This is a genomic window from Klebsiella sp. K5-306 (assembly GCF_051835185.1).
GTDB classification, from domain to species: Bacteria; Pseudomonadota; Gammaproteobacteria; order Enterobacterales; family Enterobacteriaceae; genus Klebsiella; species Klebsiella oxytoca.
Genome location: NZ_JAIFJY010000008.1, coordinates 57,672 through 171,525 on the forward strand (window position 1 = coordinate 57,672; position 113,854 = coordinate 171,525).

Below are 113,854 nucleotides of genomic sequence, written 5' to 3' on the forward strand. Positions count from 1 at the left end.
TATTGCGATGTGTACCGCACTGGTTTCCTGCCTGACGGGTAATCCGGTGCGCGCCGATGTGGCGATGACCGGGGAAATCACCCTCCGCGGTCAGGTGTTGCCAATCGGTGGTCTGAAGGAAAAACTGTTGGCTGCACACCGTGGCGGCATTAAGACTGTTCTGATTCCTGATGAAAATAAACGTGACCTTGAAGAAATTCCAGATAACGTTATCGCCGATTTAGATATCCATCCGGTGAAACGAATCGAGGAAGTTCTGGCACTTGCACTGCAGAACGAGCCGTTTGGTATGGAAGTCGTCACGGCAAAATAGTGATTTCGCGCAAATAGCGCTAAGAAAAATAGGGCTGGTAAGTAAATTCGTACTTGCCAGCCTTTTTTTGTGTAGCTAACTTAGATCGCTGGCAGGGGGGTCAATTACAACTCTGTTGTAAGGGCATGACAGTCCTGATATAACTGCTGCGCGGTCGCGCCACGAAGGATTCTGGTGCGATATAAATTATAAAGAGAGGAAGAGAACAGTGAATAAATCTCAACTGATTGACAAAATTGCTGCCGGTGCGGACATTTCTAAAGCCGCAGCTGGACGTGCGTTAGATGCTTTAATCGCTTCTGTTACTGAATCTCTGCAGGCTGGGGATGACGTTGCGCTGGTAGGGTTTGGTACTTTTGCTGTTAAAGAGCGCGCTGCCCGTACCGGTCGCAATCCGCAAACAGGCAAAGAAATCACCATCGCTGCTGCTAAAGTACCGGGTTTCCGTGCAGGTAAAGCGCTGAAAGACGCGGTAAACTGATCGACTTCCCCACTGGGGTCTGTGACGAAGTACAAGGGCGCATCGCAAGATGTGCCTTTTTTATTTGCCAGAATGAGACTTAATGTGACTTTATACGCACTTGTGGGCTGACAATCACCCCGTTTTCTTGTCAAAATACGTCCTCACGCGCGGCGGCCATCACATGCTATGCTGCGCGAGCAAAAGTCATCTACAGCGGAGCGTTGTTACACCATGATGGACAACCTACGCACGGCCGCCAACAGCGTCGTGCTCAAGATTATTTTCGGTATCATTATCGTCTCGTTCATTTTGACCGGGGTGAGTGGTTACCTGATTGGCGGTGGAAACAACTATGCCGCAAAAGTTAATGACCAGGAGATTGGTCGCGCACAGTTTGAAAATGCCGTTGCCAGCGAGCGTAACCGCATGCAGCAGCAGCTTGGCGATCAGTTTTCTGAACTGGCGGCCAATGAAAATTACATGAAGACCATGCGTCAGCAGGTGTTGAACCGTCTGATTGACGAGGCGCTGCTCGATCAGTACGCCCGTGAACTGGGCCTTAATATCAGCGACGACCAGGTCAAGCAGGCTATCTTCAAGACCCAGGCTTTCCAGGCGGATGGCAAATTTGATAACGAGCGCTTCAGCCGTATCGTTAATCAAATGGGGATGACGACGGACCAGTACGCTCAGGCATTACGTAATCAGCTGACGACTCAGCAACTGATTAACGCCGTTGCCGGTACCGATTTTATGCTGCCGGGCGAATCCGACCAGCTGGCGGCGCTGGTGTCGCAACAGCGCGTCGTCCGTGAAGCGACGATTGACGTAAACGCGCTGGCGGCGAAGCAAACCGCCACCGACGATGAAATCAACGCGTTTTACCAGCAGAACCAGGCGCGTTTTATGGCGCCTGAGCAGTTCCGCGTCAGCTACATCAAGATGGATGCTGCGAGCATGCAGGAAAACGTCTCTGACCAGGAAATTCAGTCATGGTACGACCAGCATCAGGATCAGTTCACTCAGCCGCAGCGTAATCGCTACAGCATCATCCAGACCAAAACCGAAGCGGATGCTCAGGCGGTGCTTGATGAGCTGAAAAAAGGCGCTGATTTCGCCGCGCTGGCCAAAGAAAAATCAACCGATATTATCTCTGCCCGCAACGGTGGTGATATGGGCTGGCTGGAAGATGCGGCTACCGTGCCGGAGCTGAAAGAGGCCGGTCTGAAAGAAAAAGGCCAGCTTTCAGGCGTAATTAAATCTTCCGTCGGTTTCCTGGTGGCGCGTCTGGATGACGTTCAGCCCGCTCAGGTAAAACCGCTGGCTGACGTTCGCAATGATATCGCGGCGAAAGTGAAGCAGGAGAAAGCTCTGGATGCTTACTATGCGCTGCAGCAAAAAGTCAGCGACGCGGCGAGCAACGATAACGAATCCCTGGCTGGCGCGGCTCAGGTTGCCGGTCTGAAAGTGGTTGAAACCGGCTGGTTTGGTCGCGATAACCTGCCGCAGGAGCTGAATTTCAAACCGGTTTCTGACGCTATCTTCAACGGCGGTCTGGTTGGCGAAAACGGTACGCCGGGCAGCAACTCCGATATCATCACCGTCGACGGCGATCGCGCATTTGTTCTGCGCATCAGCGAGCATAAACCGGAAGCGGTCAAACCGCTGGCGGAGGTGAAAGCGCAGGTGAGCGATATTGTTAAGCACAACAAAGCGGAGCAGCAGGCGAAGCTGGATGCCGATAAGCTGCTGACTGCCCTGAAAGAGGGTAAAGGTGACGAAGCGATGAAAGCCGCCGGACTAAGCTTTGGTGCGCCGCAGACGCTGTCGCGTACCGGTCAGGAAGCGTTGATCCAGTCTGTCTTTGCGCTACCGCTGCCGCAGGCGGGTAAGTCCAGCTACGGCGTGGGCACGGACATGCAGGGCAATGTGGTACTGCTGGCGCTGGATGAAGTGAAAGCGGGTACGATGCCGGAAGAGCAGAAAAAGGCGATGATTCAGGGCATCACCCAGAATAACGCACAGATCGCCTTCGAAGCGCTGATGAGTAACCTGCGTAAAGCGGCGAAAATTAAGCTCGGCGACATTATCGATCAGCAACAATAATTACGTGCTGCTTCGCAAAAGCAAGTAACGTGATGCAATTATCAAAGGCCGCTTTCGCGGCCTTTTCCATTTCTGCATTTTGCCTTTTGTACTCTTTTTCCCTCATCGCTATCGTGACCTTGCTGTCTACAAACAAGGAGATAACAGCATGAAACGAGGATTGAAAACGCTTCTTACCGTCGCCGTACTGGTTTGCGCAGCGGGAAGTCAGGGCGCTTTTGCCGCGCCTTCCAGCGGGAAGACGTCGCCGGCAACAAAGGAGAGCGTGCAGACGCCGCAGGCAAAGGCACCTGATGCGTTGAACGCGCCCGATAGCGAAGGTACCAGGGTGAGTATCAATAACGCCAGCGCCGAAGAACTGGCGAAGGGGCTGAACGGCGTTGGCCTGAAGAAGGCGCAGGCTATTGTCAGCTATCGTGAAGAATATGGGCCATTTAAAACCGTTGACGATCTTAAGCAGGTGCCGGGGATGGGCAATTCGCTGGTAGAGAGAAATCTGTCACATTTGAAGCTGTAAATTTTCTTCACAAGTTTGCACAGTCGTTATTATTTGCCAGACTGAAGAGGTCACACCAGTGGTGTGACCTCTGACCTCAAAACAACAATTAAAGATAAGGCATTTGCGCTATGCAGACACAAATCAAAGTTCGCGGCTATCATCTCGACGTCTATCAGCATGTCAATAACGCGCGGTATCTGGAGTTTCTCGAAGAGGCGCGCTGGGATGGCCTGGAAAGCAGCCCGGCCTTTCACTGGATGACCGCTCGCAACATCGCCTTTGTGGTGGTCAATATCAATATCAACTATCGCCGACCGGCGGTACTGGGCGATGTATTAACCGTCACCAGCAAGCTCGAACAGCTGAACGGAAAAAGCGGGACGCTAAGCCAGGTGATTACCCTTAACCCTAACGGCGAGGTGGTCGCCGATGCGCTTATCACTTTTGTCTGCATTGATCTAAAAACGCAGAAAGCGCTGCCGCTTGAGGGCGAACTGCGCGAAAAGCTGGAGCAGCTGGAGCCTCGCTAACAGGCCAGCCGGAGGGGGATGTCCCGGAGGCGGTGCTGCGCACCTGTCCGGGCTACTTCTCCACAACCACCTGCGATCTGGTAACGCGGGCTACGCGTCCTCAGCAGCCTGCGATCCGGTAGCCCGGGTAGGCGCATCGCGCCGCCCCCGGGAGCAAGCGCACAGAAAGGGGCAGAACTATCCCCGAAGGCGCTGCTGCGTATCAGACCAGGCTATGCATCGTGAGCCGCCTGCGATCCCGCCACGCCGCCGGGAAATAACCGGCTACTGCAGTCCTGTTTTCTGCTTCATGTCAGTCATCACCCCAACCTTATCGCCCAGATACTGGCGCAGCCCGTTGGCGCGGAGGTTACAGGAGGCGCACTGCCCGCAGCCGTCGCCTTTAATGCCGTTATAGCAAGTCAGGGTTTCATGGCGTACCAGGTCCAGCTGGCCCCAATAATCGGCCAGGGCCCACGTCTCGGCTTTATTCAGCCACATCAGCGGCGTCTCAAAGCGAATATCTTTCGCCATTCCCAGACTGACGGCCTGGTGCAGCGCTTTGACGAACTCATCGCGGCAGTCCGGGTAGCCCGAAAAGTCGGTCTCGCAAACGCCGGTGATGATAGCTTCCGCTTTAACCTGATACGCGTAAATGGCCGTCAGGGTTAAGAACAGAATGTTGCGACCGGGCACGAAAGTGTTGGGGATGCCGCTGGCGTCCGGTTCATAATCCGGAACCGGAATGCTATCGCGGGTCAGGCTGCTGACCGCCAGTTCGTTAAGCAGCGTGACATCAAGGACTTTGTGGGCAACGGCGCCCAGCTTTAGCGCCAGTTCGCGAGCAACGTCAATCTCCGCGCGATGACGTTGGCCATAATCAAAAGTGACGCAATGCACTTCATCATACTGTTGCAGAGCCTGCACCAGGCAGGTCGTCGAATCTTGTCCTCCACTGAAGACAACTACGGCGCGTTTCATGGTAATTCCTGACAATCGAAGTGAAACGCATATGGTAGCGCCTGATGAAGATGACCACCAGCCCCGTCACGGCGTCGAAGCCGGTAGCCAGGCGCTGGCGAAATCAAACCAGCCTCGCGCGTTCAGGCGCAGCCCGTTGACGCCAGGCGGTGCGCTGATGCGATAATTATAATTAAACAGCGGCGTCATGATGGCATCGTCCATCAGTGTGTTAAAGACGTTGCGCAAAGCTTCGCTGCGGCTGCGTTCGTCCGGTAATACCTGTACGGCATCCAGCGTTGCCTGAAGATGCGCATATTGCGCCCCGGTCAACAAATTAGGCCACAGGGCATCGCAGCGTAGCCACTGCTCCAGCGCATAAACCGGCGCTTCGCCAATCAGGCGATCGCCCATCATCAGGTCCGCCTTCGCAAACTGCTGGCAACCATCCCAGTTTTTCGCGTCATGAAAAATTATCGTCAGCTCGCAGCCGAGTTCTGCCAGCCGTTGCCGAAGGCGCTCCGCCATGGCGTGTAGCTCTACGGGAAGGTGATAGAGCAGAGTTAGCCGTTCGGGCAGCGGTGTATCACCATTTTCTGGCCACTGCGGAATAGTCCATCCCGGCAATACTTCGTTGCTCGGCGCGATCAGGTCTTCATCCAGCGGCAGCGTTTCTAACAGACCGGAGCGATGAATCAGCGAAACCAGTCTTTGGGCCTGCGCTTTATTCAGTTGGGGGCTCTGGCGCAGCGTCAGATAGCAAAATCCAAGACTGATGCTATTGCTGACCTGGCGCAGTCTGGTCAGCTCATCAGGGTCGCCAATGGTTATCTGTACCGGATGACGACAGCTGGTGCCCAGATCCTGTTCGAACAGCTGCGGCGTGATCCAGAATTCAACGGCCTGCAGCAGCGGATGGGTGAGATGATAACGCTGATGGTTTTCCAGCCGCACCAGTTCCTGAGTAAATAGTTTCAGGCGAAATGGCCCGCTGCCGATCGCCGGATCGTCCGGATGCGCCAGCACGCTGCAGTAGCTGGCAAGGCGGAACGGCAGCCAGTAATCGGCGCGGTGCAGGGTGATAGTCAGGCACTGAGAGTGGGTGACGCTAATCTCGCTGATACTGGCGAACAGCGTACGCATCGCGGGGAGCTGCAACAGCATCAGAAGGCGCTGCTGCAGCTGTGAGGTTTTTATCGGATCGCCGTTATGCCAGAACAGGGTGGAACGAATATAAAAGTGCCAGCGCAGACCGTCAGGCGACACCTCCCAGTGATGGGCTAAATCGCCTATCGGGCAGGTACTTTGCGCATCGAAACGGGTCAGGCCGGAAAATATCTCCCCTGCCAGGTGCTGCTCCGCGCGTCCCGGCATAAAACCCGGGCGCAGCGGCTCCAGCGGACGGTAATAAGGAATACGCAGGGTAGGCGTATCGTTCTGCCATTGGCCGCCGAGAAAGGGGGAAAGCAGCGCTTTAAGCTCTACAGGCGCCAGCTGGGCCAGTTCGAGGGCATTCTGCTGCTGTCCTTTATTTAGCGCCTGCTCCATCATTTCATTGCGCAGCGTTTCCGGCGCTTTGTAAAACTGGAGTAGCCCGCGCTTTCCGCGACCGGAGCTGGCCTTCCAGCTTAGCCAGCCGGATTCTTGCGCCTGGCGCAGCAGGGTTCGGATATGTCGTTCGCTGCAAAAGCAGCGCTCGGCCAGCTCGCCGACGGTCACCTGCTGCGGCTCGCCGGAAGAGGGTAGCCAGAGTCGCTGATACTGATGCAGACGGTTTAATAGCCTCATCGCTGTTTAGTCCTGCGGTAGATGATAAACCCGGAACAATAAAATTTATCTATTCACTATTACTTCCGTATATCTCAGGCAATACTGCAACACAAGCAAAATCCACCACGATAGGGGGAACAGGACATGGCCAGACTGGCTGCATTCGATATGGACGGTACGCTACTGATGCCTGACCATCGTCTGGGAGAAAAAACGCTTTCGACGCTAAAACGCCTGCGCGATCGCGACATCACCCTGACATTTGCTACCGGCCGTCATGCTCTGGAGATGCGCCACGTTATCGGCGAGTTCTCTTTGGATGCGTTTTTAATTACCGGCAACGGGACGCGCATTCACTCCCTGGAAGGTGAAGAGCTGTATCGTCGCGATCTGGCCCCTGATGTGGCGGAAGAGGTGCTGCATAGCGCCTGGGATACCGCGGCGAGTATGCATTTTTTCAACGACGGCGGCTGGTATACCGGGCAGGAGATTCCAGAAATTCTGCAAGCGCACGTCTTTAGCGGCTTTCGCTATCAGCTATACGATCCAAAGCGAATGCCGGCGCATCAGGTCACCAAAATCTGCTTCTGCGGCGATCATGACGATCTCCGGCGGCTAAGGCTGCAACTAAGTGAAGTGCTCGGCGGCCGAGCGGATCTCTGTTTTTCAGCGATGGATTGTCTGGAAGTTTTGCCCGGGGGCTGTAACAAAGGCGCGGCGCTGGCGGTATTAAGCCAGCATCTGGGCCTGACGTTGCAGGATTGCATGGCGTTCGGCGACGCCATGAACGATCGGGAAATGCTTGGCAGCGTCGGGCACGGCGTGATCATGGGCAACGCGATGGATCAGCTGAAATTTGAACTTCCGCATCTACCGGTTATTGGCGACTGCCGTCATCAGGCCGTTTCCCATTTTTTGACTCATTGGCTGGATTATCCTGATCTTCCTTATTCCCCCGAATAAAGAGACCCTGCCAGCAAGCCGGATATCCTGTGATATCTGGCTTTTTTTATTTTGCCTGCAGCATTTGCGCAATTTGCGCCTGCCAGGGAGAGACGTCGCCGATATTGGCCGCCACCCACTGCGGGTTGTAGTAGCTTTCCAGATAACGTTCGCCGCTGTCGCACAGCAGCGTGACGATAGAGCCGGTGCGTCCCTCTTCGCGCATCCGTACGGCCAGCTGCAGTACGCCCCACATGTTGGTGCCGGTTGAGGCGCCGACCTTGCGCCCAAGCAGCGTTTCCAGCCATAGCGCGGTGGCGACGCTGGCGGCATCCGGTACCCGCAGCATCTCATCGACCACGTCGGGAATAAACGATGGTTCGACGCGCGGCCGGCCAATGCCCTCAATTTTACTGCCGACCGGGCTGCGCAGGCTGGCGTCGCGGCTTTGCCAGTAGTCCAAAAACACGGAGTTTTGCGGATCAACCACCAGCAGCTGCGTATCGTAACCCTGACTGCGAATATAGCGTCCGATAGTCGCAGAGGTACCGCCGGTGCCCGCGCTCATCACAATATACGACGGCTGCGGATGCGGCTCATGGCTCATCTGACGGAAGATACTGTCGGCGATATTATTATTCCCTCGCCAGTCGGTAGCCCGTTCGGCAAAGGTAAACTGATCCATATAATGGCCGTTCAGCTCGCGCGCCAGCGTTTCGGAGGCGGCATAGATTTCACAGGCGCTGTCGACGAAATGGCAGCGACCGCCGTAAAACTCAATTTGTTCAATTTTACGCTTTGCCGTACAGGAAGGCATCACGGCGATAAACGGCAGGCCTAAGAGACGAGCGAAGTAAGCTTCAGAGACGGCGGTCGAACCGGAAGAGGATTCGATAATCGTCGTTCCTTCTTTAATCCAGCCGTTGCACAAGCCATACAGAAACAGCGAGCGGGCCAGGCGATGCTTCAGGCTACCGGTTGGATGGGTGCTTTCATCCTTCAGATAGAGTTGGATCCCAGGGAACGCCGGCAGCGCCAGACGTATAAGGTGCGTGTCGGCGGAACGCTGATAATCGGCATTAATTTCACTAATCGCGTGTTTTACCCAGGCGCTGTTCATCTCAAATTCCTGTTTGTCATTTTGTGCCCAGCTTAGCGGAAATTGAAGGAAAAATTGTTGCCATTTAGCCTTTCAATTACAATAAAAGGAGTAAATTTTTCTCCTGAGGCGCCCAATGTTAGATAAAATTGATCGTAAGCTGCTTTCTTTACTGCAAACCGACTGCACCCTCTCTTTGCAGGCATTGGCCGATGCCGTTAATCTGACCACCACGCCTTGCTGGAAGCGGCTGAAGCGGCTGGAAGACGAAGGTATTCTTCGCGGGCGCGTCGCGCTGCTGGATGCGGAAAAGGTCGGGCTTGGGCTGACGGCGTTTGTACTGATTAAGACTCAGCACCACAGTAGCGACTGGTATTGCCGCTTTGTCAGCGAGGTCTCGCAGATGGCGGAAGTCCTCGGCTTCTGGCGTATGGCCGGCGAGTATGACTATCTGCTGCGCGTCCAGGTAGCGGATATGAAGAACTATGATGATTTTTATAAACGTCTGGTTAACAGCGTGCCGGGACTCTCGGATGTCACTTCGAGTTTTGCCATGGAACAGATAAAATACACCACAGCCTTGCCTATTGATTAACGGCAGCAGCCGCTACGAATTACACACTCAGGATTTAACTGCTTGCGATTATTTGCCCAACTTAGCTGGTATTTCCGCCGGGAGTGGCGCCGTTACCTCGGCGCTATTGCTCTGCTGATTATTATTGCCATTCTGCAACTGGTGCCGCCGAAAGTGGTGGGCATCGTGGTTGACGGCGTAACAAAACAACATTACACCGCGGAAAAGGTGTGGATGTGGATTGGCCTGCTGGTCGTTATTGCGGTGATGGTCTATCTGCTGCGCTACGTCTGGCGCGTGCTGTTGTTCGGCGCATCGTATCAGCTGGCCGTCGAGCTACGTGAGGATTTCTATCGCCAGCTCAGCCGCCAGCATCCGGCCTTTTACCTGCGCCACCGTACCGGCGATCTCATCGCTCGCGCAACCAACGACGTGGATCGGGTGGTGTTCGCCGCCGGTGAGGGGGTGCTGACGCTGGTGGATTCACTGGTGATGGGTTGCGCGGTGCTGATTGTGATGTCGACGCAAATCAGCTGGCAGCTCACTCTGCTGGCGCTGCTGCCGATGCCGCTGATGGCGCTGGCGATTAAGCGTAACGGCGATGCATTACACGAGCGTTTTCGCGTCGCTCAGGCGGCCTTCTCCAGCCTCAATGACCGCACCCAGGAGAGCCTGACCAGCATTCGCATGATCAAAGCTTTTGGTCTTGAAGACCGACAGTCGGCGCAGTTTGCTGCCGACGCTGCGGATACCGGGGCGAAAAATATGCGCGTGGCGCGCATTGATGCTCGCTTCGATCCGACGATTTATATCGCTATCGGGACCGCTAACCTGCTGGCCATCGGCGGCGGCAGCTGGATGGTGATCCAGGGCAGCCTGACCCTGGGTCAGCTCACCAGCTTTGTGATGTACCTCGGCCTGATGATCTGGCCAATGCTGGCTCTGGCATGGATGTTTAACATCGTGGAGCGCGGCAGCGCGGCCTACGCGCGCATTCGCACCATGCTGGAGGAGGCGCCGGTAGTGAACGACGGCAGCGAGCCGACGCCGGAAGGGCGCGGTACGCTTAGCGTCGCCGTGCGCGAGTTTATCTATCCGCAGGCGAACAAGGCCTCGCTGGAAAAAGTTAACTTTACGCTCCAGCCCGGGCAAATGCTGGGAATTTGCGGCCCAACCGGCTCCGGTAAGAGCACGATTCTGGCACTGATTCAGCGTCATTTTGACGTTACCGATGGCGATATCCGCTTTCATGACGTTCCCCTGACCCGACTGCAGCTGGATAGCTGGCGCGCCAGGCTGGCGGTAGTCAATCAGACGCCGTTCCTGTTCTCCGATACCGTCGCCAGCAATATTGCTCTCGGTAAACCGGACGCCACGCAGGAGCAAATCGAACGCGTTGCCCGGCTCGCCAGCGTGCATGAGGATATCCTGCGCCTGCCGCAGGGGTATAACACCGAAGTCGGAGAGCGCGGCGTTATGCTTTCCGGGGGGCAAAAACAGCGTATTTCCATCGCCCGCGCGCTGCTGCTGGAGGCGGAGATCCTGATCCTGGATGATGCGCTGTCGGCGGTGGATGGTCGAACGGAGCATCAGATATTGCACAACCTGCGCCAGTGGGGTGAGGGGCGGACGGTAATTATCAGCGCTCATCGCCTGTCGGCGTTGACCGAGGCCAGCGAAATTCTGGTAATGCAGCATGGGCATGTTGCCCAGCGCGGTCGTCATGAGGCGCTGGCGACGCAGCCGGGCTGGTATCGCGATATGTACCGTTATCAGCAGCTGGAAGCGGCGCTGGATGATGTTCCGCTGGAAGATGAGGAGGTCGCCGGTGCGTAGTTTTACTGAACTCTGGCCGACATTAAAGCGCCTGCTGGCCTACGGCTCTCCGTGGCGTAAACCGTTAACGATAGCGGTTGCTATCATGTGGGTCGCGGCGGTGGCGGAGGTGAGCGGCCCGCTGCTGATCAGCTACTTTATCGACAATATGGTAGCGAAGAACTCGCTGCCGTTGAAGCTGGTCTGCGGCCTGGCCGCAGCCTACATCGGCCTGCAACTCCTCGCCGCGGGTCTGCATTACTGCCAGGCGCTGCTGTTTAACCGCGCGGCGGTGGGCGTGGTGCAACAGCTGCGCAGCGACGTCATGGACGCCGCCCTGCGTCAGCCGCTCAGCGAGTTTGATACCCAGCCGGTCGGGCAGCTCATCTCGCGGGTGACCAACGATACCGAAGTGATTCGCGATCTCTATGTGACCGTCGTGGCTACCGTCCTGCGTAGCGCGGCTTTGATTGGCGCGATGCTGGTGGCGATGTTCAGCCTTGACTGGCGAATGGCGCTGGTGGCTATTGCTATTTTCCCGGCAGTACTGATCGTGATGATGATTTATCAACGCTACAGTACGCCCATCGTCAGGCGGGTTCGCGCGTGGCTGGCGGATATCAACGACGGTTTTAATGAAGTGATTAACGGAATGGGCGTTATTCAGCAGTTCCGTCAGCAGGCGCGGTTCGGCGAACGGATGCGCGAGGCCAGCTACGCGCACTATCTGGCGCGTATGCAAACTCTGCGCCTTGATGGTTTCCTGCTGCGCCCGCTGCTGAGCCTGTTCTCTTCATTAATACTCTGTGGTCTGTTGATGCTGTTTGGTTTCAGCAGCAGCGGAACGATTGAGGTTGGGGTTCTGTACGCTTTTATTAGCTATCTTGGACGACTAAACGAGCCGCTGATCGAACTGACGACCCAGCAATCAATGCTGCAGCAGGCGGTCGTCGCGGGCGAGCGCGTTTTCGAACTGATGGACAAACCGCGTCAGGCGTGGGGCGACGATAGCGAACCGTTGCGCAGCGGCTCGATTACTATCGAGCATCTCTCTTTTGCCTACCGTGACGATAGCCTGGTGTTGCAGGATATCAATCTCGACATACCGTCGCGCAGCTTTGTGGCGCTGGTCGGCCATACCGGGAGCGGTAAAAGCACCCTGGCCAGCCTGATGATGGGCTACTACCCGTTAACTCAGGGAGAGATTCGCATCGATGGTCGTCCGCTGTCGTCCTTAAGCCACAGCGCGCTGCGTCAGGGGATTGCGATGGTGCAGCAGGATCCGGTGGTGCTGGCTGACACCTTCTATGCCAACGTTACCCTCGGTCGAGACATCAGCGAAGAGCAGGTCTGGGAGGCGCTGGAGGCGGTACAGCTGGCGGAGCTGGCCCGTGAAATGGAAAACGGTATTTATACTCAGTTGGGCGAGCAGGGGAACAATCTCTCCGTTGGGCAGAAACAGCTGCTTGCGCTGGCGCGGGTGCTTGTCGATACGCCGCAGGTGCTGATACTTGATGAGGCGACGGCTAATATTGATTCTGGCACCGAACAGGCGATTCAGCAGGCGCTTGTACGGGTGCGCGAGCATACGACGCTGGTGGTCATTGCGCACCGCTTATCGACTATCGTTGAGGCTGACACGATCCTGGTGCTGCATCGGGGGCAGGCCGTCGAGCGCGGCAACCATCAGCAGCTGCTGGCGGCCAAAGGCCGCTACTGGCAGATGTATCAGCTGCAGCTGGCGGGTGAAGAACTGGCCGCCAGCTCGCAGGAAGAGTCGCTTATCGCCTGATGCACCATAAACAGGCAGCTTCTGCTTTGCGGTTTCCGGTGGTGCAAAAACGTCACAGAATGCGCACTGAAATGGTGCATTTTAAGGCTAAAGCGGCTTTTTTCCGCTTCGTTTCCGCCTGATTCTTCTTTTTCCTCCTCAAAAAGGGCCGCCTGGCGGCCCTTTTTCATTTCTGGCATAGCCCTTGCTTTATTAGATTCGTGTTAGCTGCGGCCATTACCGAATTCTGACTGGAGGGGACTTATGAAGCTGGTTACCGTGGTAATCAAACCATTCAAACTGGAAGACGTGCGTGAAGCATTATCTTCAATGGGGATTCAGGGCCTGACGGTCACTGAGGTTAAAGGGTTTGGCCGTCAGAAAGGCCACGCGGAGCTCTATCGCGGCGCCGAATATAGCGTCAATTTTCTGCCGAAAGTGAAGATTGACGTCGCGATTGCCGACGATCAGCTGGATGAAGTCGTCGATGTCATCAGTAAAGCGGCTTACACCGGAAAGATTGGCGACGGCAAAATTTTTGTCGCCGAGCTGCAGCGCGTCATTCGCATCCGTACCGGCGAATCTGACGAAGCGGCACTGTAACTTTCAGACCACACAGTGATGGGGAACGAAACAATGAAGATAGCAACAATGAAGACAGGTCTGGGAGCGCTGGCTCTTCTTCCGGGGCTGGCGATGGCCGCACCGGCGGTAGCGGATAAAGCCGACAACGCCTTTATGATGATTTGCACCGCGCTGGTGCTGTTTATGACCATTCCGGGCATCGCGCTGTTCTACGGCGGGCTAATCCGCGGTAAAAACGTTCTTTCCATGCTGACGCAGGTTATCGTCACCTTTGCACTGGTCTGCGTGCTGTGGGTGGTTTATGGCTACACGCTGGCTTTCGGTACCGGCGGCAGCTTCTTCGGCAACTTCGACTGGGTGCTGCTGAAGAATATTGAGCTGAAAGCGCTGATGGGCAGCTTCTATCAATACATCCACGTTGCCTTCCAGGGCTCGTTTGCCTGTATCACCGTCGGACTGATCGTCGGCGCGCTGGCGGAACGTATTCGTTTCTCTGCGGTACTGATTTTTGTTGTGGTGTGGATGACGCTTTCTTATATCCCGATCGCCCATATGGTATGGGGCGGTGGTCTGCTGGCTACCCACGGCGCGCTTGATTTCGCCGGCGGAACGGTTGTACACATTAACGCCGCGGTTGCCGGGCTGGTGGGCGCTTATATGATGGGTAAACGCGTGGGCTTTGGTAAAGAAGCGTTCAAACCGCATAATCTGCCGATGGTATTCACCGGCACCGCTATCCTCTACGTTGGCTGGTTTGGCTTTAACGCGGGTTCAGCCAGCGCGGCGAACGAAATTGCCGGTCTGGCTTTCGTTAACACCGTGGTTGCCACAGCGGCGGCTATCCTGGCGTGGACCTTCGGCGAGTGGGCAACCCGCGGCAAGCCGTCTCTGTTGGGCGCCTGTTCAGGGGCGATTGCCGGTCTGGTCGGCATCACTCCGGCCTGTGGTTACATCGGCGTCGGCGGGTCTCTGATCGTGGGGATTGCCGCGGGTCTGGCGGGTCTGTGGGGTGTCACCGTACTGAAGCGCTGGCTGCGCGTTGATGACCCGTGCGATGTGTTTGGCGTCCACGGTGTCTGCGGTATCGTCGGATGCATCCTGACCGGTATCTTCGCCGCGACTTCTCTGGGCGGCGTCGGTTATGCGGAAGGCGTGACCATGGGCCACCAGGTTCTGGTACAGCTGGAAAGTATCGGTATCACCATCGTCTGGTCCGGCGTGGTCGCCTTTATTGGTTACAAAGTCGCCGATATGACCGTTGGCCTGCGCGTACCGGAAGATCAAGAGCGTGAAGGTCTGGACGTCAACAGCCACGGCGAAAACGCCTACAACGCCTGATTCATCGTTACCTTGTTAATCGTAAAAGCGGAGCCAGGCTCCGCTTTTTGCATGGTTAGCTAATCGATTGGATCCAGGGCAATAGCGTTGAGACCCAAAGCCAGGAGAGGGGCATGACGATGATCAGACCTGGCAGTAAATTGGCGACCGGGAATGATTTAATACCGCAAATTCTCAAACCCGTCACAAACATAATAAATCCGCCTAACCCGGAGAAATCAGCAACCATATCAGGCGTTAGCATTGGCATTATTGATTGCCCGATTAAGAGCAGAATCATTTGGACGATAAATTGCGGGATCGCGATAGTGGCGACCGAAAGACCAAGCAGGGTGGCAAAAATACCGGCAGTCAGGATATCGAGAAATGATTTAGTTAACAGTATCGATATGTCGCCGGTTATTCCTTCCTGCATAGCGCCAAAGATGCCCGTTCCCGAAGCCACGAAGAGCACCAGAATTCCAACGAATTTGTCGAGATACTCCTCTTGCGATAACGTGCTGCCGCTTTTCTGTGGGGCAATTTTATCAATGATAAAACGTAGTTTTGATGCGCCACGGCCAATGTTTTTCTCGATAGAAAATATTTCACCGATAATTGCGCCGAAGAGTAACGAGGCGACAACAACGGGTAGCGCATATAATTTGATAATAACCGTAATCCCCATTCCCATGGAGGCTGCGCCAAAAGTCAGAGGCAGCGCGGTACGGAATTTATCACTTAATCGATCCCCAATTAAGCCGCCGACGATCCCGCCGATAAGCGTTGAAGTAGAGTTAATGATTGGCCCTATCATTGTTTTTCCTTGTTAGTATTTGCGAAATATCGCTTGCTGTTGTCGGACCGCAAACGCACTCACTTTCCGGCAGGTTTTGCGGATTGCGAACCTGCCAAAAGTGAGCGACTATTTTTTGAAGCCGGGAATAAAGCGATTGACATCCACTTCAAGGAATTTGCTGCGCTGAAAATTCTCTTTCAGGTTCCAGGGAACGGTACAGTCAAAAATTGTTTTACAGGCGATTCCGTGGCCGAGTATTGACGGGCTGAATGCTGGGTCGGATGAAGGATCGAGCGGGTGACAGCGTACTCCGGGAATAAAAATAGTACTGACATCCCCCTGGTAACGCGTTGTCATTGCCCACATCACATCGTTAATATCAAATACATCAACATCCTCATCAACCAACATGACATGCTTCAATTCTGAGAAAGCTGAAAATGCGAGAAGTGCGGCTTGACGCTGCCTGCCCTCATCTGCTGGTCCGCGTTTTTTTACCTGTAAAACGGCGAGATACTTGCCCGTGCCCGGCGAGGGGCAATGAACGTTCTGCACGAAGCCGGGCAGTGCCTTTTCAACCATTTGTAAAATACTGGCTTCCGTTGGGATACCGGCCAGATTGGTGTGCTCATCGCTTGGCCCGATGCAGGTTTGCAGGATTGGATGACGGCGATGAGTAATGGCTTTGACTTTGATGACCGGCACCTGCGCCTGGGCGCTGCCGGTATAGCCAGGAAACTCTGGCATGGCTTTACCTGTATCAGTGTTCTGATCTTCACGGACCCTCACGTCAGGCAAGAGCTCGCCTTCGATGACGACTTCGGCATTAGCGATAGCCAGCGCATTCACGCTGACACAATCGGTGAGTTCTACTGCCTGGTTGCGCAAGCTACCGGCAATTGATAGCTCGTCAAAACCTAAAGGCGTTGTCGGGGGCTCGAAGCAGGCTCCGATTTCAATTGCCGGATCGACGCCAATACTAATGGAGATAGGCAGGGCTTTTCCGGCGGCTTCCGCTTTCTGGCGAAAAGTATCAAGGTGGCGTCCCGGAACGAAATACATTGAGATTTCATCTTTGCTCTGGACGCACAAGCGATGGATCGTGACGTCGTGCTCGCCAGTTTCTGGATCAGCGGCGTAGCACATGCCCAGCGTAAAGTACGGGCCAGCATCTTCCGGGGTATTGGTTGGCGCGGGCAAGATTTTCAGGATATCAAAGTCAGGATCGGTCGCCAGGTGGATAACTTCCTGACATACGGCCTGGTCGCGTGGAATAACAATCGGCGCAATAGGATTGGCGACGGAATCTTTAAGCATAAAAGCCAGGTTTTCAGGCGTGGTGCCAAAAAGGCGGGCGACGCGCTTGCGCGAGCAAAGCAAGCCGATCAAGACTTTGACATCATCGTATCCTTTGACTTTGTTAAAAATCATGGCCGGGCCAACTCGTGTGGGGCGCTGAACGGTGCCATGTGCGCCGACGTAGCGATATACGCCAGATAATTCTGCGATTGGATCAACGGGTTCATCGGTATAGATCAGTTCATCATCGTAGTGGCTTAATACAGCCAATGCGGAACGCAGATCGGTCACTTTTTGCTGTTCCTTAACCATTAAATTCTCCTTTAAGTATTACTAAACGATGATAGCGGCGGCTATATAGAGCCGTCCCTGATTTTTAATCATCGTGACAGGTTTAATTTTCGATAAATAGAAATAAGAGTCCAATAACATTACCCATTGTTTTAATAAGGATCTATTATTAGTGACTTCAAGGAGGACGCTATGGATTATCGGCAACTACATGCCTTTGTGGTTCTGGCTGAAGAGCTGCATTTTGGGCAGGCGGCGTTGAGGCTGAACGTGACGCAGCCTGCGCTCACGCAGCAGATTAAAAACTTTGAGAACACGCTCGGCATAATGCTGTTTGTTCGCGATCGGCGGCATGTTTCACTGACCGCGGAGGGACTATTTTTGCTTGACGAAGCGCGGATTATTCTGGGCCACTGCGACAGGTTTCTTGAAAGTGTAAACAGTTTGCGTCGCGGGCATCAAGGACAGTTAAAAGTGGGTTATGTTGGCTCATCTATTCTCGATCCGGCATTAACCTTGTTAATTAAAAATTACCGATATAAGAAACCCGAGACCGATCTGATAATTGAAGAACATAACGCACATGATTTATTAACATTATTATTGGATAAACGGTTGGATATTGCTTTTGTTCGCTCACCGATACCGCAATATGAACAGCTGGAATATATGAATATCGCTACTCGTTCACTTATTGCCGTCTTGCCGCGTAATCATGAACTGGGCAATCGCCGAAAAATTTCTCTGGCATCGCTGCGCGAAGAGCAATTTTTTGTGCAAAAGGATCCCTACGGCGTAGGGCTAGGCTGGTCGGCGGTTAGCGCCTGCCGGGAGGCCGGGTTCACTCCTCAGAAAATTCAGTATACGCGTGATGTTTCGGTAGCTATCGGTTTAGTGTCAATGGGCATGGGCGTTGCGCTGGTGCCTGAAACGCAGAGCTCTGTACTCATGCCGGACGTGAGCTACTGTCTGCTGGAAGAAGCGTATGCAACAACCACCTTAACCTTGTGCTGGCGGCGGCATACTCAAAATAACCTTTTACGCGGATTTATAAACTATACCCGGGACCTTACCGGCCGCCAGCAGCACCAGTCAGCGCAATGTACGGCGGACCAGTAAGCTGGCGGTTTACGCTAAGCCTGGCGCTTACCGGCGGAAGCGCCTATTTTGCTGGGAAAAGGCTTCGGTTACGCATGACACCTTCCTGTACTGTCGACGCCACCAGCGTACCGTCCTGCGTATAGAACTCGCCGCGGACAAAACCGCGCGCGCTGGAGGCGGAGGTGCTTTCTACGCTGTAAAGCAACCAGTCGTTGATGTTGAACGGGCGATGGAACCACATTGAGTGATCGATGGTGGCCACCTGCATTCCCGGTTCCAGAAAACCGACGCCGTGCGGCTGCAGCGCAACGGGAAGGAAATTGAAGTCAGAAGCGTAGCCCAGCAGAGACTGATGGATGCGCAGATCTTCCGGTACAGCGCCGTTGGCGCGGATCCAGACCTGACGCGTCGGTTCTGCAACGTGACCTTTCAGCGGATTGTGGAATTCAACCGGGCGAATCTCCAGCGGCTTATCGCAAAGAAATTTCTCTTTGACCTGCGGCGGCAGCAGATGGGCCAGCTTGCGGGCGATGTCCGTTTCAGAGGGCAGCGCATCCGGCGCGGGGGCTGCTGGCATGGTTTTCTGATGTTCGTAGCCGGGTTCTGGCGCCTGAAATGAGGCGGTCATGTAGAAAATCGGCTTCCCGTTCTGAATCGCCGCCACCCGGCGGGCGCTGAAGCTATTGCCGTCACGCAGGACTTCAACATCATAGATGATGGGTTTCTGGCTGTCGCCGGGACGCAGGAAGTAGCTGTGAAACGAATGGATCAGGCGTTCTGCGGGGACGGTCTCCTTTGCCGCATACAGTGCCTGACCGACCACCTGGCCGCCAAAGACCTGACGTAATCCCAGATCCTCGCTCTGCCCGCGGAACAATCCCTCTTCGATTTTTTCCAGATTTAACAATGCCAGCAGATTGGTTAATGCCTGACTCATAATTACCCTCAATTAATGATGACTGCCTTGCGCAGCGCGTTATTGAGGCAAAGTATAACCTGGAATCGTAAGTGGTCCGATGGGTGCAATAAACTGAATAGGGACGTTTTTTCCGACGTAAATCTCCCATGCTGCGGGATTGTTAGTTATGGATGGTTGCAACTATTCATCGCCTGTCAGTTTCAGAACCCCGCGCGAGCTTTCGTGGTGGCCAACCCGTAAACGGGGAAGAGGCGCCATCTTCACTCTTGTGAGCCGAGGCTACGCGCCAGACGAGATGATTCATTTGCTTTTAGCTGCTTCCGGCAGGTGGTAATAACCCCTGTTTCCGGCCGACAGAGGATCCCCAGAAAGCGGCATTATGCTCACCGTATCACTTTTGCTGCCGGGACGTTGCAGGCAGTAATAATCTGAATATGGCGCTTTTCCGGGCGAAAATTGAGAACTGTGCCACACTTATTCATGGTGAAAATGTTTCGCCGCATTGCATTGCGGTCGAACATGCTCAAAGGGATGAAAGGAGAAAAGAATGAAATTTGCCTATATGTTAAGTGCTATAGCCGTAGCGGCTACGTTGTCTGCCTGTGCGAATAATCACAACAGCAATGCAGCGAACCAGGCGGCGCCCGATCCTTATGGCATTGCTTCACTAAGCTCCTCGCAGCAGCAGCCTAACGTATCCGGGACTATCAATATTCGCCAGCGCGTGGCGTTACCGCCGGACGCAGTATTGACCGTAACTCTGTCGGATGCGTCGCTGGCCGATGCGCCTGCGCACGTGCTGGCGCAAAAAGCGGTCAGGACCGAAGGGAAGCAGGCGCCGTTTAATTTTGTTCTGCCCTATAACCAGGCGCAAATCCAGCCTAATGCCCGCATTCTTCTCAGCGCGGCGATTACCGTTAACGGTCAGCTGATGTTCATTACCGATACCGTACAGACGGTGATTAACCAGGGCGGCAACCGTGCCGATCTGGTGCTGGTGCCGGTCCAACAAACGGCGGTACCGGTGGCGAACAACAACGTTCCGCCCGTGCAGTAACTCCACATCATGCCCCTTCTCAGGGGCATTTTTTTGTCTTCAATAAATCCAGCGGTAGTGCTGTAGATCAATATGCCCACTGCCTGACACCTGGACTCCCTCCGCTAATAGCGCCTGGCGTTGACGCTGCAGGTCCGGCCCGGTGAGAGAGATATCGCCGTGACGGTTGACCACCCTATGCCAGGGGAGAGTGGAACCTTCCGGCAGACGTTTTAATACCCCACCAACCTGACGCGCCGCGCGCGGTGAACCCGCCAGCTGAGCAACGTCGCCGTAGGTCGCCACGCATCCTTCTGGTATTGAGGCGACAATTTGCCAGACGCGCTGCGGAAAAGTATCGTGAGAATCCATGGAAGGTCCTGTTGCCGGTAAAAGTTCAGAATAAGCGTTACATCATGGGCTGTACAGCGGGTGGATTAAGCCGGGTTTACTACGGTGAATTCCAGCGCCAGACCTAGCATACTATGGGCATTTTCATGCGGCGTATTGGTTAGCAAGGCTTCAAGAAACTTTGGGCGTTAATCATCAGTTTGGCGCGCGTGGCCGGGAGCTTAAGGGGTGATATCGGATTCACCACGAGACCGCTGGCTTCGATGGGAAGTTTACGTAATTCAGCGTGCTGAAGGACGCCAGAAGTTGAGTAGAGCAGCGCAACCGGGGGGACGGCCAGCAGCTGATTAGCGCTAATCGTGACAAAATCAATGAGCAGTCCCGGACGCAAAAAATGTAAACCGTGGAAGGGCACAGACACTTCAGGAATTGGCGGCATTGTCAGGGTGGTGATGAACGCGGTGATTCACTCATTTATATTCCGTTGAGATAGTGCCTTGATGATAAAAGGGGCGGTGAATAATCCACATTATGGCTGCCGGAAAGGATTTTCGCTGAGAGTGTGCTCGCAATCTCTTGAGGGGCGCGGGATCATTTACCGTGAAAAGCCTGTGGAGACGCGACTTTGCACAATAAACCAGCACCCGATCGGCGGTGGCTTGCAATTCAAGGATTCAGCAGGGATAATGCGCCAGCGCGTTAGGTAACTAGCGCTCTCAATGGGGGCTCTGTTGGTTCTCCCGCAACGCTACTCTGTTTACCAGGTCAGGTCCGGAAGGAAGCAGCCAGAGCAGACGACGTGTGTGCCGGGATGTAGCTGGCAGGGCCCCCACCCATTTCAGCGTATCCCTGGCGCGATTCGCACAAATCAGCTGCTTCATATCCCCTTCATGGTTAATATCCTTAATTAAAGTGTGAATTTATTTCGTTTCTAAAACTCCACTTTTTTATGCTAAAAATTCACTACGTCATAAATTTGAAATTTAAGTGAAATATTATTGTCATCTCAATGTCATATATCAGGTGCAGATTACTGGTGGGAAACTGTTGTTAGATATAAGCTAAAAATATATCTCTGGATCAGCATGTTAAGTTCGTGTATTAGTTATATGATGATTATATTTCACGGGAAGCGTGACTATGACTACTGTGGTTCTGAACGTCAAAATTGATAGTGAGTTAAAAGAAAAGCTGCGTCAGTATGCGGAAGAAAATAACGAAAATTTAGGAACAGCTACGGAGAAACTACTGCTGTTGGCCTTCCAGGTAGCGGAATCAGCAGACGAGGCGGGGGTTTCGGAAGAAGATATTGATAGCCAGCACACCGAAGAGGAAGCATCTCCATTAACCCCTAAAGAAATCAAAGCATTACGTAAACTCCTGAAGAAGAAAAAATGAAACAACAACTCTCTACAGCCAGCAACTATAGCGAAGCGTGCGCCATGCTGCGTTCCGGCTATGTGAAGCATGTACGCCTGAACTGGAATATCGGTAGTGATGAGTTCTTTCGCATTGCCTCCGACTGGTGTGACACGGGCGCAAAAATTAAAAAAGATGAAGACGGTTTTATTATTTCCCTTAAAGGTTTTCCGATTCCGCGACAGCATTAATGAAAATATTTCATTTTTGTCATCGGACTGACACGACACGAAGACAAACTTGAAGCGCAATTTTATAAAAACATCTCATATGCATCACGGATGATGGCTTTTGACGGGCTGGCTCCAGCCCGTCGATATTTTATTAAATAATTTTCCGTGGGCGGAAGCTCTCTTTCTGCTCCGTAAGACTATGCCATAACGGCTGCAATATATTAAAAGCGTGACGTAGTTCATCATCCGCAAGCGTAAACGGTAAGCGTAAATAGCGGTCAAAGGCGCCCGCCAGGCCAAATCGCGTTCCTGTTCCAATATGAATTCCCCGGCTTTCCGCGCGAACGGAAAACAGCGTTGCCAGCATCCCGGGTAACTCAACCCAAAAAGAGAGTCCTCCTTCCGGCGGCGTGAAGCGCCAGTGGGGAAAATACTCCGCCATCAGCGCGCCGCACATATCCCGACGGGTTGCCAGCATGGCGCGCCGCGACGGCAACAGCATTTTCTCATTCTCCAGCAGCCAACAGCAGGCCAGCTGCTCCAGCAGCGGGGAGCCGAGATCGAGGGACTCCCGCGCCTGAACCAGAGATGCAATAGTGCGCGAGGATGCGCGGATCCAACCTATGCGCAAACCGCCCCAGAAGCTTTTTCCCGCAGAGCCGATGGTTATCACCGGAGCATCAGGATTATACGATGCTACAGGCGGCGGCGGCGGGGCGTCGTACCATAGGTCGACCATCGTTTCATCTACTACCAACGTGGTGCGGGTTTGCGCGGCGATGTCTGCTACCCGCTGGCGCGTGGGGCTATCCATACAGCGACCGGTAGGGTTATGAAAGTCCGGCATCAGCCATGCCAGCCGCGGCGCCGTTTGGGCAATTGTCGCCGCTAAACCGTCGCAGTCCCATCCCTGCTGCGGTAACGCCACGCTGACCGGGCGGCATGATGCTCCCTGAATCGCGCTAATCGCCATAGGATAAGTCGGCGCATCCACCACCACCCGATCGCCGGGCCCGGTAAATAAGCGCAAAACCAATGCCAGGCCGCTAAGTGCCCCGTTAACAATCATTACTTCATCGCTTCGGGTTGGCAGGCCGCGTTCGCTATAGCGGTGGGCGATCGCTTCACGCAGAAGCGGCAGACCCTGCTGATCGTAACCGGTATTGGATAAATGCTGCGGCATGATTTTCAGGGCCTGACTGAAAGCCTGATGAATTTCAGGCCCGGCGCTGAGCGCGGCGACGGCCAGATTGACCGACGGCGAGTCAGGTTTATTGGTCTTGATCTCCACAGCCCGCTCCGGCAAAGCGATCCGCGAACCGCTTCCCTGACGGCTGTAGAGATAGCCTTCTTCCCGTAGCTGTCCAAGCGCGCTGGCAACCGTAGTACGGCTGATATTCAGCGCCGCCGCCAGTTCCCGTTCGCCGGGCAAACGGGTTTCCAGCGCAAGGCGGCCATCGAGAATCAGCAGGCGCAGCGCTTCCGCCAGCTGACGCCAGAGCGGCATGCGGGAACCGGATTCCTGCCAGTGACCGAGCAGGCGCACCAGCGATTGTGAACCAAAGCGACGAGATGACATAGCAATCCACTTTTTTAAAACTGGCCATTAATTATCAATCCATTTTTACTGATGATGAGGGGAATCGCAATTGTCCTGAGGTGGAAAATGGTACGTCGCTTGCTGCAACTTTATATTGGTCTGGTCCTGTACGGCGTGTCGACCGCGCTGTTTGTTCATGCCAATCTGGGGGCCGATCCGTGGGATGTTTTTCATCTGGGGATCGGCAACCAGTTCAATCTTGATTTCGGAACGGTGATGATTCTGACGGGCGCGGCGGTGCTGCTGCTGTGGATCCCGCTACGACAAATGCCGGGGCTGGGCACGGTAAGCAATGTGATTGTGCTGGGCCTGGCGGCAAACGCCACTCTGGCTATCCTGCCGCCGTTAGAATCGCTGGTGGCGCGTAGCCTGCTGTTGGCCGGGGCTATCGTACTGAATGCGCTGGCGACGGGAATGTATATTGGCGCAGGTTTCGGCCCCGGTCCGCGCGATGGGCTGATGACCGGACTGCATGCACGTACCGGATGGTCGCTGCGCGGCATTCGCACGGCGATTGAACTTTCCGTTCTGCTGATTGGCTGGATGATGGGCGGCAAATTTGGCGTGGGAACCGTACTCTATGCGATAACCATTGGGCCGTTGATTCAGCTCTGCCTGCCGTGGTTTCATCAGTCGGCTGCACGTAAGGCGCTGGCGAAACCGGGCGAGGCCATCTCCTGATATTAAGCTGCTATCCGCGCTGGAGACTAAACTTATCACTGCAGATACGGCCGGATTGTCCGGCGGTACTGTTCACTTCGGAGAGCATACTCATGAAGTACGTTGATGGTTTTGTTGTTGCCGTACCGGCGGAAAATAAGGAGGCATACCGCGCGATGGCGGCAAAGGCGCTGCCGCTATTTAAAGAGTTTGGCGCCCTACGCGTGGTCGAGTGCTGGGCGGATGATGTTCCGGATGGCAAGCTGACCGATTTTCGTCTGGCGGTAAAAGCTGAAGATAATGAAGAGGTGGTATTCAGCTGGATTGAATACCCCTCTAAAGAGGCGCGCGATGCCGCCAACGCTAAAATGATGGCTGACCCGCGGATGAAAGAGTTTGGCGAAAATATGCCATTTGATGGAAAACGAATGATATACGGCGGGTTTTCCCCGCTCCTCGATGAGTAATTCATCTTTGCCATCCCCATAGTCGGTGGGGATGGCGATAGAAGCCCTACAGATTACGCCAGCCGTGCAGCAGCATATAGCAACCCACCACAATAATCAGCGCACCGGAAATCCACGGTGCTTTCCGTGAGAGATCGTTTAGTCCCGGCCAGCGGTTGGCGACGTGCTTGAGGCTCAGGGCGGCAATTGCGCCTGAAGCCACTAAGGTGAGCGCCAGCCCAACGCTAAAACTCAGCACCAGCGTGGCTCCCAGCGAAACCTTTTTCAACTGGAGGCAAATAAGCAATACGGTAATTGACGCCGGGCAGGGGATTAGCCCGCCCGTCAGCCCAAACAAAACGATCTGTCCGGTGGTGACCCGCTGTCCGTTAAAGCGGCGGTTGATCTCCTCCGCATGCGCGCGCTGATGGGCGTCCTGCCACTCTGCGGTGGCCACCAGCGGATACGCGTGAGGATGGTGTTGATGCGGATGATGGTGTGCATGATGGTGGTCGTGGTCGTGGTCGTGGTTATGGTTATGGTTATGGTTATGGTCACGATCGCGTTGGTGTGTACGAGATTCGAGCCAGGTACGCCGCAGCATCCAGCAGGCAATCAGCACAATAAGGATCCCTGAGATCAGCTGAAACCAGGGTTCTGACGTTTGCGCATCCCAACCGCGGCCAAACCACAGGCCTGCCATCGCCACCAGCCAGACCACGGCCGTATGCGATACCGTCGCCGCTAGCCCCAGTAGTACAGCCTGCTTCAACGTTCCGCGCACTGCCACAATAAATGCCGCCATCATGGTTTTCGAGTGTCCGGGCTCCAGACCGTGCAGCGCGCCGAGCAGGATCGCGCTGGGAATGAATAGCCAGGCATTCCCCTGTTGCAGCAGTGAAGTGAAATCGTTCATAACGTGGTCCCTTGCCAAAAGTGATCTTATGCTACTCCCCCCTAGTATATAAATACTACCCCCTGGTAGAAAAATACTCCCGGGGAGTAGAGCATGGTATGCTGGCCTTGTTACATACGGGGGGTCGTTAATGGAAACGATCGAGTCATCAAAGAGTGGAGCGCGTAATGTCACATACTGTTCGTCACAAGAAGATGTTATTGACCCGACTGAAGAAAATTCAGGGGCAGAGCGCTGCGCTGGAAAAAATGCTCAACCGCGAGCATGAATGCGCAGAGGTTCTCCAGCAGCTGGCCGCCATTCGCGGTGCGGTAAACGGCATGATGATGCAGGTCATCCAGGGGCATTTAACGGATCATGTCGTCAAAGAGCCGGAAGAAGGCCAGCGTGAAGCTGACCTTGAAGTGGTCATGCAGGTGATTAAATCTTATCTGAAATAGGCTCAGTAGGTATTTTCCGCAGGCGGCGTTGAATACGCTTTCAGGTTGTTTTCAGCCCACAGGATAAATTTCTCCTTTGGCAGCGCTTTGCTATAAAGCCAACCCTGGGCGTACTGCACGCCGTGAACGCGCAGCCAGTCGCGCTGGCTTTCGGTTTCGACGCCTTCGGCGACGGTCGCCAGATTAAGCGCTTTCGCCATTTCAATAATATGCGGCGTCAGCGGTTTGTACTCCAGCGTATCGACAAACGATTTATCGATTTTCAGGGTGTCGACGTCCAGTTTTTGTAAATAGCTCAGGCTGGAGTAGCCGGTGCCGAAGTCATCAATTGATATACGGTGTCCGGCCTGACGATAGCCGGCGATGACGGGCAGAGTGGTTTGCGGGTCAACGAAGCCGCGCTCGGTAATTTCAAGGATGATCTGCTGAGCGCTGATACCCCAGTGCTGGAGCTGCTCCTGCAGGAGTATCGGCAGCGTTGGCGAACGCAAATCATCGACAGATAAATTGATCGAAATATGCACTTCCGGGCGCTGGCGCAGCCAGGTTCCGAGATCGGCGAAAATTTTCCGCACGATATCTTCGGTTAACCGGGTTATCAGCCGGGTCTGTTCGGCAAGCGGGATAAAAATATCCGGCGATAAATAACTACCGTCAGGCTGCCTCCAGCGGGCAAGTGCTTCCGCGCCGGCGATTTTGCCAGTCTGTAGCGAAATAATAGGCTGATAATAGACCTGTATAGCATTGGAGTTCAGCGCGTCCAGCATCCCGTAACGCGGAGAGCGCAGCCTTCGCAGCAGGCGAAGAAGCAGGAATGAGGCCAGCAGGCTGGTGCATAAACCAATCGGCAACCACAGCATTAGCTGTTGATGTAATTTTTGCTGTAGCGGTAATGTTGATGACCAGGCCGCGATCGCCAGCCCTAGTTCAGGGATGCGGCGGAGGCGATAAACGGTGCTATCAAGCGTCAAGGTTTCGACATCCAGACGCTTAATGTGCTCCCAGGCGGCGGCGTCGAGCGGTTTACTGCTGATGATAATTTGATCGCGCTTCGTGCCAAACAAGAGTGTGTGAATCTCTTCCTGGCCTGACGGAATCACATCAATAAATGAAACCGGATCGATCATCACCACATGATGTTCGCTGCCCATTGCCGTCATTTTATGCTGTAGCCCGAGATCGCTAACCGAGGTGAGCCAGGTACGATAGCCGTCGGCAGTAATATGGTCGGGAGCAGGAAACGTTACTGATACCCGATGATCTTCAAGAGAAGAGCATTGCGGAATACCTCCATGTAACCACAACACTTCCTGCACGTAGCGGTGGGTGTAGGCAATCCGCCGCATATTAAGCAGATGCTGCGGACTGCAGGTCGCGGCGGTATCGGCATCCGCTTCGTTCAGCGCCTCTCTTGCCTGATCGGCTACCTGCTGAACGCGAGCCAGTACCCGAACGGAAAAGTTGTCCAGTCCGGTATAAAACTGCGCTTTGGCCTGCTGCATTGCCAACCAAATACTCAGCGCCACCGGCAAAATAATGGCCAGTATCAGTACCCCTGTAACCAGGCTCACCTGATGCCGGGTCGTCATGAGCATTTCCTAAATTTATTAAGGGGTGCGATGAGTATACGCGAAAGATAAAAAGGACGATTAGGTAAACGGGATAAAAAGGCCCGAACCGCGAGAGAGCAGCGAATTCGGGCTAACAGTGGATGATCCGCGACGCCCGAAGCTGTAAACGGCGCGGAGAAAAACGAGGGCTGGTATGCTGGCAGCCAATAAGCATCGCCAGCACAGGTTCATATTCTAAAGCGCAATCATGACAGCCAGATGTTGCGTTTAGTGGGCATCCGGCGCGGCGATGTCGGTGCTAATCCGCAGGTCGTTTTCGTCGAACACCATGCAGTAGCGATCGTCGAAGGCAACGCTGATTTTCTGCCAGGGGCGAAAGTGAACGTCGCCTGGCAGCAGAATTTTGACGTTATCGTGGCCGTAGCACTGGCCAAATAGATAGGTATTATTACCCAGTCTCTCGACCACTTCACATTGAAACTCAACCACGGTACCGATATTCACATCGGTAGAGAGATGTTCAGGACGAATACCGAGGGTGACGGCAGCGCCGGGCTGCAGCGGTGAGGTGGTGATATTGAGCGTCAGATTATGATCTTGCGCCATCTTCACGCTAAGCTGGCCCGGCTGCCATGCGGTAACCGTCGCGGGAAGGAAGTTCATTTTCGGCGAACCGATAAATCCCGCGACGAATTTATTCACCGGGTTGTAATACAGCGACATCGGCGATCCCATCTGCTCAACTTTGCCGTAGTTCATCACCACGATTTTATCGGCGAGAGTCATCGCTTCAACCTGGTCATGAGTAACATAAACCATGGTCGTTTTGAGCTCGTGATGGAGTTTGGCGATATGCAGGCGCATCTCAACGCGCAGTTCGGCATCGAGGTTAGAAAGGGGTTCATCAAACATAAACACCCGTGGATTACGTACAATAGCGCGGCCGATGGCAACGCGCTGACGTTGACCGCCAGAAAGTTGCTTAGGCTTACGATCCAGCAGATGAGAGAGCTGCAGCGTTTTCGCCACCATTTCAACCTGACGGCGAATTTCATCTTTTGGTACTTTGTTCACTTTCAGGCCATAGCCCATATTTTCCGCCACCGTCATATGCGGATAGAGCGCATAGGACTGGAATACCATAGCGACGCCGCGATGGGCAGGAACGACATCATTCATCACCTCATCGCCAATTAGCACTTCACCTTCGCTGACCTCTTCAAGACCGGCAATCATCCTCAGTAGCGTCGATTTACCGCAGCCGGACGGGCCGACGAACACCGCAAATTCACCATCTTCAATATCAAGATTTACCTGATGCAGCGTCACCGTACTGCCGAACCGTTTGGTGACATTCCTCAGTCGTATATTGGACATCAACACTCCCCGGATTGTTAGCCATTTTTGCCGTTGGGATTTGGGCTGCGATGCGGAATTTGTATAACGTGTAACAATTCAGCCGAACGATGCTCAACGACACTAAAAACATGCAGCGACTATAACTTCCACGGTTTTAGCGCCATACAACGATGTTTCATTTCTGCAATGATGATCACACAACGAGTAGCTTCCAGTAGTTTTATCAGCCTTCAAAGCGTAGCGTATAACAAATCAAACATGACGGATGTTTTGTTTATGAACTGCCGTTAATCAACTTGCTAAGAGATTTGCTGAAGTCACATTACTTAATAAAAACCATTAAATTGTTATACCTTCACATGAGGTTGATAATGAAAAAGAACACTCTTGCTGCACTGATCCTTACCATTCTGGCTGCCGGGCAGCTAACGAGCCTGCAGGCGCACGCGGCCGGGCAGCTCAACGTTTGGGAAGACATCAAAAAATCCGCCGGCATCAAAGCCGCAGTCGGTGATTTTGAAAAGCAGTTCAACGTTAAGGTGAACGTGCAGGAGATGCCGTACGCCCAACAGCTGGAAAAGCTGCGTCTTGATGGTCCGGCGGGCATCGGCCCGGATGTCCTGGTGATCCCTAATGATCAGCTAGGCGGAGCGGTTGTCCAGGGATTGCTATCTCCATTGACTCTGGATCAGGAGAAGCAGGAGGCGTTTACGCCTGCGTCAATCAGCGCTTTCCATATGGATAACGTGCTTTACGGCGTACCTAAAGCGGTGGAAACCCTGGTACTGATTTACAACAAAGATCTGATCGACCAGCCGCTGGATAGCCTGCAGGCGTGGTTCGACTATTCGAAGAAGCAGCGCGAAGAGGGGAAATACGGTCTGCTGGCGAAGTTCGACCAGATTTATTACAGCTGGGGCGCTATCAGTCCAATGGGCGGCTATATCTTTGGCAAAAACGATAAAGGGGGCTTCAACCCGCAGGATGTCGGTCTCAACAAACCCGGCGCAGTGGAAGCAGTCACTTTCCTGAAAAAATTCTATACCGATAAGGTTTTCCCGGCAGGGATCCTCGGTGACAACGGGTTGAACGCCATCGATTCCCTGTTCACCGAGAAGAAAGCGGCGGCGGTGATTAACGGCCCGTGGGCTTTCCAGCCATACGAAGCGGCAGGCATTAATTATGGCGTTGCGCCTCTGCCGACGCTGCCGGACGGCAAACCGATGAGCTCCTTCCTCGGCGTGAAGGGCTACGTGGTTTCGACGTGGAGTAAAGATAAAGCGCTGGCGCAGCAGTTTATTGAGTTTATTAACCAGCCTCAGTATGTGAAAGCACGCTATGTGGCGACCGGCGAAATCCCGCCGCTGAAGGCAATGATTGACGATCCGCTGATTAAGAATGACGAGAAGGCCAGCGCGGTGGCGGTGCAGTCAGCACGGGCGACGGCAATGCCAGGAATACCGGAAATGGGGGAGGTATGGGGCCCGGCGAACGCAGCCCTGGAGCTGAGCCTGACCGGTAAACAGGAGCCGAAGGCGGCGCTGGATTACGCCGAGAAGCAGATCAAGATGCAGATCGAAGCCATGCAGGCCAGCAATCAGTAATCAGGTGAAGTAACAGAACGGGAGGAGGCCTCCCGTTTTCAGAAGGAGTCGTGTGTGATTATCAATCCCAGCGAAAATATTGCCGAAGCGCGTGGCGCAGGACGCCACGCGTGGTGCGGCCTGCTGCTGGCTATCGTGCCGGGTTTTGGTCAGTTTTATCACCGCCAGTGGTTGAAGGGGATTGTCTTCCTGGTGCTGCTGAGCAGTTTTATGAGCATTTTCTATGACTTTCTCAGCGAAGGCCTGTGGGGGTTATACACCTTAGGCGAAGAAGTCCCGCGGGATAACTCTATCTTCCTGCTGGCGGAAGGAATAATCAGCGTGCTGATTATCGCTTTTGGTTTGTTAGTCTATTTCCTCTCGCTGCGCGATGCCTGGATTAACGGTAAAAAGCGCGATGAGGGTATGGCGCTGAACAGCGTACGCAAGCAATATCAGATGCTGCTCAGCGACGGTTTTCCCTATTTGATGATTACGCCGGGCTTTATTCTGCTGGTGTTTGTGGTCATCTTCCCGATTCTGTTTGGCTTTGCGATCGCCTTTACTAACTACAACCTTTATCACACGCCGCCCGCGAAGCTGGTCGATTGGGTGGGGTTCAAAAACTTCATCAACATCTTTACATTATCCATCTGGCGCTCGACCTTTTTTGATGTCCTGCAGTGGACGGTGGTGTGGACGCTGCTGGCGACAACCCTGCAATGCACCGTTGGTGTGCTGCTGGCGATTCTGGTTAACCAGAAGGATTTGCGTTTCAAGCCAATGATCCGCACGATTTTTATTCTGCCGTGGGCGGTGCCGGGGTTTGTGACGATTCTGGTTTTTGCCGGGATGTTCAATGATTCATTCGGGGTCATTAACAACGCCATTTTGTCCTTCTTCGGCATCAGTCCGAAGGCCTGGCTGACCGACCCGTTCTGGACTAAGACGGCGCTGATCATGATGCAAACCTGGCTGGGCTTCCCGTTTGTTTTCGCCATGACCACCGGCGTACTGCAGGCGATTCCGGACGATCTCTATGAAGCGGCCACGATGGATGGCGCCAGCGCGTTTACCCGGCTGCGGACCATTACTCTGCCGCTGGTGCTGTACTCGATTGCGCCAATTATTATTACTCAGTACACCTTCAATTTTAATAACTTCAATATCATCTATCTGTTCAACAACGGCGGGCCTGCGGTGGCGGGGTCGAATGCCGGCGGTACGGATATTCTGGTGTCGTGGATCTACAAACTCACCATGTCGTCTTCGCAATACGCTATCGCGGCCACTATTACGATCCTGCTATCGATTTTCGTCGTCGGCCTGGCGTTGTGGCAGTTCCGCGCCACAAAATCCTTTAAAAATGACGATATGGCGTAAGGGAAGCAACATGGCTAAATCACCGAGTATTAAACGCGAAAAGTGGATTCGCCTGTCACTCACCTGGCTGGTGGTCATCTTTGTCTCGACGATCATTATTTACCCGCTGGTCTGGACGGTAGGGGCGTCGCTGAACGCCGGGAACAGTCTGCTGAGTACGTCGATTATTCCTGAAAACCTGTCGTTCCAGCATTACGCGGATTTGTTCAACGGCAATGTGAATTATCTCACCTGGTACTGGAACTCGATGAAAATCAGCTTCATGACCATGCTTCTGACCCTAGTCAGCGTGAGCTTCACCGCCTATGCGTTCTCCCGCTTTCGTTTCAAAGGGCGGCAGAACGGACTGATGCTGTTCCTGCTGTTGCAGATGATTCCGCAGTTCTCGGCGCTAATTGCGATCTTTGTCCTTTCTCAGCTGCTGGGGCTAATCAACAGTCATCTGGCGCTGGTACTGATCTACGTGGGCGGCATGATCCCGATGAATACCTGGCTCATGAAGGGGTATCTGGACGCGATCCCCAAAGATCTGGATGAATCCGCGCGGATGGATGGTGCCAGCAGCTTCCGTATCTTTTTCGAGATCATTATGCCGTTGTCGAAGCCTATTCTGGCGGTGGTGGCGCTGTTTTCATTTACCGGTCCGCTGGGGGATTTCATTCTCTCCAGCACCATATTGCGTACCCCGGATAAGTACACGCTGCCGATTGGCCTGTATAACCTGGTCGCACAGAAGATGGGCGCCAGCTACACCACCTACGCGGCGGGAGCGGTATTGATTGCCGTCCCGGTGGCGATTCTCTATCTGGCGCTACAAAAGTACTTTGTTTCCGGCCTCACCTCAGGCAGTACAAAAGGATAACCCCATGAAAAGATTAACACCCGCGTGGCTTGCTGTTTCTCTGGCATGCTGTTTTTCCGCCGGTACGCTGGCGGCAGATGCGCTGCAAACGCAGGCGTTTAGCAATATGCCCGCTGATTTTATTAAAGGCGCGGATATCTCTACGCTGCTGGATGCGGAAAAACACGGCGCGAAGTTCTTTAATCACAACAATCAGCAGCAGGATCCGATCGCGATCCTCAAGGCCGATGGCGTGAACTACGTTCGTCTGCGCCTGTGGGTGGATCCCAAAGATGCTAAAGGCCAGCGCTACGGCGGCGGCGATAACGATCTGGCGACGACGCTGGCGCTGGCGAAGCGGGCAAAAGCGCAGGGGATGAAGCTGCTGCTTGATTTCCACTACAGCGATTTCTGGACCGATCCGGGTAAGCAGTTCAAGCCGAAAGCCTGGGAGAAGCTGGACTATCCGCAGCTGAAAACCACGATCCACGATTATACCCGCGACACGATTGCCCGCTTTAAGCAGGAGGGCGTGCTGCCGGATATGGTGCAGATCGGCAACGAAATCAACGGCGGTATGCTGTGGCCGGAAGGTAAAAGCTGGGGGCAGGGCGGCGGCGAGTTCGATCGTCTTGCTGGGCTGCTGAATGCCGCCATCGATGGAGTGAAGGAAAATCTCACCGGCGGTGAGCAGGTTAAAATTATGCTTCATCTGGCCGAAGGCACGAAAAACGACACCTTCCGCTGGTGGTTTGATGAAATCAGCAAGCGTAACGTCCCTTACGACATCATTGGTTTGTCGATGTATACCTACTGGAATGGCCCGATTAGCGCGCTGAAAGCCAATATGGACGATATCAGTCAACGCTATAACAAAGACGTGATAGTGGTGGAGGCCGCTTACGCTTATACCCTGGATAACTGCGACAATGCCGAAAATAGCTTCCAGGCGAAAGAAGAAAAAGATGGTGGTTACCCCGCCACCGTCCAGGGACAATATAATTATATTCACGACTTAATGCAGGCCGTTGCCGATGTTCCGCAGCATCGCGGTAAAGGTATTTTTTATTGGGAGCCGACGTGGATTGCCGTTCCGGGAAATACCTGGGCGACGCCTGCCGGAATGAAATATATCCACGATGAGTGGAAAGAGGGAAATGCCCGGGAAAATCAGGCGCTGTTTGATTGCCAGGGAAAAGCATTGCCGTCGATGAAGGTATTTAATTAATTATTCAGTTTTACACTTCAGGATGTTTATTATGAAAAAATTTGCGCCTTTGAGTCCGAAGGCTAATACGCTATTGCATGGCGCCGACTATAACCCGGAGCAATGGGAGAATTATCCGGATATTATCGACAAAGATATTGCCATGATGCAGCAGGCAAAATGCAATGTGATGTCGGTAGGGATATTCAGCTGGGCGAAGCTTGAACCTCAGGAGGGCGTATTTGAGTTTGGCTGGTTGGACAGTATTCTGGAAAAACTGTATACCGCCGGAATTCATGTCTTTCTTGCTACGCCAAGCGGCGCGCGCCCGGCGTGGATGTCGCAGAAATATCCTCAGGTGCTGCGCGTTGGTCGCGATCGGGTGCCTGCCCTGCACGGCGGACGGCATAACCACTGTATGTCGTCGCCGGTCTATCGTGAGAAAACCCTGAAGATTAATACCCTGCTGGCGGAACGTTACGCGCAGCATCCGGCGGTGCTGGGCTGGCATATCTCCAACGAATACGGCGGGGAGTGTCACTGTAGCCTGTGTCAGGAGCGTTTCCGCGACTGGCTGAAAGCGCGCTATGAAACGCTGGATAATCTCAATCACGCCTGGTGGAGTACCTTCTGGAGCCACACCTATAGCGACTGGTCGCAGATCGAATCTCCGGCGCCGCAGGGAGAAGTCTCAATTCATGGTCTCAACCTTGACTGGCATCGCTTTAATACCGCCCAGGTGACCGACTTCTGCCGCCATGAGATTGCTCCGCTGAAAGCGGCGAATGCCGAACTGCCGGTGACCACCAACTTCATGGAGTATTTCTACGATTACGACTACTGGCAGCTGGCGCAGACGCTGGACTTTATCTCGTGGGACAGCTACCCCATGTGGCATCGCGATAGAGATGAAACCACGCTGGCCTGCTACACCGCGATGTATCACGACATGATGCGCAGCCTGAAGGGCGGTAAGCCGTTTGTATTAATGGAATCCACTCCCAGTGCGACCAACTGGCAGCCAACCAGTAAGCTTAAGAAGCCGGGAATGCATATTCTCTCCTCTTTGCAGGCGGTGGCGCACGGTGCGGATTCGGTGCAGTATTTTCAGTGGCGTAAAAGCCGCGGTTCGGTGGAGAAGTTCCATGGCGCGATTATCGATCATGTCGGTCATCTGGATACGCGCGTGGGCCGTGAAGTGACGAAGCTCGGCGAGATGTTAAGCCAGCTGCCTGGCGTCGTGGGCTGCCGGACGGATGCGAAAGTGGCGATTATCTTCGATCAGCAAAATCGCTGGGCGCTGGATGATGCTCAGGGGCCGCGTAATCTCGGCATGGAGTATGAAAATACCGTCAACGAACATTACCGTCCGTTCTGGGAGCAGGGGATTGCGGTTGATGTTATCGATGCTGACGTTGACCTGAGTCCTTATCAACTGGTCATTGCGCCAATGCTGTATATGGTTCGTGAGGGATTTGCCGAACGCGCCGAAGCGTTTGTGGCTAACGGCGGTCATTTAGTTACAACATACTGGACAGGGATAGTGAACGAGTCCGACCTCTGCCATCTCGGCGGTTTCCCGGGCCCGCTGCGTAAACTGCTGGGCATTTGGGCGGAAGAAATTGACTGCCTGAACGACGGCGAACGCAACCTGGTACAGGGGCTGGCGGGTAATGAAGCTGGCTTGCAGGGGCCGTACCAGGTACGCCATTTGTGTGAACTGATTCATGCTGAAAGCGCGCAACCGCTGGCTACCTATCGCGATGATTTTTATGCAGGAAGACCGGCGGTCACCGTCAATCACTTTGGTAATGGCAAGGCATGGCACGTTGCATCGCGCAACGATCTGGCCTTCCAGCGGGACTTCTTCTGCAGCCTGATGAAAGAACTCTCTCTGCCGCGCGCGGTTGAGGCTGATTTCCCGCCGGGCGTAGTGGCGACCGCACGCACGGACGGTGAAACCGCCTACGTTTTCCTGCAAAACTACAGCGCGCAGCAGCATAGCGTGGTTTTGCCGCAAGGCTATCTGGACTGCCTCACCGGTACGGCGCTGAATACGCCGCTGGTCTTAAATGCATGGGATTGCCGTATCCTCAGTCGTCGCGCGTAATTTTTCTCTCCCCGCGCCTGCTCCTGCGAGCAGGCGTTTTTTTATCTGCTAATCAGGAGTCTGGTATGGTGAGTTTAAAATCCTTTCTGAATTACTTCTCGCAGCCTCGTGCGGCGGTACCTTTAAGTCATGCGGAGCAACAACAGATTGATTATTTAATTCAGGCGTTTGGTGGTGAAGGGAATATTATTAACGTTGACGCCTGCATTACCCGCTTACGCGTCACGGTCAATAATCTATCGTTAGTTGATTCTCAGGCCTTACAGCAGCAGGGAGCGCTTGGGGTTATTATCCTGGGGCAGCAGGTGCATGCTATTTTCGGTAAGCAGTCGGATGCTTTACGGCAATTACTTGATGAGCACTTTGCCAGCCGGAAATAAAATAAAACGGGATAACGCAATAATGAGTTATCCCGAAAATATAACAGGCATTCAATGGCAATAATCATTACCGGAGGGTAATTAATAACTTTACAGTTGGCGATAAAACAGTTAAACGGCTATTACCACCAGGCTTCGACCTGTACACCAAAGTTCCACGTATTATTGGCGGTCCGATCTTCGAACGGCTTACCATTTTCAGAATCATTCAGGTATGAAGCGAAAATTCGTAGTTCCGGGCGCGACATAAAGTCAGGTCCATCGGCCAGGCCCAGCGCAATGGTGTATTTCTCACCGGCTTGTTTGTAATCGGTATTATTTTTGTAGCTATCCTTTTGGTAGAAGCCGCCCACTTCGCCAATCAGGCGTACATATTCGGTGAACTGATACTGCCCGCGCGCCACCAGCGACAGCATGCGTGTTTTATCCGTGTAATCGGTGATGTTATCCGCGGAGCCCCAGGTCAGGACGTGGTTAATAGAGAACTTTTCAGTAATCGGAATTAAACCGGTATTGATAACGCGGTAGCCGGTGGCGTCATTGACGTAGTTCCACATGTCATACCAGCCGCCCCCCTGGGACACCATGTTCTGCGCCAGTCCTTTGTTTGCGTATTGCAGAACCGTTTTGTTGTAACCGCCCAGCATATCCTGGCTGATTTCACCGGTTAGCATGACGCCGTTTTCAGCATCATAGAGTCCGCCGTAGGTATCCTGCTTTTTAGTGGTATTCGGCATCGCGTAGTCGATACCAAATTCGGTCCAGGATCCGGCCCACGGCTTCCAGCCCGCATAGCGCAAATCAAGATAGTTAATATTGACGTTGCTGTCGCCATCGACGCGGTAGTCGACGTCATTGGCATCCCCGCGGATCCAGGCAAATGAAACGGCGCCCGGACCGAGCGTATAGTTTTCGATCCCGGCGCCGGATCCGGAAATATTCCAGTATTTCGTATCGATAATGTGCAGATCGTGGCGCTGATAGTAGCGTTTGCCGCCCCAGATGACTGCATTTGGATCGCCGGGGATCAGACCTTTAATTTGCAGGTTTAGCTGCCGCAGGCCGAACTGCGCATCGTCATCAAGCGTGGTTTCATTATCGTTTGAGCCGTCAGATACCATGCTGACCATACTATCGAGGTAGAAGCTAACATCATTCTTCTTGTAGACCTCCGATCCCAGCTCCAGCTCGCCGTAGGTATCAGATTCGTTACCCAGACGGCCAATTTTATTTTTTTGCCATTCGGCCTGGCTACCGTCGCCGGAGACCCCAACCCCGGCGCGCATATAGCCATGAAAGTCGATACCCGGGAGGGTTGCGGAAGCAGCAAACACGGATGGTGAAATCAGCGCAGCGGCCAACGCAACGGAAAGTGTGCGCAGCGTAGTGTTCATGTCTATCCTCTTATTTTTTTGTGTTACGTTCACATAACCGATGTCATAAAATGCCTAAACCTGAAAACAGGCAATTGAATGATCGCCATAGTGTGATTAACTGCAAATAAAAAGGCGTGTTTTGTTACGCAAAGTGAGTCCATTCACAATTTGTAGTATTGTGAGCGTAATACTTTTTATGGCTATGGTTGGAGGAGGAATACGGCAATGAGCGTTTTTTCACATTGCCCCTGTTACAATTCAGGGATAACAACACAAGGAACCGGACCATGAAGTCTAAAAGCGCGACCTTAGAAGACGTTGCACGCCATGCGGGCGTCTCCTATCAGACCGTGTCCAGGGTACTGAACAAATCTGCTAATGTATCCAAAGCCACGCGCAGTAAGGTGGAGAAATCCATTGAGGAGCTGCGCTATGTCCCGAACCGCCTGGCGCAACAGCTGGTAGGTAAGCAAAGTCGTACCGTGGGCCTGGTCACTATTTCCCTTGCATTGCATGCCCCATCCCAGGTGGCTGCGGCGGTAAAACGTTATGCGAACGTGGAAGGTTATCAGGTGCTCATCTCCATGATTGATGAGAGCGTCAACCAAAGTATCCAGGACTCTATTAATGAACTGAAGTCTCAACTGGTGGATAAGGTCATCATCAACGTGCCGCTGGAGACTGAACAGGCCCAAAAAATAGCCGCTGATAACGATGACATCGTCTGTCTTTTTTTAGATGTCGATCCCTATAGCTCGGTGTTTAACGTTTCGTTTAATCCGGCGGACGGTACACGGGCCAGCGTCAAGTATCTCTATGAGATGGGCCATCGGGAAATCGCGTTGCTGGCCGGCCCTGAAAGTTCGGTATCGGCCAAACTGCGTCTGAAAAGCTGGATAGAAACCCTGGAGGGTTACGGGCTGGAGCCGGTAACGGTGATTCGCGGCAACTGGGACGCGCAAAGCGGCTACGCTGGCGCGCTGCAAATGCTGCGGGAGACGCCAAACTTTACCGCCGTTTTGGTAGGTAACGATCAGATGGCATTGGGCGTACTGAGCGCATTTCACCAGCACCAGGTACCGATTCCGGGAGAAAAGTCGGTTATTGGTTATGATGACACTTATGAGAGTTCGTTCTTCTACCCGGCGCTAACCACGGTTTCGCTGGATCTTGATCTGCAAGGGAAGGAGGCCGTTCGGCGCATTCTTGACAGCGGCGATAACGAAACATCACATACGTCTTCTATCCTTCCGGCTCGTCTGGTTGTACGCCATTCTACCGGGCCAAAAACGGAGCCTGGCAAAAATCTGCAGTCTATTGCTGAGCAGCTCCGGGCTCTGGCGCATCAGCTAAGTCCTTAATCTGCAAAGGGCGCTCTCGCCGCCCTTTCATCCTTCTCATTCTCAGGGTTGATCTTTGTCTTTACACGGTGTACGGTATTGTTATGTTATAACATAATGATTGAGGTCGCTATGAAACCCAATATTCATCCGCATTATCGTACGGTGGTTTTTCACGATACCAGCGCCAACGAATACTTTAAGGTCGGTTCTACTATCAGAACCGAGCGTGAGATCGAACTGGAGGGCGAGACGTACCCCTACGTGACGCTTGATGTATCGTCCAAATCGCATCCGTATTACACCGGTAAGCAGAAGGCCTTCAACAACGAAGGTAGTACCGCGCGTTTCCGTCAGCGCTTTGGCGGCTTTATTGATGCGAAGAGGGGCAAATAATGCAGGTGCTAAACTCATTGCGTAGCGCGAAACAACGCCACCCGGATTGCCAGATCGTGAAGCGCAAGGGGCGGCTATACGTGATTTGCAAAAGCAATCCCCGCTTTAAAGCCGTGCAGGGACGCAAGAAAAGACGTTAACGAAAGCTCCCCAGCGTACGTAACTGCTGGCCGTCGGCGCTGAAGTTGTCGGCGGCCAGCCATTGCTGCATTGCCCTGTCTATCTGTGGCCACTCGGAATCAATAATGGAAAACCAGTCGGTATCGCGGTTGTGGCCCTTTATCACCAGCGCCTGACGAAATTGCCCCTCATACTGAAATCCCAACCGCAGCGCCGCCCGGCGTGACGGTTCGTTGAGACTGTTACATTTCCACTCGTAGCGCCGATAGCCGAGCGTATCAAAGACGTAATCCATCAGCAGCCAGTGGGCCTCGGTGGCCATTGCGGTCCGGCTCAGTAAAGGCGAGAAGTGAACGTGGCCGACTTCAACAACGCCGTTGTTAGCGTCAATTCTCATCAGCGCCAGTGAGCCCACGGGCTGGTCTGTTTGCTTATCGATCACCGCGAAGTGAATGGGGTCGTTCTGCCCGGAAACGCTCTCAATCCATGCGCGGTACTCCTCTACGCTGCTGTCCGGTTCACGCAGCAGCCATGTCCAGCTTCGGGTATCCGGGGCTAAGCGGTGGGCGTCAAACAGCGCGCCGGCATGCGTGGAGCGCAAAGGCTCTAGCCGACAAAAGCGGCCCTGCAGGTTCACCCTTTCAGGATGTGGACAGGGCTGCCAGTCGGGCAGGGCGGTGCCAACGGGCTGATCGTATTGATTAAGATGGCTCATCAGGATTTCCTTCTATGGACGAATGCTGTGAGATTAAGCCCTTATTGGTTCCATAAAAAGGGCCATCAGGGTATGTTCTCGTAGTACCACGAGGAGCCAAAATGAATATTCCTGATGATGCTTTTTTTACTCTGTTGGAGCAGGCGCTGTGCGACAGAGGGCGTGAAACCCTGCAGCGCACGCTCTATCTCCGTCTGCGAGCGGCCATTTTGCAAGGTACGCTGGCGGGCGGTAGCCGCCTGCCAGGTTCACGGGCTATGGCGCAGCGTCTGAAGCTATCGCGCAATACCGTCAACGGCGCGCTGGAGCAGCTGGCGATGGAGGGGTATCTGCTGCGTAGCCGCCAGGGGACATACGCCGCGCTTTTGAAGTCGCAGGGAGAAGAGGAAATTGCGGCGCGCGTGATTGTGCTCCCCGAGTATCTTCAGGGATTACCCGCCGCCACGCGCCGAGATTCGCCCACGCTGCTCTTTACACCGGGAATGCCTGCGGTTAACTACTTTCCTCTTGCTATCTGGCGTCGACTCCTTGACCGGGTATTGCGCGAGGAGGGAAGCGCATTGCTGGGCTACGGCGATGCGCAGGGGGAACTTGTATTGCGCAAAGCGATTGCCCGTCATCTGGCGCTCTCCCGGGGCATTCGCTGCGAAGCCGGGCAAATTGTGATTACGGAAGGAGCGCTGGAAGCCGTTGATTTATGTACGCATCTGCTGAGCGTTGCCGGGGAGACGGCATGGGTGGAAGAACCCGGCTATTTAGGGGCAAAAAGCATGTTTCTTAAAGCCGGGCTTCACATCAAGGGGATACCCGTCGATCGAGAGGGTATGCGGTTCGATACCGATGATGATAGCGCAGCACCGCGATTAATCTTTACTTCACCGTCCCATCAATACCCCTGCGGTTCGGTGATGAGCGCCGGGCGGCGACTGGCTTTACTGGAATATGCCCGCCGTCATGATGCCTGGCTTATCGAGGATGATTACGATAGTGAATTTCGTTATAGCGGCGAACCGATTCCCGCCATGCTGGGAATGGTCAGGCAGGCGCCGGTAGTTTATCTGGGGACATTCAGCAAAACGCTTTTTCCCGCGCTGCGTATTGGCTTTATGGTGATGCCGGAGGGGTTGGCGGATGCCGCAAGAGGCGCGATTGGTTCACTGTTACGGGGCGGTCATCGTGCTGAACAGCGGGCGCTGGCGCTGTTTATCGAAGAGGGGCACTACGCGCGTCATCTTGCCGCTATGCGCCGCTTGTATCGCAAACGCCAGCAGCAGCTGCGGGAAACGCTGGCGGCAGAGCTTACTCACCCTTATGAAATATCAGGCGGCGAGGGGGGGTTACACCTGACTGTCGTCGTCGAAGACGTTGATGATGAAGCTATTGTGCAGCAGGCCCGGCGGTTTCAGCTCGCGCCCGGCGCATTAAGCCGTTTTTATCTGAATGAAAAAAAGGCGAGAAGCGGCTTTGTTCTGGGCTACGGTAATACGTCCGCATCACGCTTTCCTTCTGCGATACGGACGCTGGATCGCCTTATTGCGCAGCACCGATGCGGGTAAGGGAAAAGACATCGTAAAATGAGAGTTCGCCTTTGGTGGCGATCATTTTTTGCAGCTGAGCTTTCTGCTCGCCATCGACGCGCGGCGACTGCAGGATTCGGTCGATGAGCTGACCGGGAACAAATCGAGTGTTGTACCACTCCCCGTTATAACAAACGCGGAAGTCCAGAACATCAATGTCTTCATAGCGATAGCGCGGGTAAACGTCAAAGAAAAAGAAGCCGTTCAGCAGAACAAATAGTACGATTAATAGCCAGACCGAATCTACCAGCGTTTCAGAACGCAGCATCACGATGAGTGTTGCCAGGAAAGCCGCATACATCGCGACAAAAAGCCATGGATGGTTGCGAATAAAGCTTATGCTAAAGCGCGGACGGTTATCGCGCTTCTCTTGCACATTAAGCTCATCAATGGTGCTTTTCAGCAGCCGCTGTATTTCTGTCATTTTATTCCCCAAATTCTGCCATGAGCCCCTATGCAGACGCGGCGAACAGATGCGCGTTGGGCTCAGCCTGAAGGCTATTTTATGTTGCGTAAATCCGTGGGAAAAGTAACAGATTGGTTGCGGAAAAGCATAACAGTTACCGTTTTTCGCTCTCCAGCATTTTTATGATTTGGGCCGGGTTTCCGCCGACGACGGCGTTGGCTGGCACATTTTTCACCACTACGGAACCGGAAGCCACGATGGCATTGTCGCCGATAGTCACGCCAGGATTAATTACGGCCCGGCCGCCAATCCACACATTGTGGCCAATAGTGACGGGTTTTCCGTACTCTTTACCGCTATTTCGTTCAACAGGGTCAAGGGGATGCGTTGCGGTATAAATATGCACACCCGGCGCCAGCATGCAGTTTTCGCCAATATGTATCGGACACACATCCAGCATCACGCAATCAAAATTGGCGTAGAAATTTTTCCCGAGGAAGATATTGTAGCCGTAATCGCAGCGAAAAGTGGGTTCGATATAAGCGTCGCCTGCGTGGCCTAGCAGTTCCGTCAGTAATGCTTTTCTTAATTCACGCTCTTCAGGCGCTGAATGATTGTAACGATGCAACAGTTGTCTGGCCAGTAGACGGTCGGCCTTTAGCTCAGCGTCACCTGACACATACAGCTCACCGGCAATCATTTTTTGTTTTTCTTCACTCATGGAGGCTTCCCTTATTTCCTCATTGTAGGCCGCCACAGTATAAAAAAGAAACCGGTTTCATATAGGTACAGAAACAGCTTCTGTGACCGGTGTCGCATTTATTAGCAGCATGAGGGAAGGGCGTTTTCGACACAAGAGTTTGGGCTTTCATTTGAAATAATTAGCGGATGAATTTCCAGACCGATGGCGGGATCTTGTCATACAATTTATTCATCGTCAGTTCAGCAAGACGATGATCGGCTGCTGAGTAAAATACCGCCAGTTCATTATCAGAAAGTTCATATTTATTTTTTTCAATTACGCGCTCCAGCGTATCAATTGTCTGACAACGTCGTAAGCGCATCAAATAGTCTATTTTGGTTAATGTTTTATCAGACATAAATTCACCTTTTGATTGTAATAATATTAACAAGAAAGACTGGCCGGGTTTTCCCGACTGGCGTTCACAAAGCAGCGGAATAACCTGTTGCCTGATTTACGCCATTTCTGCAGATCTGCAGTGTTAATGCCGTAGTTGCTGAACAACACGAAAGTGTCATCCAGATATTCGTCAAGCTGAGTCACCAGCTTATTATCCTCAGCATACTTAATTTTATAATTAAGTGCGAACGCGGCAATGTGCTCGATCAATTCATTAAGCTGAAGATTGACAGCAGAGGTTGGGTCATTAACCCAGCCATGGTTGCTCTCTTCCAGGTTTGCAAGACAGTCATGATACAGGGTTTCGCAGAGAAATTTAAGCTGCGCAATATCATGTCTTTTTGGCGAGTATTCGTCCATAACGCATCCCCCTTTTTAGTGGTTTAACGACGACTATCGACACCGTTGTGGGATGAACACGACTAACAGACCTGACACATACATTGTAATCTTGCTCTTTAACTATAATCCACTCTTAAAAAGATTTCATCGTGCTATTACGAAAAATTACAATTAACGCGGTCAATTTATCTTAAATGCCTCGGTCTTTATTATATCGTGCCTTTAACTACAACGGAAAAATCGAAGACTGACCTTATATATCATCGGGTTAGCCCGTGCGTTTAGCTGATACGTTGATACAACCATACATAATGTCAGTGATTGAGAATATTCTTAGTGTGGAGTTGAGGGAGTAAAGTCAGTGAAAAAAGGTCATAGATAAGCAGCGGTAATCATCATTAAATATTATATCTCAGGTTATAAAATAAACAATCACAATCCGTGCGTTTTAAAGTGAGACAAAGTGAAAGGGCCGCGAATGCGGCCCTTAATGGAGAGATTAATGATGCTCAACCGGATGGCTGTGCTCAATATCCTCATTTTTCCTACTGAAGCGGCGACGCACGACCACGAAGAATACCGGCACGAAGAAAATCGCCAGAACCGTCGCGGTAATCATCCCGCCCATTACGCCAGTACCTACGGCATTCTGCGCGCCGGAGCCTGCGCCGGAGCTGATAACCAGCGGCATTACACCGAGGATAAACGCCAGGGAGGTCATCAGAATCGGACGCAGACGCATACGAACGGCTTCAAGCGTTGCCTCAATCAGGCCTTTGCCTTCTTTATCCATCAGGTCTTTGGCGAATTCAACGATCAGTATCGCGTTCTTCGCCGACAGGCCGATAGTGGTCAACAGACCAACCTGGAAGTAAACGTCGTTAGTCAATCCTCGGAAGGTGGCAGCCAGCAGCGCCCCCACAACACCGAGCGGAACGACCAGCATGACCGAGAATGGAATTGACCAGCTCTCGTACAGCGCCGCCAGACACAGGAAGACGACGATCAGCGAGATAGCGTACAGCGCTGGCGCCTGGTTACCTGACAAACGTTCCTGATATGACATACCCGTCCAGTCATAGCCGATACCGGCAGGCAGTTTACCCGCCAGCTCTTCCATCAGGTTCATCGCTTCACCGGTACTCTTACCTGGTGTCGCCTGGCCGAGGATTTCCATCGATGGCAGACCGTTGTAGCGCTCCAGACGCGGCGAGCCATATTCCCAGCGCGAGGTTGAGAAGGCGGAGAACGGTACCATCTGTCCATCGCTACCGCGTACGTACCAGTTGCCAATGTCTTCTGGCAGCATGCGGTATTTCGCTTCGGACATGATATACACTTTCTTCACGCGGCCACGGTCAATGAAGTCGTTGACGTAGCTACCACCCCATGCCGCGCCAAGCGTCGTGTTGATGTCGCTGATAGACACGCCAAGCGCCTGCGCTTTTTCCTGATCGATATCCACTTTGAACTGCGGAGTATCTTCCAGGCCGTTTGGACGAACGCCGCTCAATACGTCAGGGTGCTGCGCAACCATTCCAAAAAGCTGGTTACGTGCCTGGGTCAGTTTTTCATGGCCCAGGCCAGCCTGGTCGATCAGCTGGAAGTCAAAGCCCGTTGCGGTACCGAGTTCAACAATTGCCGGCAGGTTAAAGGCGAAGACCATTGCATCTTTGATCTGCGAGAAATAGCCCATCGCGCGGCCGGTAATCGCCTCAACTTTGTTCTCTTCGCCTGGACGCTGGCTCCAGTCCTTCAGAGAGACGAACGCGATACCGGTGTTTTGTCCACGACCAGCGAAACCAAAACCGTTTACGGCGAATACCGATTCAACGTTATCTTTCTCTTTGGTGAGATAGTAATTGGTCATCTCATCCAGTACTTTCTGGGTACGCTCCTGAGTTGCGCCTGCAGGCAGCTGCGCCATGCTCAGGAATACGCCCTGGTCTTCGTCTGGCAGGAACGAACTTGGCAGACGAACGAACAGCCAGGCCATTCCCACAACGATGATCAGGTACAGCACCAGATAGCGACCGGTACTACGCAGGATGTTGCCTACGCTGTCGGTATAGTGATGCGTGCTCTTATCGAACATGCGGTTAAACCAACCGAAGAAGCCAGTGGTTGCGCCATGGCTGCCTTTTTGGATTGGCTTCAGCATCGTGGCGCAAAGCGCCGGGGTGAGAATCAGAGCGACCAGCACCGACAGCGCCATCGCGGAGACGATGGTGATCGAGAACTGGCGGTAAATCGCACCGGTGGAACCGCCAAAGAAGGCCATCGGGATAAACACCGCAGAAAGCACCATCGCGATACCTACCAGCGCGCCCTGAATCTGGCCCATCGATTTACGCGTGGCTTCCTTCGGCGGTAGCCCTTCCTCTGCCATTACACGTTCGACGTTTTCCACCACCACGATGGCGTCATCCACAAGCAAGCCTATGGCGAGCACCATACCAAACATGGTGAGCGTGTTTATCGAGAAACCGAACAGCGCGAGGATGGCGAACGTCCCCAGCAGTACGACCGGCACGGCAATCGTCGGAATCAAGGTGGCGCGGAAGTTCTGCAGGAACAGATACATTACCAGGAACACCAGGATGATGGCTTCAACCAGCGTTTTTACCACTTCGTGAATGGAGATCTGCACGAATGGAGTGGTGTCATACGGATAAACAATCTTCAGGCCAGAAGGGAAGAAAGGCTCCATTTTCTTCAGTTCGGCGCGAATGGCGTTTGCGGTATCCAGCGCGTTCGCGCCGGTCGCCAGTTTAATACCCAGACCAGAAGCTGGCTGACCGTTAAACTTCGCGATAACGTCATAGTTTTCACCACCCAGCTCAATGCGCGCGACATCGCGCAGACGAACCTGGGAGCCATCCTGGTTAACCTTCAGCAGAATGTTGCCAAACTCTTCAGTATTGGTCAGACGAGTTTGCGCCACGATGGAGGCATTCAGCTGCTGGCCTTTCACCGGGGGCGTACCGCCTAACTGTCCTGCTGCAACCTGGGCGTTCTGCGCTTTCAGGGCGCTGATAACGTCAACCGGCGTCAACTGGAAGTTATTAAGTTTGTTTGGGTCCATCCAGATACGCATAGCGTACTGGGAACCAAACAACTGCACGTCACCAACGCCGCTGGTACGGCTAATCGCATCTTTCATGTTGGCGGCAACATAGTCAGAAATGTCATCCTGATTCATGGTGCCGTTAGTATTAATAACGCCGACAACCATCAGGAAGCTGCTGGATGCCTTTTCAACGCTAATACCCTGCTGCTGTACTTCCTGCGGCAGCAGCGGTGTCGCCAGCGCCAGTTTGTTTTGAACCTGTACCTGAGCAATATCCGGATCGGTACCGGATTCAAAGGTCAGAGTGATGGTTGCTGTACCGGTGGAGTCGCCATTTGAAGACATGTACATCAGGTGATCGATACCGTTCATGTTCTGTTCGATAACCTGAGTCACGGTGTTCTGCACGGTTTCTGCGTCGGCACCGGGGTACATGGCCGTGATGGAAATTGCCGGCGGCGCAATCGTCGGATATTGCGCTATTGGCAACTTGAGGATCGAGAGCCCCCCAGCCAGCATAATGATGATGGCGATCACCCAGGCAAATATGGGGCGATCGATAAAGAAATTAGGCATGTCTTAACGGCTCCTGTTTAAGTTAAGACTTGGTTTGTTCTGACTGAGCGTTGCCTGCGGCTTGCTGTTTTTCATCAGAAACGACTTCCTGCGCTTTTACCTGTACGCCTGGTTTGACTTTCTGCAGACCGCTAATAATGACGCGATCGCCAGTTTTCAGCCCTTCGGTGACCAGCCATTTATCGCCAATCGCCTGAGTGGCGGTAATCTGGCGAACTTCGACTTTATCGCCTTCGCCGACAACCATCGCGCTGGCATCGCCGCGCGGGGTACGGGTTACGCCCTGCTGCGGAACCAGAATCGCATCAGGATTTACGCCTTCTTCCAGGCGCGCGCGAACGAACATGCCGGGCAGCAGAGTGTGATCCGGGTTCGGGAAAATCGCGCGCAGCGTGATAGAACCGGTAGTCTGATCAACGGTAACGTCGGAGAACTCCAGCGTACCGTTCTGCGGGTATTTCAAACCGTCGTTAGTGACCAGTTCAACCTTCGCTTTACCGTTTTCCTGCTGCAGTTTGCCGTTAGCCAGCTCTTGTTTCAGACGCAGAAAATCGTTGCTCGATTGAGTCACATCCACGTAGATAGGATCAAGCTGTTGCACGGTCGCCAGGGCAGTAGTCTGGCCGTTCTGCACCAGCGCGCCTTCCGTGACCGCGGATTTACCAATGCGGCCGCTGATCGGGGAGGTCACCTTAGTGTAGGCCAGATTGATGCGCGCGGTTTCAACCGCGGCTTTAGCGGCGACGACGGCAGCGTTGCTCTGCTGGGCCGTGGCTACGGCAGTATCGTAATCCTGTTGGCTAATGTACTTAGTGCCTAACAGTTTCTGGTAACGTTTAACCGTCAGCTGATCCATATTGGCGGCAGCCTGCGCTTTGGCTAAATCGCCTTTCGCGCTTTCATAGGTGGCTTGATAGGTTGCCGGATCGATTTGATAAAGAGACACGCCAGCCTGGATATCGCTGCCTTCGGTGAAGTTACGTTTCAAAATAATGCCACTGACCTGAGGACGAACTTCCGCAACGCGATAGGCGCTGGTACGGCCCGGCAGTTCAGTAGTAATTTGTAGAGGAGCGGATTTGAGCGTCACAATACCGACTTCCGGCATTTGCTGGGCTCCTTGCTGAGCCGGTTTGTCGTCACATCCTGTTAGCGCTAAGCTGCCTGAGAGCATCAGAACGACCGCCAGAGGCGTTAACCCTCTGTTTTTGTTCATATGTAAACCTCGAGTGTCCAATTTCAAATTGTTCAGTGGCTCAATCGACCACAAACCCACTGCTGTGTTTCTATTATGGTCATGCTATGGTACATACATTCACAAATGTATGTAAACGTAACCTCTGTAAACTCATCGACCTATGGCACGAAAAACCAAACAACAGGCGCTTGAGACCCGGCAACATATTCTGGATGTTGCTCTGCGTTTGTTTTCGCAGCAAGGCGTATCATCCACCTCGCTGGCCGCAATTGCAAAAGCTGCCGGTGTGACGAGGGGGGCTATCTATTGGCATTTCAAAAATAAATCGGACTTATTTAATGAAATATGGGTACTGTCAGAAGCCAATATTAACGATCTCGAAGTTGAGTATCGGGCAAAATTCCCCAACGATCCACTGTCAGTTGTGCGAGAGATCTTAGTGTATATCCTTGAAGCCACTGTGACAGAAAAACGCAGACGGCTGATGATGGAAATCATCTTTCATAAATGTGAATTCGTCGGTGAGATGGTCACGTTGCAAGAAGCGCAGCGCATTCTTTGCCTTGAGAGCTACGACCGTATCGAACAAACATTAAAGGAGTGCATTGTCGCGAAGATGCTACCCGCCAATTTATTAACCCGCCGGGCGGCGATCCTCATGCGCAGCTATCTTTCCGGCCTGATGGAGAACTGGCTTTTGGCGCCGAACGCCTTTGATCTGCAAAAAGAAGCGCGGGATTATGTCGAAGTCCTGCTGGAAATGTATCAATTTTGCCCCTCTCTGCGCAGTTCTGAAGGACTGGACGCTTAACCCGGCTAGCGGACACCAGAGGAATGATTCCTGCTGTCCGCCGCTATTTTAGTGATAACAGAAGTGCTATTCTTCGCGCTGCGACGACCCCCGGTATTCTCCGGCTTTTGCAATCACTCATGTTAACACTATGCTGCATACTATCCGTTGGCGAAATGCCCTCTCTGCTGTAGTTCTTACCCTGATGCTTTTTATCGGCTGTATTAGCGTTAATTCGGCGCTGGCGGCTGATTTACCTGAACGCTCCGAGGTCCAGAGCCAGCTCACGACGCTGAACAAGCAAAAAGATTTGACTCCCCAGGATAAGCTGGTTCAGCAGGACCTGACTCAGACGCTGGAAACGCTCGATAAAATTGAGCGCATAAAGTCGGAAACGACGCAGCTGCGCCAGCAGGTCGCTCAGGCGCCTGCGAAAATGAATCAGGCTATCGATAGCCTGAACGCGCTAAGTGATGTCCCCAACGACGAGGCGACGCGTAAAACGCTGAGCACCTTGTCGCTGCGCCAGCTGGAATCGCGCGTCTCTCAGACTCTGGACGATTTGCAAAACGCGCAAAACGATCTGGCGACTTATAATAGTCAGCTTGTTTCGCTACAGACGCAGCCGGAACGCGTGCAGAATGCGATGTATTCCGCCTCTCAGCAGCTGCAGCAGATCCGTAATCGTCTGAATGGCACGACTACGGGCGAAGAGGCGCTACGTCCTACCCAGCAGAATTTGCTGCTGGCGCAGCAGGCCTTGCTGAATGCACAGATAGATCAACAGCGTAAAAGCCTGGAAGGCAACACGGTGCTGCAGGATACCCTGCAAAAGCAGCGTGACTACATCACCGCTTACAGCAATCGACTGGAGCATCAGCTTCAGCTGTTGCAGGAAGCGGTGAATAGCAAGCGCCTGACGCTGACGGAAAAGACGGCTCAGGAAGCAGTTTCTCCGGACGAAACGGCCCGTATTCAGGCAAACCCGCTGGTCAAGCAGGAGCTGGACATTAATCATCAGCTGAGCGAAAGGCTCATTTCGGCAACGGAAACGGGTAATCAGCTGGTTCAGCGCAACATCAAAGTGAAGACCTGGCTCGATCGTGCTCTGCAATCCGAGCGCGATATTAAAGAGCAGATTTCCGTGCTGAAAGGCAGCCTGCTGCTTTCGCGTATCCTTTATCAGCAACAGCAAACGCTGCCCTCTGCGGAGGAGCTAAGCGACATGACCAACCGCATCGCCGACCTGCGCCTTGAGCAGTTCGAGGTCAACCAGCAGCGCGATGCGCTATTCCAGAGCGATGCGTATGTCGCGAAGCTGGAGGAAGGGCATAGCAGCGAGGTGAATCCCGAAGTGCATGATGCGCTTCTTGAGATTGTTGATATGCGCCGGGAACTGCTCGATCAGTTTAATAAACAGCTCGGCAACCAGCTGATGATGGCGATTAACCTGCAAATCAATCAGCAGCAGCTAATGAGCGTGTCAACCAACCTGAAAGCCATCCTGACGCAGCAGATTTTCTGGGTAAATAGCAACCGCCCGATGGACTGGGAGTGGTTTAAAGCCTTCCCGGAGGCGCTGAAAGGACAGTTTAAGGCGATGAAAATCACCGTAAACTGGGAAAAGGCCTGGCCTGCGGTATTTATCGCTTTTCTGGCCGGCCTGCCGCTGCTGCTGATTGCCGGTCTGATTCGCTGGCGTCTGAACTGGCTGAAAGCGTATCAGGCTAAGCTGGCGTCGCAGGTGGGGCAACTGCGCAACGATACGCAGCTCCACACGCCGAAAGCGATTCTTATCGATCTGATTCGGGCGCTGCCGGTGGTGCTGGTCATACTCGCCGTCGGTCTGATTCTGCTGACGATGCAGCTGAATATTAGCGACCTTCTGTGGGCCTATAGCAAGAAGCTGGCGCTATTCTGGCTGGTGTTTGGCCTGTGCTGGAAAGTGCTGGAAAAAGACGGCGTGGCGGTGAGCCACTTTAATATGCCGTCACAGCTGACCAGCCACTGGCGGCGGCAGATTGTTCGCGTGAGCCTTGCGCTGCTGCCGCTCAACTTCTGGTCGGTGATGTCGGAACTGTCGCCGCTGCACCTGATGGATGACGTTCTCGGGCAGTTCGTTATTTTCCTCAACCTGTTGCTGATCGCGGTGCTGGTCTTGCCGATGTGCCGCGAAAGCTGGCGTGATAAAGAATCTCACAGCCTGCGCCTTATCACCGTTACCGTGCTATCGATCGTTCCCATCGCCCTGATGGTGCTGACGGCAACCGGCTATTTCTATACGACGCTGCGTCTGGCCGGCCGCTGGATTGAAACCGTTTATCTGGTGATGCTGTGGAACCTGTTGTATCAGACCGTGCTGCGCGGCCTGAGCGTGGCCGCGCGGCGTATTGCCTGGCGCCGCGCGCTGGCGCGTCGTCAGCATCTGGTTAAAGAGGGGGCTGAAGGAGCCGAGCCGCAGGAAGAACCGACAATTGCTCTGGAGCAGGTTAACCAGCAAACGCTGCGTATTACGATGCTGGTGATGATCGCGCTGTTTGCGGTCCTGTTCTGGGCGATTTGGTCGGATCTCATCACCGTCTTCGCCTATCTCGATAGTATTACGCTGTGGCATTACAACGGTACCGAAGCCGGGGTCAGCGCCGTGAAAAGCGTTACCATGGGGAGCCTGCTGTTCGCGATTGTCGCTTCGATGGTTGCCTGGGCGTTAATTCGCAACCTGCCGGGACTGCTGGAAGTGCTGGTGCTGTCCCGACTAAATATGCGCCAGGGTGCGTCTTATGCCATTACGACAATCCTTAATTACGCCATTATTGTTATTGGCGCGATGACGGTATTTGGCGCTCTGGGCGTCTCATGGGATAAACTACAGTGGCTGGCAGCGGCGCTGTCGGTTGGTTTAGGTTTCGGCTTACAGGAAATATTCGGTAACTTTGTTTCCGGTCTGATTATTCTCTTTGAGCGCCCGGTGCGCATTGGCGATACGGTGACCATTGGCACCTTCTCCGGCACCGTCAGCAAAATCCGCATTCGCGCCACGACCATCACCGATTTTGACCGTAAAGAGGTGATTATTCCCAATAAGGCCTTCGTGACTGAGCGTCTGATTAACTGGTCGCTCTCCGATACCGTCACCCGCGTTGTCATCCGCCTTGGCGTAGCGTACGGTTCTGACCTGGATAAGGTTAAAGAAGTGCTGCTTAAGGCTGCGCACGAGCATCCGAAAGTGATGCAGGAGCCCGCGCCGTCGGTTTTCTTTACCACTTTCGGCGCCAGTACGCTCGATCATGAACTACGACTATACGTGCGCGAACTTCGCGATCGCAGCTATGCGGTGGATGAGCTTAACCGGGCGATCGATCGTTTGTGTCGTGAGAACAATATTGATATCGCCTTTAACCAGCTGGAGGTTCATCTTCGCAATGAGAAGGGCGATGAAGTCACCGAGGTGAAGCGGGATAAAGGCGACGATGCCACTCCGGCGATGAGCTAAGCATGGCGGGGCGGTAAATACCCGCCCCGCAGATTTTAATGGCTGAGCGAGGAGAGTTCTTCCTGGCTCAGACCCGTCAGCTCCATCACCATCTTAGGATCCTGCCCGCTGGCGAGCATTTTCAGCGCAATGCTGTGCGAGATTTCTTTACGGCCTTTCTGTCGACTCTCCAGTCTGCCTTCTCTTCTCCCTTTTTTACGACCTTTCTCTTCCAGCCATTCGGCAATCGCCAGCAGCGCAACCAGTATCGGTTGCAATTCGGCCAGATCGCGCTGGCGGATATGCTTTTGCAACAGTTCCAGCATCGCCATACGCTGGTGGAGGATGAATTGATTATCTGGCATAACGGTCAGGTCCATCAGTGGAAAATCACCGCCGTACAGCGCGCTGGCAAGCTCAGGATGGTTAAAGAGATGATGCCAGTTGAGCGTATGCGGCCAGGGACTGACGGCGCCGTGATAAAACAGAATGGGGACCACAAGGGGCAACGTATCGTGGCCAGCATCAAGGTGACGCTGTATGGCTACGAGCGTATAGCGCATCAGGCGAAAAGCCATGAACTTGTCCGGAGAGCTTTGATGTTCAATCAGCGCATAGATATATCCGGCGCCGTGCCGCGTTTGCAGAGAGTAAAGTATATCTGAGTAGCTGGAGCGCAGGTCTTCTTCGATAAAACTGCCTGAAGCCAGCTGCAGCGTACTAAGATCGCAGATACTTAAAAACTGCGCCGGGAGGTAAAGCTGTAAAAAATCGCGGGCGACCTCTTTCTGAGTCAACATTTGATGAAAAATGGCATCGTGCGGCGTACGTGAGAATCTTTCCATGAGCATTTATCCGTTTTGGTAAGGGCAGGCGATGACTCTGCCACCCCCAACGATCCGGCAACAGGCTACTCCGGCGCGTTTTGCGAGGCCTCTTCCGCACTTTTTACTTTGTTTTCATAATCGCGACGGATAATCTCCAGCGCAGCTAGCACGGTTTGCGCAGGGACATTATTTTCCTCAAGCAGCATGATTAAATCGACGGCCAGCTTGACCTCGTCAGGCGCATTTTCCAGCGACATCTTTCTTCCTCCACTTAACGTGTTAATCGGGCCAGCCTGTTTTCAATTTTTTCCAGCGCGTCGCGACAGCGGGCAAGGCGTGCGGCGTAGGCGTCAACTTCTTTTGCCAGCCGCTGCTGTTCATCAAGAGAGGTGGCTTGCGCCAGCTGTCTCTGGCGATCGTTGCGCATGGCCAGCAGACGCCGTTCATATTCCTGATGCTGGATACGCCGGCGCTGCCAGCGGCTAAGCGTCGGCGAAGCGCTATCCCAGGCGCGTAACGACCAGGTGGCCGTTTCCCGGCTAATGGCGGCGATTTGGGCCACAAGATGTTCCGCCAGCCAGGCAACCTGGGGGAGCTGCTGGCGTTCGACCGCCAGCTTTAACTCCGTTAAACGATCGCTGGCCTCATTGAGATAAGCCTGCATCTGCGTGCTGCGGGTCCGAAACAGCTGGCGATCGAAACGCGGGCTGAGGGTCGCGTGATTCGCCATTGGCGCTACCCGGACGGCCAGCTCCGCAAGCTGATTTTCCAGCGAATGTAAAAGCCGGGTGGTTTTCAAATAACTCCTCCATCCCCTGATAAGCAACTGTGCTACATTAGCGTTATCTTCTTGATAACGATTCGCATTATGCCACGTATTATTTTGATCATCATTGGCTGGCTGGCGGTAGCGCTGGGAACGCTGGGCGTATTTTTACCGCTACTGCCGACGACGCCTTTTATCCTGATTGCCGCCTGGTGCTTTGCGCGCTCGTCGCCGCGTTTTCACCACTGGCTTTTGTACCGCTCATGGTTTGGCGGTTACCTGCGTCACTGGCAGAAATACCGCGCCATGCCGCCGGGAGCGAAGCCGCGCGCGATAGCGATGATTTTGCTGACCTTTGCTATTTCCCTGTGGCTGGTTAATCTTACCTGGGTGCGCATCTTGCTGCTGATCATTCTGGCCTGTCTGCTGATATTTATGTGGCGCATTCCGGTGGTTGATGCAAAGCAACAAAAGCACTGATGCGCAATAATGATGGTTGCAATTGTCGCTGACAGCCAGTAAATTCTGGCGTTTTCGAGCGCGGGTAAGCCTGGTCAAAGGTTAAACAAATGTTTCTTTGGCCCATTTGGCATGCCCGTGAGTAATACCGTTTTAATCAGGCATACACTTATGACCGCAACAGCACAGCAGCTTGAATATCTGAAGAACAGCATCCAAAGCATCCAGGACTATCCGAAACCTGGCATCCTTTTCCGTGATGTCACCAGCTTGCTGGAAGACCCGAAGGCCTATGCGCTCAGCATTGAACTGCTGGCCGAGCGTTATAAAGACGCGGGTATTACCAAAGTGGTGGGCACCGAAGCGCGTGGCTTCTTGTTTGGCGCACCGGTTGCGCTGGCGCTGGGCGTAGGCTTTGTTCCGGTACGCAAGCCGCGTAAGCTGCCGCGTGAGACCATCGCAGAAAGCTACGAGCTTGAGTACGGCACCGATCAGCTGGAAATCCATGTCGATGCGATCAAAGAAGGCGATAAAGTCCTGGTGGTTGACGATCTGCTGGCAACCGGCGGCACCATCGACGCCACCGTGAAGCTTATCCGTCGCCTGGGCGGTGAAGTGCACGATGCGGCTTTTATTATCAATCTGTTCGATCTGGGCGGCGAGCAGCGTCTGGAAAAACTGGGAATTAACTGCTATAGCCTGGTCCCTTTCCCGGGTCACTAAGCAAATCCCTCCACATAGCCTCGCTGATTGAGCGGGGCTGTGATAGCATGACCCCCTCGTGATTTCACCTTCCAGCGTTTCAGAGCCAGCCCATGAGTTATCAGGTCTTAGCCCGTAAATGGCGCCCACAAACCTTTGCTGACGTCGTCGGCCAGGAACATGTGCTGACCGCACTGGCGAACGGCTTGTCGTTAGGGCGCATTCATCATGCCTATCTCTTTTCCGGCACCCGCGGCGTGGGTAAAACCTCTATCGCACGCCTGCTGGCAAAAGGATTAAACTGTGAAACCGGTATTACCGCCACGCCATGCGGCGTCTGCGATAACTGCCGTGAAATAGAACAGGGGCGCTTTGTCGATCTGATAGAGATCGATGCCGCTTCGCGCACCAAAGTCGAAGATACCCGCGATCTGCTGGATAACGTGCAGTACGCGCCGGCCCGCGGTCGCTTCAAGGTCTATCTGATCGATGAAGTCCATATGCTTTCGCGCCACAGCTTCAACGCGTTGTTAAAAACGCTGGAGGAGCCGCCGGCGCACGTAAAATTTCTGCTGGCGACCACCGATCCGCAGAAGCTGCCGGTGACCATTCTTTCCCGCTGCCTGCAGTTCCATCTTAAGGCGCTGGATGTCGAACAGATTCGCCATCAGCTTGAGCATATCCTCGGCGTCGAGCAGATCGCTTTCGAACCGCGCGCGCTGCAGCTGCTGTCGCGCGCGGCGGATGGCAGCCTGCGCGATGCATTAAGCCTGACCGATCAGGCTATCGCCAGCGGCGACGGCCGTCTGACGGCTGAATCCGTTAGCACCATGCTCGGTACGCTTGACGACGATCAGGCGCTCTCGCTGATTGAAGCGCTGGTGGCCGCCGATGGCGAACGCGTCATGGCCGGCGTCAATGAAGCTGCCGCTCGCGGCGTGGAGTGGGAGGCTTTGCTGGTGGAAATGCAGAGCCTGTTGCACCGCATTGCAATGGTTCAGCTGTCGCCGTCGGCGCTGGGGGCGGATATGGCCGCGATAGAGCTACGCATGCGCGAGCTGGCGCGGACGGTGCCGCCTACCGATGTTCAGCTGTACTATCAAACGTTATTAATTGGCCGTAAAGAGCTTCCATACGCGCCGGATCGCCGGATGGGCGTTGAGATGACGCTTCTGCGTGCGCTGGCGTTCCATCCGCGTATGCCGCTGCCGGAACCGGAGGCGCCGCCGGCACAGGCTATTCAGGCCGCCCCTGCACAGCAGTCCGCCCCGGCATCCGCTCCGCCGCCGCCGCCGCAGAATTTGCCGCAGACCACCAGCCAGGTGCTGGCGGCACGCAGCCAACTGCAGCGCAGCCAGGGAGCGCCCACCCCAAAAAAGAGTGAACCGGCAGCCGCTTCCCGCGCGCGGCCGGTGAATAACGCTGCGCTGGAACGACTGAGTTCGATTACTGAACGCGTACAGGCGCGTCCGGCTGCTGCTGCGCTGGAAAAAGCGCCAGCGAAAAAAGAAGCTTATCGCTGGAAATCGACGACGGTTGTTGAAACCGTGAAAGAAGAAGTGGCGACGCCGAAGGCGCTGAAAAAAGCGCTGGAGCATGAAAAAACGCCGGAACTGGCGGCAAAACTGGCTATTGAAGCGGTCGAGCGCGATAGCTGGGCGGCGGAAGTCAGCCGGCTTGCGGTGCCAAAGCTGGTGGAGCAGGTCGCCCTCAATGCCTGGAAAGAGCAGGAGGGCAACCGCGTCTGCCTGCATCTTCGCCCGAGCCAGCGGCACCTGAATTCGGCGGGCGCGCAGCAAAAGCTGGCGGAAGCGCTCGGTATTTTGTACGGTACGCCGGTTGAATTGACCATCGTGGAAGATGATAATCCCGCGATGCGCACGCCGCTTGAGTGGCGGCAGGCAATTTATGAAGAAAAGCTCGCGCAGGCGCGTGAAGCGATTATTGCGGATAATAACATTCAGACGCTGCGTCGATTTTTCGATGCGGACCTGGATGAAGAGAGTATTCGCCCCATTTGATTGCAAGTCTGACTTGCGGTCAGCATCCTTAACGATGACCTACTGAGAGAGAAGCCTATGTTTGGTGGAAAAGGCGGTCTGGGTAACCTGATGAAGCAGGCCCAGCAGATGCAAGAAAAAATGCAGCAGATGCAGGAAGAAGTCGCTCGACTGGAAGTGACCGGTGAATCCGGCGCAGGCCTGGTCAAAGTCACCATCAACGGCGCGCATAACTGCCGCCGCGTTGAGATCGACCCGAGCCTGCTGGAAGACGACAAAGAGATGCTGGAAGATCTGGTGGCCGCTGCGTTTAACGATGCCGCCCGCCGCATCGAAGAGACGCAGAAAGAAAAAATGGCGTCTGTGTCCGCCGGTATGCAGCTGCCGCCAGGCTTTAAGATGCCGTTCTGATGCAAACCAGTCCGCTGTTAACGCAGCTTATGGAAGCACTGCGCTGCCTGCCGGGCGTCGGCCCGAAGTCGGCGCAGCGCATGGCGTTTACCCTGCTGCAGCGCGATCGCAGCGGCGGGATGCGCCTGGCGCAGGCGCTAACGCGCGCGATGTCGGAAATCGGCCACTGCGCCGATTGCCGCACTTTCACCGAGCAGGAGGTATGCAATATTTGCAGCAACCCTCGGCGGAAGGAAAACGGTCAGATCTGCGTGGTAGAGAGCCCAGCGGATATCTACGCTATCGAGCAGACCGGGCAGTTTTCCGGTCGTTATTTTGTGCTGATGGGCCATCTGTCGCCGCTTGACGGCATCGGGCCGGATGACATTGGGCTCGATCGCCTGGAGCAGCGTCTGCGTGACGAATCGATGCAGGAAGTGATCCTCGCAACCAACCCAACGGTTGAAGGGGAGGCGACCGCGAACTATATCGCCGAGCTTTGCGCGCAGTATGGCGTAGAGGCGAGCCGTATCGCTCATGGCGTACCGGTCGGCGGCGAGCTGGAAATGGTTGACGGCACAACGCTGTCACACTCTCTTGCCGGACGGCATAAGATTCGTTTTTAATCAAACGGAGGCGCTTTTCGGGGCCTCCGCTTGAAAACGTCTTCCTCTGTCCCCATCTCACCCTCAACGGTTTTTTTACCATTAACAATGGCATTGTTGAGGTTGATTTAGATGAAAGGACAAGAAACTCGTGGTTTTCAGTCAGAGGTTAAGCAGCTTCTGCACCTGATGATCCATTCTCTTTATTCCAACAAAGAAATTTTCCTGCGTGAGCTGATTTCCAACGCCTCCGATGCGGCCGACAAGCTGCGCTTCCGCGCCCTGTCCCAGCCGGATCTGTATGAAGGCGACGGCGAACTGCGCGTGCGTGTTTCATTTGATAAAGACAACCGCACCCTGACCATTGCCGATAACGGCATTGGTATGAACCGCGATGAAGTGATTGACCATCTCGGCACCATCGCCAAGTCCGGCACCAAAGCATTCCTTGAGTCCATGGGCTCTGACCAGGCGAAAGACAGCCAGCTGATTGGCCAGTTCGGCGTGGGCTTCTATTCAGCGTTTATTGTCGCCGATAAAGTCACCGTACGTACCCGCGCGGCGGGAGACAGCGCAGAAAATGGCGTATTCTGGGAGTCCGCCGGCGAAGGCGAATATACCGTTGCCGACATTAACAAAGCCGATCGCGGTACCGAGATCACGCTGCACCTGCGCGAAGGTGAGGATGATTTTCTCAACGACTGGCGCGTGCGTTCGATCATCAGCAAATACTCCGATCACATCGCGCTGCCGGTGGAAATTGAAAAACGCGAAGAAGTGGACGGTGAAACCGTCATTACCTGGGAGAAAATTAACAAAGCCCAGGCGCTGTGGACGCGCAATAAGTCGGAAATCAAAGACGACGAGTACAACGAGTTTTATAAGCATATTGCCCATGACTACAGCGATCCGCTGACCTGGAGCCACAACCGCGTTGAAGGCAAGCAGGAGTACACCAGCCTGCTGTATATCCCGTCGCAGGCGCCATGGGATATGTGGAATCGCGACCATAAACACGGCCTGAAGCTGTACGTACAGCGCGTTTTCATCATGGATGACGCTGAGCAGTTTATGCCGAACTACCTGCGCTTCGTCCGCGGCCTGGTCGACTCCAACGATCTGCCGCTGAACGTGTCGCGTGAAATCCTTCAGGACAGCAGCGTGACCCGCAATCTGCGCACTGCGCTGAGCAAGCGCGCCCTGCAGATGCTGGAAAAACTGGCGAAAGACGACGCGGAAAAATATCAGACCTTCTGGCAGCAGTTTGGCCTGGTGCTGAAAGAAGGCCCGGCGGAAGATCACGCTAACCAGCAGACCATTGCTAAACTGCTGCGTTTCGCCAGTACCCATACCGATTCCGCCGCGCAGACCGTGTCGCTGGAAGAGTACGTCTCCCGCATGAAAGAAGGGCAGGAGAAGATTTACTACATTACCGCCGACAGCTACGCCGCCGCGAAGAGCAGCCCGCATCTGGAACTGCTGCGTAAGAAAGGCATTGAAGTGCTGCTGCTTTCCGATCGCATCGACGAGTGGATGATGAGCTATCTGACCGAGTTCGACGGTAAGCCGTTCCAGTCGGTGGCGAAAGCCGATGAGTCGCTGGATAAGCTGACGGACGAAGTGGATGAAACCACAAAAGAAGCTGAGAAGGCGCTGGAGCCGTTCGTTGAGCGAGCCAAAACGCTGCTCGGCGACCGGGTGAAAGAGGTTCGCCTGACCCATCGTCTGACCGATACGCCGGCCATCGTTACCACCGACGCGGATGAAATGAGCACCCAAATGGCGAAACTGTTTGCCGCTGCGGGCCAGGCCGCGCCGGAAGTGAAGTACATCTTCGAACTGAACCCGCTGCATCCGCTGGTAAAACGCGCGGCGGACACTCAGGATGATGCGCAATTCGGCGAGTGGGTTGAGCTGCTTCTCGATCAGGCGCTGCTGGCCGAGCGCGGTACGCTGGAAGATCCGAACCAGTTTATTCGCCGCATGAACCAGCTGCTGGCGTCGTAATCTTTCCCCTCAGCCTCACCCTCTCCCTGTCAGGGAGAGGGGACTTGCCCGGCATTGACATGCTGGCGCGGAGGCTGTCATCGTTTAGCCTGCTTCTCCCTGTTCCCCTGCTGGCTCCGGCGCGTGTTTTCTTCCTTGCCCTGCGGGAGAGGAGCGGAATGAGGGCAACAAAACGCACTCTACGTAAAATATCTCACCATTAACCGTTTCAGCCGCCCCGCCTTCCTTGAGCCATCCGCGTTCTGGTGGTATGGTTTAGCGTTTTTTGAAATATTGAATCAACTTTTGAGGGGATTTTCGTAATGCGTATTATTCTGCTTGGCGCTCCGGGCGCGGGTAAAGGAACTCAGGCTCAGTTCATCATGGAGAAATACGGTATTCCGCAAATCTCCACCGGCGACATGCTGCGTGCCGCGGTGAAGTCAGGCTCCGAGCTGGGCAAAAAGGCGAAGGATATTATGGACGCCGGTAAGCTGGTCACCGACGAACTGGTTATCGCCCTGGTGAAAGAGCGTATCACTCAGGAAGATTGCCGCAACGGATTCCTGCTGGACGGCTTCCCGCGCACCATTCCTCAGGCTGACGCCATGAAAGAAGCGGGCATTGCCGTAGATTACGTACTGGAATTCGATGTTCCTGATGAACTGATCGTTGACCGCATCATCGGCCGTCGCGTTCACGCTGCTTCCGGCCGCGTTTATCACATCAAATTTAATCCGCCGAAAGTCGAAGGCAAAGACGATGTGACCGGCGAAGAGCTGACCACCCGTAAAGACGACCAGGAAGAGACCGTGCGTAAGCGTCTGGTTGAGTATCATCAGATGACGGCTCCGCTGATCGGCTATTATCAGAAAGAAGCCGAAGCGGGCAATACCCAATACGCGAAAGTTGATGGCACCAAAGCGGTGGCGGACGTTCGCGCCGAACTGGAAAAAATCCTCGGTTAATTCCGTTAGTTCTCATCCCGCAGCGGCGGGGTGAGAACTCCTCTCATTTTACCTTTTTCTATGATTGGTTCCGTTTAGCGCCATTTCAGCTACAATTGTCAGCGATTCAAATGGTTAAGAGGCGGTAATGCATCAGACGAAAACAGGTATCTTATTAGCCAATTTAGGCACTCCCGATGCGCCCACGCCCGACGCGGTTAAGCGCTATCTACGACAGTTTCTTAGCGATCGGCGCGTGGTGGATACCTCCCGTCTACTGTGGTGGCCGTTGCTGCGCGGCGTGATACTGCCCCTGCGCGCCCCCAGGGTCGCTAAGCTCTATCAGTCCATCTGGATGGAAGACGGCTCGCCGCTGATGGTCTATAGCCAGCAGCAGCGGCAGGCGCTGGCCGCGCGGCTTCCGGATACGCCGGTGGCGCTGGGGATGAGCTACGGCTCGCCGTCGCTGGAGAGCGCGGTGGATGAACTGCTGGCGCAGGGTGTGGACCACATCGTGGTGCTACCGCTCTATCCGCAATACTCCTGCTCTACCGTGGCGGCGGTCTGGGATGAGCTGGGGCGTATCCTCGCCAGAAAGCGCGCGATTCCCGGCATCTCTTTTATTCGCGACTATGCCGATGATGTGGACTACATTCACGCGCTGGCCGCCAGCGTACGCGCTTCGTTTGCGGTGCACGGCGAGCCGGATTTACTGCTGCTCTCCTATCATGGGATTCCACAGCGTTACGCTCAGCAAGGGGATACCTATCCTCAGCGCTGTCGCGATACCACTCGTGAACTGGTTTCAGCCCTTGGCCTGTCGCCTGACCGGGTCATGATGACTTTTCAGTCGCGCTTTGGTCGTGAGCCGTGGCTGACGCCCTATACTGACGAAACGCTGAAAATGCTCGGTGAGAAAGGGGTGAAGCATATTCAGGTTATCTGCCCCGGCTTTGCTGCCGATTGCCTGGAGACGCTGGAGGAGATCGCGGTGCAAAACCGGGAAATCTTCCTTGAAGCCGGCGGCCAGCAATATGAGTACATACCGGCGCTTAATGCGGACACCGCGCATATTGAAATGATGGTCAACCTGACGGCGAAATATCGCTGATCGCGCGTGCGGCGGGGAGTATGCTACTATTCCCCGCTTGTTCACTGTCAATAAATCGCCACTATGAAATTTCCCGGTAAACGCAAATCCAAACACTATTTTCCCGTCAACGCTCGCGATCCGCTGCTGCAACAAATTCAGCCGGACAATGAGTCTAACGTCGCCTGGGTTGTCGGCATCGATCAAACCCTGGTCGATATCGAAGCGAAAGTGGATGAGGCGTTTATCGTACGCTACGGCCTGAGCGCCGGGCATTCGCTGGTGATTGAGGATGATGTCGCCGAAGCGTTGTACCAGGAACTGGTCCGCAACGATCTGATTACCCACCAGTTTGCCGGTGGTACCATCGGAAACACCATGCACAACTACTCGGTGCTGGCGGATGACCGCTCGGTTCTGCTTGGCGTCATGTGCAGCAATATTGAAATCGGCGGCTACGCCTATCGCTACCTGTGCAACACCTCCAGCCGTACCGATCTGAACTACCTGCAAGGCGTGGATGGCGCGATTGGTCGCTGCTTTACCCTTATTAGCGACTCCGGCGAGCGCACCTTTGCGATCAGCCCCGGTCATATGAATAAGCTCCGCCCGGAAAGCATTCCGGAAAGCGTGATCGCCGGCGCTTCCGCGCTGGTGCTGACCTCCTACCTCGTCCGCTGCAAGCCGGGTGAGCCGATGCCGGATGCGACGATGCAGGCCATCAAATATGCGAAAAAGCACGATGTACCGGTGGTCCTGACCCTGGGGACTAAATACGTTATCGCTGATAATCCGGCGTGGTGGCAGGCGTTTCTCAAAGAACACGTTTCTATTCTGGCGATGAACGAAGAGGAGGCGGAAGCGCTGACCGGCCTATCCGATCCGCTGCTGGCTTCCGACAAAGCGCTGGAGTGGGTTGACCTGGTACTGTGCACCGCCGGGCCCGCCGGGCTGTATATGGCCAGTTTTACCGAGGATGAGGCTAAGCGCAAAACGCAGCATCCGCTGCTGCCGGGCGCGATTGCCGAGTTTAACCAGTATGAATTCAGCCGCGCGATGCGCCACCAGGACTGCGAGAATCCGCTGCGTATTTATTCGCATATCGCACCCTATATGGGCGGGCCGGAGAAGATCATGAACACCAACGGCGCCGGCGACGGCGCGCTGGCGGCACTGCTGCACGACATCACCGCTAATAATTATCATCGCAATAACGTGCCGAACTCCAGCAAGCACAAATGCAAATGGCTGACCTATTCCTCGCTGGCGCAGGTGTGTAAATACGCTAACCGCGTGAGCTATCAGGTGCTGAACCAGCATTCACCGCGTCTGACCCGCGGCCTGCCGGAGCGTGAAGATAGTCTGGAAGAGGCCTACTGGGATCGTTAAGCCGGTAAATAAAGTCGGCCCCGGGGAGTCGGGGCCGGAAGCATTAACCGGTAATAAGCTCGCCGGCTGGCGGCGTTTCAAGCAGCTTAAGCATGGCGCGGGCGATTTCTCGTTCGCCCATCACTACCTGGTTGGCGCCGCGTTCAACAATATATTCCACCTCATCGTCGTAATGCGCGCGCGCGATGATCTCGATATTCGGGCACTTCTCGCGCGCTGAGGCCACGATCTCTCCGGCCTCGTAACCGTTAGGGATGGTGAGCAGTAGCCAGCGCGCGCAGTCCAGATGCGCCAGATTCATAATCTCTTCATTGGCGGCGTTACCTAAAACTGCGCGAATACCCCGCGCGCGCAGTTCGTCAACGCGGGTGCGCGACGTTTCGATAACTACCAGCGGTATCCCCTGAGCCATCAGTTTTTCACCAAGCAGGCTCCCGACGCGACCGAAACCGACCAGCAGCGCATGGTTACAGATATCAACGGGGATCTGTTTCTCATCTTCCAGCACTTCTTCCAGCGTCTGTTCGTCCAGCGTCTCCGTTTTATCGAGGTATTTTTCCAGCAGGGTAAACAGGACCGGGTTGAGCATGATGGAGATAATGGCGCCGGCAAGCACCAGGTTCTGCCCGGCCTGCGGCAGCAGATCCAGCGCCATTCCCAGACCGGCAAGAATAAAGGCGAATTCACCGATTTGCGCCAGACTGGCGGCAATGGTCAGGGCAGTGCGCGGCGAGTGGCCGAACATCCGCACCAGGAAGAAGGCGGCAGCCGATTTACCGAAAATGATGATAGCCAGCGTCGCCAGTACCGCCAGCGGCTGCTCAAGCAGAATCATCGGGTCGAACAGCATTCCGACGGAGACAAAGAACAGCACGGCGAAGGCGTCGCGCAGCGGCAGCGTATCGTGGGCCGCGCGATGGCTGAGCTCGGATTCATTGAGCACCATACCGGCGAAAAAGGCGCCGAGGGCGAAGGAGACGTCAAATAGCTCAACGGCGCCGAAAGCGATGCCGAGCGCTAACGCCAGTACCGACAGCGTAAACAGCTCGCGTGAACCGGTTGCCGCGCTGCGCGACATAATCCACGGCACCAGGCGGCGGCCGACGAGCATCATAATGGCGATGAAGGCGACGACTTTGCCGATGGTAATACTCATATCGAGGGCCAGAGAAGCCAGGCCCACGTCGCCTTTCTCGGTCATGCCGGCAACCGCCGGCAGCAGCACCAGCGTCAGAACCATCACCAGATCTTCAACAATCAGCCAGCCGATGGCGATTTGCCCCCGCTGGCTATCAATAAGCTGCCGTTCTTCCAGCGCGCGCAGCAGCACCACGGTACTGGCGGTAGAAAGACACAGACCAAAAACGATACCGGTCATTAACGACCAGCCCAGCATGGCAGAGAGCGCCATACCCAACAGGGTCGCTACGGCTATCTGGGCGATAGCGCCCGGGATGGCGATGGCCTTAACCGCCATCAGATCTTTTAAGGAGAAATGCAGACCCACGCCGAACATCAGCAGGATCACGCCGAGCTCGGCCAGTTCCGGTGCCAGCTTGGTATCAGCAACAAAACCTGGGGTAAAAGGTCCGGCCAGCACGCCCGCTAATAGATATCCCACCAGAGGAGAAATACGTAGCTTATTGGCAATCATGCCGAGAATAAAGGCGAGCACAAGGCCGCCGACAATGGTGGTGATTAGCGGTGTTGCGTGGTGCATTCCGTCTCCTTGCAGTGGTGAGCTGATCCATTTTCGGTACATACCCGTCATGCTTCAATTTGCATGGGCGTAGGCTTTATTACTTAGCTCATCCATGAGCCTCGCCCTTGGGGGCCAGCGCCAGCGCTGTTCAAGGCACAAGTGGCTTGTCCTGCAACTTGAATGAATTAGGGTATAAAACCAAAAAACCGAATAATAGTTTATGACACTTTCAGCGGTTTTGTTTATGAATAATCGTTGAATTTTGCAGAAAAATGCAATTGACGTGCAAAAAAGCACGGAGCGCAAAATGGCAGCAGCTTATGCGGGGTAATGCTGGTGGGGTAAGGGATTGTGGTAGCCAAAGTTACACTTTGGCTACCGAAGAATCATGACTTTTGATGGTTGTTAGGTAGAAATATCGTCAGGATGCCGATTAGAGGCAGGAAAGCGCAGATTTTATAGACCAGTTCGATGCTGGTATGGTCAGCTAAGAGCCCCAGTACCGCGGCGCCAAGGCCACCCATGCCAAAAGCAAAACCGAAGAACAAACCAGAAACCATGCCGATCCGCCCCGGTAATAGCTCCTGGGCATAGACCAGAATGGCGGAAAAGGCTGAGGCAAGGATAAAACCAATTATCACCGTTAAAATCCCGGTCCATTCCAGGGATGCATAGGGTAAAACAAGGGTGAACGGCGCTACGCCAAGGATAGAGCCCCAAATAACATATTTGCGCCCAATCTTATCGCCGACAGGCCCGCCAATCACCGTTCCTGCCGCGACGGCAAAAAGAAAGGCAAATAGATGAAACTGGGCATTTTGCACCGACAATCCGAATTTTTGCATCAGATAAAAGGTGTAATAGCTGCTGATGCTCGCCATATAGAAGTATTTCGAGAAAATCAGCAGTAACAGGATACTGACCGCCAGAATAACTTTGTTTTTTGGCAACGGATTTACAATCAGCGCCTTCGGTTTACCTTTATTCATCCGATGCTGAGCGGCATACCAGCGGCTGATTTGCGCCAGCACGACGATCGCCAACAGCGCTGCCAGGACAAACCAGCCAACGTTACCTTTACCGTAAGGAGCGATAATCAGGGCCGCAAGCAGCGGGCCTAACGAGCTGCCAAAGTTGCCGCCGACCTGAAATATCGACTGCGCCAGGCCATGGCGACCGCCGGAAGCCATACGCGCCACGCGTGAAGACTCCGGATGAAAGACCGAAGACCCGGTGCCGACCAGCGCGGCTGCCAGCAGAACCATACCAAAGCTCCCCGAGATCGCCAGCAGCACCAGACCGCTCAGGGTAAAGCACATGCCTATCGGCAGCGACCACGGCATCGGATGTTTGTCGGTCAGATAGCCGACGACCGGCTGCAATAGCGATGAGGCCAGCTGGAAGGTGAGGGTAATCATACCTATCTGCACAAAGGTCAGCGAAAACTCGGCCTGCAGCAGCGGGTAGATAGCCAGAATAAGCGATTGGATCATATCGTTTAGCAAATGGGAGAGGCTGATGGCGCCGAGAATGCGAAACGAGGTGCGTGCTTTTTGCGGCGCAGCAGCAGGGCCGGATAAGGGTTGTGCGGTCTGATTCATTGCCATAGGTTCACTTAAGTGTTTTTTATAGAGGATGCAGGTGGAATTATTATCTGCCTAACATACCTGCCCCTAAGGTTTGAAGGAAGTCGCAATTCTGAAAACATATTTGTCTAATCGGCCAACTCGCTATACTTTCGGCAGTTGTTACTTCGTCAGGGAGAGAAATATGCACTTTATGAAGCAAGGCGTTGCGCTGGCGCTATTTACGGCGCTATCGCTGGGGAGCCTGTCAGCGCAGGCTTATGAGCAGGATAAAACTTACAAAATAACCATCCTGCATACTAACGATCATCATGGCCACTTCTGGCGTAGCGACTACGGCGAATATGGGCTATCCGCACAAAAAACGCTGGTTGACGGTATTCGCAAAGAGGTGGCGGCAGAAGGCGGCAGCGTGCTGCTGTTATCCGGCGGCGATATCAACACCGGCGTGCCGGAATCCGATTTACAGGACGCGGAACCTGATTTCCGCGGGATGAACCTGATTGGCTACGATGCAATGGCGGTGGGTAATCATGAATTTGATAATCCGCTTAGCGTACTCCGTCAGCAGGAAAAATGGGCGAAGTTCCCTTTCCTTTCGGCGAATATTTATCAGAAAAGCACCGGCGAGCGTCTGTTTAAGCCGTGGGCGCTGTTCAAACGCGGCGGGCTGAATATTGCGGTTATCGGTCTGACGACCGACGATACGGCTAAAATTGGTAATCCCGAGTTCTTTACCGATATCGAGTTCCGTAAACCGGCGGAAGAGGCCAAACTCGTTATCCAGGAGCTGCAGCAGAATGAAAAGCCGGACGTGATTCTGGCTACTACCCACATGGGCCATTATGACAATGGCGCTCACGGTTCGAACGCGCCGGGCGATGTTGAGATGGCACGCAGCCTGCCTGCGGGAGCGCTGGCGATGATCGTCGGCGGTCACTCGCAGGACCCGGTATGCATGGCGTCGGAGAACAAGAAGCAGGTGGATTACGTTCCGGGTAGCCCGTGCGCGCCGGACAAGCAGAACGGTATCTGGATTGTGCAGGCCCATGAGTGGGGTAAATATGTTGGCCGCGCCGATTTTGAATTCCGCAACGGCGACATGAAGCTGGTGCGCTATCAGCTGATCCCGGTCAACCTGAAGAAAAAGGTCACCTGGGACAACGGCGAGAGCGAGCGCGTGCTCTATACGCCGCAAATCCCCGAAAATCCGCAGATGCTCTCCCTGCTGACGCCTTTCCAGAATAAAGGCAAAGCGCAGCTACAGGTGAAAATCGGTAGCGTAAACGCGCATCTGGAGGGCGATCGCAGCAAAGTTCGTTTCGTGCAAACCAATATGGGACGTTTGCTGCTGGCGGCGCAGATGGCGCGCAGCAATGCTGATTTCGCGGTGATGAGCGGCGGCGGAGTGCGTGATTCGATTGAAGCGGGTGATATCACCTATAAAGATGTGATGAAGGTCCAACCCTTCGGCAACGTGCTGGTCTATGTCGATATGAGCGGTAAGGAAGTGACCGAGTATCTGACCGCCGTGGCGCAGATGAAGCCCGATTCCGGCGCCTATCCGCAGTTTGCCAACGTCGGTTTTGTGGCTAAAGACGGCAAGCTCAATAATTTGACCATCAAAGGCGAACCGGTCGATCCGGCAAAGACCTATCGTATGGCGACCCTGAGCTTTAACGCCACCGGCGGCGACGGCTATCCGCATATCGATACGAAGCCCGGCTATGTTAATACCGGCTTTATCGATGCCGAAGTGCTGAAAGAGTATATCCAGAAAAACTCACCGTTGGATGCGGCAGCTTATGAACCGAAAGGCGAGGTAAGCTGGCAGTAACGTTTGAGCCAAACCCCGGTTGCGTAGCTACCGGGGCTACAGGTCTCAGCGGTTTTGGATTTTGTAGCCCGGACAAGGCGCGTCAGCGCCGCCTCCGGGATTATCCTCTGACGCAAAACCGTCAATTAATCGCGCCGCGCGATATCGGCGAATTTTGCCTCAAGGATCTTCGCCAGATCGCTGGCCGCCAGCTCAATATCCAGCCCGCGTTTGCCGCCGGAAATATAGATGGTGGCAAACGCCTGGGCCGGTGCGTCAATCACCGTCGGCAGACGTTTTTTTTGCCCGAGCGGGCTGATACCCCCCACCAGATAGCCGGTAACCCGCTGCGCGACCATCGGGTCTGCCATATCCACTTTTTTTGCGCCTAAGGCCTTCGCCACTTTTTTCAGATCCAACTGACCCGCAACCGGGGTCACTGCAACGGCCAGATGCTTCATGTCGCCGTTAACGGCAACCAGCAGCGTTTTGTAGACCTGGTCGGCGTTCAGTCCCAGCTTACGCACCACTTCGTCACCAAAATTGGTTTCGTTCGGATCGTGATCGTAGCTGTGGATTTGAAAACTAATTTTGTTTTTTTCGAGTAATTTTACGGCGGGAGTCATCGTTATCCTTCTTACCAACCGATTAAATGTGACATAAGCATACGCCCGACGGCTGTCTAAAAAATAGTATCATCTTGCGCAATAGTATTGGCAGTGATGGTCACTTTGAGCGACAATCAGACGATCCGGGGCGCGAACCCCGGAATAATAATAATGATGAAATTCCTCTTTGACGGGCCAATAGCAATATTGGCCATTTTTTTACGTCAGCATGTCCGGCAGATTCCCTTCGCCGTATAAATGCAGCGCCCCGACGGCAACCACGTAGCGTCCCGGCGGCAGCGCCAGCAGCGTTTCCCGCCAGGCGAGGTTGCGCTGGTGCATCAGAACGTCATACAGCGACTGGCTAAAGGTTGTCGGCAGCGAGGTAGCCCCTCTTGACGGCGGCTGATCGAGCCACCAACCGATCATCACCTGCAGCAGACGCGCATTTGTGCGCCAGTGGGTGAGGGTATCCTCCAGCAGCGCCAGACCGCCATCGGGCAGATCCCGCAGCAGCGCAATCTGGCTGTCGGCTCCCTCCAGCTCCATCACGCGGATATGGCTCTCGCGCGCCGCCATCAGCAGTTGATAATCAATGCCGTAATCCGCCCTGAGCCCCAGTTTTTGCGCCTGAGTTGCCTGCAGTACCATCGCTACCTGCCACAGCGGTTGACTGTCGAACAGCGCGACAGACAGGCCCATTTCTGCCGCTCGCTCTTGCAGTGCAGCAAGCTGGGGGGCGTTCAGGCGTTCCGCCAGCGGCGGACAGGAGGGGAGGTTGCTGAATGGCGTTTCGCTGCCGCTAATATCCGCTTCCACAATCAGCGCATCGGCCTGACGGATCTTTTTTAACAGCCGGGCGGGCGGCGGCGACATATCGCGGGTGCCCATATGAATACTGCCGACCAGGTGCAGATAGCGTTCCCCGGGAAGGGTGATATCCAGCGCGGGCCAGGAATAAGACGAGCCGAGGGCGGCTTGCCACAGCATTTTTATTCGGTTTAACAGGCCCATACGTGCTCCGTAGTGTGAAGCTTTCATGCTAGCGCCTGGGGAAGAACGGCGCAAGGAAAGTCCAGGGAAAGCGTCTGCGCGCAGACACTGGTTTATCGGCTGGAGCACTCACCGGAACGAGCAGAATGACTGAACGTCGGCGTCTGGTTATTTTCTCGCACGGGTACACGGTCATCTGCGGTTGTGCTCCCGGCTAAGGCGTTGACGCCGCCAGCCGGGAATCCAACCGCACGGCGGCTGAAACGACAGGAGCTTAGGCTTCCGGCTTAGGATTTTGGCTTAAAGCGCAGCAGGCGGTTGGCGTTGCTCACGACGGTAATCGAAGAGAGCGCCATGGCGGCGCCCGCCACCACCGGATTGAGCAGCGTTCCGGTTAGCGGCCACAGGATCCCGGCGGCAATCGGAATGCCCAGCGAGTTATAAACAAATGCCCCCAGCAGGTTCTGCTTCATGTTGCGCAGCGTGGCTTTGGCGATCTCCAGCGCATCGGCGACGCCGTTCAGGCTATGGCGCATCAGGGTAATCGCCGCTGTCTCAATAGCGACATCGCTGCCGCCGCCCATGGCGATCCCCACATCGGCCTGCGCCAGCGCGGGCGCATCGTTGATACCGTCGCCGATCATCGCCACCTGATGTCCCTGGCCTTGCAGGCGCTTAATCGCATCGGCTTTACCGTCCGGCAGAACCCCGGCAATCACCTCATCAATGCCCGCCTCTTTAGCGATAGCGTTGGCGGTGGTTGGGTTATCGCCGGTCAGCATGACCAGACGATAACCCTGGCGGTGCAGCCTGGCTAATGCCGCCACGCTATCTTCACGCAGCGGATCGCGGATGGCGAACAGCGCCGCCGCCTGACCATCTACCGCCAGTAGCACCGGCGTCGCGCCCTGTGACGCCTGGGCGTTCATTTCGCCTTCTATTTCAGCCGTTGCTATCTTTTGCTCATTAAGCAGCGCCTGGTTGCCGAGCAGCAGACGGTAGCCTTCGGCTTCACCGCTGACCCCCAGTCCGCGTAGGGTGCGGAAATTATCTACCGCAGGCAGGCGTTGATCTGCGGCTTTGTCGAGGATGGCGCGCGCCAGCGGGTGGCTGGAGCCTTGCTCCAGTGACGCCGCCAGACGCAGTGCGGTGGTTTCATCGATGGCGGCAAAGGTTTTTATCGCCACCACCTGCGGTTTACCCTCGGTGAGGGTACCCGTTTTATCAAAGACCAGCGTATCCAGGGTGCTGGCGCGCTGCAGCGCATCGGCATCGCGCACCAGAACTCCGTACTCCGCCGCGCGGCCCACGCCGGAGATAATCGACATCGGCGTTGCCAGCCCCAGGGCGCACGGACAGGCGATAATCAGCACCGTGGTGGCGATCACCAGGGTATAGACAATTTGCGGCGCCGGACCGAAAAAGTACCAGATCGCGGCGCTGAACAGGGCTATCGCCACGACCGCCGGGACGAACACGGCGGAGATTTTGTCCGCCAACTGGCCGATTTCAGGTTTACTGCTCTGCGCCTGACGCACCATGCGGATAATACGCGCCAGGGTGGTCTGGCTGCCGACGGCGCTGGCGGTAAACAGTACGCTGCCGTCCTGCACTACGGTCCCGGCATGCACGGCGTCACCGTCGCCTTTTTGCTGCGGCACCGGCTCACCGGTGAGCATCGCTTCATCGAACCAGGCCTCGCCCTGGCTAATGATGCCATCGACCGGAACGCGATCGCCGGTGGTCAAACGCAGGGTCATTCCCGCCTGAACTTCCGCCAGCGGCAGATCTTTTTCGCCTTCGTCGGTGACCACCCGCGCTGACGGTGGGGTTAAATCGAGTAGTTTTTCCAGCGCTTTTGAAGAGCGCTGACGTGCACGGGCTTCCAGCATATGGCCGAGGTTAATCAGACCGATAATCATCGCGCTGGCTTCATAATAAAGGTGGCGGGCTTCCAGCGGAAACCACTGCGGCCACAGATTGACGCTCATCGAATAGAGCCAGGCGACGCCGGTACCCAGCGCCACCAGCGTATCCATCGTCGCGGTGCCGTTTTTCAGGCTTTTCCACGCGCTGCGGTAAAAATGGCCGCCGGCAAATACCATCACCGCCAGCGTGACAAGGCCGATAACCAGCCACAGGGTACGGTTATCATCGCTGACCATCATGTTGTCGCCGATCATCCCCCAACCCATCACCGGGATCCCGACCAGCAGGGCGACGATAGCCTGCCAGCGGAAGCGCTTCATCGTGGCGATGGCGGTTTCCTGCTGACGCTCGCGGCGCTCGAGGTCGTCTTCGATAGCCTCCGCGCCGTAGCCCGCTTTCTCTACGGCCTGGACTAATTCTGCGGCGGACGCGCTGCCCAATACCAGCGCAGTGCGTTCCGCCAGGTTGACCCGCGCCTGCGAGACGCCCGGCACCGCGGCGAGCGCGTTTTGTACCCGGGATACGCAGCTGGCGCAGCTCATGCCGTTGATTAACAGCTGCTGGCTGTCATCTTCGTCACGGGCTGCCGGAAGCTCAGTGGTGGCCGCTGTCAGTGCTTCCGGCGGGATTGATGATTCTGCCAGCGGTTTAGCCTTTGGGTGGCTGAGCTCCGCGCCGTATCCGGCTTGTTTAATGGTCTCAATCAGCGCTTCCGCGCTGGCGCTGCCCGTGACGTGGGCTTCGGTAACGGTAACTTCCGCCTGCTCAACGTCGGGACGCTGCTCCAGGCTCTCTTTCACCCGTTTAACGCAGTGGCCGCAGGAGAGGCCATCAAGCGCGAGGTCGATAGTGTTAGACATAAATAACTCCTGAATAAATTTCCGGTTAATGATTGACCGAACACACTCTTTCATCGAGTATTAGCAAGGTTAAACCTTCCAGCAAGGGGAAGGTCAAGGGGGAAACATGAATATTAGCGATGTGGCGAAAAAAACCGGCTTAACCAGTAAAGCGATCCGTTTTTACGAAGAGAAGGGACTGGTAACGCCGCCGCTGCGTAGCGAAAACGGCTACCGCAGCTACAGCCAACAGCATCTGGATGAACTGACCCTGCTGCGCCAGGCGCGTCAGGTGGGGTTCAATCTGGAAGAGTGTCGCGAGCTGATATTCCTGTTCAACGATCCGTCGCGGCACAGCGCCGACGTGAAGCGCCGGACGCTGGAGAAAGTCGCGGAGATTGAGCGCCACATCAGCGAGCTGCAGGGGATGCGTGCGCAGCTGCTGGCGCTGGCGGACTCCTGTCCCGGCGATGACAGCGCGGACTGCCCGATCATCGATAATCTCTCGGGCTGCTGTCACCGCAAAGTCCAGGCCTAGCGGCCGTTAGGGAGCTCCCTGACCCGCAGCGTAATCCCCTCGACGGCGACGACTTCAACCTTACTGCCCGTCAGGAGGTCGTCATCGGCTATTACCGGCCATGAACTGTCGCCCACGCGGACGTGTCCTCGGCCGTTAACCAGCGCCGTTTCCAGCGTAAAGCGGCGGCCAAGCAGCTGCTGTCCCCGCTGATTAAGCTGAGCGTCCGCCGGCTTCTGGCGTTTTACGCGGTTACGCAGCCAGCGCGACCACAGCCAGGCCGCCAGCAGGGTCAGCACGGCGAACAGCGTGCCCTGCCACTCCCAGCTAAACGGCAGCATCCAGACCAGCAGCCCGGTTACGACGCCGGCAATGCCGCTCCACAGCAGATAGCCGTTGCCGCCGAGCATTTCCGCCGCCAGCAGCAGCCCGCCAAGGCTGAGCCAGAAAATATGCGGGTGGGTGAGAATCAGCGCGATCATGATTTTTTCTGGGCGCCAGCCCCTTCTTTAATCAGTTCGCTGATCCCGGCGATGGAGCCCATCAGGCTGCTGGCATCCAGCGGCATCAGCACCACTTTACTGTTGTTCGCCGCGCCAATTTGCTGCAGCGCATCGGTATATTTCTGCGCGACAAAGTAGTTGATGGCCTGAATGTCGCCGGAGGCGATAGCGGACGACACCATCTGGGTAGCGCGCGCTTCCGCTTCCGCAGAACGTTCGCGCGCCTCTGCCTGTAAAAATGCCGACTGGCGTTCGCCCTCGGCTTTGAGGATCTGCGACTGTTTCTCGCCTTCGGCTTTGAGAATTTCCGCCTGACGTATCCCTTCGGCTTCCAGAATATAGGCGCGCTTGGTTCGTTCGGCTTTCATCTGGGCGTTCATTGAGGCGATCAGCTCCGCCGGCGGGCGTACGTCGCGGATCTCGACGCGGGTAATTTTGATGCCCCACGGGTTGGTCGCTTCATCGACAATATGCAGCAGACGGGTGTTGATGCTGTCGCGCTGGGAGAGCATTTCATCCAGTTCCATGGAGCCCAACACGGTACGAATGTTGGTCATGGTCAGGTTGATGATCGCCAGCTCGAGGTTGCTGACTTCATAGGCGGCTTTCGGCGCATCGATAACCTGAATAAAGCACACCGCATCAATGGTGACGTTGGCGTTATCGCGCGAAATCACCTCCTGTGAAGGGATATCGAGCACCTGCTCCATCATATTAATTTTGCGCCCGATCCGATCCATAAAGGGAACCACAAGGCTCATACCCGGCTGCAGCGTTTGCGTATAGCGGCCAAAGCGCTCTACCGTCCACTGGTAGCCCTGAGGAACAATTTTTACCGACGCTCCGACGATAACCAGCGCGACGAAAATAAGAATGGGGATAAAAATCAGCATCAAAAACCTCCTGTCTTGTTGCCTGTTGATGCGCCGGGAGAGTGGCGCGCGTTTAACCAGAGTATATCTTTCCGCGCATCCGGGTGAAAGGAAAGTGGAGTAAACTAGAGGCGTTGTTGAAAAACTGGGAATAATAATGACCGAAAGTAACGCTATTTTGCGCCTGGAGAACGTGGGGTTTCAGGCCGATGATGTCACCATCCTTAATGAGATAAGTTTTCAGCTCAGGGCAGGGGAATTTAAGCTAATTACCGGTCCTTCCGGGTGCGGGAAAAGCACCTTATTAAAAATAATCGCTTCGCTGCTGAGCCCGACGTCGGGAAAAATTCTCTTCGCGGGTAAAGATATCAACACGTTAGCGCCGGAAACCTATCGCCAGCAGGTTTCCTACTGCGCGCAAACCCCGGCGCTGTTTGGCGATTCGGTGTATGACAATCTGATCTTCCCGTGGCAGATTCGTAATAAACAGCCTGAACCCAAAGCGCTGGTCGCCGATCTGCTGCGCTTTGGGCTGGCGGAAAATACGCTGGAAAAGTCAATCAATGAACTTTCGGGCGGGGAAAAACAGCGCGTTTCGTTGATACGCAATCTGCAGTTTTTGCCGCAGGTGCTGCTGCTGGATGAAATTACCAGCGCGCTGGATGAAAGCAATAAAACCAATGTGAATGAGATTATTCATCGCTACACCAGCGAAAAAAACATCGCCGTTCTGTGGGTCACTCACGATAGCAATGAAATTGCCCATGCGGATGAAGTGATTACGCTAAAGCCTGCTGGCGGAAGAGCGCAGGAGGAGAAAAAAAATGAACGGGCATAATATTACCAATGAGTCGCTGGCGTTATCTATGGTTCTGGTACTGGTAGCGATCGTGGTTAGCTACCGGGAAAAGCTGGCGCTGGAAAAAGAGATTATCTGGAGCATTTGTCGGGCAATAGTGCAGCTGATTATTGTCGGCTATGTGCTGAAATATATCTTTAACGTTAATCACGCCGTGCTGACGCTGCTGATGGTGCTGTTTATCTGCTTTAACGCCGCGTGGAATGCGAAAAAGCGTAGCAAATATATCGACAAAGCCTTTGTCTCCTCGTTTATCGCGATAACGACCGGCGCTGGGTTAACCCTGGCGGTGCTGGTTGTTTCCGGATCGATTGCTTTTGTGCCGATGCAGGTGATTCCGATTGCCGGGATGGTAGCCGGCAACGCGATGGTGGCGGTTGGACTTTGCTACAACAATATGGGGCAGCGTTTTAGCAGCGAGCAGCAGCAGATTCAGGAAAAGCTGAGCCTGGGCGCAACGCCGAAGATGGCGTCTGCAAGGCTTATACGCGATAGCATTCGCGCCGCACTGATCCCAACGGTAGATTCGGCGAAAACGGTGGGGCTGGTGAGCCTGCCGGGGATGATGTCGGGGCTGATTTTCGCCGGGATTGATCCGGTAAAAGCGATTAAGTATCAGATTATGGTGACGTTTATGCTGCTGTCGACCGCCAGCCTGTCAACGATTATCGCCGGGTATCTGACCTACCTGAAGTTCTTCAATGCGCGCCATCAGCTGGTGGTGACGCAGCTGAAAAAACGCGCGTAAGATTTTTTCCCGGATACGGCGCTGAACGCGCCTGTCCGGGCCACGAGAACATCCATCCTGTAGCCCGGCTACGCGCAGCGCGAGCCGGGTGATTATCATTAATAAAGCAGAGAATAGAGCTGGCGGCGGTACTTCGCGGCCAGCGCGTCGCCGGTGCCGAGTGCGGAAAGGATCTCTTGCAGCAGTTTGCGAACCTCGCCGTTTCCGGCGCCTAAATCTTTTTGCAGATGGCTGAACAGCAGCGCCAGGGCTTCTTCGTTACGCCCCACCTGATGCAGCTGTAATGCCAGTTGGGAGGCCAGCGCCGCATCTTCCGGGTTCTGCTCAACCTGCTGCTGCAGCTGCTGAATTTCCGGCGTGTCGGCGGCTTTTTTCAGCAGCTCGATCTGCGCCACCAGCCCCTGATAGCGGGTATCCTGATCCTGCAGCGGCACGGTTTTCAGTACCGTTTCCGCTTCATCGGAACGATGGAGGGCAATCAGCGTTTCCGCCAGCAGCAGGCCGATCTGGCTCTCCTGATTCGACATCTGCCAGGCGTCTTTCAGCAGCGGCAGCGCTTCGGCGTAGTTCTCTTCCTCCATCAGCGCCAGCGCCTGCTGCGCTTTGAGCTCCTCTTCACGCGGCAGGAACTTATCCAGCAGCGCGCGAACCGCTTCTTCCGGCTGCGGGCCTTCGAAGCCGTCGACCGGCTGACCGTTCTGGAACAGGTAAACCGTAGGGATAGCGCGCAGGCCAAACTGCGAAGCCAGCATTTGTTCGGCATCGCAGTCAACTTTAGCGAGGGTAAACAGGCCGTTGTACTGGGTGGCGAGGCTCTCCAGTACCGGCGTCAGCTGCTCGCAATGCTGGCTGCGCGCGGACCAGAAATAAAACAGCACCGGCGTTGTCGCGGATTGCTGCAGCGTCTGGTGTAGATTAGCTTCGGTAATATTGACGATATTCTGTGCGGACATGAGCAAGTCTCTTTAATCGATATTTGTATAGATATATGGGGACGGCGGCAGGTGCTTCAACTCAGCCCTGGATAATTTTGTCCATCGCGCGGGTCGGCAGCAGCCGCTTAAGCAGAGCGACCGCATGCGTCACCAGGGTTACCGGATAGCGCAGTTTCGGTTTATCGCTGACAAAAGCGTGACGCACTTTTTCCACCACCGCTTCCGGTCCGAGCGTGAAGCGGGCGGCGATACCGGGATTTTCCACCGGCTTATCGGCCTGAGTCTGGTTGACATTGTTGGTGAAGCGGGTGCGGATGGGGCCCGGCTCAATCAGGCTGACCTTAATGCCGCTGTGGCGCAGCTCCATACGCAGCGCATCGGACCAGGCTTCCAGCGCATATTTGCTGGCGGCATAGGCGCCGCGGCCCGGGCTGGAGATAATCCCCATAACCGATGAGGTCATCACGATACGCCCTTCTCCGTGCGGCTCCATGGCCGGAAGCAGTAGCATCGTTAGCTGATGAGCGCCAAAAAAGTTGGCGGAAAACTGCTGCTCCATCTGCCGGCGGCTGACGGTCGGCAGCGGGCCGTAGACGCCGTAGCCCGCGTTGTTAAACAGGCCGTACAGGCGGTTGTCGGTCAGGGCAATCACCTCGGCGGCGGCACGTTCAACGCTCTGCGGATCGTCAAGATCCAGCAACACACCGGTCAGCCCCAGCGCCTGCATCCGTGCGACATCTTCCGCTTTGCGGCAGGCGGCCAGCACGTTAAAGCCCTGGCGCTTTAAATCCAGGGCGCTTTCAAGACCAATTCCGCTGGAACATCCTGTAACTAAAACCGATTTTTGCATAACTTTACCTGCAAATGACTCGCTGTTATCAGGAGTCATGATTAACTAAGGGAGCCAGGCGCGTCGCCATCCAGTCGGCAATAAACGGCTGAGCGTCGCGATTCGGGTGAATTCCATCATCCTGCATCCACTGCGGTTTCAGATAAACCTCTTCCATAAAAAAGGGCAGCAGAGGAATATCAAACTCTTTGGCCAGTGCCGGATAAATAGCGCTAAAGGCTTCATTATAACGGCGGCCATAGTTGGCGGGCAGGCGAATTTGCATCAGTAGCGGCTGGGCGTCCGCCGCTTTGATATGCTCAATAATGGTACGCAGCGTCTGTTCCGTCTGCTGAGGCGGGAAACCGCGCAGCCCGTCATTACCGCCGAGCTCAACCAGCACCCAGCGCGGCTGATGCTGCTTAAGCAGGGCCGGCAGCCTTGCCAGCCCCTGCTGCGAGGTATCGCCGCTGATGCTGGCGTTAACTACCGGCGTTTTTGTCTGCCACTTATCGTTTAGCAGCGCAGGCCAGGCGGTATTGCCCGCCATACGATAACCGGCGCTCAGACTGTCGCCGAGAACCAACAGCGTGTCGGCCGCCATGGCGCGGCAGGTAAACAGGACCAGAAACAGGAAAGGCAAATGCCAGCGGAAAACATACTTGAAGTTCATCATCTTAAGAAATCCGTCGGTCAGGGTGAGCATCAGCTTTCCATCCTTACCGGAGTTGAGCTGGTTGTCAAACAGGGGCAGACCATCGCCCTGATTGGCGAGTCGGGGTCCGGTAAATCGACGCTGCTGGCGATCCTCGCCGGGCTGGACGACGGCAGCAGCGGGGAGGTTTCGCTGCTCGGACAACCGCTGCATCAGATGGACGAAGAGGCGCGGGCTAAGCTGCGCGCTAAGCACGTCGGCTTTGTTTTTCAATCTTTTATGCTGATCCCCACCCTCAATGCGCTGGAAAATGTCGAGCTTCCGGCGCTGCTGCGCGGCGAAAGCGATAGCCAGAGCCGCGGCAGCGCCCGGGCACTGCTGGAGCAACTGGGGCTGGGTAAGCGCCTGCACCATCTGCCGGTACAGCTTTCCGGCGGCGAGCAGCAGCGGGTCGCGCTGGCGCGCGCGTTCAACGGCCGCCCGGAGCTGCTGTTTGCCGATGAACCCACCGGCAATCTCGACCGTCACACCGGGGATAAAATCGCCGACCTGCTGTTTTCGCTGAACCGCGAGCACGGCACCACGCTGATCCTCGTCACCCACGATCCGCTGCTGGCGGCGCGCTGCGACCGACGGCTGCGGCTGGTTGATGGCCAGCTGCGGGAGGAAGTATGATTGCCCGCTGGTTCTGGCGCGAATGGCGCTCGCCGTCGCTGCTGATCGTCTGGCTGGCGCTGAGCCTGGCGGTGGCCTGCGTGCTGGCGCTGGGCTCAATAAGCGACCGCATGGAGAAAGGACTTAGCCAGCAAAGCCGGGAATTTATGGCCGGCGACCGCACGCTGCGCAGTTCGCGCGACGTCCCTGGCGCATGGATTGATGAAGCGCGCCGCCTTGGTTTAACCGTCGGCGAGCAGCTGAGCTTTGCCACCATGACGTTTTCCGGCGATACGCCGCAGCTGGCGGATGTCAAAGCGGTTGACGACACCTATCCGCTATATGGCCAGCTGCAAACTCAGCCGCCCGGACTGAAACCGCACGCCGGCACCGTGCTGCTGGCGCCGCGATTAATGGCGCTGCTGAATCTGAAAACCGGCGACACCATCGACGTGGGCGACGCCACGCTGCGCATTGCCGGAGAGGTGATACAGGAGCCGGATGCCGGTTTTAATCCTTTCCAGATGGCGCCGCGGCTGATGATGAACACCGCCGATGTGGCGAAAACCGGCGCGGTGCAGCCCGGGAGCCGCGTCTCCTGGCGCTATAAGTATGCCGGAACCCCGCAGCAGCTGGCGGACTACGAAAAGTGGCTGCTGCCGAAGCTGGGGCCTGAGCACCGCTGGATTGGCATGGAGCAGGACGACAGCGCGCTGGGTAAATCGCTGCAACGTTCGCAGCAGTTTTTGCTGCTGTCGGCGCTGTTAACGCTGCTGTTAGCGGTCGCCGCGGTGGCGGTGGCGATGAGCCATTACTGCCGCAGTCGTTACGATCTGGTGGCGATCCTCAAAACCCTCGGCGCCGGACGGGCGCAGCTGCGCAAACTGATTGTCGGCCAGTGGTTGATGCTGCTGGCGCTGGCGGTGGTCGCCGGCGGGGCGATGGGCGTCGGGCTGGAGCATATTCTGCTGGCGATGCTTAAGCCGGTGCTCCCGGCGGCGCTGCCGGCGGCGAGCGGCTGGCCGTGGCTGTGGGCGATCGGCGCGATGGTGGTGATTTCCCTGCTGGTCGGGCTGCGTCCTTATAGACTGCTGCTGGCGACGCTGCCGCTGCGGGTGCTGCGCCAGGACGTCGTCGCCAACGTCTGGCCGCTGAAGCTCTACATCCCGATCGTGTGCGCGGTGGTGGTGACGCTGCTGGCGCTGCTGATGGGCGGCAGCCCCCTGCTGTGGGCGGTTCTGGCGGGTGCCGTAGTGCTGGCGCTGCTGTGCGGCCTGGCGGGATGGGGCGTCCTGTGGTTACTGAAGCGTTTGACGTTAAAAGCGCTGCCGCTGCGCCTGGCGGTGAACCGTCTGCTGCGCCAGCCGTGGTCGACCCTGAGCCAGCTGGCGGCCTTTTCGCTGTCGTTTATGCTGCTGGCTCTGCTGCTGGTGCTGCGCGGCGATCTGCTTGACCGCTGGCAGCAGCAGCTGCCTCCGGAAAGTCCTAACTATTTCCTGATTAACATCGCACCGGAGCAGGTGGTGCCGGTGAAAACCTTCCTCGCCGAGCATCAGACCCGCGCCACCGAGTTCTATCCCATCGTGCGCGCGCGCCTGACGCAAATTAACGGCCAGGCAACGGAGGGCAATAAAGATGAAGCCCTGAACCGGGAGCTTAACCTCACCTGGAGCCGCGAGCGTCCGGATCATAATCCGCTGGTTGCCGGTAGCTGGCCGCCAAAAGCGGGTGAGGTGTCGATTGAAGAGGGGCTGGCGCAGCGTCTGGGCGTGAAGCTCGGCGATAGCGTGACCTTTACCGGGGATACTCAGGACTTTAGCGCGAAGGTGTCCAGCGTGCGTAAAGTCGACTGGGAAAGTCTGCGGCCGAACTTCTTCTTTATCTTCCCTCAGGGGGCGCTTGACGGCCAGCCGCAAAGCTGGCTGACCAGCTTCCGCTGGGATAATGGCAACGGGATGCTCACGCAGCTCAACCGCGAATTCCCCACCGTCAGCCTGCTGGATATCGGCGCGATTTTGCAACAGATTGGCCAGGTGCTGACCCAGGTAAGCCGCGCGCTTGAGGTGATGGTGATTCTGGTCACCGCCTGCGGCGTTTTGCTGCTGCTGGTGCAGGTACAGGTCGGGATGCGTCAGCGCTACCAGGAGCTGGTGGTCTGGCGCACGCTGGGTGCCGGTAAGTCTCTGCTGCGCACCACGCTGTGGGCGGAGTTCGCGCTGCTGGGCGTGGTATCCGGCGTCGTGGCGGCGATTGGCGCAGAGGTTGCGCTGGCGCTGCTGCAAAGCAAAATCTTTGACTTCCCGTGGTCTCCGGACTGGCGGCTGTGGGTGATGCTGCCGCTGTGCGGGGCGATACTGCTGTCGCTGTGCGGCGGCTGGCTGGGGCTGCGTCTGCTGAAAGGTAAAGCGCTGTTCCGCCAGTTTAGCCAGGGATAGAGTGAGTTATATAGCCCGGGTAAGGCGTCAGCCGCAACCCGGTGTTTTCACCCGGCTCGCGCTGCGCTTAGCCGGGCTACCGTTTCTCAGCCGTCTGCGGGAAAGTCGCCCGGGTAAGGCGTTAGCCGCAACCCGGGAGGGCTTCGGGCCACGGATGCGAGTTGCTATTACAAATGGCCGTGGTTCAGCGCGGTGAGCGGCTCATTAACGTCGAAAACTTTACAGATAACCTCGTTTACGCCAAGCGATTTGAGGCGCGCGGTGTGCTTGTTGAGGTAAGCGAGCGCAGTTTCTTCATTCTCAAAAAGGTAGATCCCGCCCGCTTCCTGATTTTTTTCGTTTTCTGTCCAGACCTTCCAGATAAACCCTGGTTCCTGATTGATGGACTCGGCCAGCTCCACGAGCTGACGGGACATCTCGCTGCCGAAGGGACCGTTAAAAGCAAAGTGCAGCTGCAGTAGTTTTTTCGACATATTTCCTCCATGGATGATGTTCGCGCGGTAATAGACCATTTTAATGACATGGCGATGAAAAGATAACCACAGATTCTTTAAGGGCACAAAATGATAAGTTGCTGATTTTTAACCGCACAAAACATTAAAAACTCAGCAACACGCCATACTCAATCGCAGTTAATATTCAGCTGGAAAATATAAGGTTGCTTATTAATCAAGGAAAAAGTATGGCACATAAAATAAAAGCGCTGGCGATAACGATCGGCGCAGCCCTGGCGTTAACCTCTTTTGCATCCCAGGCGGAAATTACGCTTTTAAAACAAGATCCGCAGGCGGGCGATCCGTTAAGCCGGCTTAATTTTACCGTCGGCGGGAGTATCCGTCCCCAGTTCAACATGATGTCCGGCGATGGCGACAAAGGCTCATATAAACGTAACGGTTTCGATGGCGGAACCCGTTTCCGCTTCGCGGCCGACTACTATCTGTTTGATGATATTAGCTGGATCAGCTATTACGAGCTGGGCGTCAATATTCCGGCACTTTTCGACTGGGATAACCACTATGCCGAAGGCGCGAATAACACCAGCCGCCGTATGCTCTATACCGGCCTGAAAAGCGATACCTGGGGGACGTTAACCTACGGTCAGCAGAACAGCGTTTATTACGACGTGGTCGGGGTAAAAACCGATATCTGGGATTACGACATGATTGGCCAGGCGCCGGGTAACGGCATTAACGGCGACTACGATGGCTCCTATCGCTCACGTAATATGCTGAAATATAAGAAAACCGTTGGCGATGTCGATCTCTATGCCTCTTATCTGTTTGAGGACAGCGAATATCTGCCGGGCAACGGTCTGCGCTATAAACGTAAAGGCGGCGGTTCCATCGGCGCGGATTATCACATTATGAAAGATCTGACCTGGGGCGCCGCGTGGAACTATACCCGCGCCGATATGCGTAACCCGTCCAGTTCTGACAGCAAATCATACGATCAGAATATCGTTGGTACCGCGCTTAGCTGGACGCCGGATAACTGGACCTTCTCCTTGGGCGGCGGTTGGTATCAGAACTTCCTGACCACCAAAAAAACCGATGTCCATAACTACTTCGCGGGCGATGCCTGGGGGATTGAGTACTTTGCGGGTTATAAATTCCCGATTGGCCAGTATGCGGTGAAATCTATTCAGCCATACTTTATGGGCGACCGCCTGCAGTACGTGAACGGTCGCAACTATCAGCGTATCGATAACGGCGTCGGCGTGAGTTTCCAGCTGGATTATGGTTTCCGCGTTGACTATGAACACGTCTTCACGTCGAGCACCGACAACCTGGGCGATATGAACCTGGTGCGTCTGCGCTACGACTTCTAAGCGGTAACCATTCCCCGGTGACGCTGCGCTTACCGGGGCTACAGGTTCACCGCCGTCTGCGGACCCGTAGCCCGGCTAAGGCGTTTACGCCGCAAGCCGGGACAAGAGAGGATGTGATTACTCCGCCAGCCAGGCGGCAACTTCCTGCCAGCTGCCGCGGAAAATAATTTTCTCCGCTTTTTTGCCGAGCTGGTAGCGGTACATCGGATCGTAATACTCATTCAGCAGGGGAACCAGCCAGCTGAAATGCGCTTCGGTGTCGGTGGTTCGCTGCTGTTCAAGCAGCGCTTCATCAAGCCTGGCGGTGAGCTGGGCAAAACGCTGTAGCCCGAGGCGGCGGCGGATTGCGAACAGGCCATGATGCAGATATTCGCTATACGCCTGCCAGCCTTGTTCTTCGCCGTAGGCCGCCAGGAAATCGCGATGCATGCGCGCAAAATACTCTTCCCGCAGTCGTTCAAGACGGATAGCAAACGGATCTTCCACCACCGCCAGCGGCGACTGCGCCATGCGAAGACGCATACACTCCGGCAGGTGATTGGCGCCGATCATATGCCCCTCATCCTCCAGCACCCAGCGCGTCTGCTGCCCGGACTTTTTAAGCATCGCCACGGCCAGATGATTTTCAAAGGTAGCCTGCTGATACTGCTCCTGGAGGGTGCGACCGAATGAAGAGCCGCGGTGATGGGCAAGCCCTTCGAGATCGATACCGTCCGGTTGAGCGCAGACCAGCTGAGTTTTGCCATTGCCGGTACAGCCGCCGATCAGCACGATAGGGCGCTGTACCAGCTCTTCGGTAAGCTGTATGGCGGCCTGGCGCAGCGCTTTATAGCCCCCGACGATCAGAGGGTAATCCACGCCAGCTTCTTTCAGCCACTGCTGGACGATATGCGAACGCTGGCCGCCGCGAGCGCAGCACAGGTAGCCTTCTGGATAACGCGCGCAGGCCTCTTTCCAGGCGGCGAGGCGGCCGGCGCGAATCTTACCATTCACCAGCTGATGGCCCAGTGCGAGAGCGGCTTCCGGCCCTTGACGCTTATAGCAGGTACCGACGGCAGCGCGCTCGTCATCGTTCATCAGCGGCAGGTTGATCGCTGCGGGCATGGCGCTTTGCCTGAATTCAACCGGGGCACGTACGTCAATCAGCGGCGTATCGCTGGCAAGAATCTGCCGAATATTTTGTGGGACTAATTCCATCATTTAAACCGTTAAGCCATTCAGACGCGTCGCTCGACGCGATAATCCTCCTATTGTACGCGGTGAGCGGCAGGCTGGATTGATTTTTCACGGTGTATCGCTGAATAGCGTCAGGAATCCCTGGATTTCCGGGGCGGAGTGACCGAATAGCGAGGTGATATCCTGCACCGCTTTACCATGATGATCTTTACGCCAGGCGAGGCTCAGAGGAGAGGGGGGACGCATGGTCGGTATCTGCCGGGAAACCAGCTCGCCGCGCGCGATAAGCGGCTGGCACAGCGGCTCGGGTAAAAAGCCGATGCCGACGCCGGCGATATGGGCGGCGACTTTGGTTTCGATATCGGGAACCACGATCTCTTTTTGACCCGGCAGGCGCCAGGCAACACGTTTGGTTAATCTCCGCGCGCTGTCTTCAATGTTGACCGCAGGATAGCGGCGTAGCTGGGCCTCCGACAGGGGGTCGGTTTGCTGGCTTAGCGGATGATTCGGCGACATCACGAACAGCCAGGTGACTTCACCCAGCGGGGCGACGGCAATATTCTCCGCTAACGGTTCGGTGCCGGTGACGCCGATGGCCAGCGAAAAGTCATCGTGCAGGAGCGTATCCCAGACGCCCATGTAAATTTGTCGTGAAAAATGAAATTGCGTAAAAGGGTAACGCTGGGTGAGCCAGGCCAGCAGCCGCGCAATAGCCTGAGGGTCATACATCAGGTTATTCACCACAATATTCACCTGGCGCTCCACGCCGTCGTTAATCTGCTGCAGCTCGCCGGGCATACTGTCAATCCAGCCCAGCCACTCTCTGGCCTGCGCCAGGAGATGCATTCCGGCAGGAGTCAGCAGGACGCTGCGCGTAGTGCGCGAAAAGAGCGCGACGCCGGTGTTGTCTTCCAGCAGTTTGATGCGATAGCTAATCGTGGCGGTCGTTTTATAGAGTTTTTCCGCTGCTCTGGAGAAGCTGCCGGTCTCCGCGACGCTGACAAAGGTACGTAGTGTTTCGGGGTCTAGCATCGCCTTATTCCTCGTAATTTAATAATTCGCCCATGATTTTTAAGTATTTTTTCATAATAACCTTCTCAATTATGTGGCTTAAATCAGGTTTTGGAAAATTATTCCAACTTATAGTTGATACCACTTTGAGATGGCCATGAATTGACCGGGACATCGATCACCCTCAAGGTATGAGGAGGGCGACGGTTTTTAATGACTAAGGAATATTGCAATGAAGCTAGAGGTATTGCCGCTGACGCGCGAAGCATTCCGTCCCTATGGGGACGTTATCGAAACGGAAGGGCAGGATTTTTTTCATATTAATGATGGCAAAGTGCAGCGTTTTCACGATCTGGCCATGGTGGAGACCCTGCAGCAGGATCGCACGCTAATCAGCATTAATCGGGCCCAGCCGGCGGTATTGCCGATTGTCGTCACCGAGCTGGAACGTCATCCGCTGGGCACCCAGGCGTTCGTGCCGATGAACGGCGAAGTCTTTGTGGTGGTGGTTGCGTCAGGAGGCGATGAGCCGGACATGACCACGCTGCGCGCGTTTATCTCCAATGGCCGCCAGGGGGTAAATTATCATCGCAATGTCTGGCATCACCCGCTGTTTGCCTGGCAGAGCGAAACCGATTTTTTAACCGTCGATCGCGGTGGAAAAGATAACTGCGATGTCGTGGAGATCCCGACCGTGGAGCTGAGCTTTGCGTGAGGTTGCACGTGACGCTGTCGATTATCTTGCATAACATGTGGGCGCTTACACACTATTTATGCTCAGGTTTTGAGCCGGAGATAATCGAGGTATGACAGAAGTGAGAAGGCGGGGAAGGCCGGGCCAGCAGGAGCCTTCCGCGCAAAAAGGCGCACAGGCGCTGGAGAGAGGGATCGCGATACTGCAATACCTTGAAAAGAGCGGCGGCAGCTCGTCGGTCAGCGATATTTCCCTGAATCTGGACTTACCGTTATCGACCACTTTTCGCCTGCTTAAAGTGCTGGAGGGCGCGGATTTTGTCTATCAGGACGCGCAGCTAGGCTGGTGGCACATCGGGCTTGGCGCATTCAATGTCGGCTCGGCGTACATCCATAACCGGGATGTTTTATCCGTCGGCGGACCTTTTATGCGGCGGCTGATGCTGATGTCAGGGGAAACGGTAAACGTGGCGATTCGTAACGGCAACGAAGCGGTGTTGATTGGCCAGCAGGAGTGCAAATCGATGGTAAGGATGTGCGCGCCGCTCGGCAGCCGGCTGCCGCTGCATGCTTCTGGGGCCGGAAAGGCGCTGCTGTACCCGCTGTCCCCGGATGAGTTGGTGGATGTGATTGTGAAGACCGGGCTGCAGCGCTTTACGCCGTCGACGATCGTCGATTTACCGGTCCTGCAGCGAAACCTGGATGAGGCGCGCGACCGCGGCTACAGCATTGACCAGGAGGAGCACGTGACAGGATTAAACTGTATTGCTTCAGCGGTTTACGATGATGTCGGATCCGTAGTGGCGGCAATTTCGATTTCCGGACCAGCGTCCCGCTTAACCCCGGACCGTTTTGTCAGCCAGGGAGAGCTGGTGAGGGAGACGGCAAGGAATATCAGCACCGCGCTGGGACTGAAACCCCAGGCAGAGTGATCGCCGAACCGACCCGCTCTGAGGAGCGGGAATTTTTAGGCTTTGTTCAAGCTTGGAAAAATTTTCCAATATAGTGAGGTAGTAAAAAATGGCAAAAATGAGAGCCGTCGACGCGGCAATGTATGTACTCGAAAAAGAAGGGATTACCACCGCATTCGGCGTGCCTGGCGCAGCGATTAACCCCTTTTATTCCGCCATGCGTAAGCACGGCGGGATCCGCCATATTCTGGCTCGCCACGTGGAAGGCGCGTCCCATATGGCCGAAGGCTATACGCGTGCCGCAGCCGGTAATATCGGCGTATGCCTGGGGACATCGGGCCCGGCGGGAACGGATATGATCACCGCGCTCTATTCTGCCTCCGCGGACTCGATACCGATTTTGTGCATCACCGGCCAGGCGCCGCGCGCGCGTCTGCATAAAGAAGATTTCCAGGCGGTCGATATTGAATCCATTGCTAAGCCCGTGACCAAGATGGCGGTTACCGTGCGCGAAGCGGCGCTGGTACCGGGCGTGCTGCAGCAGGCTTTCCATCTGATGCGTTCCGGCAGACCGGGACCGGTATTGATCGACCTGCCTTATGATGTTCAGGTGGCGGAAATCGAATTTGACCCCGAGCTGTACGCGCCGCTCCCGGCTTATAAACCCGTGGCGACTCGTCCGCAGATCGAACGCGCGCTGGCGATGCTGCTGATGGCGGAGCGTCCGGTGATTGTCGCCGGCGGCGGGGTGATTAATGCCGATGCCGCAGCGCTGCTGCAGCAATTTGCTGAGATTACGCAAGTTCCGGTCATCCCAACGCTGATGGGCTGGGGCTGTATCCCGGATGACCACGAATTGATGGCCGGGATGGTCGGCCTACAAACCGCGCATCGCTACGGTAACGCCACGCTGCTGGCCTCCGACCTGGTATTCGGCATCGGTAACCGCTTTGCTAACCGTCATACCGGTTCCGTTGAGAAGTACACCGCAGGTCGCAAAATCATCCACATCGATATCGAACCGACGCAGATTGGCCGCGTGCTGTGCCCGGATTTAGGCATTGTGTCCGATGCGAAAGCGGCGCTGGCTCAACTGGTAGATATCGCGCAGCAGATGCAAAAAGAGGGCCGCCTGCCGCGTCGCGAGCGCTGGGTTGCCGAGTGTCAGGAGCGCAAGCGTACGCTGCTGCGTAAAACCCACTTCGATAACGTGCCGGTCAAACCGCAGCGCGTTTATGAAGAGATGAATAAAGCCTTTGGTCGCGACGTGTGCTACGTCACCACCATCGGGCTGTCGCAAATCGCCGCCGCGCAGATGCTGCACGTATTTAAAGATCGCCACTGGATCAACTGCGGCCAGGCCGGGCCGCTGGGCTGGACGCTTCCTGCCGCGCTGGGCGTTTGCACCGCCGATCCGGAGCGTAACGTGGTGGCCATCTCCGGCGACTTTGACTTCCAGTTCCTGATTGAAGAGCTGGCGGTGGGCGCGCAGTTCAATATTCCTTACATCCACGTGCTGGTAAACAATGCCTATCTGGGCCTGATTCGTCAGTCGCAGCGCGCGTTCGATATGGATTACTGCGTCCAGCTGGCGTTCGAAAACATCAACTCCAGCGAAGTGAACGGTTACGGCGTCGATCACGTCAAGGTTGCCGAGGGTCTCGGCTGTAAAGCGATTCGCGTCTTCAAGCCGGAGGATATCGCGCCCGCCCTGGCGCAGGCGAAAGTCTGGATGAAAGAGTATCGCGTACCGGTTGTTGTGGAAGTGATCCTTGAGCGGGTCACCAATATCTCCATGGGTAGCGAGCTGGATAACGTGATGGAGTTTGAAGATGTTGCCGATAGCGCCATCGATGCGCCAACCGAAACCTGCTTTATGAAATATGAATAAATGAGGTGAACCTATGTTGCGCTTTTCAGCCAACCTTTCGATGTTATTTCTGGAATATGATTTTCTGGATCGTTTTGAGAAAGCGGCGGCCTGCGGTTTTCGCGCCGTTGAGTTTATGTTCCCGTATGATTATGCGCCCGAGGTATTAAAGCAAAAGCTGAGCGACAACCGGCTGGAGCATACCTTACATAACTTACCCGCCGGCGACTGGGCGGCGGGAGAGCGCGGCATAGCCTGTATTCCCGGTCGCGAAGCGGAGTTCCGCGAAGGCGTGGATGCCGCAATCCGCTATGCCAAAGCGCTGGGCAATCGCAAAATCAACTGTCTGGTGGGTAAAACCCCGCCTGGCTACCGCGAGGATCATATTCGTTCCACGCTGGTGGCGAATTTACGTTTTGCCGCTGCCGCGCTGGCGCAGGAAGGTATTCTGCTGCTGATCGAACCGATTAATTACTTCGATATGCCGGGCTTTTATCTGAATACCACTCATCAGGCGCTGGCGCTTATTGATGAGGTCGGCAGCGATAATCTGAAAATTCAGTACGATATTTATCATATGCAGCGGATGGAGGGGGAGTTAACCCATACGATGCAAACTTATGCTAACCGTATTGGTCATTTACAGATTGCTGATAATCCGAATCGCGGTGAGCCGGGGACCGGTGAAATTAATTACGATTATCTTTTTAAATTTATTGATAGATCAAGCTATGACGGCTGGGTGGGCTGCGAATATAAACCGCTGACCACCACCGAAGCGGGTTTGACATGGTTTAATCACTACCGCTAATTTTTAATTTATCTTTGGGCAGTATTTATTATTCCAGACGCAGGGGTTTTATTTCCTGACAACAGGAAGGGATAACTATTGCCCGGGTAAATCGAAACAGAAATTCTGAGAGGAAACTTATGAAACTGGGATTTATTGGTCTGGGTATTATGGGCACCCCGATGGCGCTCCGACTTGCCAGGGCAGGCCACGTTCTGCACGTTACTACCATCGGCCCGGTTGCTGACGACCTGCTCAAGCAAGGCGCGCAGCATCTGGCTACCGCCGAGCAGGTTGCGGCGCAGTCGGAGATTATTTTCATCATGGTTCCGGATACCCCACAGGTTGCCGACGTTCTGTTTGGCGAGCGCGGCTGCGCCAAAGCGGCGCTGAAGGGGAAAACCATCGTGGATATGAGCTCTATCTCGCCGATTGAAACCAAGCGGTTTGCGCAGCAGGTGCGCGACCTGGGGGCGGATTATCTGGATGCTCCGGTATCCGGCGGCGAAATCGGCGCACGTGAAGGCACGCTCTCAATTATGGTCGGCGGCGATGAAAACGTCTTTGCCCGCGTGAAACCGCTGTTTGATATTCTGGGTAAAAACATCACCCTCGTAGGCGGTAATGGCGACGGTCAGACCTGTAAAGTCGCCAATCAGATTATCGTCGCGCTGAATATTGAAGCAGTGTCCGAGGCGCTGGTTTTCGCGTCTAAAGCCGGAGCCGATCCCGCTCGCGTGCGTCAGGCGCTGATGGGCGGCTTTGCCTCCTCGCGTATTCTGGAAGTGCATGGCGAAAGAATGTTGAACCGGACGTTTAATCCCGGCTTTAAAATTTCCCTGCACCAGAAGGATCTTAATCTGGCATTGCAGAGCGCGAAAGCACTGGCGCTTAATTTACCGAATACGGCAACCTGTCAGGAGTTATTTAACACTTGCGCCGCCAACGGTGGTAGTGAATTAGACCACTCGTCTTTAGTTCAGGCGCTGGAATTAATGGCCAATCATAAAATATCGTAATAAGAAAATGCTGCCGGTTCCGGCAGCGTTTTTTAAACCTCACGGGTGAATTTATGGATACTATCAATAAAACGGGTATCGACTATTGGAAGAAAATAGTCGTGGTCATGAGTCTGGGCTGGGTGGCAATATGGATTTATCGTACCGTATTAACACCTATTTATCCGGAAATTCAGGCGTCCTTAGGTAACGTCAGTAATGCTGAAATCGGCGCGATTGCCAGCTTCTATTTTCTGGCCTATTGCGGAATGCAGATCCCCTGCGGCATTCTGGTCGATAAGCTGGGACAAAAAATTATGCTGATGTGCGGTTTCTCGCTGTTTATTATTGGTACGTTGAGTATTGCTAATGCGGGAAACCTGACGCTGATTTATATCGGCTCGCTGCTGGCCGGCGCTGGCTGCGCGTCGTTTTTTAGCTCCGCCTATTCGCTCTCCTCGGCCAATGTGCCGCAGGAACGCCGGGCGCTGGCGAACGCCATCATCAACAGCGGCTCCGCCATCGGCATGGGGATTGGCCTGATTGGCTCAAGCATTCTGGTCAAAAGCATGCATATGGCGTGGCAAAATGTCTTGTTTATCGTCGCCGCGATCCTGGTGGTGATGCTCTGCGTGTTTACCCTGGTGATTCGCCGCAAGCTAAAAGAACCCGCCGTAGCGGAGAATAAGCCTGGCGCAGCGGCTGCCGCTCCGGTTGCTGAAGAGAAATCGGCGCCGCTGTTTTCGCCGCTGCTGTGCAGCGTCTACTTTCTCTATTTCTGCACCTGCTACGGCTACTACCTGATCGTCACCTGGCTGCCTTCTTATCTTCAGACCGAACGCGGCTTTGACGGCGGCGCCATTGGTTTTGCTTCCGCGCTGGTGGCGGTGGTCGGGGTGCCGGGCGCGCTGTTCTTCAGCCATCTCTCGGATAAGTTCCGCGACAGTAAAGTCAAAGTGATTCTCGGGCTGGAGATTGTCGCTGCGGCGATGCTGATGTTTACCGTTCTCTCGCCGAATACCACCATGCTGATGATTAGCCTGGTGCTGTACGGACTGCTGGGCAAAATGGCCGTAGACCCGATTCTTATCTCGTTCGTTTCCGAGCAGGCGTCAGCGAAAACATTAGGCCGCGCCTTTAGCTTGTTTAATTTCTTTGGCATGAGTTCGGCGGTGGTCGCACCGACGCTCACCGGTTTTATTTCCGACCTGACCGGTTCAAAAGAAATTAGTTTTGTGATGTCTGCCGGGTTGGTTATTACCGGAACGATACTGTTTGCGCTAATTACCTTGCGTAAGAACAAAATACAGTCAAAGACAATCCCAGTATAATAAAAAATAAATAATTAAAATTTGTTGTTCCACATAGCTAAACCTACAAACGTAATCCGATGCGTATTAAGAGGGAATTATGGAACAAACTCAAGACCTGTACAAAGCCAGGGGTTACAGCGACGATCTACTGCCCAAAGTAGCCTCGCAGCGTAACTGGAAAACATTTAACTATTTTACCTTATGGATGGGCTCCGTACACAACGTGCCTAATTATGTAATGGTTGGTGGTTTTTTTATTCTCGGGCTATCAACGTTTAGTATAATGATGGCGATAATATTGAGTGCTTTTATTATTGCCCTGGTTATGGTGTTTAATGGTGCTGCCGGAAGTAAATACGGCGTCCCCTTCGCAATGATATTAAGAGCTTCTTATGGTGTGCGTGGGGCATTATTACCCGGCCTGCTCAGAGGCGGCATTGCGGCAATTATGTGGTTTGGTTTGCAATGCTATGCCGGCTCGCTGGCATTCCTGATCTTATTAGGCAAACTGTGGCCCGAGTTTCTGACGCTCGGCGGTGATTTTAAGCTGCTGGGACTGTCGTTGCCGGGGATGATCGCCTTTCTGGTTTTCTGGCTGATTAATGTGGCGATTGGTTTCGGCGGCGGAAAAGTTCTCAATAAATTTACCGCAATCCTCAATCCCTGCATCTATATTGTCTTCGGCGGCATGGCTATCTGGGCTATCTCGCTGGTCGGGATCGGTCCGATCCTTGACTATCTGCCGACCGGGGTGGCGAAAGCGGAGCATACCGGCTTCCTGTTCCTGGTCGTTATCAATGCGGTCGTTGCCGTCTGGGCCGCGCCGGCGGTGAGCGCCTCGGACTTTACCCAGAACGCGCGTTCGTTTCGCGAGCAGGCCGTTGGGCAAACCCTTGGCTTAGTGGTGGCCTATATTCTGTTCGCGGTGGCCGGAGTGTGCATTATCGCCGGCGCCAGTATCCATTACGGTATGGATACCTGGAACGTACTGGATATTGTGCAGAAATGGGACAGCCTGTTTGCCTCGTTCTTTGCGGTGCTGGTGATATTAATGACCACGATCTCCACCAACGCCACCGGTAATATTATTCCTGCGGGCTATCAAATTGCGGCGATTGCTCCCACGAAACTGACCTATAAAAACGGCGTGCTGATTGCCAGTATTATTAGCCTGCTGATCTGCCCCTGGAAATTAATGGAAAATCAGGACAGTATTTATCTTTTTCTCGATATTATCGGCGGTATGCTGGGTCCGGTTATTGGCGTAATGATGGCGCACTATTTTATCGTCATGCGTGGGCAAATTAATCTTGATGAACTTTACACCGCGCCTGGAGATTATAAATATTTCGATAATGGATTTAACGTTACCGCATTCCTGGTAACGATTGTGGCGGTTATTTTATCGCTCGGCGGAAAATTTATCCCGCTGCTCGAATCGTTCTCCCGCGTGTCGTGGTTTGTTGGTGTTATTGTCGCTTTTGCCGCCTACGCCTTGCTGAAAAGGCGGGCCCAGCCGAATAACCTGGCGCGCCCCAATGCTGTGAATTGATTTTATTACAACCAGGAAAGTTTATTTCATGGATGAAGCTTCAAGAGCCAAAGCCATTGGTATTGCGGTGTACGTGGCTGCAAACAGAAGTATGGCGGCTTAATCGTCTGTACACATACAAGGAGTTTTATATGTCTTTTGATTTAATCATTAAAAACGGCACCGTCATTCTGGAAAACGAATCCCGGGTGGTCGATATCGCGGTTGCTGACGGCAAAATTGCCGCTATCGGTGAAAACCTGGGGGACGCGAAGCAGATCATGGATGCCACGGGGCTGATCGTTTCGCCGGGGATGGTCGATGCGCATACGCACATCTCTGAGCCGGGTCGTACCCACTGGGAAGGATACGAAACGGGTACCCGCGCGGCGGCAAAAGGGGGCATCACTACGATGATCGAAATGCCGCTGAACCAGCTGCCGGCCACCGTCGATCGAGAGACCATTGAGCTGAAATTCGACGCCGCGAAAGGCAAGTTGACCATCGATGCCGCGCAGCTTGGCGGACTGGTCTCCTATAACCTTGACCGGCTGCACGAGCTGGATGAAGTGGGCGTGGTGGGGTTCAAATGCTTCGTCGCGACCTGCGGCGATCGCGGGATTGACAATGACTTCCGCGACGTTAACGACTGGCAGTTCTTCAAAGGCGTACAAAAGCTGGCCGAGATGAAGCAGACGGTACTGGTGCACTGCGAAAACGCGCTGATCTGCGATGAGCTGGGCGAAGAGGCGAAAAGAGAAGGGCGCGTGACCGCCCATGATTACGTCGCCTCCCGTCCGGTATTCACCGAAGTTGAGGCGATCCGCCGCGTTCTGTATCTGGCGAAGGTCGCCGGTTGCCGCCTGCACGTGTGCCACGTCAGCAGCCCGGAAGGGGTCGCCGAAGTGACGCGCGCCCGTCAGGAAGGTCAGGATGTCACCTGCGAATCCTGCCCGCACTACTTTGTACTGGATACCGAACAGTTTGAAAAGATTGGCACCCTGGCGAAATGCTCTCCGCCGATCCGCGACGCGGAAAATCAGAAAGGGCTGTGGGAAAAGCTATTCAACGGTGAGATCGACTGCCTGGTGTCCGACCACTCTCCGTGCCCGCCGGAAATGAAGGCGGGCAATATCATGCAGGCCTGGGGCGGGATTGCCGGTCTGCAAAACTGTATGGACGTCATGTTCGATGAAGCGGTGCAGAAGCGCGGTATGCCTTTGCCGCAGTTTGCTCGCCTGATGGCGACCAACGCCGCGGATATTTTCGGCCTGAAGCATAAGGGTCGCATCGCGCCGGGCAAAGACGCTGACCTGGTGTTTATTCAGCCGAACAGCAGCTACGTTCTGCAGGCGGAAGACCTTGAATATCGCCATAAAGTCAGCCCTTACGTCGGCCGTACGATTGGCGCGCGGATCGCCAGAACCCTCCTGCGCGGCGATGTGATCTATGACATCGAGCAGGGCTTCCCGCACGCGCCGAAGGGGAAATTTATCCTTAAGCATCAGCAGTAACGGGGATCCGGTGAATTCCCGGCTTGCGGCGTAAGCGCCTTCTCCGGGCTACGAGCCGATTTGTCGCCCGGATAAGGCGCAAGCCGCGACCCGGGGAATCACTTGCCCCATTCCATGCTCAGCGCCTGTTTAACGGCAGGCGCTTTTTCAGGATTCAATCATGGTGGTATTTCCGCTCAATAAACGAAACACCCTGGCGGGATTTCAATGGTTCTTCTTTATTTTCTGCAACACCGTCGTGGTACCGCCGACATTACAGTCTGCTTTTCAGCTGCCCGCCAGCGCGCTGATTACGCTGACTCAGTACGGTTTTATCACCACCGGGCTGGCCTGCCTGGCGCAGGCGCTGCTGGGCCATCGTCGGGCGATTATGGAAGGGCCTACGGGACTATGGTGGAGCACTATCCTGACCGTCACCGTCGGTGAAGCCGCGCGCGGCACTCCATTTGCCAGCATTGCGTCAAGCCTGGCGGTTGGCATCTCTCTGTCGGCGATATTCACCATCATCATCGGCGTGAGCGGCATCGGTCACCGCCTGGCGAAGCTCTTCAGCCCGACGGTCATGGTCTTTTTTATGCTGCTGCTCGGCGCGCAGCTCACCACGATCTTTTTTAAAGGCATGCTCGGGCTGCCTTTCAGTTCGACCCAGGCTAACGTGGGCGTTCAGCTGGCGCCGTTTAGCCTGGCGCTGGCGGTGATGCTGTTGGTGCTGGGGATGATCATTTTTCTTGCGGACGGCATTGCTCGCTATGCCCTGCTGTTTGGCACCCTCGTAGGCTGGGCTGGCTGGTACCTGCTGTTTCGCACTCCGCCCGCCACGATGGCATCCGGGCCGATTCACTGGCAGTGGTTTCCACTTGGCTACGGCGGGGAGTTACGCCCCGGCATTATTTTGACGGCGCTGCTGGCGGGGCTGGTGAATATTACGAATACCTACGGCGCAATTCGCGGTAGCGACGTTTTTTATCCCCAGCAGGGCGCCAGCAATACCCGCTACCGACGAAGCTTTATTATCTCCGGCCTGATGACCTTAATAACGGTTCCGCTCAGCGTGGTGCCGTTTTCGCCTTTTGTTTCATCGATAGGTTTATTAACCCAAACTGGAGAGACTTCGCGCCAGCCGTTTATTATCGGCTGCCTGTGCTGTCTGCTGGTGGGACTATTTACGCCGCTGACCCACTTTTTTACCACGCTGCCTTTGCCGATTAGCAGCGCGGTCATGCTGGTCTCCTATCTTCCGTTGTTATATTCCAGCTTATCTTTCAGTAAACAAATCACCTTCACCGCACGAAATATCTACCGGCTGGCGCTGCCGTTATTTATCGGCATCTTTTTAATGGGCCTGCCGCCGGTCTATCTCCAGACGCTGCCCCTGACAATTCGACCGCTATTAGGCAACGGCTTATTAATCGGCGTGCTGCTGGCGGTGGTGATGGAAAATCTCATTCCCTGGGATCGTATTAAGTAATGACATTAAAAAGGATGAACCATGAAAATAATTATTGCACCGGACTCTTTCAAAGAAAGCGTAAGCGCCAGCCGCTGCGCCCAGGCGATTAAGGCGGGCTTTACCTCTATTTTCCCGCAGGCGGAGTGCATCTGTCTGCCGATCGCCGACGGCGGCGAGGGGACGGTGGAGGCAATGGTTGAGGCCACCGAGGGTAAAATGGTGATGCTGCCGGTCATGGGGCCGATGGGCGATTTTGTCGGCGCCTTCTATGGCCTGAGCGGCGACGGACACACCGCGTTTATTGAGATGGCGGCGGCCAGCGGACTCATGCTGGTTCCCCCCGACGAACGCAACCCCCTGCAGGCCACCAGCTACGGCACCGGTGAGCTGATTCGCCATGCGCTGGACGCCGGCGTCCGTCACATAATTCTCGGTATTGGCGGCAGCGCCACGGTGGACGGCGGAATGGGGATGGCTCAGGCGCTGGGAGCACGCTTTGTTGATGAACGCGGCGAGAGCGTCGGCCTCGGCGGCGGAGCGTTAGAGCGGCTGGTCAACGTTGATTTACGCGATCTCGACCCGCGACTTCGCGAGTGCCGGATTGACGTAGCCTGCGATGTGGATAATCCGCTACTCGGCGAACGCGGCGCGGCGGCGGTCTTTGGCCCGCAAAAAGGGGCCTGCGCAGGCATGGTCGCCGTTCTGGAGCGCGGTTTAGAAAATTACGCTCAGGTGCTGCTGGCGGCAACCGGTCAGGATGTGACGGCGATGGTCGGCGGCGGCGCGGCCGGCGGGATGGGCGCGGCGGCTCGCGTATTCCTTAACGCCACGCTGAAATCGGGCATTGATATTGTGCTGGAGGCGGTTCATCTGGAGGAGGCGCTGCGCGATGCGGACCTGGTGATCACCGGCGAAGGGCGTATGGATTCGCAAACCGTCGGCGGCAAAGCGCCGGTTGGCGTGGCGCGGATCGCCAAAAAGCACGGCATTCCGGTTATCGGCATCGCCGGCGTGCTGGGTGACGGCGTCGAAGCGGTGCATCAGCATGGTATTGATGCGGTCTTTAGCATTCTTCCCGCGCTGGCGCCGCTGGCCGAGGTGCTGGATCGCGGCGAGCAGAATCTTTACGCCTGCGCGCGCAATATCGCCTGCGCCATCAAGCTTGGCCAGACGCTGCCTGCCTGAATAAAAAATGCCACGGTTCACACCGTGGCAAAATCCAACATAGCTAAACAAAAAAGTGAATTCTGGGCGTTTGATAACCAACCTGTTTTGAACACTGCGCCCGCTTTTTAGCGGCTGGCGCCTTACCCGGCCTACGAAATTGACGATAGCAAAAAGTTGTACTGAATCCGTAGGCCCGCGCCAGCGGGCAATAGTAACGTTTGCAGCTTGTCAGCCATCAGATCTCAACGTCGCGGTTGCAGTCTTTTGAATAGATGTAGCTGAACGTTTCCCGTCCGACGCCGTATCCCGCCTGCAGGGAGTAAGCGCCCATAAAGATATAATCGCCTTGCTTGACCGGAACCCAGCTGTTGTCGAGGTTATACACTCCCTGGCCGGAGAGAATATAGGCGCCATGCTCCTGGACGTGGGTTTCAATGTAGCCGTGGCTGGCCCCCGGTGCGAAAGAGAGAATATGCATATTCATATCGAAGCCCAGCTCTTTTGGCAGGAAATCGATCAGAATAACGTCTTCCATTCCTTCATAATGAATACGCTCCAGCTGGCTGACGTTGCCGGTGACCAGATAAGGCGCATGGCCCTCTGTCGGAATATAGCGGCGCTTATAGAGGAAGAGCTGGCTATCGGCTGAATGGTTATTACTGAAAGTCATCCGCTCACCCGGCGGGCAGTAAAGATAACCGCCTTCGGTCAGCGCGAAGGATTTACCCTGAGCCCCGGCGATGATTTCTCCCTTAATCACATACAGGAAGGTCTCGATGCCTTCGCCGCCAAAACCGCTTTGATGACCGCCGTTTTCATGCAGCGTGACCAGATAATCAACAAAGGTGGCGCCTAATTTCGGCGTTGACAAAATAGTCACATCGCAATGTTCAAAACCCGGAATAACGTTCTTGACCAGACCGTCCGGCGTCAGCAGCGCGTAATTGCCGTGGCGCACGATGGAACGGCTGGCCAGTAAATCATCGCGATAGCCAAGCACATTATTTAAATAACCCATGATCGTTTCCTTATTCAGTCCAGGCCAGTTGATGCAACATTAAGGCGAGCGTTTTTACGCCTTCCGCCAGATCCTCGATATGCGTGCTTTCCGCCGGGTTATGGCTGATGCCTTTGATGCTCGGCATAAAGATCATGCAGGTCGGGAAGCAGGGAGCGAATATCTGCGCGTCGTGTCCCGCGCCGCTGTGCATCACGCGGAAATTCACCTTCTCTTTTTCACAAAGCGCGGTGAGCTGGGCCACCAGCTTCTTATCCATGGGAACCGGAGCCTCATCCATCCACAGGTCGATCTCAATGCCGATATCCATCTCCTGGCAGATCCGCCGCATATCGGCCTCAATGACCTCAGTAAATGCCGTTAACTCCAGAGCATCGGTATGGCGGCAGTCCATAGTGAAGACGGTTTTGCCCGGTACCACGTTGACGGTATTCGGCTGCGGGTCGACTTTACCGAAGGTGAGCACCAGCGGGTCACCGTGGGCTTTTGCTTTGGCGATAGATTCGCAGCAGATACGGCTAAAGGCGTGGACGGTATCGCGACGGTAGCCCATTGGCGTCGTGCCGGCATGGTTAGACTCGCCGGTGAGGGTGATGGTGTAGCGACGCTGTCCGACTATGGCGTTGACCACGCCGATCGACTGCTTGTTGGTTTCCAGCACGCGACCCTGCTCAATATGCAGCTCTACGAAGGCTTTAATATCCCGGCGTGGCGCCAGCGGAGCGGCGGGTAGGCTGAAACCGCACTGCTTCATGGCATCGATAAACGCCACGCCTTTAGCGTCTTTAATTTCGCGTACGTCCGCTGGATTAGCGATGCCGACGATATTTTTGCTGCCCCAGAAGACGTAAGGGAAGCGGCTACCTTCTTCTTCCGCTAACGCCAGCACTTCCACGGTGCGCAGCGGCGCCCCGTAGGTCTCTTTTAGCCAGCGAACCGCCAGCCAGGCCGCCAGTGCGCCGAACTGGCCGTCAAGATTGCCGCCGTTAACGACGCTATCAATATGCGAACCGCTGAGGATAACCTCATCGGGAAAGCGCGTGCCGGGCAGGCGACCATAGAGATTGCCCACTTCATCAAAGCGCGTTTCCAGTCCGCTTTCGCTCATTCTTTGTTTGAATGCCTGCTGCGCCTGCAGCCATTCTGGCGAATAGAGCAGGCGGGTTATGCCCCCGGTCGGGTCGGCGCCGAAAGAGGAAAGCCAGGGCAATGTCTCTTCTATTGCCTGTCGAAAATAATGAGCCATACGCAACTCCTGTATTTTAATTTATTGAGCAAACGGGGAATTGGTTTCATAAGAGCGGTTATATAAAGCGTCCGAAACCAGATAGTCATAAATCTCATCAACGATCTCGATACCGTTGACGGCGCTGTTTTTCTCATTGATATCCAGGTTCTGCCCGGGGTAATACACCTGGTTAAATCCGGGCGCTGGCGTAATGGCGTTTAATTCACGCATGGTGTCGCTGATATGCCGGCGGAATAGCGCGCTGGAGGAGAAAAATGCCGGGTTGATGACGATATGCAGCTGGCCCAGCTCGCGTCCCTGGCTCAGGTTGTCGTACATAGAGCTGACCTGGCGGCCGAAGGGGAGATTGAGCAAAATGCCGGAGAGGACGTCGATCATCATCATCAGGCCGTAGCCTTTCGGGCCGGCTGCCGGAAGCAGGGCGTGAACGGCAAAAGGATCGCGGGTCGGCGCGCCGTTTTTATCCACCGCCCAGCTATCGGGAATGGTTTCATGGCGCGAGCGGGCGTCGAGAATTTTCCCCCATGCCTGCACCGTGGTGGCCATGTCGAAGGTGATGATATCATCGCCCTCGCCGGGCGCGGCAAAGGCCAGCGGGTTGGTTCCGTAATAGATTTCCGCCCCGCCAAAAGGCACGACCATCGGGTCTGACTGGCACAGCGAAATCCCGATTAGCCCGGCGCGGGCGGCCTGCCGGGTGAAGTAAGAGATCGCTCCGCTGTGGCCCATACGCCGGATGCCGACCACGGCCACGCCGTTTTCCCTGGCCAATTCTATCGCGTGCTCCATGCCCATTTTGGCGGCCACCTGACCGGCGGCATTATCGGCATGCAAAATACCGCTGCAGGGGCCGTTCTTTTCAAAGGTGAAGGTGGGATGACGATTGGTTCCGCCTTTTGAAATACGTTCCGCATAATATTCAACGCGAACCGCGCCGTGCGAATGAATACCCCTGGCATCGGCATAAACCAGTACATCGGCAATGATATCCGCGTGATTGCGAGTAAGCCCTGCTGTATTCAGCTTATTGGCAATAAGCTGATGAAGTGTTTCCCGACTGACTTTCATCTGTCTTCCTTTTAACGACGGTGTAGAGCCTGACTGCCAAATAAAATACGGGGAAAATAAACTTAAATTGTGATCTGCATTGGTAAAAATAGTTAGTTAGATTTTATTTAATAATCACCGTAGGTTTGTCAGAAGGGACCCGGTTAATCTATTCATTAAAAAACTCGGGCTAATGCCTTCGGCTTTATTTGAAAGCGTCTTGTAATAATTCTCATGTGATTCCGGTCACGCCGTCGATAATTTTATCCCGTTAGCCTGATGGCAGATTAACCATGCTCATTCAATTGCAATGGGTGCAATTATTGGGGAGTTATTATGATCCATGCCTTTATTAAAAAGGGCTGTTTCCAGGATTCGGTCAGCTTAATGATTATTTCACGCAAGCTGAGCGAGTCGGAAAATATCGATGATGTTTCAGTCATGATGGGCACACCGGCAAATAAATCGCTGTTGGAAACGACCGGGTTCTGGCACGACGATTTTGCCAGCGCGACGCCAAATGACATTTGCGTGGCGATCCGCACCGATTGCGCGGATGCGTCGGTTACGCAAATGATCGCCGCCCGTCTTGATGAGGCCCTTACCGCCCTGGCGCAGGGGAGCGGACAAAGTCAAAGCCTGAGCGTGGTTCGCCGCTGGCAAAGCGCAACGCAGAAAATACCCCAGGCCAATATGACCTTAATTTCCGTTGCCGGGGAGTACGCCGCGGAGCTTGCCCATCAGGCGCTCAGCAGCGAGAAAAACGTCATGATCTTCTCCGACAACGTCACGCTGGAAGATGAAATCGCGCTCAAAACCTGCGCCCGTGACAAAGGGCTGCTGGTCATGGGGCCGGACTGCGGCACCGCCATGATTGCCGGCACGCCGCTGGCTTTCGCCAACGTTACGCCGGAAGGCAACATCGGCGTTATTGGCGCGTCCGGCACCGGTATTCAGGAGCTGGTCTCGCAGATTGTCCTCGGCGGCGAAGGGATCAGCCATGCGATCGGTCTCGGCGGCCGCGATCTGAGCGCCGAAGTGGGCGGCATCAGCGCGCAAACGGCGCTGGAAATGCTGACCCAGGATGCGCAGAGCCAGGTGCTGGCCTTTGTTTCTAAACCTCCCGCCGAAGCGGTGCGTCTGAAGATCATCGCCGCCATGAAGCGCAGCGCGAAACCGGTGGTGGCGCTATTTCTCGGCTATACGCCGCCGATCGCCCGCGATGAAAACGTCTGGTTCGCCCGCACGCTTGACGAGGCCGGGCGTCTGGCCTGCCTGCTGGCGCGAGTGGGACGGCGTCAGGCAAGCCTTCCCGCGGTGGCGGGCAAGCAGATTCGCGGCTTATACACCGGCGGTACGCTGGCTGCTGAATCCGCAGGATTGCTGGCAGAACGGCTGAACATTACCCCTGATGCGCATCACCCGCAGGGCATGATGCTCGACGCGCAGGGGCACCGGGTCGTCGATCTTGGTGACGATTTTTACACCGTCGGCCGTCCGCATCCGATGATCGACCCCTCCCTGCGCAACCAGCTGATTGCCGAACTTGGCGCGGAAACTCAGGTTGGCGTACTGCTGCTGGACGTGGTGATTGGCTACGGCGCCACCGCCGATCCGGCCGGCTCGCTGGTCGAAGCATGCCAGCGGGCGTGGGCGACCAGAGCCGACGATAGTCCGCTGCACGTTATCGCGACGGTGACCGGAACCGAAAGCGATCCGCAGTGCCGCTCCCGTCAGATTTCAGTCCTTGAAGATGCGGGGATCGCCGTGGTCGATAGCCTGCCTGAAGCCACCTTGCTTGCCGCCGCGCTGATTAGCCCGCCGCGGAAAGCCGCTCCTGCCCCGCGCGCCGGCCTGCTGGACGGCGTGTCGGTGATTAATGCTGGCCTGCGCAGCTTTGCGCTCGATTTACAGACCGCCGGAACGCCGGTTGTTCACTATCAGTGGGCGCCGATTGCCGGTGGGAATAAGAAACTGGCTCGTTTATTAGAACGTTTGCAATAAGAGGTCTCTATGTTTACATCAGTGGCGCAGGCCAATGACGCAGTAATAGAACGAATTCGTAATGCACGTCCGCACTGGCTGGATGTGAAGCCGGCGGGTTCTTTAATCGGGGCGCTGAATCAAAACAAAACGCTGCTCCACGCCGGGCCGCCGATGCGCTGGCAGGAGATGACCGGTCCGATGAAAGGGGCCTGCATTGGGGCCTGCCTGTTCGAAGGCTGGGCGCAGGATGAGAAAACGGCCCACGCGATGCTGGAAAACGGCGAGATTACCTTTATTCCCTGCCACCACGTTAATGCCGTAGGGCCGATGGGCGGTATTACTTCGCCGAATATGCCGATGCTGGTCGTGGAGAACATCGCCGAAGGTAACCGCGCGTATTGCAACCTGAACGAAGGCATTGGCAAGGTGATGCGTTTCGGCGCCTACGGCGAAGATGTGCAGCAGCGCCTGCGCTGGATGCGCGATGTGCTGATGCCCGTTCTCAGTGCGGCGCTGAAACAGATGACGTGCGGCATTGATCTCACCGCGATGATGGCGCAGGGCATCACCATGGGCGATGAGTTCCACCAGCGCAATATCGCCACCTCCGCGCTGCTGATGCGCACGCTGGCACCGCATCTGGCGCGACTCGACCACGATAAACAACAGATCGCCGAAGTGATGGATTTTCTCGCCATCACCGATCAGTTCTTCCTCAACCTGGCGATGGCCTACTGCAAATCAGCGATGGATGCTGGGGCGCAGATCCGCGCCGGCAGTATTGTCACCGCGATGACCCGCAACGGCGATATGTTCGGTATTCGCGTTAGCGGACTGGGCGACCGCTGGTTTACCGCACCGGTGAATACGCCGCAGGGGCTGTTCTTTACCGGTTTCTCTCAGGAACAGGCCAACCCGGATATGGGCGACAGCGCCATTACCGAAACCTTCGGCATCGGCGGCGCGGCGATGATTGCGGCGCCGGGGGTGACCCGCTTTGTCGGCGCTGGCGGAATGGAGGCGGCAAAATCCGTTTCGGAGGAGATGGCGGAAATCTTCCTTGAGCGCAATATGCAGCTGCAGATTCCTGGCTGGGATTTCCAGGGCGCCTGTCTTGGACTGGATATTCGCCGGGTGGTTGAAACCGGCATTACGCCGCTCATTAACACCGGGATCGCCCATAAAGAAGCGGGGATCGGCCAGATTGGCGCCGGAACCGTCAGAGCGCCGCTGGCCTGTTTCGAGCAGGCGCTGGAAGCGCTGGCGGACGAACTGGGCGTGAGCTGAGGTAGCGCGATGGAGAGGATTCGTCCGCTGATAGGCAGCGTCGATGCGCCGGATCATCGCCAACCGTGGCGAATCGGCGGCCTCTGGCGGCGCACCATTAACCTCTATGTTGCAGGCGGCGCGCTGCTGACGCTACATCATCGGGGGCAGGGCGTGAGCCCCGGCGGATGGGTTGTTCGTCATCGCGATTTTATCCGGCTGCACGCGGCGCTGCGGACGGGGGCGTCGCCGATAGCGCGGAATGACGGTATTCAGGTCGGCGATCTTTTGCTGATGCCGCCGCGCAGGCGCTGCTCCCTGCGGCTCCGCTGTCAATCCGTAAACGCTTATCTCCCGCCAGCGCTGATGAGTCGACCGGAGGAGACCGGGCTGTTCGGGCCGCTGTCGCAGGCTATCGAGCTGCGGCAGCATCCCGAGCTGCGCCAGCTTCGCCACTGTTTTGCCTCCGCGCTGGCCGGCAACGCCGTCGACTGGCGCCTGTGGCTGGGCAAGGGGCCGGGCCTGACGCCCAGCCTGGACGACATGCTGATCGGCATGATGCTGGCGGCGTGGCGCTCGGGGCGCATGTCACCCTGCGGCGGAAGGGCATTTTTTCGCGCCTCCGGCGATCTGCGCGCGGCCACCACTCAGGTGAGCGTCAACTATTTACGCTACGCCAGCGAGGGGCGCTTCGCTTCGCCGCTGATGCATTTTGCCTGCGCCCTGCAACGTGGACGACGTCTCGAGCCCGCCGTCGAAGCGCTGCTGGCGATGGGGCATACCTCCGGCGCCGACACGCTTCTGGGATTCTGGCTGGCGCAACATCTTATCTAAGGACTTTTTATGAAAACGCTGGTTGTTGCCCTTGGCGGCAACGCTTTATTACAGCGCGGGGAAGCGCTGACCGTAGAAAATCAGTACCGCAATATCGATAGCGCGGTTCCCGCGCTGGCGCGTCTGGCGCAGACGTATCGGCTGGCCATTGTGCACGGCAACGGGCCGCAGGTGGGTCTGCTGGCGCTGCAAAATCTGGCCTACGGCGACGTTGAGCCCTATCCGCTGGACGTGCTGGTCGCGGAGAGCCAGGGCATGATTGGCTATATGCTGGCCCAGCGCCTGGCGCAGGAATCACTCATGCCGCCGGTATCGACGGTGATGACCCGCATTACAGTCTCGTCAAACGATCCGGCCTTTTCGGCGCCGGAGAAGTTTATTGGTCCGGTTTACGATCCGGAGCTGCAAAAACGGCTGGAAGATGAGTACGGCTGGAGGATGAAGCGCGACGGTAAATATGTGCGTCGGGTGGTTCCTTCGCCGACGCCGGTGAGGATTGAGGAGAGCGAGTCGATTGAGCGTCTGCTGGGTGAGGGGCACGTGGTGATATGCTGCGGCGGCGGCGGAATTCCGGTGCTTGAGAGCGGGCATGGCGCAGAGGCGGTGATTGATAAAGACCTCGCTGCCGCGCTGCTGGCGGAGCAGATTGATGCCGATGGCCTGGCGATCCTGACCGACGCGGATGCGGTATATGAACATTGGGGCACCCCCATGCAGCGACCGATCCGCGAAGCGACGCCGGAAGAGCTGGCGCCTTTTGCCCGCGACGACGGCGCGATGGGGCCGAAAATCGCGGCGGTAAGCGGCTACGTGCGCCGTCGGGGCAAGCGGGCGTGGATTGGGGCGCTGTCGCGTATCGATGACACCCTTGCCGGGCTGGCGGGAACCTGCATTAAGCCCTGATGCACAGGTAAAATCACGCGCCGAAGCAGACGCTGAAATATCCTGCGCTCTTTCCCCGGGGGCGGCGCTCGACGCGCCTTGCCCGGGCTACATGTTCGTGCGGTTTGCGGATTTTGTTGAATGGCTACGGGGCAAATGATGGTTGGTCTGGTAGCCCGGCTAAGGCGCAGCGCGCCGCAAGCCGGGATTCTGACGAAGGATTATGGCAGAGAGGTAGCCCGGGCAGGTGCGCAGCACCGCCTCCGGGACTATGGAGAGCTGGATTACGCCAGCTGCGCCTGCGCCCAGAATACACCGCTGGCGTATTCCGGCGGCAGCAGCGGCTTCAGCGCTTCCAGCGTCGCGCTCAGGCGATCGGTATCGCTGTCGGTCAGGTTCAGGTGACCGACTTTACGTCCCGGACGCACCTCTTTGTCGTACCAGTGCAGATGCACCAGCGGTAGCTTCAGCCAGTCATAGTTGAGATCGGTACCGATCAGGTTGATCATCACCGACGGGCTGTTGACCACCGGCGGCGGCAGCGGCAGATCGGTAATCGCCCGCAGATGAAGCTCAAACTGGCTGATGGACGCGCCGTTCTGCGTCCAGTGGCCGCTATTGTGCACGCGTGGCGCCAGTTCGTTAATCAGCAGACCATCAGCGGTGACAAAACACTCCATCGCCATCACGCCAACGTAGCCCAGCTCATTCATGATCGCCGTCAGCATCTGTTCGGCCTGCGCCTGCTGGCGGGCGTTGGCCTGCGGAAAGGCGACGCTGGCGCGTAAAATACCGTCCTGATGCAGGTTGCGGGTCAGCGGATAGAAGACCGTGCTGCCGTCCCGGGCGCGTGCGCCGACCAGCGACACTTCGGCGGAGAAGTTAATCCCCTGCTCAACGATACACTCGCCGTAGTTATCATCCGGCAGCTGCGCGGTTTCATTTTCCCGCAAACGCCACTGACCGCGGCCATCATAGCCGCCGACGCGGCGCTTAACGATAGCCAGCTCGCCGAGACGGGCGAATACCGTCGGCCATTCGCTTTTCTCCGCCAGAAGCTGCCACGGCGCGGTAGCGAGCTCCAGCTTATCGAACAGCTGCTTTTGCGTCAGACGGTCGGCGATAACCGGAAAAACGTCGCGGTTGACGAAGGCGGAATGACGCGCCAGCTCGCGGGTCAGCGCCGTTTCCGGCCAGCGTTCAATCTCTGCGGTAATCACGCTTTGCTGTACCGGCACTGCTTCCGGGTCGGCTTCGAGACCGACCGGCCAGACCGCAATACCCAGCGGTTCGCCAGCCTGGCGCAGCATTCGGCCTAGCTGGCCGTTACCGAGAACGCAAACTTGTTTCATGCCGCACCCCGCGGATCCGGGTTATCCAGTACTTCATCGGTTTGCGCCTGGCGCCAGGCGCTGAGGCGCTGGTGCAGTTCCGCATCGTGCTGGGCGAGGATCTGCGCAGCCAGCAGGGCGGCGTTGGCGGCGCCGGCTTTACCGATAGCCAGCGTACCAACCGGGATACCGCGCGGCATCTGAACGATGGAGTAGAGGCTGTCTACGCCGCTCAGCGCTGCGCTCTGCACCGGCACGCCCAACACCGGCACCAGCGTTTTCGCCGCAATCATGCCCGGCAGATGCGCCGCGCCGCCCGCACCGGCAATAATCACCTGAAAACCATTGTCTTGCGCGCCTTCGGCGAAGCTGAACAGTTTATCGGGGGTGCGGTGGGCGGAAACCACTTCGACATGGTACGGAACGTTCAGGGCATCAAGGATTTCTGCGGTAAACTGCATGGTAGCCCAGTCGCTTTTGGACCCCATCACGATGGCGATACGCGCCGAATTATTGCGGGAAGACATGCGTCTTAAAACTCCTGTGGGTGTGTTGCACACTGCTTTAGAGGCCACAGAGAATAGCATGAACTCCCGGCAAGGAAAACGGTTGCGTGCGCATGGCTAGCCCTCTTTTGTCTCGTCGTGACTGGGGGCAACGCGCCGGTTATGGGCGGTGGTCGCGCTGGCAAAAAAGGTAAAAACCAGCACCACTCCCCAGGGCAGCATAAGAATGCTCATGACCAGCATGTAGATTTGCACAAAGCGCTCATCGTGCGGCCGCGTACAAAGCAGATAAATCGCGTAAAAATAGAGGATCCAAAGTAGCGCTGCGATTCCCAGCACGGTCAGCGAACCGAAGTAGATAAACACCAGGCCAAAATAGCTGGCGGTAATCGGGCCGATGACGGCGATAACCATGCCCCAGATTAGGGGCTGACTCCATTTTTGCATGCTCGTTCCTTGAGTGTGGTTTGCTGGAAAATTAACCTGGGGTTAAACGTCAGGACAGCCATTCTGCTGCCTGAAGTGCTTTTTCGGAATAGTGCTTGCTGGAACTCAGAAGGGGAACTGAATCAGTTCGACCTTTTCGGCCGTCACTTTGACCATGGAGCCTTCGTGATGCCATGCGCCCAGAACCACGCGATATGCGGATTGACCGTTGGCTTCTAGCGGATGGACGGCAGGACGGTGCGTATGCCCGTGAATCAGCCATTGAACGTGATGTTTTTCCATAACGTCAACGACCGCCTGTGGATTCACATCCATAATTTCCATCGACTTGCTGCTGTTGGCCGCTTTGCTGTCGGCGCGCATTCTGGCAGCGATACGGCGGCGGATAAACAGCGGTAGGGCCAGAAACAGGCGTTGGATCCAGGGATTGTGCACTTTCGCACGAAACGCCAGATAGCCGGCATCGTCGGTGCAGAGGGTGTCGCCGTGCATAATCAGCACCTTGCGCCCGTAGAGGTCGAGAAGCTTCTCTTCCGGCAGCAGGGTCATGGCGCTTTCGCGGGCAAAGCGCTGACCGACGAGAAAATCGCGGTTGCCGTGAAGGAAGTAGCAGGGGACGCCGGAATCGGCCAGCGCTTTCAGCGCTGAAGCAATTTGCCGATGCAGCGGGTTGGGATCGTCATCGCCGATCCAGGCTTCAAACAGGTCGCCGAGGATATACAGGGCGTCCGCCTTGCGGGCTTCCCCCTGTAAAAAGCGCAGAAAACCGGCGGTAATCGCCGGTTCTTCCGTTTGCAGATGTAAATCCGCAATAAAAAGTGTCGCCACGAATTATTCGCTGACGGTGACGCTTTTGATCACAACATCTTCTTTCGGCACATCCTGATGCATGCCGCTTCGGCCGGTGGCGACCGCTTTGATTTTGTCGACCACGTCCATACCCTCAACGACTTCTGCGAATACGCAGTAGCCCCAACCCTGCAGGCTTTCGCCGGAGAAGTTCAGGAAGTCGTTATCGGCGACGTTGATGAAGAACTGCGCGGTGGCGGAGTGAGGCGCCTGAGTACGGGCCATTGCCAGGGTGCCGCGGGTGTTTTTCAGACCGTTGTTAGCTTCGTTCTGAATAGGAGATTTGGTGGTTTTCTGATTCATGCCCGGCTCAAAACCGCCGCCCTGAATCATAAAACCGTTGATGACACGGTGGAAAATGGTGTTGTCGTAGAAACCTTCACGACAGTAGTCCAGGAAGTTTTTAACTGTTTCCGGCGCTTTGTCGTCAAACGTCTTGATTACGATATCGCCATGATTGGTGTGGAAAGTAACCATTTTTGCATCCTGTTCCGATGATTGTGGTGCCTGCACCCGGTGTCGGGTGAGATATAGGGGGCTGTTATAGCATAACCGCGAGGTTGGATCACCTTGCAATGTGTGCTGCTTCGGGGTTGAATTAAGGTTAGAATACGCGACTTATATCCACACACGTCTACACGGAATCTTCGATGTTAAAAATTTTTAATACACTGACGCGCCAAAAAGAAGAATTTAAACCTATCCATGCCGGGGAAGTTGGCATGTACGTGTGTGGTATTACCGTTTACGACCTCTGTCACATCGGCCATGGCCGTACCTTCGTCTCCTTCGACGTGGTTGCGCGCTATCTGCGTTTTTTAGGCTACAAGCTAAAGTATGTGCGCAACATCACCGACATTGACGACAAAATCATCAAGCGTGCCAATGAAAACGGCGAGAGCTTTGTTGCGCTGGTGGACCGCATGATTGCCGAGATGCACAAAGACTTTGACGCGCTGAATATCCTGCGCCCGGATATGGAGCCGCGAGCGACTCATCACATTGCGGAAATTATTGAGATTACCGAGCAGCTGATCGCTAAAGGCCACGCGTATGTTGCCGACAACGGCGACGTTATGTTCGATGTCCCGACCGATCCGAACTATGGCCAGCTGTCGCGTCAGGATCTCGACCAGCTGCAGGCCGGCGCGCGCGTTGATGTCGTTGACGTCAAGCATAATCCAATGGACTTTGTGCTGTGGAAAATGTCGAAAGAGGGCGAGCCAAGCTGGCCGTCGCCGTGGGGCGCGGGCCGTCCAGGCTGGCACATTGAGTGTTCAGCGATGAACTGCAAACAGCTGGGCAACCATTTTGATATTCACGGCGGTGGTTCGGATCTGATGTTCCCGCACCATGAAAACGAAATCGCCCAGTCCACCTGCGCCCACGACGGCGAGTACGTGAACTACTGGATGCACTCCGGGATGGTGATGGTTGACCGCGAGAAGATGTCAAAATCGCTGGGCAACTTCTTTACCGTGCGCGACGTCCTGAAGTTCTATGACGCGGAAACCATTCGCTACTTCCTGATGTCCGGCCACTATCGCAGCCAGCTGAACTACAGCGAAGAGAACTTAAAACAGGCGCGTTCCGCGCTGGAGCGTCTGTATACCGCGCTGCGCGGAACCGATAAAACCGCAGCGCCGGCCGGCGGTGAAGCGTTTGAAGCGCGCTTCATTGAAGCGATGGACGACGATTTTAATACTCCGGAGGCTTATTCCGTGCTGTTTGATATGGCGCGTGAGGTTAACCGCCTGAAAACCGAAGATGCCGCCGCGGCCAACGCGATGGCGGCGCATATGCGTAAGCTCTCGGCGGTGCTCGGTCTGCTCGAACAGGAGCCGGATGCCTTCCTGCAGAGCGGCGCGCAGGCGGACGACGGGGAAGTGGCGGAAATCGAGTCTTTGATTCAGCAACGTCTGGACGCGCGTAAAGCGAAAGATTGGGCGGCGGCGGATGCCGCGCGTGACCGTCTCAACGAGATGGGCATCGTGCTGGAAGATGGCCCGCAGGGTACCACCTGGCGCCGTAAGTAGTCTCATTCTCTCTTTTTAGCCGGGGCCATCCCCGGCATTTTTTTGCCCTGACTCAGGCTAAGAAACGAAGCGCGGTCCTGATTTCGCCTTCGCACGCTCCCAACCAGCGGCTGAAGCGTTCGTCGGGGAGAAGTGGTGTCAGGCGGAAGTGCAGGTTGCCGGAGGCAGCCAGGGGACCGGCTGTGCTACAAAGGACGTGATATCGGAAGATGGCGGCGCTGACTGAAGTGCAGGAAAACGAGAGACCATCTGTCGGGATGGGGGGACAGGCGCCGGTTGCGGCGCCTGAACCTGTTACTCGGTAACGGTAACGCTCTGACCTTCAAAGCTGACCGTCTGACCGGCGACGATTTTACAGCGTTTACGGGTTTCCACCGCACCGTCGACTTTGACCAGACCGTCGGCGATAGCGATTTTAGCCTGCGCACCGCTTTCGCTCCAGCCTTCCAGCTTCAGCAGATCGCACAGTTCAACGTGCGGGTGTTTGCCTAAAGAAAAATTCGCCATCTCAGGCCTCCTGAATATCGTGATACTCTTCACACGCCTGCAGCGTGTTCTGAATGAGGGTGGCTACGGTCATCGGGCCGACGCCGCCGGGAACCGGCGTAATGTACGACGCGCGCGCGGCGGCATCTTCATAAACGACATCGCCAACCACTTTGCCGCTTTCCAGGCGGTTAATCCCGACATCGATCACGATCGCGCCTTCTTTAATCCACTCGCCCGGAATAAAGCCCGGTTTACCTACAGCCACAATCAGCAGATCGGCGTTTTCAACGTGATGACGCAGGTTTTTGGTAAAACGGTGGGTTACGGTGGTAGTACAGCCTGCCAGCAGCAGCTCCATGCTCATCGGGCGTCCGACGATGTTGGAGGCGCCAATGACCACCGCGTTCAGGCCGTAGGTATCAATGTTGTAACGCTCGAGCAGCGTGACGATCCCGCGCGGCGTGCATGGACGCAGGCGCGGGGCGCGCTGGCACAGGCGGCCAACGTTATACGGGTGGAAACCGTCAACGTCTTTGTCCGGCGAAATGCGCTCCAGCACTTTGACATTATCAATGCCGGCGGGCAGCGGCAGCTGAACCAGGATGCCGTCGATAGCGCTATCCGCATTCAGGGTGTCGATAAGTTCCAGCAGCTCTGCTTCGCTGGTGGTTTCCGGGAGATCGTACGAGCGGGAGACGAAGCCTACCTCTTCACACGCTTTGCGCTTGCTGCCGACATAAATCTGCGATGCCGGGTTGCTGCCGACCAGCACGACGGCCAGGCCTGGTGCTCGAAATCCGGCCGCCACGCGAGCCTTCACTTTTTCCGCAACCTCAGAGCGTACCTGCTGCGCAATCGTTTTACCGTCAATAATTTTTGCTGCCATCAGAGAGAG

Annotated in this window: 107 protein-coding genes, 1 other RNA gene and 1 other annotated feature (1 of these 109 running past the window's edge); of the genes, 63 read left to right on the top strand and 45 right to left on the bottom strand. The window is 55.3% G+C overall.

What is annotated here, in order from left to right:
* The 5 genes from lon to K2184_RS13990 form a co-directional block, all read left to right on the top strand.
* Positions 1-313 carry the 3' portion of an endopeptidase La gene (gene lon / locus K2184_RS13970; protein ID WP_004099539.1) on the top strand. It extends 2,042 nt beyond the left edge of the window, so 313 of the gene's 2,355 nt are visible here — the last part of the coding sequence; its start codon lies beyond the left edge, outside the window; the stop codon is at positions 311-313.
* 208 nt (positions 314-521) lie between these two features.
* Complete coding sequence (gene hupB / locus K2184_RS13975) at positions 522-794, top strand: nucleoid-associated protein HU-beta (RefSeq protein ID WP_002444653.1); 273 nt, start codon at positions 522-524, stop codon at positions 792-794.
* Between the two features lie 213 nt (positions 795-1,007).
* On the top strand, positions 1,008-2,882 hold the full coding sequence (gene ppiD, locus K2184_RS13980; protein ID WP_163524612.1) for a peptidylprolyl isomerase: 1,875 nt from the start codon (positions 1,008-1,010) through the stop codon (positions 2,880-2,882).
* Positions 2,883-3,030: 148 nt separating this feature from the next.
* On the top strand, positions 3,031-3,399 hold the full coding sequence (locus tag K2184_RS13985; RefSeq protein ID WP_004099556.1) for a helix-hairpin-helix domain-containing protein: 369 nt from the start codon (positions 3,031-3,033) through the stop codon (positions 3,397-3,399).
* Positions 3,400-3,509: 110 nt separating this feature from the next.
* A complete protein-coding gene (locus tag K2184_RS13990; protein WP_024273845.1) occupies positions 3,510-3,911 on the top strand; it encodes a YbgC/FadM family acyl-CoA thioesterase in 402 nt (133 codons plus the stop codon).
* 264 nt (positions 3,912-4,175) lie between these two features.
* On the opposite strand, the gene queC is transcribed toward K2184_RS13990, so the two are convergent.
* A complete protein-coding gene (gene queC / locus K2184_RS13995) occupies positions 4,176-4,871 on the bottom strand; it encodes a 7-cyano-7-deazaguanine synthase QueC (protein ID WP_004099562.1) in 696 nt (231 codons plus the stop codon).
* A gap of 66 nt (positions 4,872-4,937) precedes the next feature.
* Entirely contained in the window at positions 4,938-6,638 is a 1,701-nt protein-coding gene (locus tag K2184_RS14000; protein WP_032727878.1) for an SgrR family transcriptional regulator, read from the bottom strand.
* A gap of 126 nt (positions 6,639-6,764) precedes the next feature.
* Here K2184_RS14000 and cof point away from each other — a divergent pair, with 126 nt between their 5' ends.
* The gene (gene cof, locus K2184_RS14005; RefSeq protein WP_004099564.1) at positions 6,765-7,583 is read left to right on the top strand and encodes an HMP-PP phosphatase; all 819 of its coding nucleotides are present in this window, start codon (positions 6,765-6,767) and stop codon (positions 7,581-7,583) included.
* A gap of 46 nt (positions 7,584-7,629) precedes the next feature.
* Here the strand turns inward: cof and K2184_RS14010 are convergent, their stop codons facing one another.
* Positions 7,630-8,682 carry a PLP-dependent cysteine synthase family protein gene (locus K2184_RS14010; RefSeq protein ID WP_004099565.1) on the bottom strand — a complete coding sequence of 351 codons (1,053 nt, stop codon included), beginning with the start codon at positions 8,680-8,682 and terminating at the stop codon, positions 7,630-7,632.
* Between the two features lie 115 nt (positions 8,683-8,797).
* Between K2184_RS14010 and K2184_RS14015 the strand changes: the two genes are divergently transcribed.
* From K2184_RS14015 to amtB, 5 genes are all read left to right on the top strand, one after another.
* Complete coding sequence (locus K2184_RS14015; protein ID WP_004099567.1) at positions 8,798-9,256, top strand: Lrp/AsnC family transcriptional regulator; 459 nt, start codon at positions 8,798-8,800, stop codon at positions 9,254-9,256.
* 42 nt (positions 9,257-9,298) lie between these two features.
* Positions 9,299-11,071, top strand: coding sequence for a SmdA family multidrug ABC transporter permease/ATP-binding protein (locus K2184_RS14020; RefSeq protein ID WP_017146492.1), 1,773 nt, complete (start codon positions 9,299-9,301; stop codon positions 11,069-11,071).
* Positions 11,064-12,842: a SmdB family multidrug efflux ABC transporter permease/ATP-binding protein gene (locus K2184_RS14025; RefSeq protein ID WP_004099570.1), complete on the top strand. Its 1,779-nt coding sequence runs from the start codon at positions 11,064-11,066 to the stop codon at positions 12,840-12,842. The genes K2184_RS14020 and K2184_RS14025 overlap by 8 nt, the downstream gene beginning before the upstream one ends.
* Before the next feature lie 243 nt (positions 12,843-13,085).
* Positions 13,086-13,424 carry a P-II family nitrogen regulator gene (gene glnK, locus K2184_RS14030; protein WP_004099573.1) on the top strand — a complete coding sequence of 113 codons (339 nt, stop codon included), beginning with the start codon at positions 13,086-13,088 and terminating at the stop codon, positions 13,422-13,424.
* A gap of 33 nt (positions 13,425-13,457) precedes the next feature.
* Positions 13,458-14,744, top strand: a complete 1,287-nt coding sequence (amtB, locus tag K2184_RS14035) for an ammonium transporter AmtB (RefSeq protein ID WP_004099575.1) — start codon at positions 13,458-13,460, stop codon at positions 14,742-14,744.
* Positions 14,745-14,799: 55 nt separating this feature from the next.
* Here amtB and K2184_RS14040 read toward each other — a convergent pair whose 3' ends face one another.
* Both K2184_RS14040 and K2184_RS14045 read right to left on the bottom strand, forming a co-directional pair.
* Positions 14,800-15,540: a DUF554 domain-containing protein gene (locus K2184_RS14040; RefSeq protein WP_163524614.1), complete on the bottom strand. Its 741-nt coding sequence runs from the start codon at positions 15,538-15,540 to the stop codon at positions 14,800-14,802.
* A gap of 108 nt (positions 15,541-15,648) precedes the next feature.
* Positions 15,649-17,133 (bottom strand): UbiD family decarboxylase, encoded by a 1,485-nt coding sequence (locus K2184_RS14045; protein ID WP_004099579.1) that lies wholly within the window; start codon positions 17,131-17,133, stop codon positions 15,649-15,651.
* Between the two features lie 171 nt (positions 17,134-17,304).
* On the opposite strand from K2184_RS14045, the gene K2184_RS14050 reads away from it, so the two are divergent.
* Positions 17,305-18,231, top strand: a complete 927-nt coding sequence (locus tag K2184_RS14050) for a LysR substrate-binding domain-containing protein (protein ID WP_163524616.1) — start codon at positions 17,305-17,307, stop codon at positions 18,229-18,231.
* Positions 18,232-18,274: 43 nt separating this feature from the next.
* Here K2184_RS14050 and tesB read toward each other — a convergent pair whose 3' ends face one another.
* Positions 18,275-19,150, bottom strand: a complete 876-nt coding sequence (tesB, locus tag K2184_RS14055) for an acyl-CoA thioesterase II (protein WP_004099582.1) — start codon at positions 19,148-19,150, stop codon at positions 18,275-18,277.
* Positions 19,151-19,679: 529 nt separating this feature from the next.
* Here tesB and K2184_RS14060 point away from each other — a divergent pair.
* Entirely contained in the window at positions 19,680-20,189 is a 510-nt protein-coding gene (locus K2184_RS14060; protein ID WP_004099583.1) for a YbaY family lipoprotein, read from the top strand.
* 39 nt (positions 20,190-20,228) lie between these two features.
* On the opposite strand, the gene K2184_RS14065 is transcribed toward K2184_RS14060, so the two are convergent.
* Positions 20,229-20,540, bottom strand: a complete 312-nt coding sequence (locus K2184_RS14065) for an MGMT family protein (protein WP_004099584.1) — start codon at positions 20,538-20,540, stop codon at positions 20,229-20,231.
* A gap of 708 nt (positions 20,541-21,248) precedes the next feature.
* Here K2184_RS14065 and ffs point away from each other — a divergent pair.
* From ffs to K2184_RS14080, 3 genes are all read left to right on the top strand, one after another.
* An RNA gene (ffs, locus tag K2184_RS14070) (signal recognition particle sRNA small type) lies at positions 21,249-21,345 on the top strand.
* A 314-nt stretch (positions 21,346-21,659) separates the two neighbouring features.
* Complete coding sequence (locus K2184_RS14075) at positions 21,660-21,917, top strand: hypothetical protein (RefSeq protein WP_004099591.1); 258 nt, start codon at positions 21,660-21,662, stop codon at positions 21,915-21,917.
* Positions 21,914-22,129, top strand: coding sequence for a hypothetical protein (locus K2184_RS14080; RefSeq protein ID WP_004099598.1), 216 nt, complete (start codon positions 21,914-21,916; stop codon positions 22,127-22,129). The genes K2184_RS14075 and K2184_RS14080 overlap by 4 nt, the downstream gene beginning before the upstream one ends.
* Positions 22,130-22,262: 133 nt before the next feature.
* Here the strand turns inward: K2184_RS14080 and K2184_RS14085 are convergent, their stop codons facing one another.
* Positions 22,263-23,690: a PLP-dependent aminotransferase family protein gene (locus K2184_RS14085; protein ID WP_163524618.1), complete on the bottom strand. Its 1,428-nt coding sequence runs from the start codon at positions 23,688-23,690 to the stop codon at positions 22,263-22,265.
* A gap of 87 nt (positions 23,691-23,777) precedes the next feature.
* Between K2184_RS14085 and K2184_RS14090 the strand changes: the two genes are divergently transcribed.
* Positions 23,778-24,392: a YczE/YyaS/YitT family protein gene (locus K2184_RS14090; RefSeq protein WP_004099600.1), complete on the top strand. Its 615-nt coding sequence runs from the start codon at positions 23,778-23,780 to the stop codon at positions 24,390-24,392.
* A 92-nt stretch (positions 24,393-24,484) separates the two neighbouring features.
* Positions 24,485-24,838: a DUF1428 domain-containing protein gene (locus K2184_RS14095; RefSeq protein ID WP_049129115.1), complete on the top strand. Its 354-nt coding sequence runs from the start codon at positions 24,485-24,487 to the stop codon at positions 24,836-24,838.
* Positions 24,839-24,884: 46 nt separating this feature from the next.
* Here the strand turns inward: K2184_RS14095 and K2184_RS14100 are convergent, their stop codons facing one another.
* Positions 24,885-25,733 carry a nickel/cobalt efflux protein RcnA gene (locus tag K2184_RS14100; protein WP_439237758.1) on the bottom strand — a complete coding sequence of 283 codons (849 nt, stop codon included), beginning with the start codon at positions 25,731-25,733 and terminating at the stop codon, positions 24,885-24,887.
* A 167-nt stretch (positions 25,734-25,900) separates the two neighbouring features.
* Here K2184_RS14100 and K2184_RS14105 point away from each other — a divergent pair, with 167 nt between their 5' ends.
* On the top strand, positions 25,901-26,173 hold the full coding sequence (locus tag K2184_RS14105) for a metal/formaldehyde-sensitive transcriptional repressor (RefSeq protein WP_004099606.1): 273 nt from the start codon (positions 25,901-25,903) through the stop codon (positions 26,171-26,173).
* A 2-nt stretch (positions 26,174-26,175) separates the two neighbouring features.
* On the opposite strand, the gene K2184_RS14110 is transcribed toward K2184_RS14105, so the two are convergent.
* Positions 26,176-27,762 (bottom strand): EAL domain-containing protein, encoded by a 1,587-nt coding sequence (locus K2184_RS14110; protein WP_105889817.1) that lies wholly within the window; start codon positions 27,760-27,762, stop codon positions 26,176-26,178.
* A gap of 249 nt (positions 27,763-28,011) precedes the next feature.
* A complete protein-coding gene (locus K2184_RS14115; RefSeq protein WP_023320456.1) occupies positions 28,012-29,121 on the bottom strand; it encodes an ABC transporter ATP-binding protein in 1,110 nt (369 codons plus the stop codon).
* 353 nt (positions 29,122-29,474) lie between these two features.
* Here K2184_RS14115 and K2184_RS14120 point away from each other — a divergent pair, with 353 nt between their 5' ends.
* The 6 genes from K2184_RS14120 to K2184_RS14145 all read left to right on the top strand — a co-directional run bounded on the left by K2184_RS14120 (position 29,475) and on the right by K2184_RS14145 (position 36,607).
* Positions 29,475-30,707 carry a maltodextrin ABC transporter substrate-binding protein gene (locus K2184_RS14120; RefSeq protein ID WP_163524622.1) on the top strand — a complete coding sequence of 411 codons (1,233 nt, stop codon included), beginning with the start codon at positions 29,475-29,477 and terminating at the stop codon, positions 30,705-30,707.
* Positions 30,708-30,761: 54 nt separating this feature from the next.
* The gene (locus K2184_RS14125; protein WP_004099614.1) at positions 30,762-32,069 is read left to right on the top strand and encodes a carbohydrate ABC transporter permease; all 1,308 of its coding nucleotides are present in this window, start codon (positions 30,762-30,764) and stop codon (positions 32,067-32,069) included.
* A 10-nt stretch (positions 32,070-32,079) separates the two neighbouring features.
* On the top strand, positions 32,080-32,931 hold the full coding sequence (locus tag K2184_RS14130; RefSeq protein ID WP_024273851.1) for a sugar ABC transporter permease: 852 nt from the start codon (positions 32,080-32,082) through the stop codon (positions 32,929-32,931).
* A gap of 4 nt (positions 32,932-32,935) precedes the next feature.
* Complete coding sequence (locus K2184_RS14135; protein ID WP_163524624.1) at positions 32,936-34,138, top strand: glycoside hydrolase family 53 protein; 1,203 nt, start codon at positions 32,936-32,938, stop codon at positions 34,136-34,138.
* A gap of 31 nt (positions 34,139-34,169) precedes the next feature.
* Positions 34,170-36,227, top strand: coding sequence for a beta-galactosidase (locus tag K2184_RS14140; RefSeq protein WP_163524626.1), 2,058 nt, complete (start codon positions 34,170-34,172; stop codon positions 36,225-36,227).
* Positions 36,228-36,292: 65 nt separating this feature from the next.
* Entirely contained in the window at positions 36,293-36,607 is a 315-nt protein-coding gene (locus tag K2184_RS14145; RefSeq protein WP_016808697.1) for a glucose PTS transporter subunit EIIB, read from the top strand.
* 122 nt (positions 36,608-36,729) lie between these two features.
* Here K2184_RS14145 and K2184_RS14150 read toward each other — a convergent pair whose 3' ends face one another.
* Entirely contained in the window at positions 36,730-38,001 is a 1,272-nt protein-coding gene (locus K2184_RS14150) for a maltoporin (protein WP_004099631.1), read from the bottom strand.
* 269 nt (positions 38,002-38,270) lie between these two features.
* Here K2184_RS14150 and K2184_RS14155 point away from each other — a divergent pair, with 269 nt between their 5' ends.
* From K2184_RS14155 to ykgO, 3 genes are all read left to right on the top strand, one after another.
* Positions 38,271-39,344: a LacI family DNA-binding transcriptional regulator gene (locus K2184_RS14155; RefSeq protein ID WP_004099636.1), complete on the top strand. Its 1,074-nt coding sequence runs from the start codon at positions 38,271-38,273 to the stop codon at positions 39,342-39,344.
* Between the two features lie 111 nt (positions 39,345-39,455).
* A complete protein-coding gene (locus K2184_RS14160) occupies positions 39,456-39,719 on the top strand; it encodes a type B 50S ribosomal protein L31 (RefSeq protein ID WP_064396976.1) in 264 nt (87 codons plus the stop codon).
* Positions 39,719-39,859, top strand: coding sequence for a type B 50S ribosomal protein L36 (gene ykgO, locus K2184_RS14165; protein ID WP_003859006.1), 141 nt, complete (start codon positions 39,719-39,721; stop codon positions 39,857-39,859). Before K2184_RS14160 ends, ykgO begins: the two co-directional genes overlap by 1 nt.
* On the opposite strand, the gene K2184_RS14170 is transcribed toward ykgO, so the two are convergent.
* Entirely contained in the window at positions 39,856-40,554 is a 699-nt protein-coding gene (locus tag K2184_RS14170) for a GNAT family N-acetyltransferase (protein WP_004099639.1), read from the bottom strand. The genes ykgO and K2184_RS14170 overlap by 4 nt on opposite strands.
* A gap of 101 nt (positions 40,555-40,655) precedes the next feature.
* Between K2184_RS14170 and K2184_RS14175 the strand changes: the two genes are divergently transcribed.
* On the top strand, positions 40,656-42,110 hold the full coding sequence (locus tag K2184_RS14175) for a PLP-dependent aminotransferase family protein (RefSeq protein ID WP_163524628.1): 1,455 nt from the start codon (positions 40,656-40,658) through the stop codon (positions 42,108-42,110).
* Here the strand turns inward: K2184_RS14175 and K2184_RS14180 are convergent.
* Positions 42,085-42,555: a YlaC family protein gene (locus K2184_RS14180; protein ID WP_004111038.1), complete on the bottom strand. Its 471-nt coding sequence runs from the start codon at positions 42,553-42,555 to the stop codon at positions 42,085-42,087. The genes K2184_RS14175 and K2184_RS14180 overlap by 26 nt on opposite strands.
* Before the next feature lie 30 nt (positions 42,556-42,585).
* On the opposite strand from K2184_RS14180, the gene K2184_RS14185 reads away from it, so the two are divergent.
* Positions 42,586-42,723, top strand: coding sequence for a hypothetical protein (locus K2184_RS14185; protein ID WP_224226357.1), 138 nt, complete (start codon positions 42,586-42,588; stop codon positions 42,721-42,723).
* Here the strand turns inward: K2184_RS14185 and maa are convergent.
* The 5 genes from maa to acrA all read right to left on the bottom strand — a co-directional run bounded on the left by maa (position 42,692) and on the right by acrA (position 48,882).
* Positions 42,692-43,258, bottom strand: coding sequence for a maltose O-acetyltransferase (gene maa / locus K2184_RS14190; protein WP_023320460.1), 567 nt, complete (start codon positions 43,256-43,258; stop codon positions 42,692-42,694). The genes K2184_RS14185 and maa overlap by 32 nt on opposite strands.
* A gap of 160 nt (positions 43,259-43,418) precedes the next feature.
* Positions 43,419-43,637 (bottom strand): HHA domain-containing protein, encoded by a 219-nt coding sequence (locus K2184_RS14195; RefSeq protein ID WP_004099646.1) that lies wholly within the window; start codon positions 43,635-43,637, stop codon positions 43,419-43,421.
* A gap of 26 nt (positions 43,638-43,663) precedes the next feature.
* Positions 43,664-44,038, bottom strand: a complete 375-nt coding sequence (gene tomB / locus K2184_RS14200; RefSeq protein WP_004099648.1) for an Hha toxicity modulator TomB — start codon at positions 44,036-44,038, stop codon at positions 43,664-43,666.
* A 481-nt stretch (positions 44,039-44,519) separates the two neighbouring features.
* Entirely contained in the window at positions 44,520-47,666 is a 3,147-nt protein-coding gene (gene acrB / locus K2184_RS14205) for a multidrug efflux RND transporter permease subunit AcrB (RefSeq protein WP_004099650.1), read from the bottom strand.
* Between the two features lie 22 nt (positions 47,667-47,688).
* Positions 47,689-48,882: a multidrug efflux RND transporter periplasmic adaptor subunit AcrA gene (gene acrA, locus K2184_RS14210; protein ID WP_004111040.1), complete on the bottom strand. Its 1,194-nt coding sequence runs from the start codon at positions 48,880-48,882 to the stop codon at positions 47,689-47,691.
* Positions 48,883-49,024: 142 nt separating this feature from the next.
* On the opposite strand from acrA, the gene acrR reads away from it, so the two are divergent.
* Together acrR and mscK are read left to right on the top strand one after the other, a co-directional pair.
* Positions 49,025-49,675 (top strand): multidrug efflux transporter transcriptional repressor AcrR, encoded by a 651-nt coding sequence (gene acrR / locus K2184_RS14215; protein ID WP_004099655.1) that lies wholly within the window; start codon positions 49,025-49,027, stop codon positions 49,673-49,675.
* A 130-nt stretch (positions 49,676-49,805) separates the two neighbouring features.
* Complete coding sequence (mscK, locus tag K2184_RS14220) at positions 49,806-53,147, top strand: mechanosensitive channel MscK (RefSeq protein ID WP_004111041.1); 3,342 nt, start codon at positions 49,806-49,808, stop codon at positions 53,145-53,147.
* Between the two features lie 35 nt (positions 53,148-53,182).
* Here the strand turns inward: mscK and K2184_RS14225 are convergent, their stop codons facing one another.
* From K2184_RS14225 to priC, 3 genes are all read right to left on the bottom strand, one after another.
* Entirely contained in the window at positions 53,183-53,971 is a 789-nt protein-coding gene (locus K2184_RS14225; protein ID WP_163524630.1) for an Rpn family recombination-promoting nuclease/putative transposase, read from the bottom strand.
* A gap of 65 nt (positions 53,972-54,036) precedes the next feature.
* Positions 54,037-54,210, bottom strand: coding sequence for a pleiotropic regulatory protein RsmS (gene rsmS / locus K2184_RS14230; RefSeq protein ID WP_004099661.1), 174 nt, complete (start codon positions 54,208-54,210; stop codon positions 54,037-54,039).
* A gap of 14 nt (positions 54,211-54,224) precedes the next feature.
* A complete protein-coding gene (priC, locus tag K2184_RS14235; RefSeq protein WP_004099666.1) occupies positions 54,225-54,752 on the bottom strand; it encodes a primosomal replication protein N'' in 528 nt (175 codons plus the stop codon).
* Between the two features lie 69 nt (positions 54,753-54,821).
* Here priC and K2184_RS14240 point away from each other — a divergent pair, with 69 nt between their 5' ends.
* From K2184_RS14240 to K2184_RS14280, 9 genes are all read left to right on the top strand, one after another.
* Positions 54,822-55,199 carry a DUF454 family protein gene (locus tag K2184_RS14240; RefSeq protein ID WP_163524633.1) on the top strand — a complete coding sequence of 126 codons (378 nt, stop codon included), beginning with the start codon at positions 54,822-54,824 and terminating at the stop codon, positions 55,197-55,199.
* Between the two features lie 150 nt (positions 55,200-55,349).
* Positions 55,350-55,901, top strand: coding sequence for an adenine phosphoribosyltransferase (apt, locus tag K2184_RS14245; protein WP_004099669.1), 552 nt, complete (start codon positions 55,350-55,352; stop codon positions 55,899-55,901).
* Between the two features lie 92 nt (positions 55,902-55,993).
* Positions 55,994-57,901, top strand: coding sequence for a DNA polymerase III subunit gamma/tau (gene dnaX / locus K2184_RS14250; protein WP_023320463.1), 1,908 nt, complete (start codon positions 55,994-55,996; stop codon positions 57,899-57,901).
* Positions 57,234-57,298: a sequence feature (DnaX frameshifting element), on the top strand. Its footprint overlaps the gene before it by 65 nt.
* 57 nt (positions 57,902-57,958) lie before the next feature.
* A complete protein-coding gene (locus tag K2184_RS14255) occupies positions 57,959-58,291 on the top strand; it encodes a YbaB/EbfC family nucleoid-associated protein (RefSeq protein WP_004099673.1) in 333 nt (110 codons plus the stop codon).
* Positions 58,291-58,896 (top strand): recombination mediator RecR, encoded by a 606-nt coding sequence (gene recR / locus K2184_RS14260; protein WP_004099675.1) that lies wholly within the window; start codon positions 58,291-58,293, stop codon positions 58,894-58,896. The genes K2184_RS14255 and recR overlap by 1 nt, the downstream gene beginning before the upstream one ends.
* A gap of 111 nt (positions 58,897-59,007) precedes the next feature.
* Positions 59,008-60,882, top strand: a complete 1,875-nt coding sequence (gene htpG, locus K2184_RS14265; protein WP_004099677.1) for a molecular chaperone HtpG — start codon at positions 59,008-59,010, stop codon at positions 60,880-60,882.
* Positions 60,883-61,184: 302 nt separating this feature from the next.
* On the top strand, positions 61,185-61,829 hold the full coding sequence (gene adk, locus K2184_RS14270) for an adenylate kinase (RefSeq protein WP_004099679.1): 645 nt from the start codon (positions 61,185-61,187) through the stop codon (positions 61,827-61,829).
* Positions 61,830-61,956: 127 nt separating this feature from the next.
* A complete protein-coding gene (gene hemH, locus K2184_RS14275) occupies positions 61,957-62,919 on the top strand; it encodes a ferrochelatase (protein WP_004099681.1) in 963 nt (320 codons plus the stop codon).
* Positions 62,920-62,982: 63 nt separating this feature from the next.
* A complete protein-coding gene (locus K2184_RS14280; protein WP_004099683.1) occupies positions 62,983-64,287 on the top strand; it encodes an inosine/guanosine kinase in 1,305 nt (434 codons plus the stop codon).
* A gap of 43 nt (positions 64,288-64,330) precedes the next feature.
* On the opposite strand, the gene ybaL is transcribed toward K2184_RS14280, so the two are convergent.
* Both ybaL and K2184_RS14290 read right to left on the bottom strand, forming a co-directional pair.
* Positions 64,331-66,007 (bottom strand): YbaL family putative K(+) efflux transporter, encoded by a 1,677-nt coding sequence (ybaL, locus tag K2184_RS14285; RefSeq protein WP_004099684.1) that lies wholly within the window; start codon positions 66,005-66,007, stop codon positions 64,331-64,333.
* A gap of 368 nt (positions 66,008-66,375) precedes the next feature.
* Entirely contained in the window at positions 66,376-67,596 is a 1,221-nt protein-coding gene (locus tag K2184_RS14290) for an MFS transporter (protein WP_004111050.1), read from the bottom strand.
* 163 nt (positions 67,597-67,759) lie between these two features.
* Between K2184_RS14290 and ushA the strand changes: the two genes are divergently transcribed.
* Positions 67,760-69,412 (top strand): bifunctional UDP-sugar hydrolase/5'-nucleotidase UshA, encoded by a 1,653-nt coding sequence (ushA, locus tag K2184_RS14295; RefSeq protein WP_004099686.1) that lies wholly within the window; start codon positions 67,760-67,762, stop codon positions 69,410-69,412.
* 125 nt (positions 69,413-69,537) lie between these two features.
* On the opposite strand, the gene ybaK is transcribed toward ushA, so the two are convergent.
* The 3 genes from ybaK to copA all read right to left on the bottom strand — a co-directional run bounded on the left by ybaK (position 69,538) and on the right by copA (position 73,781).
* The gene (ybaK, locus tag K2184_RS14300) at positions 69,538-70,017 is read right to left on the bottom strand and encodes a Cys-tRNA(Pro)/Cys-tRNA(Cys) deacylase YbaK (protein ID WP_004099690.1); all 480 of its coding nucleotides are present in this window, start codon (positions 70,015-70,017) and stop codon (positions 69,538-69,540) included.
* A 201-nt stretch (positions 70,018-70,218) separates the two neighbouring features.
* The gene (locus K2184_RS14305; RefSeq protein ID WP_004111051.1) at positions 70,219-71,013 is read right to left on the bottom strand and encodes a TraB/GumN family protein; all 795 of its coding nucleotides are present in this window, start codon (positions 71,011-71,013) and stop codon (positions 70,219-70,221) included.
* A gap of 266 nt (positions 71,014-71,279) precedes the next feature.
* Complete coding sequence (gene copA / locus K2184_RS14310; protein WP_123830209.1) at positions 71,280-73,781, bottom strand: copper-exporting P-type ATPase CopA; 2,502 nt, start codon at positions 73,779-73,781, stop codon at positions 71,280-71,282.
* Positions 73,782-73,887: 106 nt separating this feature from the next.
* On the opposite strand from copA, the gene cueR reads away from it, so the two are divergent.
* Positions 73,888-74,298 (top strand): Cu(I)-responsive transcriptional regulator, encoded by a 411-nt coding sequence (gene cueR / locus K2184_RS14315; protein ID WP_032727891.1) that lies wholly within the window; start codon positions 73,888-73,890, stop codon positions 74,296-74,298.
* Here cueR and K2184_RS14320 read toward each other — a convergent pair.
* Positions 74,295-74,759 carry an NfeD family protein gene (locus tag K2184_RS14320; protein WP_064371877.1) on the bottom strand — a complete coding sequence of 155 codons (465 nt, stop codon included), beginning with the start codon at positions 74,757-74,759 and terminating at the stop codon, positions 74,295-74,297. The two genes, cueR and K2184_RS14320, sit on opposite strands and share 4 nt — an antisense overlap.
* Complete coding sequence (locus K2184_RS14325; RefSeq protein ID WP_004099702.1) at positions 74,756-75,673, bottom strand: SPFH domain-containing protein; 918 nt, start codon at positions 75,671-75,673, stop codon at positions 74,756-74,758. Before K2184_RS14325 ends, K2184_RS14320 begins: the two co-directional genes overlap by 4 nt.
* 136 nt (positions 75,674-75,809) lie before the next feature.
* Between K2184_RS14325 and fetA the strand changes: the two genes are divergently transcribed.
* The gene (fetA, locus tag K2184_RS14330; RefSeq protein ID WP_004111054.1) at positions 75,810-76,490 is read left to right on the top strand and encodes an iron efflux ABC transporter ATP-binding subunit FetA; all 681 of its coding nucleotides are present in this window, start codon (positions 75,810-75,812) and stop codon (positions 76,488-76,490) included.
* Positions 76,477-77,259: an iron efflux ABC transporter permease subunit FetB gene (gene fetB / locus K2184_RS14335; protein ID WP_004111055.1), complete on the top strand. Its 783-nt coding sequence runs from the start codon at positions 76,477-76,479 to the stop codon at positions 77,257-77,259. The genes fetA and fetB overlap by 14 nt, the downstream gene beginning before the upstream one ends.
* 98 nt (positions 77,260-77,357) lie before the next feature.
* Here the strand turns inward: fetB and K2184_RS14340 are convergent, their stop codons facing one another.
* The 3 genes from K2184_RS14340 to tesA all read right to left on the bottom strand — a co-directional run bounded on the left by K2184_RS14340 (position 77,358) and on the right by tesA (position 79,696).
* Complete coding sequence (locus K2184_RS14340; RefSeq protein ID WP_004099714.1) at positions 77,358-78,212, bottom strand: co-chaperone YbbN; 855 nt, start codon at positions 78,210-78,212, stop codon at positions 77,358-77,360.
* A 61-nt stretch (positions 78,213-78,273) separates the two neighbouring features.
* Positions 78,274-79,083 (bottom strand): SDR family oxidoreductase, encoded by an 810-nt coding sequence (locus tag K2184_RS14345; protein WP_016808714.1) that lies wholly within the window; start codon positions 79,081-79,083, stop codon positions 78,274-78,276.
* Positions 79,073-79,696: a multifunctional acyl-CoA thioesterase I/protease I/lysophospholipase L1 gene (gene tesA / locus K2184_RS14350; RefSeq protein WP_032692296.1), complete on the bottom strand. Its 624-nt coding sequence runs from the start codon at positions 79,694-79,696 to the stop codon at positions 79,073-79,075. Before tesA ends, K2184_RS14345 begins: the two co-directional genes overlap by 11 nt.
* Here tesA and ybbA point away from each other — a divergent pair.
* Positions 79,667-80,353 carry a putative ABC transporter ATP-binding protein YbbA gene (gene ybbA, locus K2184_RS14355; protein WP_049128199.1) on the top strand — a complete coding sequence of 229 codons (687 nt, stop codon included), beginning with the start codon at positions 79,667-79,669 and terminating at the stop codon, positions 80,351-80,353. The genes tesA and ybbA overlap by 30 nt on opposite strands.
* Positions 80,350-82,767 carry a putative ABC transporter permease subunit YbbP gene (gene ybbP, locus K2184_RS14360; protein WP_163524639.1) on the top strand — a complete coding sequence of 806 codons (2,418 nt, stop codon included), beginning with the start codon at positions 80,350-80,352 and terminating at the stop codon, positions 82,765-82,767. The genes ybbA and ybbP overlap by 4 nt, the downstream gene beginning before the upstream one ends.
* 167 nt (positions 82,768-82,934) lie before the next feature.
* Here ybbP and K2184_RS14365 read toward each other — a convergent pair whose 3' ends face one another.
* The gene (locus tag K2184_RS14365) at positions 82,935-83,240 is read right to left on the bottom strand and encodes a monooxygenase (protein ID WP_004099728.1); all 306 of its coding nucleotides are present in this window, start codon (positions 83,238-83,240) and stop codon (positions 82,935-82,937) included.
* Positions 83,241-83,449: 209 nt separating this feature from the next.
* Between K2184_RS14365 and K2184_RS14370 the strand changes: the two genes are divergently transcribed.
* Complete coding sequence (locus K2184_RS14370) at positions 83,450-84,595, top strand: porin (RefSeq protein WP_004111059.1); 1,146 nt, start codon at positions 83,450-83,452, stop codon at positions 84,593-84,595.
* Positions 84,596-84,712: 117 nt separating this feature from the next.
* On the opposite strand, the gene mnmH is transcribed toward K2184_RS14370, so the two are convergent.
* Entirely contained in the window at positions 84,713-85,792 is a 1,080-nt protein-coding gene (gene mnmH, locus K2184_RS14375; protein WP_049128174.1) for a tRNA 2-selenouridine(34) synthase MnmH, read from the bottom strand.
* 87 nt (positions 85,793-85,879) lie between these two features.
* Positions 85,880-86,803 (bottom strand): HTH-type transcriptional activator AllS, encoded by a 924-nt coding sequence (gene allS / locus K2184_RS14380; RefSeq protein WP_004111061.1) that lies wholly within the window; start codon positions 86,801-86,803, stop codon positions 85,880-85,882.
* A 211-nt stretch (positions 86,804-87,014) separates the two neighbouring features.
* Between allS and allA the strand changes: the two genes are divergently transcribed.
* The 10 genes from allA to glxK all read left to right on the top strand — a co-directional run bounded on the left by allA (position 87,015) and on the right by glxK (position 99,037).
* Positions 87,015-87,497, top strand: a complete 483-nt coding sequence (allA, locus tag K2184_RS14385; protein WP_108704122.1) for an ureidoglycolate lyase — start codon at positions 87,015-87,017, stop codon at positions 87,495-87,497.
* A gap of 91 nt (positions 87,498-87,588) precedes the next feature.
* Positions 87,589-88,407 carry an HTH-type transcriptional repressor AllR gene (allR, locus tag K2184_RS14390; RefSeq protein ID WP_004099742.1) on the top strand — a complete coding sequence of 273 codons (819 nt, stop codon included), beginning with the start codon at positions 87,589-87,591 and terminating at the stop codon, positions 88,405-88,407.
* A gap of 88 nt (positions 88,408-88,495) precedes the next feature.
* Entirely contained in the window at positions 88,496-90,277 is a 1,782-nt protein-coding gene (gene gcl / locus K2184_RS14395; RefSeq protein WP_053064666.1) for a glyoxylate carboligase, read from the top strand.
* 13 nt (positions 90,278-90,290) lie between these two features.
* Positions 90,291-91,067, top strand: a complete 777-nt coding sequence (gene hyi, locus K2184_RS14400) for a hydroxypyruvate isomerase (RefSeq protein ID WP_004099744.1) — start codon at positions 90,291-90,293, stop codon at positions 91,065-91,067.
* A gap of 119 nt (positions 91,068-91,186) precedes the next feature.
* Entirely contained in the window at positions 91,187-92,065 is an 879-nt protein-coding gene (gene glxR / locus K2184_RS14405; RefSeq protein WP_004099746.1) for a 2-hydroxy-3-oxopropionate reductase, read from the top strand.
* Positions 92,066-92,118: 53 nt separating this feature from the next.
* Positions 92,119-93,375, top strand: a complete 1,257-nt coding sequence (locus K2184_RS14410; protein ID WP_016808722.1) for an MFS transporter — start codon at positions 92,119-92,121, stop codon at positions 93,373-93,375.
* Positions 93,376-93,454: 79 nt separating this feature from the next.
* Entirely contained in the window at positions 93,455-94,909 is a 1,455-nt protein-coding gene (locus tag K2184_RS14415) for an allantoin transporter (RefSeq protein ID WP_163524641.1), read from the top strand.
* A gap of 131 nt (positions 94,910-95,040) precedes the next feature.
* Positions 95,041-96,402: an allantoinase AllB gene (gene allB, locus K2184_RS14420; RefSeq protein ID WP_016808724.1), complete on the top strand. Its 1,362-nt coding sequence runs from the start codon at positions 95,041-95,043 to the stop codon at positions 96,400-96,402.
* Between the two features lie 160 nt (positions 96,403-96,562).
* The gene (locus K2184_RS14425; RefSeq protein ID WP_032719607.1) at positions 96,563-97,870 is read left to right on the top strand and encodes a uracil/xanthine transporter; all 1,308 of its coding nucleotides are present in this window, start codon (positions 96,563-96,565) and stop codon (positions 97,868-97,870) included.
* A gap of 21 nt (positions 97,871-97,891) precedes the next feature.
* Positions 97,892-99,037, top strand: a complete 1,146-nt coding sequence (gene glxK / locus K2184_RS14430; RefSeq protein ID WP_004099756.1) for a glycerate 3-kinase — start codon at positions 97,892-97,894, stop codon at positions 99,035-99,037.
* A 217-nt stretch (positions 99,038-99,254) separates the two neighbouring features.
* Here the strand turns inward: glxK and allE are convergent, their stop codons facing one another.
* The 3 genes from allE to allD are packed head-to-tail and all read right to left on the bottom strand — an operon-like array spanning position 99,255 to position 102,354.
* Complete coding sequence (gene allE, locus K2184_RS14435; protein ID WP_004111069.1) at positions 99,255-100,037, bottom strand: (S)-ureidoglycine aminohydrolase; 783 nt, start codon at positions 100,035-100,037, stop codon at positions 99,255-99,257.
* Between the two features lie 10 nt (positions 100,038-100,047).
* Positions 100,048-101,283, bottom strand: a complete 1,236-nt coding sequence (gene allC, locus K2184_RS14440) for an allantoate deiminase (RefSeq protein WP_004099758.1) — start codon at positions 101,281-101,283, stop codon at positions 100,048-100,050.
* 21 nt (positions 101,284-101,304) lie between these two features.
* Positions 101,305-102,354, bottom strand: coding sequence for an ureidoglycolate dehydrogenase (gene allD, locus K2184_RS14445; RefSeq protein WP_064344905.1), 1,050 nt, complete (start codon positions 102,352-102,354; stop codon positions 101,305-101,307).
* A gap of 315 nt (positions 102,355-102,669) precedes the next feature.
* On the opposite strand from allD, the gene K2184_RS14450 reads away from it, so the two are divergent.
* The 4 genes from K2184_RS14450 to K2184_RS14465 are packed head-to-tail and all read left to right on the top strand — an operon-like array spanning position 102,670 to position 107,322.
* Complete coding sequence (locus K2184_RS14450) at positions 102,670-104,337, top strand: acyl-CoA synthetase FdrA (protein WP_163524643.1); 1,668 nt, start codon at positions 102,670-102,672, stop codon at positions 104,335-104,337.
* Between the two features lie 9 nt (positions 104,338-104,346).
* Complete coding sequence (locus K2184_RS14455; RefSeq protein ID WP_163524645.1) at positions 104,347-105,606, top strand: DUF1116 domain-containing protein; 1,260 nt, start codon at positions 104,347-104,349, stop codon at positions 105,604-105,606.
* Between the two features lie 9 nt (positions 105,607-105,615).
* Entirely contained in the window at positions 105,616-106,419 is an 804-nt protein-coding gene (locus K2184_RS14460) for a DUF2877 domain-containing protein (protein ID WP_032727899.1), read from the top strand.
* A 9-nt stretch (positions 106,420-106,428) separates the two neighbouring features.
* The gene (locus tag K2184_RS14465) at positions 106,429-107,322 is read left to right on the top strand and encodes a carbamate kinase (RefSeq protein ID WP_163524647.1); all 894 of its coding nucleotides are present in this window, start codon (positions 106,429-106,431) and stop codon (positions 107,320-107,322) included.
* A gap of 263 nt (positions 107,323-107,585) precedes the next feature.
* Here the strand turns inward: K2184_RS14465 and purK are convergent, their stop codons facing one another.
* From purK to ppiB, 5 genes are all read right to left on the bottom strand, one after another.
* Positions 107,586-108,653, bottom strand: coding sequence for a 5-(carboxyamino)imidazole ribonucleotide synthase (purK, locus tag K2184_RS14470; RefSeq protein WP_053064670.1), 1,068 nt, complete (start codon positions 108,651-108,653; stop codon positions 107,586-107,588).
* Positions 108,650-109,159 (bottom strand): 5-(carboxyamino)imidazole ribonucleotide mutase, encoded by a 510-nt coding sequence (purE, locus tag K2184_RS14475; protein ID WP_004111077.1) that lies wholly within the window; start codon positions 109,157-109,159, stop codon positions 108,650-108,652. Before purE ends, purK begins: the two co-directional genes overlap by 4 nt.
* Before the next feature lie 96 nt (positions 109,160-109,255).
* A complete protein-coding gene (locus K2184_RS14480; protein WP_004099771.1) occupies positions 109,256-109,585 on the bottom strand; it encodes a hypothetical protein in 330 nt (109 codons plus the stop codon).
* Between the two features lie 105 nt (positions 109,586-109,690).
* Positions 109,691-110,413 carry a UDP-2,3-diacylglucosamine diphosphatase gene (lpxH, locus tag K2184_RS14485; RefSeq protein WP_004099773.1) on the bottom strand — a complete coding sequence of 241 codons (723 nt, stop codon included), beginning with the start codon at positions 110,411-110,413 and terminating at the stop codon, positions 109,691-109,693.
* A 3-nt stretch (positions 110,414-110,416) separates the two neighbouring features.
* Positions 110,417-110,911 (bottom strand): peptidylprolyl isomerase B, encoded by a 495-nt coding sequence (ppiB, locus tag K2184_RS14490; RefSeq protein WP_004099775.1) that lies wholly within the window; start codon positions 110,909-110,911, stop codon positions 110,417-110,419.
* 173 nt (positions 110,912-111,084) lie between these two features.
* Between ppiB and cysS the strand changes: the two genes are divergently transcribed.
* Positions 111,085-112,470 (top strand): cysteine--tRNA ligase, encoded by a 1,386-nt coding sequence (gene cysS / locus K2184_RS14495; protein WP_004099777.1) that lies wholly within the window; start codon positions 111,085-111,087, stop codon positions 112,468-112,470.
* Between the two features lie 294 nt (positions 112,471-112,764).
* Here the strand turns inward: cysS and ybcJ are convergent, their stop codons facing one another.
* Together ybcJ and folD are read right to left on the bottom strand one after the other, a co-directional pair.
* Entirely contained in the window at positions 112,765-112,977 is a 213-nt protein-coding gene (gene ybcJ, locus K2184_RS14500) for a ribosome-associated protein YbcJ (RefSeq protein WP_004099787.1), read from the bottom strand.
* Between the two features lies 1 nt (position 112,978).
* The gene (gene folD, locus K2184_RS14505; RefSeq protein ID WP_004099791.1) at positions 112,979-113,845 is read right to left on the bottom strand and encodes a bifunctional methylenetetrahydrofolate dehydrogenase/methenyltetrahydrofolate cyclohydrolase FolD; all 867 of its coding nucleotides are present in this window, start codon (positions 113,843-113,845) and stop codon (positions 112,979-112,981) included.
* Positions 113,846-113,854: the final 9 nt, after the last annotated feature.

Excerpts from the sequence above, each read along its gene's own strand:
- ppiD (WP_163524612.1), top strand. The coding sequence starts at position 1,008 with ATGATGGACAACCTACGCACGGCCGCCAACAGCGTCGTGCTCAAGATT.
- K2184_RS13985 (WP_004099556.1), top strand. The coding sequence starts at position 3,031 with ATGAAACGAGGATTGAAAACGCTTCTTACCGTCGCCGTACTGGTTTGC.
- K2184_RS13990 (WP_024273845.1), top strand. The coding sequence starts at position 3,510 with ATGCAGACACAAATCAAAGTTCGCGGCTATCATCTCGACGTCTATCAG.
- queC (WP_004099562.1), bottom strand. The coding sequence starts at position 4,871 with ATGAAACGCGCCGTAGTTGTCTTCAGTGGAGGACAAGATTCGACGACC.
- K2184_RS14000 (WP_032727878.1), bottom strand. The coding sequence starts at position 6,638 with ATGAGGCTATTAAACCGTCTGCATCAGTATCAGCGACTCTGGCTACCC.
- cof (WP_004099564.1), top strand. The coding sequence starts at position 6,765 with ATGGCCAGACTGGCTGCATTCGATATGGACGGTACGCTACTGATGCCT.
- K2184_RS14010 (WP_004099565.1), bottom strand. The coding sequence starts at position 8,682 with ATGAACAGCGCCTGGGTAAAACACGCGATTAGTGAAATTAATGCCGAT.
- K2184_RS14015 (WP_004099567.1), top strand. The coding sequence starts at position 8,798 with ATGTTAGATAAAATTGATCGTAAGCTGCTTTCTTTACTGCAAACCGAC.
- glnK (WP_004099573.1), top strand. The coding sequence starts at position 13,086 with ATGAAGCTGGTTACCGTGGTAATCAAACCATTCAAACTGGAAGACGTG.
- amtB (WP_004099575.1), top strand. The coding sequence starts at position 13,458 with ATGAAGATAGCAACAATGAAGACAGGTCTGGGAGCGCTGGCTCTTCTT.
- K2184_RS14040 (WP_163524614.1), bottom strand. The coding sequence starts at position 15,540 with ATGATAGGGCCAATCATTAACTCTACTTCAACGCTTATCGGCGGGATC.
- K2184_RS14045 (WP_004099579.1), bottom strand. The coding sequence starts at position 17,133 with ATGGTTAAGGAACAGCAAAAAGTGACCGATCTGCGTTCCGCATTGGCT.
- K2184_RS14050 (WP_163524616.1), top strand. The coding sequence starts at position 17,305 with ATGGATTATCGGCAACTACATGCCTTTGTGGTTCTGGCTGAAGAGCTG.
- tesB (WP_004099582.1), bottom strand. The coding sequence starts at position 19,150 with ATGAGTCAGGCATTAACCAATCTGCTGGCATTGTTAAATCTGGAAAAA.
- K2184_RS14060 (WP_004099583.1), top strand. The coding sequence starts at position 19,680 with ATGAAATTTGCCTATATGTTAAGTGCTATAGCCGTAGCGGCTACGTTG.
- K2184_RS14065 (WP_004099584.1), bottom strand. The coding sequence starts at position 20,540 with ATGGATTCTCACGATACTTTTCCGCAGCGCGTCTGGCAAATTGTCGCC.
- K2184_RS14075 (WP_004099591.1), top strand. The coding sequence starts at position 21,660 with ATGACTACTGTGGTTCTGAACGTCAAAATTGATAGTGAGTTAAAAGAA.
- K2184_RS14080 (WP_004099598.1), top strand. The coding sequence starts at position 21,914 with ATGAAACAACAACTCTCTACAGCCAGCAACTATAGCGAAGCGTGCGCC.
- K2184_RS14085 (WP_163524618.1), bottom strand. The coding sequence starts at position 23,690 with ATGTCATCTCGTCGCTTTGGTTCACAATCGCTGGTGCGCCTGCTCGGT.
- K2184_RS14090 (WP_004099600.1), top strand. The coding sequence starts at position 23,778 with ATGGTACGTCGCTTGCTGCAACTTTATATTGGTCTGGTCCTGTACGGC.
- K2184_RS14095 (WP_049129115.1), top strand. The coding sequence starts at position 24,485 with ATGAAGTACGTTGATGGTTTTGTTGTTGCCGTACCGGCGGAAAATAAG.
- K2184_RS14100 (WP_439237758.1), bottom strand. The coding sequence starts at position 25,733 with ATGAACGATTTCACTTCACTGCTGCAACAGGGGAATGCCTGGCTATTC.
- K2184_RS14105 (WP_004099606.1), top strand. The coding sequence starts at position 25,901 with ATGTCACATACTGTTCGTCACAAGAAGATGTTATTGACCCGACTGAAG.
- K2184_RS14110 (WP_105889817.1), bottom strand. The coding sequence starts at position 27,762 with ATGACGACCCGGCATCAGGTGAGCCTGGTTACAGGGGTACTGATACTG.
- K2184_RS14115 (WP_023320456.1), bottom strand. The coding sequence starts at position 29,121 with ATGTCCAATATACGACTGAGGAATGTCACCAAACGGTTCGGCAGTACG.
- K2184_RS14120 (WP_163524622.1), top strand. The coding sequence starts at position 29,475 with ATGAAAAAGAACACTCTTGCTGCACTGATCCTTACCATTCTGGCTGCC.
- K2184_RS14130 (WP_024273851.1), top strand. The coding sequence starts at position 32,080 with ATGGCTAAATCACCGAGTATTAAACGCGAAAAGTGGATTCGCCTGTCA.
- K2184_RS14135 (WP_163524624.1), top strand. The coding sequence starts at position 32,936 with ATGAAAAGATTAACACCCGCGTGGCTTGCTGTTTCTCTGGCATGCTGT.
- K2184_RS14140 (WP_163524626.1), top strand. The coding sequence starts at position 34,170 with ATGAAAAAATTTGCGCCTTTGAGTCCGAAGGCTAATACGCTATTGCAT.
- K2184_RS14145 (WP_016808697.1), top strand. The coding sequence starts at position 36,293 with ATGGTGAGTTTAAAATCCTTTCTGAATTACTTCTCGCAGCCTCGTGCG.
- K2184_RS14150 (WP_004099631.1), bottom strand. The coding sequence starts at position 38,001 with ATGAACACTACGCTGCGCACACTTTCCGTTGCGTTGGCCGCTGCGCTG.
- K2184_RS14155 (WP_004099636.1), top strand. The coding sequence starts at position 38,271 with ATGAAGTCTAAAAGCGCGACCTTAGAAGACGTTGCACGCCATGCGGGC.
- K2184_RS14160 (WP_064396976.1), top strand. The coding sequence starts at position 39,456 with ATGAAACCCAATATTCATCCGCATTATCGTACGGTGGTTTTTCACGAT.
- ykgO (WP_003859006.1), top strand. The coding sequence starts at position 39,719 with ATGCAGGTGCTAAACTCATTGCGTAGCGCGAAACAACGCCACCCGGAT.
- K2184_RS14170 (WP_004099639.1), bottom strand. The coding sequence starts at position 40,554 with ATGAGCCATCTTAATCAATACGATCAGCCCGTTGGCACCGCCCTGCCC.
- K2184_RS14175 (WP_163524628.1), top strand. The coding sequence starts at position 40,656 with ATGAATATTCCTGATGATGCTTTTTTTACTCTGTTGGAGCAGGCGCTG.
- K2184_RS14180 (WP_004111038.1), bottom strand. The coding sequence starts at position 42,555 with ATGACAGAAATACAGCGGCTGCTGAAAAGCACCATTGATGAGCTTAAT.
- K2184_RS14185 (WP_224226357.1), top strand. The coding sequence starts at position 42,586 with ATGCAGACGCGGCGAACAGATGCGCGTTGGGCTCAGCCTGAAGGCTAT.
- maa (WP_023320460.1), bottom strand. The coding sequence starts at position 43,258 with ATGAGTGAAGAAAAACAAAAAATGATTGCCGGTGAGCTGTATGTGTCA.
- K2184_RS14195 (WP_004099646.1), bottom strand. The coding sequence starts at position 43,637 with ATGTCTGATAAAACATTAACCAAAATAGACTATTTGATGCGCTTACGA.
- tomB (WP_004099648.1), bottom strand. The coding sequence starts at position 44,038 with ATGGACGAATACTCGCCAAAAAGACATGATATTGCGCAGCTTAAATTT.
- acrB (WP_004099650.1), bottom strand. The coding sequence starts at position 47,666 with ATGCCTAATTTCTTTATCGATCGCCCCATATTTGCCTGGGTGATCGCC.
- acrA (WP_004111040.1), bottom strand. The coding sequence starts at position 48,882 with ATGAACAAAAACAGAGGGTTAACGCCTCTGGCGGTCGTTCTGATGCTC.
- acrR (WP_004099655.1), top strand. The coding sequence starts at position 49,025 with ATGGCACGAAAAACCAAACAACAGGCGCTTGAGACCCGGCAACATATT.
- mscK (WP_004111041.1), top strand. The coding sequence starts at position 49,806 with ATGCTGCATACTATCCGTTGGCGAAATGCCCTCTCTGCTGTAGTTCTT.
- K2184_RS14225 (WP_163524630.1), bottom strand. The coding sequence starts at position 53,971 with ATGGAAAGATTCTCACGTACGCCGCACGATGCCATTTTTCATCAAATG.
- rsmS (WP_004099661.1), bottom strand. The coding sequence starts at position 54,210 with ATGTCGCTGGAAAATGCGCCTGACGAGGTCAAGCTGGCCGTCGATTTA.
- K2184_RS14240 (WP_163524633.1), top strand. The coding sequence starts at position 54,822 with ATGCCACGTATTATTTTGATCATCATTGGCTGGCTGGCGGTAGCGCTG.
- apt (WP_004099669.1), top strand. The coding sequence starts at position 55,350 with ATGACCGCAACAGCACAGCAGCTTGAATATCTGAAGAACAGCATCCAA.
- dnaX (WP_023320463.1), top strand. The coding sequence starts at position 55,994 with ATGAGTTATCAGGTCTTAGCCCGTAAATGGCGCCCACAAACCTTTGCT.
- K2184_RS14255 (WP_004099673.1), top strand. The coding sequence starts at position 57,959 with ATGTTTGGTGGAAAAGGCGGTCTGGGTAACCTGATGAAGCAGGCCCAG.
- recR (WP_004099675.1), top strand. The coding sequence starts at position 58,291 with ATGCAAACCAGTCCGCTGTTAACGCAGCTTATGGAAGCACTGCGCTGC.
- htpG (WP_004099677.1), top strand. The coding sequence starts at position 59,008 with ATGAAAGGACAAGAAACTCGTGGTTTTCAGTCAGAGGTTAAGCAGCTT.
- adk (WP_004099679.1), top strand. The coding sequence starts at position 61,185 with ATGCGTATTATTCTGCTTGGCGCTCCGGGCGCGGGTAAAGGAACTCAG.
- hemH (WP_004099681.1), top strand. The coding sequence starts at position 61,957 with ATGCATCAGACGAAAACAGGTATCTTATTAGCCAATTTAGGCACTCCC.
- K2184_RS14280 (WP_004099683.1), top strand. The coding sequence starts at position 62,983 with ATGAAATTTCCCGGTAAACGCAAATCCAAACACTATTTTCCCGTCAAC.
- ybaL (WP_004099684.1), bottom strand. The coding sequence starts at position 66,007 with ATGCACCACGCAACACCGCTAATCACCACCATTGTCGGCGGCCTTGTG.
- K2184_RS14290 (WP_004111050.1), bottom strand. The coding sequence starts at position 67,596 with ATGGCAATGAATCAGACCGCACAACCCTTATCCGGCCCTGCTGCTGCG.
- ushA (WP_004099686.1), top strand. The coding sequence starts at position 67,760 with ATGCACTTTATGAAGCAAGGCGTTGCGCTGGCGCTATTTACGGCGCTA.
- ybaK (WP_004099690.1), bottom strand. The coding sequence starts at position 70,017 with ATGACTCCCGCCGTAAAATTACTCGAAAAAAACAAAATTAGTTTTCAA.
- K2184_RS14305 (WP_004111051.1), bottom strand. The coding sequence starts at position 71,013 with ATGGGCCTGTTAAACCGAATAAAAATGCTGTGGCAAGCCGCCCTCGGC.
- copA (WP_123830209.1), bottom strand. The coding sequence starts at position 73,781 with ATGTCTAACACTATCGACCTCGCGCTTGATGGCCTCTCCTGCGGCCAC.
- cueR (WP_032727891.1), top strand. The coding sequence starts at position 73,888 with ATGAATATTAGCGATGTGGCGAAAAAAACCGGCTTAACCAGTAAAGCG.
- K2184_RS14320 (WP_064371877.1), bottom strand. The coding sequence starts at position 74,759 with ATGATCGCGCTGATTCTCACCCACCCGCATATTTTCTGGCTCAGCCTT.
- K2184_RS14325 (WP_004099702.1), bottom strand. The coding sequence starts at position 75,673 with ATGCTGATTTTTATCCCCATTCTTATTTTCGTCGCGCTGGTTATCGTC.
- fetA (WP_004111054.1), top strand. The coding sequence starts at position 75,810 with ATGACCGAAAGTAACGCTATTTTGCGCCTGGAGAACGTGGGGTTTCAG.
- fetB (WP_004111055.1), top strand. The coding sequence starts at position 76,477 with ATGAACGGGCATAATATTACCAATGAGTCGCTGGCGTTATCTATGGTT.
- K2184_RS14340 (WP_004099714.1), bottom strand. The coding sequence starts at position 78,212 with ATGTCCGCACAGAATATCGTCAATATTACCGAAGCTAATCTACACCAG.
- K2184_RS14345 (WP_016808714.1), bottom strand. The coding sequence starts at position 79,083 with ATGACTCCTGATAACAGCGAGTCATTTGCAGGTAAAGTTATGCAAAAA.
- ybbA (WP_049128199.1), top strand. The coding sequence starts at position 79,667 with ATGCCAGCGGAAAACATACTTGAAGTTCATCATCTTAAGAAATCCGTC.
- tesA (WP_032692296.1), bottom strand. The coding sequence starts at position 79,696 with ATGAACTTCAAGTATGTTTTCCGCTGGCATTTGCCTTTCCTGTTTCTG.
- ybbP (WP_163524639.1), top strand. The coding sequence starts at position 80,350 with ATGATTGCCCGCTGGTTCTGGCGCGAATGGCGCTCGCCGTCGCTGCTG.
- K2184_RS14365 (WP_004099728.1), bottom strand. The coding sequence starts at position 83,240 with ATGTCGAAAAAACTACTGCAGCTGCACTTTGCTTTTAACGGTCCCTTC.
- K2184_RS14370 (WP_004111059.1), top strand. The coding sequence starts at position 83,450 with ATGGCACATAAAATAAAAGCGCTGGCGATAACGATCGGCGCAGCCCTG.
- mnmH (WP_049128174.1), bottom strand. The coding sequence starts at position 85,792 with ATGGAATTAGTCCCACAAAATATTCGGCAGATTCTTGCCAGCGATACG.
- allS (WP_004111061.1), bottom strand. The coding sequence starts at position 86,803 with ATGCTAGACCCCGAAACACTACGTACCTTTGTCAGCGTCGCGGAGACC.
- allA (WP_108704122.1), top strand. The coding sequence starts at position 87,015 with ATGAAGCTAGAGGTATTGCCGCTGACGCGCGAAGCATTCCGTCCCTAT.
- allR (WP_004099742.1), top strand. The coding sequence starts at position 87,589 with ATGACAGAAGTGAGAAGGCGGGGAAGGCCGGGCCAGCAGGAGCCTTCC.
- gcl (WP_053064666.1), top strand. The coding sequence starts at position 88,496 with ATGGCAAAAATGAGAGCCGTCGACGCGGCAATGTATGTACTCGAAAAA.
- hyi (WP_004099744.1), top strand. The coding sequence starts at position 90,291 with ATGTTGCGCTTTTCAGCCAACCTTTCGATGTTATTTCTGGAATATGAT.
- glxR (WP_004099746.1), top strand. The coding sequence starts at position 91,187 with ATGAAACTGGGATTTATTGGTCTGGGTATTATGGGCACCCCGATGGCG.
- K2184_RS14410 (WP_016808722.1), top strand. The coding sequence starts at position 92,119 with ATGGATACTATCAATAAAACGGGTATCGACTATTGGAAGAAAATAGTC.
- K2184_RS14415 (WP_163524641.1), top strand. The coding sequence starts at position 93,455 with ATGGAACAAACTCAAGACCTGTACAAAGCCAGGGGTTACAGCGACGAT.
- allB (WP_016808724.1), top strand. The coding sequence starts at position 95,041 with ATGTCTTTTGATTTAATCATTAAAAACGGCACCGTCATTCTGGAAAAC.
- K2184_RS14425 (WP_032719607.1), top strand. The coding sequence starts at position 96,563 with ATGGTGGTATTTCCGCTCAATAAACGAAACACCCTGGCGGGATTTCAA.
- glxK (WP_004099756.1), top strand. The coding sequence starts at position 97,892 with ATGAAAATAATTATTGCACCGGACTCTTTCAAAGAAAGCGTAAGCGCC.
- allE (WP_004111069.1), bottom strand. The coding sequence starts at position 100,037 with ATGGGTTATTTAAATAATGTGCTTGGCTATCGCGATGATTTACTGGCC.
- allC (WP_004099758.1), bottom strand. The coding sequence starts at position 101,283 with ATGGCTCATTATTTTCGACAGGCAATAGAAGAGACATTGCCCTGGCTT.
- allD (WP_064344905.1), bottom strand. The coding sequence starts at position 102,354 with ATGAAAGTCAGTCGGGAAACACTTCATCAGCTTATTGCCAATAAGCTG.
- K2184_RS14450 (WP_163524643.1), top strand. The coding sequence starts at position 102,670 with ATGATCCATGCCTTTATTAAAAAGGGCTGTTTCCAGGATTCGGTCAGC.
- K2184_RS14455 (WP_163524645.1), top strand. The coding sequence starts at position 104,347 with ATGTTTACATCAGTGGCGCAGGCCAATGACGCAGTAATAGAACGAATT.
- K2184_RS14460 (WP_032727899.1), top strand. The coding sequence starts at position 105,616 with ATGGAGAGGATTCGTCCGCTGATAGGCAGCGTCGATGCGCCGGATCAT.
- K2184_RS14465 (WP_163524647.1), top strand. The coding sequence starts at position 106,429 with ATGAAAACGCTGGTTGTTGCCCTTGGCGGCAACGCTTTATTACAGCGC.
- purK (WP_053064670.1), bottom strand. The coding sequence starts at position 108,653 with ATGAAACAAGTTTGCGTTCTCGGTAACGGCCAGCTAGGCCGAATGCTG.
- purE (WP_004111077.1), bottom strand. The coding sequence starts at position 109,159 with ATGTCTTCCCGCAATAATTCGGCGCGTATCGCCATCGTGATGGGGTCC.
- K2184_RS14480 (WP_004099771.1), bottom strand. The coding sequence starts at position 109,585 with ATGCAAAAATGGAGTCAGCCCCTAATCTGGGGCATGGTTATCGCCGTC.
- ppiB (WP_004099775.1), bottom strand. The coding sequence starts at position 110,911 with ATGGTTACTTTCCACACCAATCATGGCGATATCGTAATCAAGACGTTT.
- cysS (WP_004099777.1), top strand. The coding sequence starts at position 111,085 with ATGTTAAAAATTTTTAATACACTGACGCGCCAAAAAGAAGAATTTAAA.
- ybcJ (WP_004099787.1), bottom strand. The coding sequence starts at position 112,977 with ATGGCGAATTTTTCTTTAGGCAAACACCCGCACGTTGAACTGTGCGAT.
- folD (WP_004099791.1), bottom strand. The coding sequence starts at position 113,845 with ATGGCAGCAAAAATTATTGACGGTAAAACGATTGCGCAGCAGGTACGC.